Source organism: Stenotrophomonas sp. YJH_SMC_131 (assembly GCF_059367975.1).
Map to the genome: position 1 here is coordinate 1 of NZ_JCAFRJ010000006.1, position 112,591 is coordinate 112,591.

A 112,591-nucleotide genomic window follows, 5' to 3' on the forward strand; every position below is an offset into this window, starting at 1 on the left:
CTCGGTCATCTGGAATGCGTCGCCGGGTGCCACCTACTACAACATGCGTTCAAGCAGCGGCGGCGCGACCTATAGGGCAGAAGGCATCGGCTACGACCTCGATACGCGCTGCCAGGGTGGTTACAAGGTGCGTGCCTGCAACGCGCAGGCGTGCTCGGCCTGGTCGAACTGAGGTGGGCGCGATGAACGCAGGAATGAAGATGCTGGTGAGTCGAACCGTAGGTGGGGCCGCGCTGATTCTGGGTGGACTGTTCAATCAGGCTGCTGCGGAGACGATTACCTATATCCATACCGATGCGTTAGGGTCACCGGTCGCTGAGACTGACGCGGCTGGCAGCGTTATCCGGCGTACCACCTATGAGCCCTATGGCGCCGTGGTTGGTGGGTCCGTTGCTGATGGGCCTGGCTATGCAGGGCACGTGAGTGATGCTTCGAAGGGCTTGAGTTACATGCAGCAGCGGTATATGGATCCAATCCTTGGTGTGTTCCTTAGTGTGGATCCGGTGTCGCCCCAAAGCGATTCGGTGGGAGCATTCGGACGCTACAGGTATGCCAATTCGAACCCATATCGCTACTTTGATCCCGATGGCCGGCGAGCATGTGGCAAAGACACTGACTGCCAGTTGGAGCAGGGGGCATACGGTGGTTCTTCTGCAGGTCGAGGAACGATGGGCACGGGGGCAGTGGGAAGCAGGCAGTCAACTTCGGCGTCACCAAGTTACGGTCGCTCTCCGCAATCGACTGATCCTGCTTGGACGAGAGATCCTGGGCTGAAGCGGCAGATGGAGCGAGCTTGGCAGGACTCCAACCCCGATGCGCCAACTGTATTGTGGGGGCAACCTGGATCGCTGAAGCGGGAACAAGGAGGGTGGATCGTGGCTCCGAACCTGGTTGGCGCCCCTCAATTGATTCGTGCTCAACCTGGTACTCGTGCTCAAATGGGGCAGGATGTGCTTTTCAAGCCTTCAGAGTTTCAGTGTGGTTGCCGAGTTATAGGATTCTTCCATACTCACCCGAATACTCGGGAAGAGGGTTATCGCCCTGCAGCTAACGGGTATGACTATCAGTTCCTTGAAGAAATGGGAGTGCCTGGGATGATTAGAAGTCATGAGGGTTATGAGTTCGTACCTATCATGGAGGGACGCAGATGAAACGCTCAGTCATCTTGAAAGTGGGGCTGCTGTTTTCATTGCTGATGGCAGGCGGCTGTGCAGCGAAGGAGCCCCGAGGTGAGAAGGGGTTGGAAGGGCTAGAAAGATGCGTGACGACAATCGAGACTTACGTCCAAGAGACGAGGGGATGGAAACGGGAGATGTATCGCATTGCGGAGGAGTCTTCCGGCACCGCAGATATTGGCTTCTCAGTCCAGCACGTCCATGACAGGGTTCTGCTGCCAGAAGGTGGACTGAAGTCATTTCATGTTGATCTCGACCAGCGATGTTCCAAGGTCATCCGTGAAAGCCACTATCAGTAGCTGGTAGCGGCTTGTTGGCCCATGAAGAGGGTAGATGCGCAGCCATTGACCGCATGTTGCTTGTAGTCCTACAATGTCCAGCTAGGCCGGAATAGCTCAGTTGGTAGAGCGGCGCATTCGTAATGCGTAGGTCGCAGGTTCGACTCCTGTTTCCGGCACCAGTTGTAGTGAAAAGCCCCGGCCTTTGGTCGGGGCTTTTTGTTTGCGCCCGCCGGTTATCATAGGATGGTGACCTCACTGAAGGCTGCAAGCCTTCAGCAACGTCTCGTCATCCCCGCATCCCGTGCCAGCCACCACGCGAGCTGCCGGAGATAACCACCCGCTGCTCCCGCCGATGCACCGATCAGCAGGTGTGCGAGCACCCTGATCCCACGCGCGGCCCGCTCCCGCACCCAAGGCAGGACCGCCACCACCTGCGCACCCAGCAACAGCATCAGTACGTCCAGGCCCAGCGCATCCACCACCGGCAACAACGGCAGCAGATCCGGATTGCAGGCCAGCACGATCACCAGCGCGGCACCCAGCACGGCCATCAGGCGGCGCCCGGCGGGCAGGGTGGTCCAGTGCAGCAGTCGGTTGATCAGGTGCATGGCATTCCTTGTGTCATGTGCCGGAATCCTCATCAGGCTTGATCGGCCGCACCGGCTGCCGCAGCACGGTTTTCAACCGCGCCGCGTCGGTCCTGCGCGGGTCGCTCAGGTAGATCTCATGATGGGGGCCGGCGAAGGTGTAACCCAGTGCGGGCATCACTTCCTCATGCAGATGCGCCAGGACGGGGCCTTCGTCGTCGTAGGCGCCCACGTGCAAGGTCTGCAGGCTGGGGCCCTCGGCAAGGATTTCATTGCGGAGGCTGGGCGGCGCATCCCCCAGCTTCGCGCGCGCCTTGCTGATCGCGGCCTGCCACTGCGTAGGGCCGATGCCCTCGGGCGTGCGGATCATTACGGTCCAGGCCCACTCGTCCTTGCGTCGCGCGATGAAGCTGGCCGGGTCCTCGGCGCTCCACAGCGCCTCCAGCGGTGGCACCACGTAGTCGCGCCCTTCGGCCTTCAGCGCAAACTTCAATGCATAGCTCACCGAATACAGCCACTGCACGGCCTGCAGGTAGGCGGGGGCCGTGTTCGGGTCGCCGCGACCATCGACCATCACGTAGGGCAGGGGCGGCACATCGACCGGTACGAACCTGCCGGCGGGCGGTTGATAGAGCGCCCGGTCGCGCTTCTTGAAGTCGATCTTGTCCATCGGGGGCCTCCTCCTGTGCAGAGCATCCCACGCCAGGCACCCGCCAGTACGCTGAACCGGTTCAGGTGACTTTGCCGAACGAGGGCGAATGGCCCCACGAGCGCGCGGGGCCGCGACGCAGTCCTGGGTCATGCGCCCGTCACACCTGCGCGGTGCGACAACGTGTCGCAGCCAGAATCGGGCCTTTCCTGCGCTCGATCAATGTCAATGCCTTTCTTAAATGGTGGGTGACGGCCTAAAATTGAAAGGCTGACTCGACCCCACCTCCCTGCCTGTCTTCCGGACCGGTGGGACCGGCTTTTGGCCGGAACAGGCAGGGACGGGGAACGGCATTCCCTCGCAATTGGATCGACCGATGATTCCGTTGAAAACCCTTGGGCGCTGGTTGCGCCCGGGCCTGCTGCTGTCGTTGCTGGTGATGCTCACCGGTTGCGATGCGGTGGCCATCCTCAGTCCGAAGGGCCAGATCGGCCAGGATGAGAAGACCCTGCTGATCACAGCCACCGTGCTCATGCTGCTGGTCGTCATCCCGGTCATCATCATGACCCTGACGTTCGCGTGGAAGTATCGCGCCTCCAACACCAAGGCCCGTTACGAGCCGAAGTGGTCCCACTCGACGGCGATCGAGGTGGTGGTGTGGTCCATTCCCTGCATGATCGTGCTGGTGCTGGCGGTCCTGACCTGGCGTTCGTCGCACGCACTGGACCCGTATCGTCCGCTGGATTCGGACGTCAAGCCGGTCACCATCGAGGCGATCTCGCTGGACTGGAAGTGGCTGTTCATCTATCCGGAAGAGAAGGTGGCGGTCGTCAACGAAATCAAGTTCCCGGTCAACACGCCGCTGAACTTCAAGATCACGTCCGATTCGGTGATGAATGCGTTCTTCATCCCGCACCTGGGCAGCATGATCTACTCGATGGCTGCGATGGAGACCAAGCTCCACCTGATCGCCAACGAGACCGGCGAATTCCCGGGCATGTCCTCGCACTACAGCGGCGCGGGCTTCGCCAAGATGCACTTCACCGCCTACTCGGTCACCGATGCCGAATACCGCCAGTGGCTGGACCAGGTCCGCGCCGGTGAGCAGACCCTGGACAAGGCCTCGTTCAAGGCGCTGGGTGAAGCACGCAACGCCGAGTGGTATCCGGTCACCTACTTCGGCAAGACCGAAGAAGGCCTGTTCGACTGGGTCATCGCCAAGCACATGGGCGACAACAAGCATTACGGCATGAAGCACTCGCATGCCGGTGCCGCCGCTGCCGATGCCGCCACCCATGAAGCGCACGAGGGCCATGCCCCCAGTGACGCGCATGATTCCAAGGAATCGGGTGAAAACCTGGATGCCAACGAACACGAACATGCAGGCCATGCCGGCCACGCGGGTTCGGGAGAATGAACATGTTGGGAAAACTCTCTCTTGAGTCGATCCCCCACGATCCGATCGTCCTGACGACGTTGATCGGCGCGGTTCTTGGTGGCCTGGGCGTCGTCGCCCTGATCACCAAGTTCAAGCTGTGGGGCTATCTGTGGAAGGAGTGGTTCACCTCGGTGGATCACAAGAAGATCGGCGTGATGTACCTCATCGTCGCCTTCGTCATGCTGCTGCGCGGTTTCTCCGACGCCATCATGATGCGTACCCAGCAGGCCATCGCCGTCGGTGGCTCCGAGGGCTACCTGCCGCCGCACCACTACGACCAGATCTTCACCGCCCACGGCGTGATCATGATCTTCTTCGTGGCGATGCCGCTGATCACCGGCCTGATGAACCTGGCCGTGCCGCTGCAGATCGGTGCGCGCGACGTCGCGTTCCCGTTCGTCAACTCGCTCAGCTTCTGGCTGTTCGTGTCCGGTGCGGTGCTGATCATGCTGTCGCTGTGGATCGGTGAGTTCGCTGCCACCGGCTGGCTGGCATTCCCGCCACTGTCGGGCATCGAATACAGTCCAAGCGTCGGCATGGACTACTACATCTGGGGTCTACAGGTCGCAGGCCTGGGTACCACGCTGAGCGGTATCAACTTCTTCATCACCATCCTGAAGATGCGTACCCCCAGCATGAAGCTGATGCAGATGCCGGTGTTCACCTGGACCGCCCTGGTGACCAACGTGCTGATCGTCGCTGCCTTCCCGGTGCTGACCATCACCCTGGTGCTGCTGACCCTGGACCGTTACCTGGGTACCCACTTCTTCACCAATGACGGTGGCGGCAACGCCATGCTGTACATCAACCTGATCTGGATCTGGGGTCACCCGGAGGTGTACATCCTGGTCCTGCCGGCGTTCGGTGTGTTCTCCGAAGTCATCGCGACCTTCTCGCGCAAGGCGCTGTTCGGCTACAAGGGCATGGTCTACGCCACCGCCTGCATCGGCGTGCTGTCGTTCATCGTGTGGCTGCACCACTTCTTCACCATGGGCTCCGGTGCCAACGTCAATGCCTTCTTCGGCATCACGACGATGATCATCTCGATCCCGACCGGCGTGAAGATCTTCAACTGGCTGTTCACCATGTTCCGCGGCCGCGTGCACTTCACCACCCCGGTGCTGTGGACCATCGGCTTCATGGTCACCTTCGTCATCGGCGGCATGACCGGCGTGATGCTGGCGATCCCGGCCATCGACTTCGTGCTGCACAACAGCCTGTTCCTGATCGCCCACTTCCACAACGTCATCATCGGCGGCGTGGTGTTCGGCATGTTCGCCGGCATCACCTACTGGTGGCCGAAGATGTTCGGCTTCCGCCTCAATGAGTTCTGGGGCAAGTGCGCGTTCTGGTGCTGGTTCATCGGCTTCTACGTGACCTTCATGCCGATGTACGTGCTGGGCTTCATGGGCATGACCCGTCGCCTGCAGAGCACGGTCAACCCGGCCTATGAACCGCTGCTGCTGATCGCCGCCGCAGGTGCCTTCATCGTTGGCGCCGGCATCCTGTGCCAGATCATCCAGGTGGCCGTCTCGATCCGCGACCGCAAGAAGACCGTCGACCTGACCGGCGACCCGTGGGATGCCCGTACGCTGGAGTGGGAAACCTCTTCGCCGCCGGCCTTCTACAACTTCGGCACGCTGCCGGAAGTCACCGAGCTGGACGATTTCTGGGAGCGCAAGCAGCGCGGTGAAGCCTGGCCGAAGCCGGCCAAGTACACCGACATCCACATGCCGCGCAACACCGGCACGGGCGTTGTCATCGGTGCCTTCAGCCTGGTGTTCGGCTTCGCGATGATCTGGCACATCTGGTGGCTGGCCATCGTCGGCTTCGTCGGCATGATCGCCACGTTCATCTACCGCACCTTCGACCAGGACGTGGACTACTGGGTCCCGGCCGCCGAGGTGGAACGCATCGAGAACGAACACCGCAAGCACCTGGAAGCCCAGGGCCTGGTGAAGTCGGAGCTGAAGGCATGAGCACCAATACCTCGACCCTGAGCCACGGGCACGCCGCGCACGCGGCGGCCCATGGCCATGACGACCACGAGCACCACGACACCGGCGGCAACACCGTCTTCGGTTTCTGGGTGTACCTGATGAGCGACTGCCTCATCTTCGCCTCGCTGTTCGCCACCTACGTGGTGCTGGCAGGCGGTACCGATGGTGGCCCGACCGCGAAGGACCTGTTCGAACTGCCGTTCGTGGCGTGGGAAACCGCGCTGCTGCTGACCTCGTCGCTGACCTTCGGCCTGGGCATGATCGCCATGCACCGCAAGCAGGTTGGCCAGATGTTCCTGTGGCTGGCGGTTACCTGGCTGCTGGGCTTCGGCTTCATGTGCATGGAAGTCTATGAGTTCCAGCACCTGATCCATCAGGGCTACGGTCCGGACCGCAGTGCCTTCCTGTCGGCGTTCTTCGCCCTGGTCGGCACCCACGGCCTGCACGTCAGCGCCGGCCTGCTGTGGCTGCTGGTGATGTTCGTGCAGCTGAAGAAGTACGGCCTGACCCCGACCAACAAGACCCGCATGGCGTGCCTGAGCCTGTTCTGGCACTTCCTGGACCTGATCTGGATCGGCGTGTTCTCCGTCGTCTACCTCAATGGAGCGCTGTAATGGCACATGACAACCACGCACACGACCACGGCACCGGCGGCGAAAGCCACGGCAGCGTGAAGTCGTACCTGATCGGCTTCGTGCTGGCGGTGGTGCTGACCGTCATCCCGTTCTGGATGGTGATGTCGGGTGATTTCTCGCGCACCGTCAACGGTGTGGTGATAGCGGTCACCGCGGTGCTGCAGATGCTGGTCCACCTGGTGTTCTTCCTGCATCTGGACCGCTCTTCGGAAAGCCGCTGGAACGTCAACGCTGCGGCCTTCACCGTTGTGGTGATCGGCATCATCGTGATCGGCACCCTGTGGGTCATGCACAACATGAACGTGCACATGATGCACTGACGTCCTCGCGACGTTGCCACGCAGAAAGGCCGCCCTCGGGCGGCCTTTCTGTTTGCTGTGGTTGCGCGTTTCGTGCACCCACCAGGCTGGTAGTGCCGGCCGCTGGCCGGCAATTACGCGAAGCCGGCCAGCGGCCGGCTCTACCAGGAGATCCACGCCATGCGTGGATGGGGTCAGATCCCTTGCCTGCGGCAAGGGATCTGACCCCGGACCTGGCGCCTCACCCCACCCGGCGCAGGAATTCCTCGGCGTCCATCGGTCGACCCAGGTGGTAACCCTGCAACTGATCACACCCCAGTTCGCTCAGGTACTCGCGCTGCGCCTGCGTCTCCACGCCCTCGGCCACCACCTGCAGCTGCAGGGTGCGGCCCAGCGCGATGATCGACGAGACGATGGCGGCGTCCTCGTCATTGCGCTCCAGGTCGTGCACGAACGCACGGTCGATCTTCAGTTCGGTGGCCGGCATGCGCTTGAGGTACAGCAGGCTGGAATAGCCGGTGCCGAAATCATCGATGGCGATGTGCACGCCCATCGCGGTCAGGTCGTTGAGAATCGCGAGGCTGGCATCGACGTCCTTCATCGCCGTGGTCTCGGTGATCTCCAGGGTCAGCCGCGCCGGTTCGATCCGGTGCCGGTGCAGCACCTCGCGCACGCTGTCCAGCAGTGCCGGCGAGGCGAACTGCAGCGGCGAGAGGTTCACCGCCATTGTCCATTCCGTATGCCCGGCCTGGTGCCATGCCCGCAGCTGCGCACAGGCGCGGTCCAATACCCAGTCACCGATCGGCAGGATCAGGCCGCTGCGCTCGGCAATGGGGATGAACACGTCCGGCGCCAGCAGTCCCAGCTCCGGGTGCTGCCAGCGCAGCAGCGCTTCGGCCCCGGTGGCCGGTGCGCCGGCGGCAGGGAACTTGGGCTGGTAATGCAGGATCAGTTCGTCGCGGGCGATGGCCTTGCGCAGGTCCTGCAGCAGGCGCAGCTGGCGGTTGGCACTGAGCTGCATCGACGGGGTGAAGAAGGTGTAGCCGTTCCGCCCGGTTTCCTTGGTGTGGTACATCGCCGCATCGGCGTGGGCCATCAGCTCGCGCTCGTTGCCGGCGTCATCCGGGTACAGGGCAATGCCAAGGCTGGCGCTGACCTGCAGTTCGGCCGCATCCAGCAGGAACGGTTCGCCGGCCGCGGCGATGATGCGCTCGGCCACCACCACCGCATCGTCGGGAATGTCGATGGCCAGCACGATCACGAACTCATCGCCGCCGAGGCGGGCCAAGGTATCCTGCGGTCGCAGCTGGCCGCCGATGCGCTGTGCCACCGCCACCAGCAGGCGGTCGCCGAGCTGGTGGCCGTACGCATCATTGACCGCCTTGAAGCCGTCCAGGTCGCAGAACATCACCGCCACTGCATGGTTGCGGCGCCGCGCCTTCTCGATGGCCTGCTCGATGCGGTCCTGCAGCAGCATGCGGTTGGGCAGCTGGGTCAACGGGTCGTGCAGCGCGGCCTGGATCAGCTTGTCGTTGGCGTGCGCCAGCGAATCGGCCAGCAGACCGGTGCGCACGCGCATCTGCCGGTCGAACAGCGAGGCGACCAGAGCGATGCCCAGCGTGGCCACGGTGGTGACGATCACCAGCACCGCCAGCCAGCGCGTGTCGATGCCGCCACTGCCGACGGCGCCACAGATGCTGCCTTCGGGGAAGCGCGCCGCCGCCATGCCGGTGTAATGCATGCCGACGATGGCCAAGCCCATCACCAGCGAAGCAAGCGCGCGCAGCAGCAGGGTGTTGCGCCGCTCGGCGCGCAGGCGGAAGGCGATCCACAGTGCGGCGCCGGCGGCACCGATGGCCACCGCGATGGAGGCGGCAAACCAGCCCGGGTGGTAGTCGATGCCCGGCTGCATGCGCATCGCCGCCATGCCCAGGTAGTGCATGGTGGCGATGCCCAGGCCCATCAGCACGGCCCCGGCCAGCAGCCGGCGCCACGGCAGGCTGGGCCGCGACACCAGCCACAGCGCATAGGCCGAGGCGCCGATCGAGACCGCCAGCGAGTACAGGGTGATGCCAAGGTCGTAACCCACCGGAATCGGCAGGTCGAAGGCGAGCATGCCGATGAAGTGCATCGACCAGATACCCAGGCCCATGGCCGCCGCGCCGCCGGCCAGCCACCAGCGGGCCACGCGACCCTCGGCCGTGGCCAGGCGCCCGGCCATGTCCAGCGCCGTGTACGAAGCAAGAATGGCCACCAGCAGGGAGATGATGACCAGGCTCTGACTGTAGCTGCCAGTCATGATGAATCCAGTGGGGGAGGGAGGGGCGCCCGCAAGGCGCACGCCCGCGACCCCTATCGGCGCAGGTGGGCAGGACTTGAGTGGTCGCAGCACCTGCGACCCGGCTCGGCTATCCTGCCACGCCTGTTCCCGTTGCTGGAAATCATCCGATGGCAAAAGCCCGCACCGCCTACGTCTGCAATGAATGCGGCGCCGAATTCAGCAAGTGGCAGGGCCAGTGCACCGAGTGCAACGCCTGGAACTCGCTGTCGGAGATCGTGCTGGAAAGCGCGGCGGCGGCCAAGGCGCCGGCTTCGCGCCGGGCCGGCTGGGCCGGCAAGATCGACCCGCCGAAGATCACCGCCCTGAAGGACGTGGAGCAGACCGAGCATCGCCGGGTCTCCACCGGCATCGGCGAGTTCGACCGGGTGCTGGGCGGCGGCCTGGTCGAGGGCGCGGTGGTGCTGGTCGGTGGCGATCCGGGCATCGGCAAGTCGACCCTGCTGCTGCAGGCGGTGGCGAAGATGGCGGCCGAACTGCCGGTGCTGTACGTCACTGGCGAGGAATCGCTGGCGCAGGTCGCCGGCCGCGCGCACCGCCTGGAGCTGCCGCTGGACGGGGTCAACGCGCTGGCCGAGACCGGGGTCGAATCGATCCTGCAGCATGCGTCCAAGGCCGGCCCGCGGCTGATCGTGGCCGACTCCGTGCAGACCCTGTGGACCGAGAGCCTGACCGCTGCGCCGGGATCGGTCAGCCAGGTGCGCGAGAGCGCGGCGCGGCTGGTACGGTTCGCCAAGGAGACCGGCACCGCCGTGTTCCTGGTCGGCCACGTGACCAAGGAGGGCGGCATCGCCGGCCCGCGCGTGCTCGAGCACATGGTCGACGCGGTGCTGTATTTCGAGGGCGAGAGCGGCAGCCGCTTCCGCCTGCTGCGCGCGTTCAAGAACCGCTTCGGTGCGGTCAACGAACTGGGCGTGTTCGCGATGGGCGACAAGGGCCTGAAGGAGGTCTCCAACCCATCGGCGATCTTCCTGTCCGGCGGCAGCACCCATCAGCCGGGCAGCTGCGTGATGGTCACCCGCGAGGGCACCCGGCCGCTGCTGGTGGAGGTGCAGGCGCTGGTCGATGCGTCGCCGCTGTCGAATCCGCGCCGTGTCGCGGTCGGCCTGGAGCAGAACCGCCTGGCCATGCTGCTGGCGGTACTGCATCGCCACGGTGGCGTGCTGGTCGGCGACCAGGACGTGTTCGTCAACGTGGTCGGTGGCATCCGCGTGCAGGAAACCGCCGCCGACCTGCCGGTGCTGCTGGCCGTATTGTCCTCGCTGCAGGACCGGCCGCTGGCGGAAAAGACGATTGCGTTCGGCGAGGTGGGCCTGTCCGGTGAGATCCGACCGGTGCCCAATGGCGAAGACCGCCTGCGCGAGGCCGCCACCCATGGCTTCAAGCGCGCCATCGTGCCCAAGGCCAATGCGCCCAAGGGCGGATCGGTGAAAGGCATGGAAGTGATCGCGGTGGAGCGCCTGTCCGAGGCCATCGACGCGGCGTGAGGCATGGGGGGCTGCTGCGGGGCCTGCCTCTACATACGTCATATACGGCAACGGTCAGGCTGGCTGTGCTAGTTTTTCCCGCTCGACGAAGGCGCCCTCTGGCGCCTTTCCGTGCCCAGGAGTAAACGATTACATGCAGGACACCGCGCTCACCGCCCCCAACGCCGAGATCCGTCGTGCCGGGGTCGATCTCAATGGACTGATGACGGTGCTGGGCAAGCACCTGTATTCCACCCCGGTGGTGGCGCTGCGTGAGCTGGTGCAGAACGCGCACGACTCGATCATCCGCCGCCGCATCGAGCAGCCCGGCGTCGAGGTGCCTTCGCGCATTTCGGTGCAGGTCGATGCCGGTGCCGGCGTGCTGCGCATCACCGATACCGGTGCCGGCCTGACCCGCCAGGAGATCCACGACTACCTGGCCACCGTCGGCGTCGGCTATACCCGTGGCCTGCGCCAGGGCGGCGAGGATGATGAAGGCCTGATCGGCATGTTCGGCCTCGGCTTCCTGTCGGCCTTCGTGCTGGCGCGCCGGGTCAGCGTGCGTACCACCTCGTACCAGACGCCGGAGCTGGGCCATCTGTACGTGTCCAGCAATGCCGAGCAGTACACCGTCAGCGAAGTGCCGGCACGTGCGGTCGGCACCGAGGTGGAACTGGAGCTGCATCCGGACTTCCTGCCGCTGGCCAACGAGGCGCGCCTGCACGAGGTGCTGGGCCGCTACTGCGCGCTGCTGTCCGAACCGATCTTCATCGGTGCTGCGACCGAAGCGCTCAACCCCGAGCCGCCGCCGTGGCGGGGGCAGGGTGACGTGGCCGTGCACCCGGTGCAGGCACGCCGCCAGGCACTGCAGTTCGCCGCGCGCTTCGAGCACGATTTCGAGCCGATCGTCACCGTGCCGCTGCGTGCCGACGGCAACAGCGATGCCACCGGCCTGCTGTGGGTGCAGGATGGTGCCACCTATGGCACCAGCGACAACCGCAACCTGTCGGTGTTCGTGCGCGGCATGCTGCTGGATGACGATGCCCGTGACCTGCTGCCGCCGTGGGCTGGCTTCATCGGCGGGGTGATCGAATCCTCGCGGCTGACTCCCACCGCCAGCCGCGAAGACCTGCAGCGCGATGACCAGTACCGCGCTGTGCAACATGCCTTGCTGGAGGCGCTGATCGATGGTCTGGCCGACGTTGCGCGGCAGCAGCCGGAGGCGTGGCGACGCGTATTGAGCCGCCACAACGAGGCGCTGCTGGGCGCGGCGCTGTGCGATGACCGCCTGTTCGACCTGCTGATGGAGCATGTGCGCGTGCCGACCTCGCAGGGCGACCTGCCGGCCAGTGCCCTGCCGGCGCGCGGTGCCGTGCATGTCATCCTCGACAATGGCGGTGGCTTCGAAGAGATGCTGTTCCGCGCGATGGGGGTGCCGGTCGCGCATGGCCATCGTTACGCGGTGGTGCCGTTCCTGCGGCGCTGGGCCCAGGCCAAGGGCCTGCGCCTGGTTGAACTCGGCACCGAGCAGGGCAATCGCGCACTGTTCCGCAGCGATGACAGCCTCGACGACGCGCAGCTGGCCTGGCTGCGCGAACAGCTGGGTGATGGCGAGCAGCTGCTGCCGGCGCGTTTCAGCCCGGAAGCACTGCCGGTGGTGGTGGTGCCCGACCGCGAGGCCGAACTGAAGCAGCGCCTGGAAGACGACGAGAACGACAAGCGCGTTTCGATGGCGGCGCTGCGCCTGGCGCGCCAGTTCACCGCACGCATCGAATCGCGCGCACCCTCGCGGCTGTACCTCAACCTCGACAACCCGGCGGTGCAGGCGCTGCTGCGCGCCCAGCGCGAGGGCCACCCGCAGGCCGAAGCGGCGGCGCGCCTGCTGCGCTCGCTGAAGATCATCGTCGCTGCGCAGGGCCGTCCCTTGGCCCGGGCAACGACCGCCACGCAGGGCCCGGATCTCAACGGCGCCTTTGCCGATATCGCCGGTGCCCTGCAGCAGATGCTGCGCTGAGCACCGCGCCCTCTCATCCAGCCTTCGCTAGACAGGAGTACTTACCCCATGGACATCTGGAACTGGGTCGAAAAACTGCAGGGCGACCTGCGCCAGGCCGGCCAGGCGCAGAACGCGCACCTGCTGAACCGCCTCGCCGACGAGGTCAGTGAACTGCAGATCGACCGCGTCGATGCACTGCTGCCCGAAGCACGCGCACTGGGCAAGGCGCTCGACAACCCCTGGGTCGACGTCTACGTCGGCCACTGGGCGCTGCGCAACCGCGTCGGCAACCGTGTTGAAGGCGAGAGCGCGCTTGGCGAAGCCGTTGCGCTGTTCGAGCGGGCACACCGCGAAGACACCCTGGAATGCCCGCAGTCGATCTGCGTGACCCAGGACCTGGCCGCCTGCTACGGCAACATCGATGGCCCGGGCTGGGTGCCCGAGCGCATCGAGGTGTGCGACGAGACCCTCGGCCGCATCGATCCCAGCTGGGCCTGCTTCCAGTGCCTGAGCTGCGAGAAAGCCGATGCGCTGCTCGACGATGGCCGTGGCCAGGAGGCGCTGGATTACCTGCAGGCGCAGGCCGACGCCGTGGAGGCCTGTGGCAAGGAAGTGTTCGACAGCTTCCCGGAGATGCAGATCAAGATCCTGCTCGCTGTCGGCCGCGCCGACGAGGCACTGGCGCTGATCGAGAAGCGCGAAGCCGAAGTGGCCGCCTCCGGGGAGTACGAGCCGGCCAACTGCACGGTGCCGCGCCGCTTGTCCAAGGCATGGGCGTTGGCCCAGCTGGGCCGCGACGAAGAAGCGCTGCAGCAGCTGGTGCCGTGGAGCGAGCTGACCCCGAATTACTGGCGGCTGTGGGCGAACACCGCCGCAGCGCTGTGCCAGCGTGACCCTGCGCGCAATACGTGGGACCTGGGCACGCGCTTCAACACGATCATCGAGCACTTCGCCCGGGTCGGATCGCATCGCCTGCTGATCGAAGTGGCAGCGCTGAGCCTGGAGCTTGCCCTGCAGCGTGGTGCGCGCTGGGTGGCGCTGCGCCAGCTGGAACTGGCCCGCACCCATCTGGCGCAGCTGCGCCAGGACCGGGGGGCGGCAGCGCTGGTGGCCGGCCTGGCGGCACGCATCGATGCATTGCCGGATGTCGCACCGCTGCCGGTGCCGGCCGGCGAGCTGCTGGCATGGCTGGACGCGCAGGGTGAACAGAACCAGGCGCGCGACCCCGAGCGCGAGGCGCAGTGGTTGCTGCAGGCGCAGGCGCAGCTGCCCGATGACGAGGCCTTGGCCGAGATGGCCGCCTCGGCGCTGAGCGCCTGCGGCGCGCAGGCCGAGGCGCGAGCGCTGTTGTGGCGGTTCGTACGCAGCCAAGCGCAGAACGATGGTCCCGCAGCCTACACGCTGATGCGCTGGCTGGCCGAGCAGGGGGACGACGACGGCCTGCGCCAGCTGGCCGAGGTCTACCGCAGCAGCGTGCCGGTGTTCGCGCACTGGTGCGACGTGCAGCGCGCACGCCGGGTGTCCGACTGGCCGGCGCTGGAGCAGGCGGCCCGATCGCTTCTGGAGCTGTCTCCGGGCTCGCACGGCGCGCGCGGCACGCTGGCGCGCATGTACATGGAAACCGGCCGCTTCAGCGAGGCCCAGGCCTGCTATGCGCAGTTGGTGGAGCTGCTGGACGAGCCGAACGCCGCGCATTGGGACCACATGAGTGCGGCCAGCGCGGCGCGCGACTGGGACGCGGTGCGCCGCTCGGCCGCGGCGATCGGCATGGAGCTGTCCAGCCAGGAAGGTGTGGTCGAGGAGCCATGGGGCTGGGTGATCATCCGCAGCGAAGAGAACGGCGAGCCGATGGAGTACTACGCCCGCCGCAGCGGCCCGGTGACCGCGCGCATCGTCGAGAATGCGCCGTCCAACCGCGCCCAGCAGGTGGGCGACTGGGTGGTGTTCGATGCCGCACTGGTGCATCCGGCACCCGAGGAGGAGGAAGCGCGCGAGCATTTCATCCCGACCTATGCGCAGGTGCATGTGCTGGAGCGCGGCGGCTTCGCCCGCAGCTGGATGATCGATGGCGCGCACCCGGGCGAAGAGGCGTGGAACGCCTTCGTCGAGGCGGCCGAAGCGCAGGGTTGGAAGGTGTGGTCGCACAGCCGCCCGGACTACACCGTCACCGACCCCGATAGGGAGGAGGGCACGCTGCCCGGCCTGCTGTTCACCGTCGCCCAGCCGCAGGACCATGCGCCGCTGGCGCTGCACCGCTTCCTCCAGCAGCACACCGCGACGTGGCCGCATCCGCATTGCTGGCTGCGCCTGGCTGAAGCCTGTGACCAGGACCGCCAGCCGCACCTGGACGTGATCGAGCGTTACGGGCTGTAAGCTGCACGCTCCTGTAGAGCCGAGCCTGCGCTCGGCCCACGCGGAAAGCAGCCGAGCATGGGCTCGGCTCTACAACGGATCATCATCACCCCCAGGGAATGGAATACATGCGAAAGACAGGGATGTTCGTGATCGCCGGGCTGCTGCTGGCCCCCACCGTGCAGGCCGCACCGGCCTGCCAGGAACCCATGGCCGTTGCCCGTGCCTTGTTCGAGGCCACGACCGGCAATGGTGACCTGCTGGAGCCACCGCCCGCGCTGGTCAGCCCGGCGTTCGGCAAGGCACTGCGTGGCGAGCGTGCCTGCCAGCAGCGCGAAGAGGGCATCTGCACGATCGATTCCGACCCGTGGCTGGATGCGCAGGACGGCGACATTGAAACCCCGGTGCGTTACCGCTGGAAAGAGGCCTCGGCCACTGCCGGCCAGGTCGAGATGCGCTATGCGGTATGGAAGAAGGCCTACGTGACCCGTCTGCCGATGGTGCGCCAGGGCCAGGGCTGCTGGCAGGTCGATGACATCCTCACCAACAGCGGTCGCTCGGTGCGGAAGATCCTGGCGCAGTCGATTCCCTGATCGGCGGCAGCATCCGCGCATGGTGCGGTTCAGTTGCCGGCCAGCGGCCGGCACTACCCGGTGATGTTGGGGTGGGTGCCGACCGTTGGTCGGCATGCCTTTATCGCGAATGCCCGAACACCAGTTCGATCACGAACTGGCTGCCGAAGAACGCCAGCAGCAGCAACAGCATTGCCGCCAGCGTCCAGTGCACCGCCTTCATGCCGCGCCAGCCGTAGCGGCGACGGCCGATCATCAGCACGCCGAACACGATCCACGACAGCACGCTCAGCACGGTCTTGTGCACCAGCTTCTGCGCCAGCAGGTCGTCGACGAACAGCACGCCGGTGACCAGGGTCAGGGTCAGCAGCGCGAAGCCGACCGTGATCACCCGGAACAGCAGCGATTCCAGGTCGGCCAGCGGTGGCAGCGCGCGCAGCCACGGGCGGAACTCGCGGCGGCGCAGGGCGCGTTCCTGCAGCCACAGCATGATCGCCAGCAGCGCGGCGATGCTCAGCGTGGCGTAGGCCAGCAGCGCCAGCCAGGCATGGCTGGCCAGGCGCCAGCCCAGCACCTTGCTCGGCTCGTGGCCGTAGCCGTGATAGGCCAGAAGCAGTACCGCGGCCAGTGGGAACACCACCACGCCCAGCGCCGACATGCGGCCGCGCGCGCCCACCAGCGAGGTCAGCCAGGCCATGCCCAGGCCGACCAGCGACAGCGCGGCGAAGAAGTGCATGTCCGGCCCGCCGTTGGTGCGCATCGCCACCATCACGTGGTAACCGCCATGCAGCAGCATCGCTGGCAGGGCCGGCCACAGCCAGGTGGGGGGGCCGGTGCTTTCATCGCGGCCGAGCGCGCGCACCAGCAGGGCACTGGCAGCCAGGTAGAGCAGGACGGCGATGAGAACGATTGTCATCGTTGCAGTTTCGCATACCCCTGTGATGCTGGCGACGGCCCGGTGGTCGCAGTCCGGGCGGACAGCCGGACCCGTTATACTGTCTGCCTTATTGTCCCCCGCTTTCAGACAGGTTGCGCCGCATGTTCGAGTCCCTGACCCAGCGCCTTTCCGGCACCATCGAGCGCCTGCGTGGCCGCGGCCGCCTGACCGAGGAGAACATCCGCGAGGCGACCCGCGAAGTACGCATCGCGCTGCTCGAAGCCGACGTCGCGCTGCCGGTGGTGCAGGCCCTGATCGAGCGCATCAAGGTGCGCGCGGTCGGCCAGGAAGTGCTGAAGTCGCTGACCCCGGGCCAGGCCCTGATCAAGGTCGTGCGCGACGAGCTGACCGCGGTGATGGGTGCCGAGGCCAGCGACCTGAACCTCAATGTGCCCGCTCCGGCCATCATCCTGATGGCGGGCCTGCAGGGCGCCGGCAAGACCACCACGGTGGGCAAGCTGGCCAAGCACCTGAAGGAAAAGCGCAAGAAGAAGGTGATGGTGGTTTCGGCCGACGTCTACCGCCCGGCCGCGATCGAGCAGCTGAAGACCCTGGCCGAGCAGGTCGGCGTGCTGTTCTTCCCGTCCAGCGCCGACCAGAAGCCGGAGGCCATCGTCCGCGCCGCCATCGACGACGCGCGCAAGTCGTTCGTCGACGTGCTGCTGGTCGATACCGCCGGCCGCCTGGCCATCGACGAAGCGATGATGGCCGAGATCAAGGCCCTGCACGCTGCCGTGAACCCGGCCGAAACCCTGTTCGTGGTCGACGCCATGACCGGCCAGGACGCGGCCAACACCGCCAAGGCCTTCGGTGATGCGCTGCCGCTGACCGGCGTGGTGCTGACCAAGACCGACGGTGACGCCCGCGGCGGTGCCGCGCTGAGCGTGCGCTACATCACCGGCAAGCCGATCAAGTTCGTCGGTGTCAGCGAAAAGCCGGAAGGCCTGGACGTGTTCCATCCGGACCGCATCGCCAGCCGCATCCTCGACATGGGCGACGTGCTGTCGCTGGTCGAGCAGGTGGAGCAGCAGGTCGACAAGGACAAGGCCGCCAAGCTGGCCGAGAAGGTCGCGAAGGGAAAGAAGTTCGACCTGAACGACATGCGCGACCAGCTCGAGCAGATGCAGAACATGGGCGGCATCGGCGGCCTGATGGACAAGCTGCCGGGCCTGGGCAACATCCCCGACCACCTGAAGCAGCAGGTCAGCCAGGGCAAGGAAGTGCCGCGCATGATCGCCATCATCGGCTCGATGACCAAGAAGGAACGGCGCAACCCGAACCTGCTCAACGGCTCGCGCCGCGCGCGCATCGCCAAGGGTTCGGGCGTGACCCCGGCCGACGTCAACAAGCTGATGAAGCAGTACATGCAGATGGAAAAGATGATGAGCAAGATGGCCGGCGGTGGCATGAAGGGCATGTTGCGCAGCATGAAGGGCATGATGGGCGCCATGGGCGGCCGCGGCATGCCGTTCCGTTGATGACGGCCCCGGTCGCAGTGTGATGTAGCGCCCGAGCCTTCGCTCGGGCGGCGGCGCGCAGCAGCAGGCTCGACTCTTCCCCTGTCCCGCGCGCACCATGGGGGCCTGTCCGAAACGATGGGCCGTCATGCAGAGTTCCGCTGTAACTTCCCGCGTCGAGGCGTTCTGCCGGCGCTTTGGCATTTCCGTTCCGATCCTGCTGGCACCGATGGCCGGTGCCTGCCCCGTACCGTTGTCCGCCGCGCTGGCCAATGCCGGCAGCATGGGGGCGATGGGCGCGGTGCTGTCGTCGTCGGCCGATATCGGTCGCTGGATGGAGGACTTCCGCGCGACCTCCACCGGCCCGGCGCAGGTGAACCTGTGGCTGCCGGACCCCGCACCGAGCCGTGATGTCGCTGCCGAGGCCGCCAGCCGCGCTTTCCTCGCGCAGTGGGGCCCGGACGTGCCGGCCAGCGCCGCCGACGCCACGCCTGCCGATTTCGAAGAACAGTTCGCTGCGTTGCTTGCGGCACGCCCGGCGGTGGCCTCGACCATCATGGGCGTGCTGCTGCCACGCCACGTGCAGCAGCTGAAGGACGCCGGCATTGCCTGGATCGCCTGCGCGACCACCTTGTCCGAAGCGCGTGCCGCACAGGACGCCGGTGCCGACGCCGTGGTGGCGCAGGGCATGGAGGCCGGTGGCCATCGCGGTGCGTTTGATCCGGCAATGGCCGAACGCCAGCTGGTCGGGCTGTTCGCGCTGTTGCCGCGCCTGGCCGATCACCTGCAGATTCCGGTGATCGCTGCCGGTGGCATCGCCGATGGCCGTGGCATTGCTGCCGCACTCACCCTGGGGGCCAGCGCCGTCCAGATCGGCACCGCCTTCCTGCGCACGCCCGAGGCGGCGATCGCGTCGGCGTGGGCCGATGGGCTGGCCGCCAGCGAACCGGAAGATACCTGGCCGACGCGCGCGTTCAGCGGCCGCCTTGGCCGTGGCCTGGCGACCGCGTATGTGCGCGCCGCTGCTGCCGAAGGCGCCCCTGCGCCGCGCCCGTACCCGGTGCAGCGCGGCCTGACAGCCCCGATGCGCAGGCAGGCGGCGCAGGAAAATCGCCTGGCGGCGATGCAGGCCTGGGCCGGGCAGTCGGCGTGGATGGCGCCTGCACAGCCGGCCGCCGACGTGCTGCGCGGCATGTGGGAACAGGCGCAGGCGCTGCTGCGATGAGGGTCACCTGCAATGGCCAGCCGGCGCAGGTGGCGGACCTGCTGCCGGCGCTGGTGAACTACGGCCACTTCACCTCGCTGCAGGTGCGTGGTGGTGCAGTGCAGGGGCTGGACCTGCATCTGGCGCGGCTGTCGCAGGCCACGCGCGAACTGTTCAGCAGCGAACTGGACACGGTGCAGGTGCAGGCGTGGATGGCGCAGGCGCTGCGGCAGGCCGGCCTGGCCGATGCCTCGCTGCGGGTGACGGTGTACTCGCGCCGCTTCGATTTCCGCAATCCGCTGGCGGCCGTGCCGGTGGACGTGCTGGTGGCAGTTTCAGCGCCGGTGGCCCTGGCCGCGCCCAAGCGCGTGCGCAGCGTGGCCTGGCAGCGCGAAATGCCGCAGATCAAGCATGTGGGCACGTTTGGCCTGTTTGCCGAGCGGCGCGCGGCGATGGCGCAAGGATTCGACGATGTGCTGTTCGTAACCGCCGATGGCGACGTGAGTGAAGGGAGCACCTGGAACCTGGCCGTGCACGATGGTGAACGGCTGCTCTGGCCGCAGGCGCCGGCCCTGCGCGGGACCGCCGAAACGTTGCTGAAGCAGCATTGGCCCGGCGCACAGTTGACGCGGCCGTTGGCGCTGGCTGAACTGGACAGTGTGAAGGCCGCTTTTGCCTGCAACGCCAGCGGCCTATGGGCGCTGGACGCCATTGACGGGCATGTCCTGACCGGCTCGCAGGCCTTGGCTGAACGGGGCAGGGCAGTGCTGGCGGCGGTGCCTTGGGACAGATTGGGGTCAGATCCCTTTTGCGGCGCAAAAGGGTTCTGACCCCGGGCGGGTTCCCCGGGGTTGGCTCGGCCGGGCTCTGCCGCTATAATCGCCCGCTTACCTCGCCATCCTGGCGACTGGGCAATAGGAAAAACACCATGGTCAAGATTCGACTGACCCGCGGCGGCGCCAAGAAGCGTCCGTTCTACCACATCATCGTCACCGACGTGCGCAGCGCGCGCGACGGCCGCAACATCGAGCGCGTTGGCTTCTACAACCCGGTTGCCCAGGGCGCCGAGAAGCGCATCGAGCTGGACCTGGCCCGCGTTGACCATTGGGTCAAGAACGGCGCCCAGCCGACCGACAAGGTCCGCAACCTGATCAAGGAAGCGACCAAGTCCCAGGCCGCTGCGGCCTGATCCTGACGGGCCACGCTTCGGCGTGGCCCTCTTGGTTGAAGCAGATGAAAGATATCGAGCGCCGCATCCTGCTGGGCAGGGTTGTCGGCGCTTTTGGTGTGCGCGGCGAAATCAAGCTCGAGTCCTGGACCGAGCCACGTTCCGCCATTTTCCGTTACCAGCCGTGGATCGTGCGCAGCCCGTCCGGCGTGGAAACCACGATTGAAGGCGTGCGTGGCCGCGACAGCGGCAAGCACCTGGTCGCCCGTTTCCCCGGCGTCGAGGACCGCGATACCGTCGAAGCGATGCACGGCACCGAGATCTACGTGGCCCGCAGTGTATTGCCGCCACCGAAGCCCGATGAGTACTACTGGGTGGACCTGGAAGGCCTGGACGTGAAGACCACCGAGGGCGTTGCCCTGGGCCAGGTCTCGCACCTGTTCAGCACCGGAGCCAACGACGTGGTGGTGGTCCGCGGTGACCGCGAGCGGATGATTCCGTTCGTGCAGCCGGACTTCGTCAAGTCGGTCGACTTCGAGGCCAACCTGGTCGTGGTCGACTGGGATCCCGAGTTCTGAGCGTGAGCATGCGTTTCGACGTCATCACCCTGTTCCCCGAGTTCCTCGCCCAGTCCGCCGGACTGGGCGTGGTCGGGCGCGCGCAGGAGAAGGGGCTGTTCAGCCTGCACGGCTGGAACCCCCGTGATTACGCCGAAGGCAACTACCGCCGCGTGGACGACCGTCCGTTCGGTGGTGGCCCGGGCATGGTGATGCTGATCGAGCCGCTGCAGGCCTGCCTGCAGGCGATCCGTGAGGCCGATCCGACCCCGGCGCGGGTGATCTACCTCAGCCCGCAGGGGGCGCCGCTGACCCAGGCCAAGGTTCGGGAACTGGCGGCGCTGCCGCGCGTGGTCCTGCTCTGCGGCCGCTACGAGGGCATCGACGAGCGTTTCCTGGAGGCCAATGTCGACGAGGAGATCTCCCTCGGCGACTACGTGCTGTCCGGGGGGGAACTGGGCGCGGCGGTGATCATCGACGCCGTGGCCCGCCTGCAGGACGGTGCCCTGAACGACGCCGAATCGGCGGCGCAGGACAGCTTCGAGGGCGACCTCGGCCTGCTCGACTGCCCGCATTACAGCCAGCCGGCCCAGCACCCGCTGGGTGACGTGCCGGACGTGCTGCGCTCGGGCAACCACGCGGCCATCGCCGCCTGGCGCCGCCAGCAGTCGCTGCTCCGGACCGCCGAGCGGCGCCCGGACCTGCTGGATGAACAGGCACTGGGCAAGGCCGACCGCAAACTGCTGGAGCAGGGCCGTCAGGCCCGGAACCAGAAGGCCAGCCCCTAGCGCAGGGTCGGCTTTATCGGCTATGATGGCCAATTCCCGTCGACCCTGGTCGGCGCGCGCAGTACCCAAAACAAACGTGCAGCACAGTCCGGTGACTGCATGAGCCTACGTTGTCGATACGACACGCCCACCCGAACAAGAATCGGTGTAACCCATGAGCAAGCTGAACAAGTCCATCGTCGCGGAATTCGAATCCGCCCAGATCACCCGTGAACTGCCGAAGTTCAGCCAGGGCGACACCGTTGTCGTCAACGTGAAGGTGAAGGAAGGCAGCCGCGAGCGCGTGCAGGCCTACGAAGGCGTCGTCATCGCCACCAAGAACGCCGGCCTGAACTCCTCGTTCACCGTCCGCAAGATCTCGCACGGCTACGGCGTCGAGCGCGTTTTCCAGACCCACAGCGCCATCATCGACTCGGTCGAAGTGAAGCGTCGTGGTAAGGTCCGCGCCGGCAAGCTGTACTACCTGCGTGGCCTGGAAGGCAAGGCTGCCCGCATCAAGGAAGACCTGGCTGCCGCTGCTGCCGCCAAGGCTGCCCGTCTGGCCGACAAGGCCTGATAAACAACTTCGGTTGTTGCCGCGACGGCCACCTTCGGGTGGCCGTTTGCGTTTCCGGCATCGCATCGGCCACGATCAGGTGATGAACGACATCAACCTTCGCTATCCGGCCGTGATCCAGTCGGCGTTGCGCTTTCTCGACGGCAAGGGGCTGGCACGCGTGCAATCGGCGCCGTTGCTGCATCGCCTGTTGTGGCGCCTGGGCATCGCACTGCCGCCACCGATCCTGGCCGGCTTTGGCACCAACGCGTTGGTGCAGGGCCTGCTGTTCGGGCTGTTCTGGACCGCGCTGATGTGGCTGATGCTGTGGCAGGGCAGCGAACGTCCGCTGGTGCTGTTGCTGGTGGCCGGTCTGGTGGCCGGCGCGCTGTTCGGCCTTGTGATGGCGGCGCTGATGCGCTCGCTGCGCCGCCACCGCAAGCTGCCGGATTGGCGCCAGTTCCGGGCGCGGCAGGCGGACTGAGCCGATGGCGCACTGCGCCGTGACCGCTGGCTACGGGCCGCGCTAGGCTGCGGTTTCATCCCGATGGACGTGCCGTGCGATGCCTGCCAAGCGAACCGCACCTTCCACCGCGCCCACGCTGTTGTCCGGCGGCAACCCCCGGATCGCCAAGGGCGAGGGCGATGCTCCGGTGCAGGCATACATCGCCGCCATGCCGGACTGGAAACGCCCGGTCGGCGCACAGCTGGATGCGTTGATCGAACGGGCCGTACCCGGCGTGCACAAGGCGGTGAAGTGGAACTCGCCGATGTATGCGGTGGCGCCGGGCGAAGGCTGGTTTCTCAGCTTCCATTGCTTCACCCGCTACATCAAGGTGGCGTTCTTTCGTGGCGCGGTGCTGAAGCCGATGCCGCCCGAGCCGTCCAGGAGTGCCGATACGCGCTACCTGCATATCGCACAGGATGGCGCGCTGGATGAGGCACAGTTCCTCGACTGGGTGCGCCAGGCCGCCGCGTTGCCCGGCGAGCGCATGTAAGCCCACCGTTCTGATTCCTTTCCCGACGAGAACCGCTGATGGCCACGCACGCGCCGAACCCTGACGATGCCGGAACCCCGGCGACCGAACTGATCGATGCACGCATCGCCGAGCTGGCAGACTGGCGCGGTGAAACACTGGCACGCGTGCGTGCATTGATCCATGAAGCGCTGCCGGACGTGCAGGAAGCCTGGAAGTGGCGCGGTACACCGGTGTGGGAGCACAACGGCATCCTGTGCACCGGCGAGACCTACAAGCAGGCAGTGAAACTGACCTTCGCCAACGGTGCGGCGCTGACCGATCCCAAAGGCCTGTTCAACGCCAGCCTGGAGGGCAACACGCGGCGTGCGATCGACATCCATGAAGGTGCGATGCCGGATGCCGCTGCGTTCAAGGCGCTGCTGCGCGCAGCGGCGGCGTTCAATGCGGCGAAGAAGAAACGGTAGAGCCGGCCGCTGGCCGGCTGTTGCGCGATGCTGCTGGAGAGGTGTGAGGTTGCCGGCCAGCGGCCGGCACTACCTTGTCATTGGCCGGTCCATGAGGTTGCCGGCCGGCGGCCGGCACTACCGCAGCGGTGCGGCATCCGGGTCGGCCACCGGCGACGGCGGACAGGCCGGAATCTCCGACGGCGTCGCCAGTTCTTCGGCATGCGAGGGCTTGCCCATCATCTTCGCCTTGCGCCAGCCGCCCCAGCGGTAATACGCCAGCGACAGCAGCATCGACACCAGCGAGCTGACCGGGAAGCTCCACCAGATTGCATCGGCGCCCCAGTACGGCTGCAGCAGTTCGGCGAACGGCACGCGCACGCCCCACAGCGAGCCGGCCAGGATCAGCAGTGGCGGAATCACCGCGCCGGTGGAGCGCACCACGCCGGAGATCACGAAGCTGACGCCGAAGAACAGGAACGAGCCGATCACCACATGGTTGAGGTGGCGGGCGATGTCCAGCGCCTGGCTGGCCGGCGGCAGGAACAGCGCCAGCAGCTGGCGATCGAACACAACCAACGGCAGGATCAGCGCGCCGGTCAGCAGGAAGTTGAACAGCACGCCCTGGCGTGCGGTACCGCGCACGCGGTCCCAGCGCTGCGCACCGACGTTCTGTGCGGCCATCGAAGAACACGCCGCACCGATCGCCATCGCCGGCATCTGCAGGTAGTTCCACAGCTGCAGGGACGCGCCGTAGCCCGCGGCGGTGTCGGTGCCGTACTGGTTGACCATGGTCATCAGCAGGATCACCGACAGCGAGATCAGCACCATCTGCAGGCCCATCGGCACGCCCTTGACCACCAGCGCCTTGAGGATGGTCATGTCGAGCTTGAACAGGCGCAGGTCGGCGCGGCCCAGCCACAGGGTGTGGCGCTTGTGCCGCATGTAAAGCAGCAGGCCGGCCAGCGACAGCGTCTGCGCGACCAGCGTGGCCCAGGCCGAGCCGGCGATGCCCAGCGCGGGGAAGGGCCCCATGCCGAAGATCAGTACCGGGTTCAGCACGATGTCCAGTGCCACCGATACCATCAGGAAGCGGAACGGCGTGCGCGAATCACCTGCACCGCGCAGGGCGGCGGTGAGGAAGGCGAACGCGTACAGCGTCGGCATCGCCAGGAAGATGATCTGCAGGTAGGCCTCGGCCAATGGCAGCGAGGCGGCCGGCGTGCCCATCGCCGCCAGCAGCGGATGGGCCATGAACCAACCGGCGATGGCGATGATCACCGACAGGCCGATGAAGAAGGTGGCACTGGTGCCGACCACGCGCCGCGCCTGCGCGATGTCGCGCGCGCCGATCGCCTGTCCGATCAGGATGGTCGAAGCCATGCCGAAGCCGAACACCGAGCCGATCAGGAAGAACATGATGTTGTTGGCGTTCGCGGTGGCGGTCAGTGCCGCCTCACCGAGGAAGCGCCCGACCCAGACCGCATTCACCGAACCGTTCAGCGACTGCGCGATGTTGCCTGCCAGGATCGGCAGGGAAAACAGCAGGAGATTGCGGCCGATCGGGCCGGAGGTCAGGTCAAGCGGCGCTTTGGCCATGGAGTGGTGATCGAATCCCGGGAGGCGCACACTAGCACCAAGCCGGTTTGCGGGATGTGGCAATGCATCAACGACTGCAGGTGAAGTGGAGCCTGGCGCTGGCCTTGATCAGCGTCGTACTGGCCGCATGTTCGACAGGTGACCGGCTGGGCGATACCCAGGTGCGGCCCACCGACCGGCCCGAGTGCCTGGTCGGCAGCCAGCGCCAGGATGTTTCTGCCGGCGTACCCACCCTGATCGGGGGCAGCGGCTGCCGCACCGACCCCGACAACCCGCGTCCCCTGAACAAGCGAACGGAGTAGTCCCTGCCGATGACCGAGCTTTCCCCGCTGCCGCCCAGTGTCCGCCTGGACATCTGGCTGTGGGCGGCCCGTTTCTTCAAGACCCGCAGCTTGGCCAAGCAGGCCATCGAGACCGGCAAGGTCAGCGTGGCTGGGCAGCGCCCGAAATCCTCACGCGCGGTGCGCGTCGGCGAGCAGCTGCAGGTGGAACGCGGCGAGGAGCATTTCGAGATCCAGGTGCTGGGGCTGAGCGATCAGCGCGGGCCGGCGCCGGCGGCGCAGCAGCTGTATGCCGAGAGTGAGGCCTCCAGGGCCCGCCGCGCCGAGCAGCGGGCGCTGCGCATCGCCGCACGCGATGGTTTCCAGCCGCCGGAGCACAAGCCGGACAAACGCGCACGGCGGTTGATCCGCGCGCTCGGCGATATCGACGCGTTGTAAGTTGCAGGGCGCCAGAGCGGGTCCGGCGCCGCCTTGGCTCAGCGCTTGCCGCCCAGCAGGCTGCCGCCGATCTTCAGCAGATCGCCCACGCCGAGCTGGCCGTCACCGTCCTGGTCCAGCACGCTGCCAAGCAGGCCGCCGGCAAGGCCGCCCTGTTGCTGCACCTGCTGCTTCTCCTGGCCGAGGGCCTGGCTGAGCGAGCCGGCATCGGCCTGGCCACCACCGAGGCGCTGGGCGAGGAAGGCCATCACGATCGGTGCGAGGATCTGCAGCAGCTGGCTGGTACGGCCGCTGTCGAGCTGGGTGGCCTGGGCCAGGCCGGTTTCCACCTTCTGCTGGCTGCCGCCGAAGATGTGGCCGAGGATGCCGGCACCGTCGCTGGCGGCGCCACCGCCACCGCCGCCCAGTACCGAGCCGAGCACGCTGCTCAGGTCCAAGCCGCTGTGGTTGTTCTGCAGTGCACCGAGCAGCGCCTGTGCGCCCTGCGGCTGCGAGGCGTTGTTGCCCAGCGCGCCCATCAGCACCGGCAGCGCGGCACTGATCGCACCGGAGGCCTGGGTATCGCTGATGCCGAGCTGCTGCGATACCTGCTGCAGCGGGGCGCCCTGCAATTTGGCGAGAAGTTCGTCGGTCAGGCTCATCTGCGGAATCCTTGATTGGGGTTGGGCGTGCAGAAGGTACGACGCAGACCGTTAAAACGGCGACGCCGCCTCACGGGGAGGCGGCGTGGCGTTCACGGGGCAGGGCGATCAGAGCTCGATGTCTTCGGCACCCGGGGTCGCGGTGGGGAAGTCCGCTTCCGGCTGGGCCGGCTTGAACGGATCCGACGGCTGGCTGGCCAGCGCCTTCAGCGCCGCGGCAACACCAGCGCCATAGGCCGGGTCGGCCTTGCTGCAGTTGTCGATGTGGCGCTGCTTGATGAAGTCCGGCGCATCGCCCAGGGCACGGGCGGTGTTGGCGAACAGTCGCTCCTTCTGTGCCTGGTTGTAGCTGCGGAACAGCGCACCGGGCTGGCTGAAGTAGTCGGCGTCGTCCTCACGGAAGTTCCAGAAGTCGGCGTCGCCCCGGATCTTCATCGGCGGTTCGCGGTACTGCGGCTGCTCCTGCCACTGGCCGTAGCTGTTGGGTTCGTAGTGCGGCAGGCCGCCGTAGTTGCCGTCCACGCGCATCGCACCGTCGCGGTGGTTGCTGTGCACCGGGCAGCGCGCCGCGTTCACCGGAATCTGGTGGTGGTTCACGCCCAGGCGGTAGCGCTGCGCATCGGAGTAGGCGAACAGGCGCGCCTGCAGCATCTTGTCCGGCGACGGGCCGATACCCGGCACCAGGTTGCTCGGCGCGAACGCGGACTGCTCAACGTCCTGGTACCAGTTGACCGGATTGCGGTTCAGTTCGAACTGGCCCACTTCGATCAGCGGGTAGTCGCTCTTCGGCCACACCTTGGTCAGGTCGAACGGATGGATGCGGTAGGTTTCCGCCTCCAGTTCCGGCATGACCTGGATGAACAGTTTCCACTTCGGGAAGTCGCCCTTCTCGATCGCGGCGAACAGGTCGCGGCCGTGGCTTTCGCGGTCATGGCCGACCAGGATCTGCGCCTGCGCGTCGGTCAGCGATTCGATGCCCTGCTGGCTGACGAAGTGGAACTTCACCCAGAAGCGCTCGCTGTCGGCGTTGGTGAAGCTGTAGGTGTGCGAGCCGAAACCGTGCATGTGGCGGAAGCTGCGCGGAATGCCGCGGTCGCTCATCACCACGGTCACCTGCAGCAGGGCTTCGGGCAGCAGCGTCCAGAAATCCCAGTTGTTGCGTGCGCTGCGCAGGTTGGTATGCGGGTCGCGCTTGACGGCCTTGTTGAGGTCGGCGAACTTGCGCGGGTCGCGCAGGAAGAACACCGGCGTGTTGTTGCCGACCAGGTCCCAATTGCCTTCTTCGGTGTAGAACTTCAGGGCGAAGCCGCGGATGTCACGCTCGGCGTCGGCGGCGCCACGCTCGCCGGCCACCGTGGTGAAGCGGGCGAACATCTCGGTCTGCTTGCCGACCTTCTCGAACAGCTTGGCGCGGGTGTACTTGCTGATGTCGTGAGTGACGGTGAAGGTGCCGAATGCGCCCGAGCCCTTGGCGTGCATGCGGCGCTCGGGAATGATCTCGCGGTTGAGGTTGGCCAGCTTTTCCAGCAGCCACACGTCTTCCATCAGCAGCGGGCCACGCGGGCCGGCGGTCTTGCTGTTCTGGTTGTCCACCACCGGCGCGCCGAAGGCCGTGGTCATCGCCGTGACCGGTTCATCGCCGTGCTTCTGCTTCGGGGTAGTGCTCAGCTCGCGCTGCTGCTGGGCGCCTTCCGCAGGCGACGGCGCGGTGTGATACGGACATTTCGGGCTGTTGTTATCGGACTGGCTCATGGCTGGCTCCTGCGGGTGAAGACGGGATGGAACATCTTCACTCGACTTTAGCTAGGGCCAGATGAAATGAATAATCGAATGATCCGTTCAGTTTGATAGTTTCTGTCAATTGAAACGAAGAATAAGATTTGCCGGATCTTTCGACAGGCCTCCCGCGTGGCGGCGGGAAGCCATGGGTGCGTGCTGCGGTTACAGCAGTGCTTTCAGTCGGTACAGCGCTTCGAGTGCCTGCTTCGGCGTCAGTTCGTCCGGATCGATGGCGGCCAGTGCTTCCTGTGCCTTGTTCGACGGCGCCGCGAACAGGCCGAACTGCTGCGGTGCATCCAATGCCTGCGGCGCCAGCTCGGCGGCATGGCTCTCACCGCCGCGCTGTTCCAGCTCGGCCAGTCGACGGCGCGCCTGCGCCACGGTGGCGCGCGGCAGGCCGGCCAGTGCGGCCACCTGCAGGCCGAAGCTGCGGTTGGCCGGGCCGTCCTTAACGGCGTGCATGAACACCAGCGCTTCACCGTGCTCGACGGCATCCAGGTGCACGTTGGCGATGCCGCTGCGGCCGCCCTCGTGCTGCTCGTCGGCCAGCGCGGTCAGCTCGAAGTAGTGGGTGGCGAACAGCGTGTAGCAGCGGTTCTGGTAGGCCAGGTGGCGGGCCACCGCGTCGGCCAGCGCCAGGCCGTCGTAGGTGGACGTGCCACGGCCGATCTCGTCCATCAGCACCAGCGAATGCGCGGTGGCGTGGTGCAGGATGTAGCTGGTCTCGGCCATCTCGACCATGAAGGTCGACTGCCCGCGGGCGAGGTCGTCACCGGCGCCGATGCGGGTCAGGATGCGGTCGATCGGGCCGATCAGCGCCCGGCTGGCCGGCACGAAGCTGCCGATGTGGGCCAGCAGCACGATCAGCGCGTTCTGCCGCATGTAGGTCGATTTACCACCCATGTTCGGACCGGTGATGACCAGCATGCGGCGGTCCGGATGCAGATCCAGATCGTTGGGTTCGAACGGCTGCTCGCGCACCGCCTCGACCACCGGATGGCGGCCACGCTCGATCTTCAGGCACGGTGCCGTTTCAAGTTCCGGCCGCGACCAGTCCAGCGCCTGCGCGCGTTCGGCGAAGGCGGCCAGCACGTCCAGTTCGCTCAGCGCAGCGGCGCACTGCTTCAACGGTTCCAGCTGTTCGCCGAGGGTGTCCAGCAGCTGCTCGTACAGGTACTTCTCGCGCGACAGCGAACGGTCGCGCGCGGACAGCACCTTGTCCTCGAATGCCTTCAGTTCTTCGGTGATGTAACGCTCGGCATTGGTCAGCGTCTGGCGGCGGGTGTAGTGCACCGGCGCGCGATCGGACTGGCCCTTGCTGATTTCGATGTAGTAGCCGTGCACGCGGTTGTAGCCCACCTTCAGGGTGGGAATGCCGCTGCTCTCGCGCTCGCGCAGTTCCAGGTCAACCAGGAACTGGTCGGCATGGGTGGACAGGCGGCGCAGCTCGTCCAGCTCTTCATCGAAGCCATCGGCCAGCACGCCGCCGTCGCTCAGCTTCAGTGGCGGCATTTCGGCGATGGCGCTGGCCAGCAGTTGTGCGCACGCGTCGTGCTCGCCCAAGGCGGCATGCAGTGCCTGCAGGCGCGGTGAATCCAGCGGCGCCAGCACTTCGCGCACCGCCGGCAGCAGGCCCAGGCCATCGCGCAGGGTGGAGAAATCACGCGGGCGCGCCGAACGCAGTGCGACGCGGGTCAGGATGCGTTCCAGGTCGCCGAGGCGGCGGAACTGTTCGCGGATGTCGGCATCGCTGCCGCGATCGATCAGGGTTTCCACCGCATGGTGGCGCTGTACCAGCACCTCGCGCAGGCGCAGCGGGCGGTGCAGCCACCGGCGCAGCAGGCGCCCGCCCATCGGCGTCACCGTGCTGTCGAGCACGCCCAGCAAGGTATTGCGGGTATCGCCGTCGACGCGCGTATCCAGTTCCAGGTGGCGGCGGGTGGCGGCGTTCATCGCGATCGCCTCGGCGGCGGTTTCCATCGCGATCGAGGTCAGGTGCGGCAGGCGCTGCTTCTGGGTTTCCTCGACATAACCGAGCAGGGCGCCGGCGGCGGCGGTGGCACGTGGCTTGTCATCGATACCGAAGCCGCTCAGATCGTGCAGCTTGAAGAAGTTCAGCAGCTGGCGGCGGCCGCTGTCCGCGTCGAACAGCCACGGCGCACGGCGGCGCACGCCGGTGCGTTGGCGCAGGAAGTCGGGCCAGTTCTCCTCGTCGGGCACCAGCAGCTCGGCCGGTTCCAGTCGGGCCAGTTCGGCTTCCAGCGCGTCGTCGGTCTCGACTTCATTGACCAGGAAGCGGCCACCGGCCAGGTCGGCCCAGGCCAGGCCGTAGCCCTGCTTCGTGCGCGACAGCGCCATCAGCAGGGTGTCGCGGCGTTCGTCCAGCAGCGCTTCGTCGGTGACGGTGCCGGGGGTGACGATGCGCACCACCTTGCGTTCGACCAGGCCCTTGGCCAGCGCCGGGTCGCCGATCTGCTCGCAGATCGCCACCGACTCGCCCAGCGCCACCAACCGCGCCAGGTAGCCTTCATAGGCATGTACCGGCACGCCGGCCATCGGAATCGGCGCGCCGCCGGAGCTGCCACGCTGGGTCAGGGTGATGTCGAGCAGGCGCGCGGCCTTGCGCGCATCGTCGTAGAACAGCTCGTAGAAGTCGCCCATGCGGAAGAACAGCAGCAGGTCCGGATACTCGGACTTGGCTGCGAAGAACTGCTTCATCAGCGGGGTGTGTTCGGCGGACTTTTCTTTGGACATGGGGCTCGTGAATCCGGGGCGTCCGTTCGCGCCGGAGGGCAGCGGCAACGGAGCGGGTACAGGGCCGTCCATGGTAACTGCTGGGGCACAGGGCTGCCGCCACCGGTGGCAGGCGGGTACCGCACAGCCACGGGGTCAGGCCGGGACCAGGGTGATCTGCCGGTGGCTGGCGAAGATATCCATCACGATCTCGAAGTAGGTTGGGCCCTCGCCCCGTTGCAGGGCGTCCAGCTGGCGCGCAATGGTCCGCGTGTTGAAGGTGCCCGGGGCTTCCAGCTTGGACTGCAGCCACTGGCGGGTGGTAGTTCGTCCCAGTGCGGCGCGGCTGTGCTCGATATCACTCCAGATCACCGTGGCCCGCTCATGGCCGGCCAACACGCCATGGACGCCATGCAGCAGATCATCCAGGGCGTCCAGGCTTGGCCCGAGCTGCCAGTCCTCGCCGGCCATGAACACGCGGTTGATCTCCGCGTACAGGCTGGGGATGTCGTGAATGGCACAGCCTTCGATCTGCAGGATGAGCGTCATATGTCGACTGTAGCGTTGTTCCCTGTGCGTTGGACATGGCTGAGCGCCGGATGCTTTGGGGACCCATGCTGGGGTTTGGCAAACTTCTTTGCTGAGTCAAGTGCTCGGCACTCCCGTCGTGGCGCGCGCCGGTTTGCAGGGAAGAAAACGACGTGACCCATCGCCAATAGCAGGGCCATCAGCTGGTAGAGAGTTCGCCCGAAGTCTTCTTCTTCATTGATTGGTGCCATCGGCAGCAGGACCCCCTCGGGCGCGTTCAACTTCCACTGTCAGTGATGACTGGCTGGGTGATGGAAATAGATTCTCCTCCTGTATCATCGGCAATAAAGGTCTGGAAAATTGTTTCTGGGATGGTCAGTAACGTTGTATCTGCGTCTCCGGTGAGGTGGGGGGAGTTTGATCTGTCCCCGTTGTGAGCAGGGTGAGGTGTTGAAAGCTCAAGTAAAGGAGCGCGGCGTTCAGATATTTGTCTGCGACGAGTGCGATGCCGTGTGGTTCTCCTTCGCTGCTATAGGGGTCTCTCCGTTCAGAGACCTTGAGCGGTATCTTGAGGAAATTTCCGTCGCCCCGTCCTGGGAGTCAATTTCCGTGGACAGGCATGAGTAGAAAGTACGCAGTTTCCATGCACTCCTCGATCGTATTGCCTCAGCGCAGCGCGTGGGTCCGTGCAGCATGGGGTGACCTTCCCGTCTCCTACTTCCAGAGCGACGAGAATCTCAATGACTGCGGTTTTATTGACTTGAAGGTCAATAAGTGGGAGATCAGTGGCAGTCGATTGTAATGGGGTCTGGACCCCTTCATCAGGGTTGAAATACTCAAGGGTCGGGGCCCTGCGATGGCAGATGCCAGATTGCAGCCCTGACGGTAGTCGCGAAGCAGCGCGTTGTTCCTCTGGACAGAAGGGTGCCGGGATCGATGGGCTTCATCCTCCCCCTCCGTGCATCAAGTGACGGTTTATGCGGTCACGACTCGCGAGCGCTGCGTGATGACTGCGATTGATGTGCTCGTGCATTGATATGCCCGGCAGGAATAACCACCTCCATTAAGTGTGTCCTTCACACCTGTCTGCATAGTTCCAGAGATTTGGATCGATACAATAATATCGACCCATAAAGTTTCCCCGCGCTGCGCCGCCATCGATCGTACGGCCATGATCAAGGGAATTGAGATGCTCGCCTTACGCAACCTCCGAGTGGGATCCCGGCTGGGTGCCGGGTTTGGATTGCTGCTGCTGTTCATCGTGGCCATCGTTGGCCTGGCGCTGTACGGAAATCACCTGAAGTCCGCCCAGTTCGAGAAAGTGGTGGACGTCAACATGGTGAAGATGCGGCTGTTGAACGACATGCTGGATACCAACAACGCGCTGTTGATGCACCGACGGCTGATGGTGATCAAGCGCGGCGAGGATTTCGACAAGGATTATCAGAAGGCGCAGGAGCTGTCGCAGACCTACGACGGTATCTGGGCCAGGTACATCAGGATTCCGCGCGACGCGACCGGCGATACCCTGGTGGCGAAAATCGACGCGGCACGCAAGGCCACCGACGCCTCCACCCGGCATCTTCACGAGCGCATGAAGGCCGGGGATTTCGACGGCGCGGCCAAGGAACTGCTTGCCGAGCAGGGGCTGGCAACCGCGTGGAACGAAGCGATCTCGACCCTGCTGCGGCATCAGGAGACACTGACCGAGCGCAGCCGCGAGGAATACCGTTCAACCGAATCCTGGACCGGCACGCTGTCGATCGTGTTCGGCGTGTTGAGCCTGGTACTGGGCTCGCTGGCGGCGTGGGCCATCACCCGCAGCCTGACCCGCCCGCTGGAAGGCGCGGTGAAGCTGGCCGACGGCATCGCCAATGGGCGGCTGGACAACAGCATTGACGCCTCCGGCAACGATGAGGTCACGCAGCTGCTCAGGTCGATGCAGCGCATGCAGGCGCAGTTGCAGTCGGTGATGGCGGCGCAGGGCGAGTTGGCCCGCCAGCACGATGCGGGCAGCCTCAGCTATCGCATGGACGAGAGTGCCTTCCCTGGTGACTACGGGCGCATGGTGCACGAGACCAACGCGCTGGTCGGCTCACACGTGCAGGTACAGAACCGGCTGATCGAAGTGATGAAGCATTACGCCCGTGGCGACCTGTCGGTGGACATGGATCCGCTGCCGGGCGAGAAGGCGGCGATCACCCAGGCAATGGACGAGACCAAGACCAGCCTGTCGGCGATCAACAGCGAGATCCGCCGGCTGGCGACGGCCGCGGCGGCGGGCGACTTCAGCCTGCGCGGCGATGAAGATCGCTTCGCCTACGATTTCCGCGACATGGTGGCCGGGCTCAATCGCCTGATGCAGACCACCGACCAGAACCTGGTGCAGGTGTCGAGCCTGCTGCAGGCGATCTCGCGCGGTGACCTCACCGTACGCATGCAGGGCGACTTCCACGGCGTGTTCGCCCGCATGCGCGATGACTGCAATGCCACCGTCGATCAGCTCAAGCAGATCGTCGGGCGCATCCAGGCCAGCGCGTCCAGCATCAATCTGGCGGCAGGCGAAATCGCCTCGGGCAACACCGATCTGTCGCGGCGCACCGAGCAGCAGGCGGCGAACCTGGAAGAGACGGCGGCGTCGATGGAGGAACTGACCTCCACCGTGAAGCAGAACGCCGAGCACGCCCGCCAGGCCAACCAGCTCGCCATCGGTGCGCACGGTGTCGCCTCGCAGGGCGGCGAGGTGGTCGGCCAGGTGGTCACCACGATGTCGGCCATCGAGGCCTCGTCGAAGAAGATCGCCGAGATCATCTCGGTCATCGATGGCATTGCCTTCCAGACCAACATCCTGGCGTTGAACGCGGCGGTGGAAGCCGCGCGTGCCGGCGAGCAGGGCAGGGGCTTTGCGGTGGTGGCCAGTGAGGTGCGCACGCTGGCACAGCGCTCGGCCGGTGCGGCCAAGGAGATCAAGGGCCTGATCGAGGATTCGGTTGGCAAGGTCGCCGATGGATCGGCCCTGGTCCGACAGGCAGGCACCACGATGGGCGAGATCGTTGCTTCCGTGCAGCGCGTGACCGACATCATGGCCGATATCTCTGCTGCCTCGCAGGAGCAGAGCTCGGGCATCGAACAGGTGAACCAGGCGGTGGTGCAGATGGACGAGACCACGCAGCAGAATGCGGCACTGGTGGAAGAGGCCAGTGCTGCGGCGCGTTCCATGGAGGAGCAGGCGAACCTGCTGGCCGAGGCGGTTTCGGTGTTCCGCACCGGCGCGGTAACGGCGGCTGCAGCCGTGCGTCCGGCCCTGGCTGCGGTGGCCGCGAAGGTCACCCCGGTGCGCAGGGCGGCAACGCTGTCGCCGCGCATCGAGCCGACACTGGCGGCCAATGCCGGGGGGTGGGAAGAGTTCTAGCAAAGGGCAATGCCGGCAGGGAGACGGCGCCCATCACGCTGGCTGATCGTGATGGGCGCGGATTTTCTTCCTGAACGCGCGATGGCCGATGAGGCCGCGGACACGCGCATTTCACTTCCGGTTGCCAGCCGCGGGAGGACACTTGCGCCATACCGGAACCTAGGAGATGGCCATGAAGACCTCGACCCGATTGCTTGTGCTGGGCACCCTGCTGGCGGCTTCGTCGGTGGCCGGCGCGCAGACCTATGGTCCGCGTGATGAAGGACGCCGATTCAACGATGGCAGCCGCGTGGTCTGCAAGAACGTGGAAGTGCAGCGCAACTCGCGCGATCCGAACCGCATCGCCGGTACGGCCACTGGCGCGGTGATCGGCGGCCTGCTGGGCAACCAGGTGGGCGGCGGCAATGGCAAGAAGCTCGCTACCGTGGCCGGTGCTGTTGCCGGTGGTGCGGCGGGCCGCCAGATCCAGGGCAACAGCCAGCAGAAGAATGGCGACCGCGTGGTCGAGCGCCGCTGCGAACGCGTCTATCGCTGATCAATCGCCGACGGCCCCCGTTTTTCCCCTTCCACATGGCAGTACTCGAACGCCGGCCTCGCGCCGGCGTTCTTCATTGCGGGAAAAGGGGACGGAGGGGATTAAGTCGCAATCCCCCTAACCGGCCGCTTACGACTTAATCCCCTCCGTCCCCTTTTTTGCGAGGAGGCGCCAGGTGGCGAGGCTGCCGTAGAGCAGCAGCAGGACGGTGAGGGTGATCAGTTCGTGGCTGACTTCGGCCAGGCTGGCGTCCATCTGGTTCAGGCGCACCATCAGGTTGATGCCGGAGGTGGTCGGCAGCAGCTGCGCCAGCCAGACCAGCGGTTGTGGCGTCATCACCGAGGGCCACGACAGGTTGGCGAGGAAGAACAGCGGGATCGAGGTGGCGATGATGTACTGGAAGGCGCGTTCGCGGGTGCGGAAGAAGCTGCCGACGAACAGGCCGAAGGCCACCGTCGCCGCGATGAACAGCGTGCCACCCAGCAGCTGGCCCAGCGGGTTGCCTCCGCGTGGATAGTCCTGCACCCAGGCAGTGAACCCGGCATACCAGAACAGACCGAACAGGCCGATCAGGCCGAAGCCCAGTGCCATGCCGGCCAGGGTCGGCAGGTCGAAGCGCAGGCGCCGGCCGAGCGCGAGGCGGCGGCCGCCGAGCAGGACGCCGATGCCCATCAGCAGCGTCTGGTGCACGATCAGCTCGGCCACGCCGGGAACGATGGCGCTGCCATAACCTTCCTGCGTGTTGTACAGGGGGCGCTGCACAAGCGTGACCGGCGGTGCCCGCGGTGCGCCCATGAAGGCGGCCTGGCCGACCACGGCATCACGCCCGAACGCACCCAGCGCGTCAGCCACGCTGCCCAGCACCCAGCTGGCGCGGCCCAGGTAGGCACCGTTGCCAAGCAGTACCAGCTTGGCCGGGTGGCCGCGCAGGATGTCGCGCTCCAGATTGGCCGGGATCACGACGATCCCTTCGGCATGGCCGGCTTCCAGCTGCCGGCGTGCGCTGTCGACGTCCGCGGGTTGACCGACCACGCGCGCAACGCGCAGTGCGTCGAGCTTGCGCAGCAGCTCGCGGCTGGTCGCGCTGTGGTCTTCGTCCACCACCAGCACCGGCAGGTTGCCGGCCACCTGGTGCCGGTAGGCGGCTGGATAGAAGAACGAGTACAGGATCACCGCCCCGACCATCACCACGATCGCGTAGCGGTCGCAGAGCACTGCCATCAGGGTCTGCCGCAGGCTGCGCCAGAGTGCGCTCATGCGTCGGCCCCTGCGGGCTGTGCGGCGGCAGGTGTGCGCGCAAAGGCGATCAGGCGCAGGCCGCCGACGCCTCCTGCCACCACCGCCATCAACAACAGCGTGGCCAGCGGCCACACCGAAACCTGCAGCGGCGAACCGATGAACTGCTGCTGGGTCTGCAGCTTGATGTAGGCGCTGAGTGGCAGCAGTTGATGCCAGATGCGGGTGAACAGAGGGCCGTCCAGCACCGGGAAGGTGGCGCTGGAGAAGGCCAACGCGGTGCCGATGCTGAGGCCGACTGCGGACAGCGCGGTACCCATGTCGCGGGTGACGCCGACGAAGAACAACGCGTAGGCGGCCGTGGCAAGGTAGAACAGTGGCTGTGCGAGCAGCAGCAGGAGCACGCTGCCGGCCACGCCGTCACCGCGCAGCCAGGCCAGGTAACCGATGCCGAGCGCGCCATACAGCGAGAACAGCAGGATGTATGGCGCGACCTTGCCGGCAATCGCCGGCCATGGCGTGCGGCCCAACGAGGCGGGCAGGGTGCCGTCGCGGATCTCGCGGCCAAGGCTGCCGGCCACTGCAAGTGCCAGTACCAGCGACAATACCGCCGGGAAGATCAACGGCAGCAGGAACAGCTCGTAGCTGCGTGCCGGGTTGTACAGAATGTCCGACTGCACCGCGATGGGTGCCGCGCGCAGCTTGCCCGGGCCGACCTGCAGGCCGATGCGCTCGCGCAGCAGGCGCGCGTTCCAGGCCGAGACCGCGTCGCCGATATCGCGCGACGCGGACTGGCCGGTGGTCATGTAGGTGGCGTTGTAATAGGCGAACACCGTGCCCTGGCGTCCACGCAACGCCTGCCGGGTGACATCGCGCGGCACCAGTACGATGGCGAACACATCCAGCCGACGCAGCTGCGAACGTGCGTCTTCCAGGTCCATCGGCTGGCTGGCGACGCGCACGCCGGGGCTGGCATCGAGCATGCGCAGCAGCAGGCGGCTGTCACTGCTGTGGTCGAGGTCGACCACGGCGATCGGGATATCGCGCATCACCGAGGGCGTGAACATCCATGCCATCACCGCCAGCATCAGCAGCGGCAGCAGGGTGACCAGCATCAGGTCGGCGCGGTTGCTGCGCAGCGACTGCAGCTCGCGCCGCCAGCTGGCGGCGAAGCCGCCGCGGCCGGGGCTCAGTGCTGGGGCCATGCGAACAGCACGCTCATGCCGGGGCGGAAGCCCTCGATGCGGCGTACCGGGCGCACCCGCACCTCGAAGCTGCGGACGTCGTAGCCGGACGACTGGCGGGTGGTACGCCAGGTTGCATAGTCGCCGGCCGGATTGATGAAGTAGACCTCGAATTCGCCGTCCAGGCCGAGCGCCGGCACGCTGCCCTGCAGCTTGCTGCCGACCTTCAGGCCCTGCATCTGCGATTCGCGCAGGTTCATGGCGACCCACATGCGGTCGATGTCGACCAGGGTGAACACCGGGTAGCCGGCCGGCACCAGCTCGCCCGGGTCGGCCATGCGCTTGTTGATCTCGCCGGCCACCGGCGCGCGCCCTTCCACTTCGACACGCGCGGCGTTGACTTCGGCCACCGCGCCCTGTGCCTGTTGCACCTGGCCCTGCGCGGCACGCTTGTCCTGCTCGCGCGCGCCGGCCAGGGCCATGTCGTACTGCGCGCGCGCGGCACGGGCCAGCTCACGCGAACTGGTGGCCTGGGCATGCGCTTCATCACGCTTCTGCCGGGTCATCACCCCTTCGTTGAACAGGTTCTGCACGCGCTGGTAAGTGGCTTCAGCCAGCGCCGCACCGGCTTCGGCCCGCTTCCAGTTCGCTTCGGCGGCGCGGATGTCTTCGCTGCGTGCGCCTTCGTCGGCCTTGTCGGCCACTGCCTGTGCGGCGGCCAAAGCGCCGTGCGCCTGCTGTTCCTTGGCGGCCACTTCGGGGCTGTCGAGCAGGAACAGCACTTGCCCGGCCTGCACGCGGTCGCCCTCGCGCACCTTCAGTTCGGCCACGCGCGCGGTGATCTTGGCGGCCACGTTGATCGTGTCCGCATCGGCCATGCCCTGGATCTGGTCGGCCGGGCTGCGCCAGGCCAGCCACAGGCCGAGCACCACCACGACCAGCAGCACCACTGCCAGGATCGGTCCCAACCGGCGCTTGCCGGGGGGCGTCGTCGCATCGTCGTGCAGCACATCACTCATGGTCGATCACCTCGTCCGCCCGCCGCCGGAACTCTTCGAAACGGTCCATCTGTCCACTGATCTCCAGCAACTGTGCCAGCGCAATATCGTATTGGTAGGCGGCCTGTGCGCGCTCGACGCGGGCGCCGCCCAGGCCGAGCCGCGCGTCGATCACATCCAGCGAAGTCGCCTGGCCTTCGCGGAACGCCAGCTCCTGCAGGCGCAGGTTTTCCTGTGCCTGGGCGATGCTGCTGTCGAGCAGCACGTACTGCTGGCGTGCGGTTTCCAGCTCGTTCCAGGCCTTGCGCACACCCAGCGCGACCTGGTTCTCGGCCTCGCGCAGGCCCGCTTCGGCCTGGTCCTGCTGCGCACGCGCGGCGCTGATCTGCGCCGGCCGCGAGTTCGGCGACAGGAAGGTGTACTTCAGGCCGATGCCGAACGCCCAGTCCGGATCGGTCAGCATCTCGTCGCGGCGACGGAAGTCGTACTGGCCGAAGGCGAAGATCTGTGGTTTCAGCTTGGCCTGCTGCACGCGCACGCCCTGTTCGGCCTGCGCCACCATCGCCCGCAGGCGCGCGATCTGCGGCTGCCGCGCCTGCGCGGTGCGTTCGAAGCTGGCCACCGGTTCCAGTGGCACGCGCTGCACGAACAGCGGCGACACCGGCTGCACCTCGCCGCCACTGCGCAGCAGCGTGGCCAGTGCGGCCTTCAGCGTGGCCAGGTCGTTCACCGTCTTCTGGTATTCGCGCTCGGCCTTGTCGCGGGCCACGGTGGCCTGCAGGCGCTGCGCGCGGGTGGCGAAGCCCTCGCGTTCCAGCTTCTCTGCGTCGGACAGGTGGCGGTTGAGGCCATCGCGCACATCGCGGCGCACGTCCACCGCCTGCTCGGCCAGGCGCTGGCCGAAATAGGCCTGGGCCAGCTGCACGGTCAGCGATTGGCGTTGTGCTTCGCGCTCGGCGCTGGCCTGTTCGTGGGCGGCACTGGCCGCACGTTGCGCGGCCGGAATCACGCCGCCGGTGTACAGCGGCAGCACTGCAGTCACCACCGGGCGGGTACGCCAGTCGCGTTCGGTGAACGACAGCGGCGAGTCGATGCCAAAGGCCTCGGCCACCGGAGCCAGCGAACCCAGGGGCAGGGTGAGCGTCTTCTGGAACTGCAGCCGGCGCACTTCGCCGGTGATCTCCGGCAGGCGCAGCAGGCGGGTCGCGTCCTGCAGGTCCTGCTTGTTGCGCACGGCGGCGTCGGCAGCGGCCAACGCATCGGAGACCTGCTCCAGGCGTTGCCGTGCCTGTTCCCAGTCCAATGCCGGTGCGTTGCTGGTGGGCTGCGCGGCGGCAGCGAATGGCAGGCAGGCTGCCAGCGCCAGCGCGGCCTTCGCGCGGTGCATCCTTGTACGTCGGCCGATCACGCCCATGCCGTCCCAGTAGTGAAGAAGTGCGCAAACGGTAGTGCGTGCAGCGTGAAGCCCGGGTCTGCGATCATCGGTTTGTCCTCAACGAAGGGTGCCTCTGGCCGCAGTGCGCAGCGCCTGGGTGATGTGCTGCAGCGTGCTTGAGCGCACGGCGGCATGCTGCCAGTACAGCGGCACATCGAGCCAGCGGCGGGGTTCCAGTACCACCACGCGGCCGGCGCGCACGGCGGGCGCGACCAGGGTTTCCGGAGCCATGCCCCAGCCGAGTCCGCAGGCGGCGGCTTCGACGAAACCGGTGGAGGAGGGCAGGTAGTGTAGCGGCGGCTGCAGCCGCGCGCGGGTCAGGCGCCGCACGAAGCGCCACTGCAGTTCATCTTTGCGGTTGAACACCAGCATCGGTGCGTGCGCCAGGGTTGCGGCCTGCATGCCATCGCGGAAGTACTGGCGGGCGAAGCCGGGCGAGGCGATGGCGTGGTAGCGCATCGCGCCGAGCGGGTGCACGTTGCATCCCTTCACCGGTTGGCTTTCGGCGGTGACCGCGCCGAGCACGCTGCCATCGCGCAGCAGCTGCAGGGTGTGGTCCTGGTCGTCCATGCGCAGGTCGAACAGATAGCCGTGGCGCTGGTGCAGGTCGGCGATGGCCGGTACGAACCAGGTATCAAGCGAGTCATCGTTGACCGCCAGGGGGATCGGCGTGCGCGCAGCGTCGCTGCCACGCTCGGGTAGCAGCTCGGCCAATGCCTCGGCCTCCAGCGCCTGCATCGGTCGCACCCGGCGCAGCAGCGCTTCACCCGCGGCAGTCGGCCGGCAGGGTGCCTGGCGCACCACCAGTACCTGCCCGAGCCTGTCCTCCAGGGCCTTGATCCGCTGCGACAGTGCTGACGGGCTGATCGACAGGCGGCGTGTCGCAGCCTCGAAGCTGCCTTCCTCCAGCACCGCGGCAAACGCGGCCAGTTGCGGGTGTACCAGGTCCATGCCGGTGCCTCTTCAGTTTTCCTGCACAGGATAAAGAAAAATCAGTTTGTCTAATCAAGGCGGTTGGCCGCACCCTGCGCGTCCCCTCGCTGCCTGGCCTGTCCCGATGTGGATTGCCGCTACCGCCGCCGGCCTGTTCGCAGGTGCCGGCCTGATCATCGCCATCGGCGCGCAGAATGCCTTCGTGCTGCGCCAGGGCCTGCAGCAGCGCAATGTGGGGACGGTAGTGCTGGCCTGCGCCGGCGCGGATATCGCGCTGATCCTTGCTGGCGTTGGCGGCATGGGCGCGCTGGTGCTGCAGTGGCCGCTGCTGCTGCAGGTGCTGCGCTTCGGTGGTGCGGCCTTCCTGTTCTGGTATGGCCTGCGGGCGGGGCTGCGCGCGTGGCGCGGTGGCAGTGCCCTGGCCGCCGCCGAGGCGCAGGGCGGCAGCGGACGGCAGGTACTGCTGACCTGCCTGGCGTTCACGCTGCTCAACCCGCACGTCTATCTGGATACGGTGGTGCTGCTGGGCAGTCTGTCCACGCGCTACCCCGGTGACCTGCGCTGGGCGTTCGCCGCCGGTGCCTGCGCCGCCAGCGTGGCCTGGTTCTGCACGCTGGGCTATGGCGCGCGCCTGTTGCAGCCGGTGTTCCGCAGGCCGGGCGCCTGGCGGGTGCTGGATGCCGCCGTGGCGGTCTTCATGTCCTGCCTCGCCACGCTGCTGCTGTTGCGCCCGCTCTAGGCCGCGTCCACCGCGCACTGCGGGGTTTCGCCGGGGCGCAGGGTCAGCACGCGCACACCGCTGCGGGTGACCGCCACGGTGTGCTCGAACTGCGCCGACAGCTTGCCGTCGCGGGTGTAGACCGGCCATTGGTCCGGCTGCTGACGGATGGCCGGCTTGCCCTGGTTGAGCATCGGCTCGATGGTGAACACCATGCCTTCTTCCAGCACCATGCCGGTGTTGGGATGGCCGTAATGCAGGATCTGCGGTTCCTCGTGCATCTGCTGGCCGATGCCATGGCCGCAGTATTCCTTCACCACGCTGTAGCCGTGGCTGCGCGCGTGGCGGGCGATGGCGTGGCCGATATCGCCCAGGCGCGCTCCCGGGCGCACCGCAGCGATGCCTTTCCACATCGCCTGGTAGGTGGCCTGCACCAGCCTGCGCGCGGCGTAGTCGACCTCACCGACCAGGTAGGTGGTGCTGGAGTCGGCGATGTAGCCGTTCTTCTCCAGGGTGATGTCGAGGTTGACGATCTGGCCGTTGCGCAGCACGTCGGTGGTGCTGGGAACGCCGTGGCAGACCACGTTGTCGATCGAGGTGTTGAGCACATACGGGAAGCCGTACTGGCCCTTGCTGGCCGGCCGCGCCTGCAGCTCATCGACGATCATGCGCTCGACGAAGTCGTTGATCTCCATCGTGCTGCGTCCCTGCAGCGGCAGCTGGTCGAGCGCGGCGAATACCTGCGCCAGCAGGCGCCCGGATTCGGCCAGCAACGCGATTTCGTGCGGCTGCTTGATCATCGTCATGTCAGGCCCGCCCGGGCGCCAGCGCCTGCGGCTGCACCCCGGCTGCCCGCAGTTCGCTGGCGACGATGTCCTGGAAGCTCAGCGTGGGGTTCATCTCGCACAGCATGCCGACCCGGATCCAGAAGGTGGCCTGGGCGTTGATCGAACGGCTGGAGACGGTGCAGGCACGGCGCAGCTGGTCGTGCAGGGTGTCATCGATGTTGACGATGCCCATGGGCGGTCCTGGCGGAATGGATATATGAAGCATATATGTTCCGTATATCCGCCTCAAGCCCGCATCGTTCAGTCCACGTGGGTGGCAAAGCGCAGTCGGTTGCCGTCCGGGTCACGCAGGAGCATCTCGCGGCTGCCCCATCCGGTGTCGTGCGGTGGCTGCTCGATCGGTACGTTGGCGGCACTGAAGGCGCGGTGCAGGGCGTCGACGTCTTCAACGATGAAGTACACCGCGCCGCCGACCTCGCAGTCGCCGCTGTGTTCGGTGAGGAAGATCGTCTGGCCGTCGCGGGTGAGCTGGGCGAACAGCGGGAAGCCGGGTTCGAAGCGGTGTTCCCAGTCGACCACGAAACCCAGCCCCTGCACGTAGAACGGCAGGGTGGTGTCGGCATGGCGCATGCGCAGTTGCGGGATGACGGTCTGGGGCATCGCGAGGCTCCGGGGCGGGAGTCCAGTGTAGTGCCGGCCGCTGGCCGGCATCCCGGCGAGCCTGGGAACGATGAGGTTGCCGGCCAGCGGCCGGCACGACCGAAGCCACGCCGGCCAGCGGCCGGCACGACCGGCGCGGTCAGCAGGCGGTCGGCACGGCGGCCATCGCCGCCAGCAGTTCGCGATTCACCTGCTGGTGCCGTGCCTGCCACACCGGCAGATCCTCGGCGCTGACGTCAGGTTGGCCGTCCAGCGACGACAGCCAGCGCTTGAAGCGGCTCTGGTAGTTGGCCAGCGACACTTCGCCGGTGATGTCGCTGCCGACCAGGCCGCCGGCGCGCAGCGCTTCTATCACCACCAGTGCGTGTTCCAGCTGGAAGCGGCCCTGGTCCCAGTTGCTGCGGGCGACGTCCTCGGCGAACACATCCTTGTCGATCGACAGGTAGGTCGGTTGCGGCGACTTGGCCTGCTCGGCGGCGAACGCGGCAACCAGTGCCTCCGGGTGCTCGAACCGTCGGAATGCACGGCCGCTGCCGAGGCGGTGGCCCCAGCCCACGTCCACATCCATGCACCAGTAAGTCAGGCGCCCGCCCATCAGCGGGCGCCAATGGTTCTCCCAGGCGTGGCCCAGGCCGATGTCACTGGAGGTGATGCCGAGCACATGGATGTGCGAGATCTGCGGCAGCTTGCTGGCCGCGTTCACCCACGACCCGCAGTGCATGCCGAACGGGAAACGCATGTTGTCCGGATGGTTGTCCAGCACCACCAGCTGGAACGGCTGGTGCGCGCGCATGCGACGCAGCAGCGGCAGGCTGAGGTGGTGGAAGTCGCCACTGCCGAGCATCACCGTGCCGAGCTGGGCCGGCAGCGGTGCCAGCACTTCAGCGGCGAAACGGTCCAGGGTTGAAGTACTGCAGGCGAAGCGCAGCGGATCGTGCCACTGCGGCAGCGCCAGGGTCTGCGCCTGTGGCAGCGGCAGTACGCCACCGTCCAGGTCCAGGATCAGCGGAAAACGCGACGACATCGTTCAACCGCCTCCATCAGGTTCGCCCTGCAGGTACGGGGCCAGCTTGCGCAGGGCAGCGCGCAGCAGCGGGGAGCGGGCGTGGATCGCGTGCCGGGTGGAGGTGAAGCGGGCGCCCAGTTCGGCCTTGATCCGCGAGTCGGTCCAGCCGGCCACGTAGTGGCTCAGGCCGTGCAGCAGCGCGTACTCGAGGTTGTGCATCCAGCTCACCGCATACAGGTTGTGCTCGCGTGATTGCGGGTAGGCCAGGCCGATGTACTTGTCCACCAGCTTTCCGGCGTGGATGTAGCACAGGTTCCAGCCGATCAACTGGCCCTGGTGGCGATACAGGAACATCCGTCCCTGGCCCTGGCTGTCGGCCAGCAGGTGTTGGAAGTAGGGCAGGTCGAGCTGGTCGAAATGCACCGCGCTCTGCGCGAACACGCCCAGGTACAGCGCGTACAGTTCGGCCTGCAGTCGCGGGTCTGCGAGGGCCGGATCGCCGGTGGCGATGCAGTCGATCTGCAGGCCATCGCGCGAGCGCAGCTTGCGCCGGATGTTCTTGCGGCGCGAGGACGACAGGCGTCCGAGATAGCCATCGATCGAATCGAAATCGATCGCCACCCAGGCCAGCGGCATGCCTTCCAGCTCGACGAAGCCGCGTGCCAGCAGCGCCTGCAGGAAGGCGCTGCTGTGTGCATTGGCCGCGTCGTCCAGCAGCGGCGAATCGATTGCCAGGTCCTTGACCACCAGCAGCCGGGAATCGCCGATCGCGTGCCGCGTCACGTCCTCGGCCAATGCCTCTGGTGCGACGTGCGCGGGCAACGGGGTGTACTCGGTGCTGGTGGCACCGACGAAGCGGGTCTTCCAGGTGATCCAGGGCCGCCACAGGCGCGACAGCGGCAAGCCAAGCAGCTTGCCGCGCAGGTCGTCGTCCATCGTGGTGGTCAGGTCGAGCGGCGCACGGAAGGTCGGCAGGCCGCTGGGAAGCAGGCCTGCCTCGAATCCAAGCGGCGGGTGGGCCAGGAAGCCCTCCAGCAGCGCGGCCGGTTCCAGCGCGGTGCTGGATGCGCGTGACGTCATCTCCATCAGCACGGGAACCGGCAGCGCATCGACCTCAGCCCTTGGCCTTGGTCAGCGCCTGGTCGAGCAGGGTGATCGCCAGGTCGATCTCTTCGTAGCTGATGTCCAGCGACGGCGCGAAGGTGATCACGTTCTTGTACCAGCCACCCACGTCGAGCACGAGGCCCATGCGCTTGCCGTCGTGCAGGAGGTCACCGGCCAGGCCGATGTCGACCATGCGGTCCAGCAGTTCCTTGTTGGGGGTGTAGCCGTCGGTCTGGCAGATCTCGGCGCGCAGGGCCAGGCCCAGGCCGTCGACGTCGCCGATCTCCGGGTGACGCTTCTGTAGGCCACGCAGGCCGTCCAGGAAGTACGCGCCCTTCTCCGGCACGGTGCGCTCGTAATCCATTTCCTTGCCCAGCTTCAGCACTTCCAGGCCGAGGCGGGTGCCCAGCGGATTGGAGTTGAAGGTGGAGTGGGTGGAGCCCGGCGGGAACACGGTCGGGTTGATCAGTTCTTCGCGCGCCCACAGGCCCGACAGCGGGTTCAGGCCGTTGGTCAGCGCCTTGCCGAACACCAGCACGTCCGGGGTAACGCCGAAGTGCTCGATCGACCACAGCTTGCCGGTGCGCCAGAAACCCATCTGGATTTCATCGACGACCATCAGGATGCCGTACTTGTCCAGCACGCGCTTGAGGCCAGTGAAGAAGTTGCGCGGCGGGATGACGTAGCCGCCGGTGCCCTGGATCGGCTCGACGTAGAACGCGGCGTACTCGGCCTGGCCGACCTTGGGATCCCACACGCCGTTGTACTCGCTTTCGAACAGGCGCTCGAACTGCCACACGCAGTGGTCGGAATACTCGTCCGGGGTCATGCCCTTCGGGCGACGGAACGGGTACGGGAACGGGATGAACATCGCGCGCTCGCCGAAGTGGCCGTAGCGGCGGCGGTAGCGGTAGCTGGAGGTGATCGACGAGGCACCCAGGGTGCGGCCGTGGTAGCCGCCCTCGAAGGCGAACATCAGGCTCTTGCCGCCGCGCGCGTTGCGCACGATCTTCAGCGAATCTTCAATGGCCTGCGCGCCGCCGACGTTGAAGTGCACGCGGCCGTCCAGGCCGAACTTCTGGTGCATGTCCACGGCAATGGTCTTGGCCAGCTGCACGCGGGTCGGGTGCAGGTACTGGCTGGCGACCTGCGGCAGGGTGTCGATCTGGTCCTTCAGCGCGTCGTTCAGGCGTTTGTTGCTGTAGCCGAAGTTGCAGGCCGAGTACCACATCTGCAGGTCGAGGTAGGGCACGCCCGCACCGTCGAACATGTAGCTTCCTTCGCCGCGCTGGAAGATCTTCGGCGGGTCGACGTAGTGGACGGTGTCGCCGAAGGAGCTGTAGCGGGCTTCGTCGGCCAGCAGCTGCGCGTCGGAGGCAGCCGCGTCGGCGTTCTTGTCAAAAATGTTCATGCAGTTCGGTTCCGTGAAGGACGTTCGAAAGGGGTGACGGGGGAGCGCGCCTGGAAGGGAGTGCTCAGGCGGTGGCCAGCAGCAGGGGCAGTGCGGCGGGCTGCGGGCTGGCGTCGAGGCGACGTGGCTGCAGCAGGCTGCCATCGAGCAAGCGCGGCAACAGTGCGATTGCATCGTGGAAGGAATCGATGGCGGCATGCTCGATGCCGGCCTTCGTGCAATGGGTGATCAGGCGGCGCTTGGCGAACACGAAGTCGGCATCTTCGGAGACGCAGAAATCCGAGCTGCCATCGCCGATCATCAGCACGCGTGGTGCTTCGTCGGCACGCGCCTGCGCGGCGCAGGTGCACTTGCAGGTACCACTGCGGCATCCTTCGGCCTGGTAGGGCGACTCCAGTTCCCAATGGTCTTCGCACCAGCGCAGGTGGTTGGCCACCACCGGCAGTCGCGACAGGCCGTGGTTGGCGAGGATGCGGTGGATCGCATAGTCCAGCCCGTCGCTGACGATGCGCAGCGGCACGCCCAGCTGTTCGGCGCGGCTGACAAAGGCGGCGAAGCCCGGATCGATCTGCACCTGGTCCAGGTGCGCGTCGAGCGTGGCCGGGTCCAGCTTCAACAGCCGCACCTGGCCCTGCATGCATTCACGCGAGCCGATCTTTCCCGCCTTCCACTGGTCTTCCAGTTGCTGCCAGCCCGGCTGGCCGTACTTCTCCAGCAGCGAGTCGATGACATCTTCGAGGCTGATGGTGCCATCGAAGTCACACAGGATGCTCCAGTGCATGGGCAGGTCCGTCGATGAAAGAAACGTCCGGCACGATGCCGGGGCAGGCTCAATGTAGGCAGGCAGCCTTTCTCGTTCCTTTCCTGTTGAAAGCCTGCACCGCCGGGTGGGGAAAGTGTTCAGGAATCGAGCGTGCTGAATGGGCGTGATGCCGTGAAAACCGCGCTTTCAGGGCTGCGCAGCGGCCAGCGCCCGCAGGATCTGCGCGGTCTCTTCCCGGGTCTGCCAGGCGCTGTTGCCGAGGGTCAGCATGCGTGCGGCGAAGTCGCGCGCGTTCGGCATGTCGTCCTGCGGCACGATGCCACGCAGGTAGGCGTAGTCGGGCAGGGCATGGATGAACATGCGGCTGGCACCGAGACCGCGCGGCCACAGTTCGTCCAGTGCGGCATCGCGCGCGCGCTGGCTGGGCAGCAGCAGCATCAGCATCGGCCAGGTGCCGCCGGTGCCGGCCAGGCCATCGACCACCTCCACCGCCGGCAGCTGTGCCAGCTGCACACGCAGCTGCAGTGCGCGCAGGCGCCCGGCCTGCAGGAACGCAGGCAGCCGCCGTGCAGCGTGGGCGCCCACGTTCTGCCGCCACTGGCTGACCCGGTGCTGGGGGATGTCCAGCGGGAAAATGTCTCCGACCGCGTCTTCCAGATCGCCGCGTTGCAGGGCGCTGCGCAGCGGATTGCCGTACACCAGCGACAGCAGCGAGGGGCGGTAACAGGCGGCAAGACCCAGCAGCTGCACGCTGCGAAGCAGCTCCCAGCGCAGGCTGAAACGTACCTGTTCGGCGGCATGTTCGGCCAGCGCGGCGCGCAGCTCGTCATCGCGGCTGACCAGCAGGCCGCCTTCATGCAGGCTCAGCCCCTTGCCGGCGGCCAGGCTGAAGAATCCGATGTCGCCACGCAGGCCCACGCTGCTGTTGCCGACCCGTGCGCCCAGCGCCTGTGCGGCATCTTCGATCACCCAGGCGCCGGCGCCGCGTGCGACCTCGCAGGCCCGTTCGACATCGGCGATGCGCCCGCCGAGGTGGGTGGGCAGGATCGCCAGCGTCCGTGCGTCGGCCAGGCGCGAGAGCTGTGCCGGATCAAAGTCGAAATGGCCACGCCGGGTATCGCACAGCTGCACGCGCAGGCCGAGGCTGTGCACCGCGATCGGCACGAGCGGACAGGTATAGGCCGGCAGGATCACGGTATCGCGCTTGGGCGCGCGCTTGCGCAGGGTGCGCAGTGCGATCAGCAGCGCGTGGGTGCCGGAACAGGTCAGCTGCAGCGGCGGTGTGCCGAGCTGGGTGGCCAGGATGTCGCGCAGGTCGCCGCCGCCGGGAAGGAAGTCGCTGGCCTGCATCGGCAGGCCAGCGGTCGGCGGCAGTTCGCGCGCGAACAGGCTCATCGCAGCCCGCTCACGAAGTGCTGTCGGCGGGGCTGTGCGGATCATCCGCTTCGGCGCGGCCGAGGCAGACGATGCCAGCCACGATCAGTACCGCACCGACAAGGTGATGCAGGGTCAGCGGCTCTTTCAGCAGCCAGGCCGACAGCAGCAGCACACTGATCACCTCCAGGTGCGAGGCCGCGAACGCCGGGCCGATCGGCGCATGGCGCAGCAGGCTCATCCAGGTGAAGAACGCGCCGACGTAGCCGAGGACCGCGCCGTATACCCACGGCTGCGACAGCACGCGCAGCAGCCACGCGGTGTTGGCCTCGACCGGCAGCGCGGCGTCACCGGCGTACTTGAAGCACAGCTGGGCCAGCGTGTCGAAGGCCATCAGCAGGGGAAAGCCGATCACATACAGGCGCCTCATGAGCCGGCCCCCACCACCGCCACGCCCGCCGTGACCAGCAGCATGCCGGTCACCCGCAATGGCGTGAGCTTTTCGCGGAACAGGATGCGGCCGGCGATCATCAGCGCGACGATGTTGATCGAGCCCAGCAGCACGCCCTTGGACAACGGCACCAGCGACAGGAACGCGATCCAGGCAACGAACTCAAGCACGTAGCAGGCGATGCCGATCCACAGCCAGGGGCGGCTGAGCATGTGTTTCCAGCGTTGCAGTCCTTCGCCATCCTGCGGGTCGCTGGCGGCGGCCTTGAAGGCGAGCTGGCCACCGGTATCGAGCACCACATTGGCCAGCCACAGCAGCGTGGCGAGTGCCCCCATCTCAGGCCACCGCCTTGAGCACGCCGCTGCGTTCACCGATTTCGGTGAAGAAACGCGCGCTGCGGCGGATCACCTCGCGGCGTTCGCGGTCGATCGTGATCATGTGGTAGCTGTCTTCCAGCACCACCAGTTCCTTCGGACCGCTGACCCTCGATATCACCAGTTCAGCGTTGCCCATGCTGGCCACGTCGTCTTCGCGGGCGTGCATCACCAGGCACGGTGCGGTGACCTGGTGCAGGTGGCGGCGGGTCCAGTTGCTCAGGGCGCGCATCTCGGCCAGCGCGTGCCAGGGGTTGCCCGGCAGGCCGGCCGCGGCGCTGTCGCCGGACAGCATGGCGGCACTGACCTGCGCACGCAGGCGCTCGTCACGCAGGCCATAGGGCGGTTCTTCCATGAACATGCGGTCGCGGCCGATGTTGAAGCGCTTGAACCACGGCAGCAGGAACGACAGGCGGGCCACGGCGGGAATGTTCCAGCCGTCGTAGCGGAAGGTGGCGCCATACACGCCGACGCCGGACACCCATTCGGGGCGGCGTGCAGCCAGCGCCAGCGCCAGTACCGCGCCCATCGACAGGCCGCCGACGAACAACTGGTCGACCTTGCCACGCAGGCTCGCCGCTGCATCTTCCACGCCCTGGTACCACTGTTCCCAGGTGGTCGCCAGCAGGTCATCCACGGTGCCGCAATGGCCGGGCAACTGCACGCCGTGTACGGTGAAGCCGGCGTTGTTCAGGCCCTTGCCCAGCATGCGCATTTCCGCCGGGGTGCCGGTCAGGCCGTGGACCAGCAGCACGCCCTGCGGGCCACCGGGGAGGAAGAAGTCGTGCGATTCGGTCACCTGGCGGCTCCGGGACGGCAGTGGGGATGGTCAGGATCGCAAGCGCGATTTTCGCCAGCCTTTCAGCGCCCCGGTACGGGTCAGGGGGCCTTCAGCAGCGGCAGTGTGATGGCGACCTTCAGGCCCCCACCGGCGCGGTTGAGGAAGGTCAGGCGGCCGCCGGAATGCTCCACCGCTTCGTGCGCGATGGCCAGGCCCAGGCCGGTGCCGCTGGCTGCGGTGCCAGGCGCTCGGAAGAAGCGCTCGCCCAGCCGTGGCATCACGTCCTCGGGCACGCCGGGGCCGTTGTCCTCCACGTACAGTTCGACGTCATTGTCATCCAGCGCATGCACGCCGACCGTGACGGTCGCATCGCGGCCGGCATAGCGCAGCGCATTGTCGATCAGGTTGTCCAGTGCTTCCTGCAGCTGGGCACCATTGCCGAGCACGCGCAGCGGGTGGGGGCTGCCGCGGTAGCCCAGATCGATGCCATCGCGGATCGCTTCGGGCACGCGCATGCCGACCCACTGCGGCACCAGCTCGCACAGGTCCAGTGCCTCCACGGTATCGGGTACGGTCTGCGCCCGGCTCAGTGCGAGCAGCTGGGTGCTGACCCGGGCGGTGCGCTGGTTGAGCCGGCGGATGTGCTGCAATGCCTCGCGCACCGTGTCCGGGTCGCCATGTGCCAGTGCCTGGTCCACGTGCAGGGCCATGCCGGCCAACGGCGAGCGCAGCTGGTGCGCGGCATCGGCGATGAAACGGTTCTGCAGCGTGATCATTTCCGCCTGGCGCGCGAACAGATCGTCGATGGTGCTGATCAGCGGCTGGATCTCTTCGGGCACGTCGGCATCGGAGATCGGTGCCAGTTCGCCGCGGCGCTGCGCCAGGCGGGTCCTCAGCGGGGTCAGGATGCGCAGGCCATGGGTCACCCCGAACCAGACCAGCGCGGCGGTGCCCAGCGCCAGCATGGTCATCAGCGGGATGATGATCATCAGGATCTCGCGCGCGCGCTGGCGTCGTTCGGCCATGCTTTCGGCCACCGTCACCGCCAGCTGGTCCTGCGGATCGTTCATCGCACGCGTGCAGACGGTGGCCATGCGCACCGGCTGGCCGTTGAGAATGCCATCGTACAGGGTGGGGTCCACGCCGGTGCATTCCTGCGAAGGCGCGTAGGCACTGAAATCCGCATTGCCGCTGAGTGTCCCCTGGCGGCTGCTGTCCACGTTGAAATAGCGATGGCCGTCGGGCTCGTATTCGATCAGGAAGCGCGCCTGCGGAGACAGGTCGCTGGTCACCGGCATGGTGCTCAGCATCTGCGCGAACGAGTGCGTGTCGTCGATCAGGTTACGGTCGTGGATGCGGTTGGAATAATCCAACGCAACGTAATAGGCCAGGATCGTATTGAAGGTAAGCAGGCCCAGCATCGGCAACGCCAGGAAGGCGAGCAGGCGCCGGCGCAGGCTGGGGGGGCCACTGATCACGGGGCGCTGTCGTCCTGCGCGTCTTCCAGCATGTAGCCCAGTCCGCGCACGGTGCGGATGCCCATGCCGCCGGGCTGCAGCTTGCGGCGCAGGCGGTGCAGGGCGATGTCCAGGCCGTTGTCGGTCAGGTCCTGGCCCCAGTCGCACAGCGCCTCCACCAGCTGTGCGCGCGAGACGATGCGCTCGGCGCGTACCGCCAGTGCCGACAGCAGGCCGAACTCGCGTGCGGTCAGTTCCAGCGACTGGTCGTCGATCCACACCCGATGCCCGGCCAGATCGATGCGCAGGCGGCCGATGCGCAGGTCCGGGTTGCCATTGCTGGTCACGCGGCGCAGCTGTGCGCGCACGCGGGCTTCGAATTCGTCCAGTGCGAATGGCTTGACCAGGTAGTCGTCGGCACCGAGGTCGAGCACGCGCACGCGTTCGGCCAGGCCGTCGCGGGCGGTCACCACCAGTACCGCCAGGCCATCGCCGCGCTGGCGCAGGCGCTGCAGCACGTCGCGGCCATCCAGCTGTGGCAGGCCCAGGTCCAGCACCAGCAGCGCGTATTGGGTCGAACCCAGCGCGGCGTCGGCGTGCGCGCCGTTGTCGACGTGGTCGACCACATGCCCCTGCCGGCGCAGCGAGGCGCACAGGCCGGAGGCGATGTCCGGGTCGTCTTCAGCAATCAGAACGCGCATGCGCGGGGAGCTCCTGTAACGGTCGGGCCCAGCGGGTGGACGGGGCGGGCCTCTCGGCTGCCGAGGGTAGCCGCAAACCGGGTGAAGGTGGAGCGCGCCGGCACCTCCCGGCACCGTCGCGCTGTCCCGCCATTCAGTCCTGCAGGCCCGGCTCACCCAGTGCCAGCGGCACCCGTGAGCCGTCCAGCAGGCCGCGGCTGAGCCTGCCATCCTCGATGAACAGCAGTTCGCCGTTCTCGCCGTTCTTGATGCTGCTGTCGATGGCGATCACGCGGTCGCCGTGGAAGCTGCTGACGTGTGGCATCGAGGTATGGCCAACCACGATGCGCGTGAGCTGCAGGCGGTCGAGCACGGCCTGTACCCCCGCTGTGTCGAGGCGGCCATCGAAGTAGCCGCGGTACCAGATCGGGCTGGTCTTGCCGTCATACAGCGGTGCGGTGGCCGGGTCGGCCTTCACTTCGGCCTTGGGCAGGCCCAGAGAGGCCTGATAGGCCGCATTGGTGCGTGCCGGGTCCAGCGCCAGCTGCACCGCTTCGGGCGAGATGCCGCCATGCAGGAACAGGGTATCGCCGATCTTCAGCAGCACCGGGCGGGTGCGCAGCCACTGCCCGATCACCGAGTCGGCGCCATACAGTTGCGGGTAGCTGCGGCCCAGCAGCTGGGCGCTGCGCAGGTACTTCGGGTTGACGTAGCGCAGGTCGTCGTACAGCACCATGGTTTCGTGGTTGCCTAGCACGAAGTGCACTGCGCCACCGGCGGCGGCGGCCTGCTGCTGCAGGCCGTACAGCAGCCAGAACGCCTCGGTCACCTGCGGGCCGCGGTCGAATACATCGCCAGCGATGACCAGCGTGTCCTTGCCCAGGGCCCAGCGATCCTGCGCGTCGATGACCTGGTGGGCGCGCAGCAGGCGCACCAGCAGCCCGTACTGGCCATGGATGTCCGACAGCGCGACGATGCGCGGCGCGGCCGGCAGCACGGAGACCGAGGCCGCATTCGGCGCGGCCACGTGCACGGTGTGTTCGTAGCCACAGCGCGGCGCGATATCGGTGCCCGTCGTGTTGATGGCCAGCGAGCGCGACTCGACCTTGTCGTCGCAGATCCACTTGGCCTGCAGCTGGTCGCCCTGGCGGAATACATAGGGGCCATCGGCCTGCACGTGGTCGGCGGGCGCGGCAACCTCGCGGGCCTGCGTGGTTGCTGTGGCGCAGGCCAGCAGCGGCAACAGCAGGGCGGTCAGCAGGAAAGGGCGATAGCGCGGCATCGGCGGCGTCCGGCGGCGGAAACCTCCGATGCTAACCGGCGCGGCCCGATCGTGGTGTGCGCGAATGGGCGGATCAGGCGCCGCGCCGGTCGTCCTTGAGCTTGCGCACGCGGGTGGCGGCGGCCTGCAGCGGCTGACCGTCGCGCCCGTGTGGCTGCATGTAGGGCAGTGGTCGCCGCGTGCTGGATTCGATCAACTGCGAATGGGCTTCACCGGCGCTGAAGCGATGGCGTTCTCCCCACTGGCGCAGCGCGACCAGCAGCGGGAACAGTTCCTGGCCGGCGTGGGTGAGCACGTATTCCTGGTAGGCCGAGCCATCGGAGGCCGGTTGCAGTTGCAGGATGCCGGCCTCGACCAGCCTGCGCAGGCGATCGCTGAGGATGTTGCGCGCCGCGCCGAGGCTGCGCTGGAAGTCGCCAAAGCGCGTGACGCCGTCGAAGGCATCGCGGATCACCAGCAGTGCCCAGCGATCACCGAGCAGGTCGGCGCTGCGGGCAACGGGGCAGGGACTGTTGGCGTGCATGCTGTGGCCTCCGAATGTGGTTGCAGTTTAAAACCAATGACGATAGCCTGCATCAAGTTTCAAATTGCAACTACATCATGAGCGCATCGATGTCCCGCCCATTGCTGACCCTGCTCGCGGTCGCGGCCGGCGCCAGCGTTGCCAACGTCTATTACGCGCAACCGCTGCTGGATCGGCTGGCACAGGCCTTCGCATTGGACCGTGCCGTGGCGGGCGCAGTGTTGGCGGCAACCCAGGCCGGCAGTGTGCTGGCATTGCTGGGCCTGCTGCCGCTCGCCGATCGCGGTGACCGGCGACGCCTGCTGCGGATGCAGTTGATGGCGCTGGTGCTGGCCCTGCTGTGGCTGGCAGCGGCACGCACGGCCGGTTGGCTGTTGTCGGGCATGCTGCTGGCCGGGCTGTTGGGCACCGCGCTGACCCAGGGCTTGATCGCCTATACCGCCACGCTTGCGCCGCCCGAGCAGCGCGGGCGCCTGGTGGGCGTGGTGCAGGGCGGCGTGTTCATCGGCCTGTTGCTGGCGCGCGTTGTATCGGGCGCGGTCGCGGCCACCGTCGGCTGGCGGGCGGTCTATCTGCTGTCGGCAGCGCTGATGGCGGCCCTGGCCGTGCTGCTGTGGCGGCGCCTGCCGGCGGTGCCGGTGCCGGCGGCACCACCGCGCTGGCGCGAACTGCTGGGTTCGATGCTGGGCATGCTGCGCCGGGACCGCGCGCTGCGCGAGCGTGGGCCGCTGGCATTGCTGCTGTTTGCTGGCCTCAACGTGTTCTGGGCGGCGGTGCCGCTGCCGCTGTCGGCGCCGCCGTTGCAGTGGTCCACCGCGGCCATCGGCGCACTGGGCCTGGCCGGCGTAGTGGGCGCCTTGATGGCGGCGCGGGTCGGGCACTGGATGGACCGCGGTTTCGCCGGTCGGGTCAGTCTTGGCGCGTTGCTGCTGATGCTGGCCGCGTGGTGGCCGCTGCTGGGCCTGCCGCAGTCGCTGTCGTTGCTGCTGCTGGGCGTGATCGTGCTCGACCTCGGTGGGCAGGCACTGCACGTATCGAACCAGGCGCTGCTGCTGCGTGCACCGGCAGAACAGCATGGACGCCTGGTGGCGTTGTACATGCTGTTCTATGCAGTGGGCAGTGGTGCCGGTGCGGCTGCCGGGCCCTGGATGCAGGCCCGGCATGGCTGGCCTGCCGTGTGCCTGCTGGGTGCAGGCATCGCGGCGCTGGCGCTGCTGTGGTGGGCAGCATGGCGGGTGGTGGCGTCCAATGCATCGGCTGGCGGGCGAATCGGTAGAGTCGACTGTCGGTAGAGTCGACTGTCAGTCGACTGCTCTTCGCCCCGCGTGCGAAAAATCCCGCGCTGCGTGCGATAGTCGACCAGCGGTCGACTCTACCTGTCCTGTCGTCATCGCTGCAGTGCACGCCGTCCCGGTGCTTCCTCAAGGTCCGCGCTGGCCACTACCACGCGGTTGCGGCCGCTGCGCTTGGCCTCGTACATCGCCGCATCGGCCCGTGCCATCAGCCGCTCGTAGTCCGGGTGGCCGTCATGGCCGGCTACGCCGATGCTGGCGGTCAGTGCCAGTACCTGGCCGTTGGCCAATGCCACCGGTGACTGCGCGATCTGCCGCCGCAGGCTTTCGGCGATCACCGCGGCCTGTGATTCGCTGGCCGCGACCAGCACCACCACGAACTCCTCGCCGCCATAGCGGAACAGGTAGTCACTGCCGCGGGTCAGCTGGCCGAGCAGGCCGGCGACGTGCTGCAGCGCGCGGTCCCCGGCGTCGTGGCCGTGGCCGTCGTTGATCGCCTTGAAGTGATCCAGGTCGAGCAGCAGCAGCGAGAACGGCGTGCGGTTGCGCGTGGCCAGCTCGATCTCCCGGCGCAGCACGGTAGGCAGGAAGCGGCGGTTGAGCAGGTTGGTCAGCGCATCGCTGCCGGCATCCAGCTCGCCGATGCGCTCGAACAGCAGCGTCATCAGGGTGCGGATGGCGGCCAGGTCCTCGCGGATGGCCGGCAGCACCGCCAGTCGTTGTGCCGGGGCATCGTTGCTCGCCCGCTGCAGGTTGCTGTCGATGTGGGCCATCAGCTGGCCGACCTGCCGGGTCTCGCTGCTCTCGCCGAAGCTGGGGATGCCCTTGTGGGTGAACCACAGGCCGAACTCGGAAGTGGCCAGGCTGGCGCTGTCGCTGGCCTGTACGTGGCCAGCGAGCGCGTAGAGCAGGGCGTTCTCCCAGTCCAGCAGCAGTGCGCGCTGGCGTTCGCGTTCGGTGCCGACGTTCTGCACCAGCGAGAACAGCCGGTACGCAGCATCGGCGCGGGTCGAGCGCTCGCGTGCATGGGTATAGGCCAGGGTCATGCCTTCCATGGCGATGTCCATGATCGCGCTGAGGCAGTCGATGGCGGCGAACGCAGTGGCACTGTCGGGCGCGTCGTCGTGCAGGCGCACGAACAGTTCGTGCTTGAGCACGCGCGCGCCGCGGGTGACCAGGTCGACCGGAATACCGACCCGGGCATGCACATCGCCGATCACCCGCTGCGAGGCAACGGCGCCGGCAATACCGTCGGCATTGGTGGTCAGCAACTGCACCAGCCAGCGCTGCATGGCCGGCTGCAGGCGCTGCTTGACCTGATCGTGGGACAGGAAGCGGCGTGCACGCCCGTCCTGCAGCAGTACCTCGTAGAAGCGTTGGGCCAGCGCCGGCGGGGCATCGGCGGCGGCGGCGTGCAGCAGCGCGGTGGCGGCAGGGCCGGCCTGTTGCAGGCAGTGCTGCCAGGCCTCGGCCAGCGGTTGGCTGGCATCGTCCAGTTGGGGTGGTTCCACGTCGATCTCTGACTGCGTACGGCAAACCACGGGTATCGGCCGCGGTGGCGCACGGTTGATGGCGGGTTGGCCGGTCAGTTTATGCGCGATGCAGGGTTGCACGGCGCGCAAAGCACGTCGGCGCCGCGGCGGCAATGAGTGAACGCATTTGAGAATCACTCGCATTGATGGGAGAATGCGCGCACGGATCGGCCCGCAGGCGACTGCAGCGACGCTCCGCCTCCCCCTCGTCGTTGCCTCAAGCCCTTTGCCAGAGGCCCCGTTGCCCTGCCAGAAGGTCCAGATCATGTCTCCTGCCGTTGTCCTTTCGCCGCGCCCGCTGGCGCTCGCCGTTGCCGCCCTGCTGGCGGGAAGCGCCCTGACCGCCCAGGCCGAAACCGATGCCACCGATATCGACACGGTGCATGTCACCGCCTCGCAGATTGCCCGCCAGGCACTGGGTACCTCGACCATCACCGCCGAGGACATCGCCAAGCGCCCGCCGGCCAACGACATCGCCGAGCTGCTGCGCACCATGCCGGGCGTCAACCTCACCGGCAACAGCGCCTCGGGCCAGTACGGCAACAACCGCCAGATCGACCTGCGTGGCATGGGCCCGGAAAACACCCTGATCCTGGTCGACGGCAAGCGCATCGGTGCGCGTGATGCCGTGCGCATGGGCCGTAGCGGTGAGCGCAATACCCGCGGTGATACCAACTGGGTGCCGGCGGAAATGATCGAGCGCATCGAAGTGCTGCGCGGCCCTGCGGCGGCACGCTATGGCTCCGGTGCGTCCGGTGGCGTGGTCAACATCATCACCAAGCGCCCGACCGGCGACCTGACCGGCGCGGTCGACCTGTATGGCCTGGTGCCCGAGCACAGCGCCGAAGGCGGCAGCGAGCGCGTCGGCCTGCAGCTGAGCGGGCCGATGACCGACACCCTGTCGTTCCGCCTGTACGGCAACCTCAACAAGACCGACGCCGACTCACTGGACCTCAACCGCCAGTACGCCACCAACCCGAACGCGGTGCCGCCGGCTGGCCGCGAGGGTGTCAAGAACCGCGACGTCAACGCGTTGCTGCGCTGGGACATCACCGCCGACCAGGTGGTGGAGTTCGAAGCCGGCACCAGCCGCCAGGGCAACATCTACGCCGGTGACCGCGCGGTCAGCACTACCGGTACCTCGACCGGCGTTGACCTGGCGGCGCTGGCCGACGGCGAAGCGGAAACCAACCGCATGTACCGCAACACCGGCGCGATCACCCATCGCGGCCGCTGGGGCGACGTGACCTCGCGGGTGACCGCCGCGGTGGAAGCGGTCAACAACTCGCGCATCAATGAAGGCCTGGCCGGTGGCCCGGAAGGCAGCTTCAACGGCACCGACTGGTCGACCTCGCGCCTGCGCAACTACCAGCTGGATGGCGAAGTGAGCTTCCCGACCTCGCTGGGCAGCGCCGAGAACATCTGGACGCTGGGCTTTGAATACCTGGACAGCCGCCTGACCGACCCGTACTCGATGAGCCAGTCCAGCAGCAGCGGCGGCGGTATCCCGGGGCTGTCGGCCGATCGCGCGCGGGGCAAGGCCGACGCGCAGACCACCGCAGTGTTCGTCGAAGACAACATCTACCTGGGTGAGCGCTGGATCGTCACCCCGGGCCTGCGCTTCGACCACCACAGCCAGTTCGGCAACAACACCAGCCCCAGCCTCAATGCGCAGTTCCGCATCAACAGCGACTGGGTGGTGAAGGGCGGCATCGCCCGCGCGTTCAAGGCGCCGAACCTGTACCAGTCCAATCCGGACTATCTGTACTACACCCGTGGCAACGGCTGCCCGAATGCACTGCCGAGCCTGGGTGCCGGTTGCTACATGCGCGGCAACGCGGACCTGAAGGCGGAAACCAGCCTGAACAAGGAACTGGGCATCGAGTGGGCACCGCAGAGCGGCTGGCAGGCCTCGTTGACCTACTTCCACAACGACTACAAGGACAAGATCCAGGCCGGCTACACCCAGGTTGGCCTGACCGCCGACACCAAGGGCCGCATCTTCCGCTGGGAGAACGCGCCCAAGGCGATCGTGCAGGGGCTTGAAGGCAACCTGGTGATCCCGCTGCTGGGCGAGCAGGGCAATCGCCTGAAATGGAGCAACAACTTCACCTACATGGTGGAAAACGAGAACAAGAGCACCGGCCAGCCGCTGTCGGTGATCCCGAAGTACACCGTCAACACGATGCTGGACTGGCAGGCCACCGACAAGCTGTCGGTGCTGCTGACCGGCACGTTCTACGGCAAGCAGGAACCGGCCACCGCCAACATCAACAATGATCCGCGCTGCACCGGCAGCTGCGATCCCTCGATCGCGCTGCAGGACCGCGGTGCCTACAACATCTGGGGCGTGAGCGCGCGCTACAGGGTGACCGAGACGGTCAGCTTCGGCTTCGGCGTGAACAACCTGGCCGACAAGCGCCTGTTCCGCGAGGCCAACAGCAGCGATGCCGGTGCGGCGACCTACAACGAACCGGGCCGCGCGTACTGGGCCAGCCTGCGCTTCGGGTTCTGACCGCACGCGGACGCCGGTCCGCTGCGGTCGCCAGGCCAGGCCTGGCGCTGCCGGCCACGCTCCGGTAGCGCCGGGCCATGCACGGTGAGGGATCGCCTGGGCTGCAATGTTATAAACACCGTAATAGTCTCCCCCGCCAGCACGGCGTAGCCTGCACCGCATCGCAAAGGAGCTGTTGCCATGGGCCACGACCACGATCACCTGCCATCCCAGATCCGCCACGAGAAACCCTTGTGGTGGGCGCTCGGCCTGACCTCCACCTTCCTCGTCATCGAGGTGGTGGGCGCGTTCTGGACCAACAGCCTGGCGCTGCTGTCCGACGCGGCACACATGGCCACCGATGCACTGGCACTGATGATCGCGCTGGTCGCGGTGCGGTTGAGCCGGCGCCCGCCGGACGCGCGCCGCACCTACGGCTATGCACGCCTGGAAGCGCTGGGCGCGATGATCAACGGCGCCATGCTGTTCGTGGTCGCCGCCTACATCCTGTGGGAGGCGATCGGTCGTTTCCGCGAACCGCAGGAGATCGCATCTTCGGGCATGCTGGTGATCGCCGCCGCAGGCCTGGTCATCAACCTGATCTCGATGCGCCTGCTGCAGGCCGGCAGCGGCGAGAGCCTGAACGTGAAGGGCGCCTACCTGGAAGTGTGGGCGGACATGCTTGGCTCGGTGGCGGTGATCGCCGGTGCGTTGTTGATCAAGTGGACCGGCTGGAAGCCGATCGACCCGATCCTGGCGGTGCTGATCGGCCTGTGGGTACTGCCGCGCACCTACGTGCTGATGCGCGAGGCGATCAACGTGCTGCTGGAAGGCGTGCCCAAGGGCATGGACGTGGCCAAGGTGCGCGACAGCCTGTCCGGTCATGCTGCGGTGCTGGACGTGCATGACCTGCATGTGTGGGCGCTGGCCTCCAGCACGCCGGCGCTGACCGCGCACATCGTGATGCGCGACGGCACCGACGCCGATGCGCTGCGCCGTGAGCTGGGCGGGCGCCTGCACGATGACTTCGGCATCGAGCACGTGACGCTGCAGATTGAAGCGGACCACTGTGGTGAAGCCTGCGCTGGACCGGCGTCGGCCAAGGGCGGCGCGCAGCAGGGCCATGAAGGCCACGACCACGGTGAGGACGCGCAGGGCCATCGCGGCCACGTGCATCATTGAATGAAAATGAAAGCCGCACCGGGGAATGCCCGGTGCGGTCATTCGTCCCGTCGCGAGGCCAGCCGATCCGCCAGCCGGGTCGGTTCCGGCAGCCGGTAACCGCGCAGCGTGCGCTGCACCCAGTCCAGCGCGGTATCGGCACTGACCCGATGGCCGCCGGCCACGAACAGCGGCTTGCAGCGCACCTTGCTGCGCAGCACCCAGCCCAGTTGTTCGTCGCCATCCTGCAGCGGCGCATGTGCACCGGCCTCGGCGCCCGGTTCGACGAACCGGCCCACCAGCTTCGACTTGGCCACGCCGATGCTGGGCAGGTCGGTGACCACGCCCAGATGCGCGGCCACGCCCAGCCGGCGCGGATGGCTGATGCCATGGCCATCGACGAACACCAGGTCCGGCGTGCGCGGCAGCAGCGCCAGCGCGGCCAGCAGTGCCGGCAGCTCGCGGAAGCTGAGCAGACCGGGGATGTAGGGCATCACCGTCGGGATGCGCGCGATCTCCTGCGCCACGGGCTTCAGCGTCTCCACGTCCAGCAGTACCGCCGCGGCGCGGGTGATGGCGCCGTCGTCTTCAAAGCCAACATCCAGCCCGGCCAGCCAACGGACGTCGCGTGGCAGGCGGTCCTGGCGCTCCACGCGGCCGGCCAGCTGGAGCTGCTGCGCGCGTGCCGCGGAGACGCTGCCTTCCCAACATCCGGGATCGATCACCGTATTCATCGGTCACAGCATCGCACGGGCGGCGCCACGGCCCGGTGAGCGGCGGCCGGGCTACAATGGCGGCCTGCCTTTCCTCGCGTTGGAGACCCTGCAGTGACCCGTAAACTCGTACTGTTGCGCCATGGCCAGAGCCAGTGGAACCTGGACAACCGCTTCACCGGCTGGGTCGATGTCGACCTGACCGAGCAGGGGCGCCGGGAAGCGGCCGCCGCCGGTCGCCTGATGCGCGAGGAAGGCCTGCAGTTCGACGTCGCCCACACCTCCGTGCTCAAGCGTGCCATCCACACCCTGCAGGGTGCGCTGGCCGAGCTGGAGCAGGACTGGCTGCCGGTGAACAAGTCCTGGCGCCTCAACGAGCGGCACTACGGCGGCCTGCAGGGGCTGGACAAGGCCGAGACCGCGGCCAAGCACGGCGAAGAGCAGGTCAAGGTCTGGCGCCGTTCGTACGACATCCCGCCGCCGCCGATGGACCTGGAAGATCCGGGCCACCCGATCCATGACCGCCGCTACGCCGGTCTGGACCGCAACGCGCTGCCGGGCACCGAGTCGCTGGCCACCACCCTGGACCGCGTGCTGCCGTACTGGCACGACGCCATCGCGCCGCAGCTGAAGGACGGCAAGACCGTGCTGGTCACTGCCCACGGCAACTCGCTGCGCGCGCTGTACAAGTACCTCAACAATGTCTCGCGCGAGGAGATCCTCGAGCTGAACATCCCGACCGGCATCCCGCTGCTGTTCGAACTGAACGACGACCTGACCGTGCAGTCGTTCCGCTACCTGGGCGACCCGGAAGCAGCGCGCAAGGCCGCCGAAGCCGTGGCCAACCAGGGCAAGGCGAAGTAAGAAGCACAAGGCCGGCGCAAGCCGGCCTTCGCTTTTGTCGAGCCGAGCCCACGCTCGGCCGGCGCTGTCGCAACCCGGTAGAGCCAACCCATGGGGGCTGCATCAGCCAGCTACGAGGGATCCATGCGGCGCACCTTCGGCGGCTGCAACGCGGCAATGTCGATGACGTGTTCCTGGCATATCACCTGATAGTGCGTGAATGGGCCCGGGTAACTGACATCGGCAAAGGTGGCATGGTCCAGATAATCGAGGAACTTCGAACGGCTGTAGCGGCGGAACAGGTTGCCGCTCCAGGTTTCGGCGTCGTCCCAGCTCTGGTAGGACTCGTTGTGCACGGCGTAGCTGATGTAGTGGTCCCAGATCAGCTCAAAACGCTGCGAGTGGGGCATCACCTCTATCGCACGCGCATCATCGATTGAACGTCCATGAGCGAGCTCCACACGGGAGGGCTTTCCGACCACCAGGCCTTCCTCGACGACCAGGCGCAGACGATTCGCTTCCGGCTCGCCGATGCCCGCCAGGAACAGACACTCACAAGCGTCGATGGCCTGCAGCAGCGCAGCTTCGTCCATGGTCATGAAGTCCAGTGATCGCGGAAGCCAGAGCATAGCGGCATGCAGACGGAGCCGCGCCATGCGCTCGTGACCTTTGGCCGGTCCCCAGCGTCGCTCCCGCGGCTACCCTGTGAAATTACCCGCAGGAGAGCCTCATGAACGTCCGCAACCTGGTCCCGCTGGGCCTGACCATCGCCATCGCTGCCTCACTGGCGGCCTGTGGCAAGAACGAAACCGCCCCGGCGGCCAGTGCCGACGCCAAGCCGGCCTTCGACCTGTCGCAGATCAAGACGCCGCTGATCTCGCTCAACAGCGCCGACCTCGATCCGGCCATTCCGGCCTGTACCGACCTCAATGGCTTCGTCAACAGCAAGTGGCTGAAGGCCAACCCGGTGCCGGGCGACCAGACCACCTGGGGCAGCTTCGAGATCCTGCGCGAGCGCTCGCTGGAAGTGCAGCACGCGCTGGTGCAGCAGGCCGCCGCCAGCCAGGCCAAGGCGGGCTCGGTGGAAGCGAAGATCGGTGACATCTGGAAGACCGGCAACGATGAAGCGAAGATCGAAGCTGCCGGCCTGGCGCCGCTGCAGCCGCAGCTGGACAAGATCACCGCGCTGAACGACACCGCCGCCATCACCCGGTACCTGCGCGACAGCCAGGCCGAGGGCAAGGGCGTGCTGTTCTCGCTGTTCGCCAATGCCGACTACAAGGATTCGGCCAACGTCATCGCCTACGTCGGCCAGGGTGGCCTGGGCCTGCCGGAGAAGGGCTACTACTTCGACGATGCGCAGGCCAAGATCCGCGACGCCTACGTGGCCTATATCGCACAGGTGCTGACCCTGTCCGGCGTGGACGCGGCGCAGGCCGCCGAGCAGGCCAAGGCCGTGATGGCCTTCGAAACCCGCCTGGCCAAGGCCTCGATGTCGCGCATTGAAATGCGTGACCCGGCCAAGCGCTACAACCCGCTCAGCGCGGCTGAGGCCGACAAGCTGACCCCGAACTTCAGCTGGACCGCGCTGTTCGAGACCCTCAAGGTGCCGGCCGCGCAGAAGTTCTCGCTGGCCCAGCCGGGCTTCTTCGGTGAAATGGACAAGATGCTGGCCGATGTGCCGGCCAGCACCTGGCAGGCCTACCTGCGCTTCCACACCATCGACGATGCCTCGCCGTACCTGAGCAGCCAGTTCGAGAAGGCCAACTTCGATTTCTATGGCACCACCCTGCGTGGCCAGAAGGAAATGCAGCCGCGCTGGAAGCGCGTGCTGGAGTCGGTCAACGGTGGCATGGGCGAAGCCCTGGGCCAGCTGTACGTCGACGCCGTGTTCCCGGCCGAGTCGAAGGTCGCCATGCAGCACCTGGTGGAAAACCTGTCGCAGGCGCTGAAGGCGCGCCTGGAGCAGCTGCCGTGGATGGGCGAAGAAACCAGGAAGAAGGCCCTGGAGAAGTGGGCCAGCTTCACCCCGAAGATCGGTTACCCCGACAAGTGGCGTGACTGGGCGGGCCTGCAGACCAACGGCGACAGCTACCTGGGCAACATGCAGGCGGCGCGTGCGTTCAACTACCGCTACATGCTGGACAAGATCGGCAAGCCGGTGGACAAGACCGAGTGGGGCATGACCCCGCAGACCGTCAACGCGTACTACAACGCCACCAAGAACGAGATCGTGTTCCCGGCGGCGATCCTGCAGGCACCGTTCTTCGACGCCAAGGCCGATCCGGCGCTGAACTACGGCGGCATCGGTGCGGTCATCGGCCACGAGATGATGCACGGCTACGACGACTCGGGCAGCCAGTTCGCCGCCAACGGCAACTTCGACAACTGGTGGACCGACGCCGACCGCAAGGCCTTCACCGCGCGTACCGACCAGCTGGTCGCGCAGTTCGACGGCTATGAATCGGTGCCGGGCGTGTTCGTGAAGGGCAAGCTGACCCTGGGCGAGAACATCGGCGACCTCGGCGGCCTGACCGTGGCCTACGACGCGTTGCAGATGGCGCTGAAGGAAGACCCGAAGGCGAATGTCGAAGTGGATGGCCACAGCCAGGACCAGCGCTTCTTCATGAACTGGGCCACCGTGTGGCGCCGCAACTTCACCGATGGTGAGCTGCGCGTCCGCCTGAACACCGATCCGCACGCCCCGGCCAACTTCCGTGCCAACGGCGCACCGTCGAACATGCCGTCCTATGCCGCTGCATTCCAGTGCAAGGCCGGCGACGCGATGGTGCGTGCCGACGACAAGCGCGTGGTGATCTGGTAATCGATCACCCGTGACTGCGTGATGCGAAAGGCCCGGCGAATGCCGGGCCTTTTGTCTTCCAGGCCGGCAGCGCAGCGCCGACTGGTAGAGTCGACTGTCAGTCGACTATCGCGCGCAGCGCGGGATTTTCGCGATCTGGACGAAGAGCAGTCGACTGACAGTCGACTCTACCGACGGGTCGTTTCACCTTCCGGAAGATCTCAGGCCAGCTCCGGCTCCCGCGCCAGCATGCGATGGAAGCGCTGCAGCACGTAGGGATCCACCAGCCCTCCAGACTGCGAATCGATGATCCGCAACGCGGTTTCGTGCTCCATCGCGTCGCGGTACGGGCGCACGCTGGTCATCGCATCGTAGGCATCGGCGATGGTGACGATGCGCGCGCCCAGCGGGATGGATTCGCCGCGCAGCCCATCAGGATAGCCGCTGCCATCGAAGGCTTCGTGATGGGCGCGGATCAGCCGCGCCACGGGCGCGGCGTCGCTGCGGCCGGTGGCCAGGAAGATGTGCTCGCCGCGCACCGGATGCTCGCGCATGATCGCGCGCTCCTCATCGGTATGCCGGCGCGGTGCCAGCAGTACGTCGTCGGGAATGCCGATCTTGCCGATGTCGTGGAAGCGCGCGGCCAGGCCGACCTGCGCACAGGCCTCGTCGTCGAGATCGCAGTGCGCGGCCAGGCGCTGCGCGAACAGGCCGACGCGGTCGCAGTGATGGCGGGTGTAGGCGTCGCGCATCTGCAGCGACATCGAGAGGGCATCGATCAGGCAGGCCTGCGCGTGCAGCAGGTCGGGGGCGGGTACGGCGTCAGGAAACATGGTCATCCGCCCGCACCGGGTGGGGGCCGGTGCGGGGTGTTCGGGGGGCGATCAACCCGGGGCGAGGGTGGTCAGAAGGGCGCGGGCCGCGTTGAAGCGGTCTTCCGGCAACGGCAGCGGGTGCTTGATGCGCAGCTTGTCGGGCCCTTCCATGGCGTACAGGTTCGGTTGCTTCTGGATCAGCTGGATCACCGCCATCGGGTCGATGTTCGGCTTGGATTCGAACACGATGCGGCCACCATTTTCGCCCAGGTCCAGCTTGCGGATGCCCAGCGTGTTGGCCTTCAGCTTCAGCTCGGCGATGGCGAACAGGTGCTTGGCCGCATCCGGCAGCAGGCCGAAGCGATCGATCATCTCCACCTGCAGTTCGCGCAGCGCATCGCTGTCGCGCGCGCTGGAAATACGCTTGTACAGGGTCAGGCGGGTATGCACGTCCGGCAGGTAGTCTTCCGGGATCAGTGCCGGCACATGCAGTTCGACCTCGGCACCACGCACTTCCTCGCCGGCATCAAGGTCGGGCAGCTTGCCCTGCTTGATGCTGCGCACCGCGCGCTCCAGCAGCTCGGTGTACAGGCTGAAGCCGACCTCGGCCATCTGCCCGCTCTGGTCCTCGCCGAGCAGTTCGCCGGCACCGCGGATTTCCAGATCGTGCGTGGCCAGGGTGAAGCCGGCGCCCAGCTCGTCCATCGAGGCGATCGCTTCCAGGCGCTTCTCAGCGTCGGGGGTGATCGCGCGGCGGTCGGGCGTGATCAGGTACGCGTAGGCGCGGTGGTGCGAACGTCCGACGCGGCCACGCAGCTGGTGCAGCTGGGCCAGGCCGAAACGGTCCGCACGGTTGATGATGATGGTATTGGCGTTGGGGATGTCGATGCCCGACTCGATGATCGTGGTCGACAGCAGCACGTTGAAGCGCTGCTTCTGGAAATCCAGCATCACCTTTTCCAGCTCGCGCTCGGGCATCTGCCCATGGGCGATGCCGATGCGCGCCTCCGGCACCAGCTCGGACAGCTCGCGCTGCATGCGGCCGATGCTTTCCACGTCGTTGTGCAGGAAATACAGCTGGCCACCACGCGCCAGCTCGCGCTGGAAGGCTTCGCGCAGCAGCGCGTTGTCCCACTGGGTGATGAAGGTCTGCACCGCCAGCCGGTTCGGCGGCGGCGTGGCGATGATCGACAGGTCGCGCAGGCCGGCCATGGCCATGTTGAGCGTGCGCGGAATCGGCGTGGCAGTCAGGGTCAGCAGGTGCACGTTGGCGCGCAGCGCCTTCAGCGCTTCCTTCTGGCGTACGCCGAAACGCTGCTCCTCGTCGACGATGACCATGCCCAGGTCCTTGAACTTCACGTCCGGCTGCAGCAGGCGATGGGTACCAACGATCACGTCGATGGTGCCGGCGGCGACCTTTTCCAGCTCGGCCTTGATTTCCTTGGTGGTCTTGAAGCGCGACAGCACCTCGACCTTCAGCGGGTAATCGGCGAAGCGGTCGCGGAAGTTGCGGTAATGCTGTTCGGCCAGCAGCGTGGTCGGCACCAGCACAGCCACCTGCTTGCCGGCACTGGCGGCCGCAAAGGCCGCACGCACCGCCACCTCGGTCTTGCCGAAGCCGACGTCGCCGCAGACCACGCGGTCCATCGGCTGGCTGCTGGCCAGGTCGCGCAGGGTGGCGTCGATCGCGGCCAGCTGGTCCGGGGTCTCCTCGAACGGGAAACCGGCCGCGAACGGCTCGTACATCGCGCGGTCGACCTGCAGTGCCAGGCCGGCACGCGCCTGGCGGCGGGCCTGGATCTCCAGCAGTTCGGCGGCGACGTCGCGTACTTTCTCGGCGGCCTTGCGCTTGGCCTTGCTCCACTGCTCGCCACCGAGCGAATGCAGCGGCGCGGTTTCCGCCGACGCACCGGAATAGCGGCTGATCAGGTGCAGCTGGGCGACCGGCACATACAGGCGGTCGCCCTTGGCATATTCGATTTCGAGGAACTCGCCGGGCATGCCGCCGACGTCCATCGCGATCAGGCCACGATAGCGGCCGACGCCATGATCCTCGTGCACGATCGGCGCGCCCTCGGTTAGTTCACCGAGGTCGCGGATGATCGCTTCCGGCTCGCGGCCGGCACGGCGCGTGCGCCGGGTGCTGCCGGCGCGCTCGGGGAACAGCTGGCGCTCGGTCAGCACCGCGATGCGCGGATCGTCCAGCGCGAAGCCATCCTCCAGCGGTGCCACCGCGATCGCGAAGCGCGCGTCGTCGGAGAGGAAGCTGGGCAGGTCGGCCACCACCGGCGGCTTCAGCTCGGCGGCCTGCAGCACTTCCAGCAGCGCCTCGCGGCGGCCGGGTGAATCGGCGGCGATCAGTACCCGGCCCGGATAATGGCCGAGGAAGGATTTCAGCGCATCGCCAGCGGGGGCTTCGCGCGCGGCCACCGGCAGCGGTGGCAGCGGCTGGTCGCCCAGCGCGTGCGCGTCGGCGATGCGCGCATGGTCAGCCGCCCACACCTCGATGCGCGGGGCATCGTTCAGGCGCTCGCGCAGCAGCTCCGGCGACAGGTACAACGCCGACGGCGGCAGCAGCGGGCGCTCCACATCATGGCGGCGCTGCTCATAGCGGTCCGCAGTCTGCGCCCAGAACGCGACGGACGCTTCATACGCACCGGCACAGACCACCGGCAGGCTGCCGCTGGGCAGGTAGTCGAACAGGGTTGCGGTGCGTTCGAAGAACAGCGGCAGGTAGTACTCGACGCCGGCCGGCGCCAGTCCGGACTTCAGGTCCTGGTACAGCGAACTGCGCCGGGTATCGACATCGAACCGCTCGCGCAGCGTGGCCAGCACGCGGGCGATGCTGGCTTCATCCATCGGCACTTCGCGGCCGGGCAGCATGTGCACCGCCTCGACCTTGTCCAGCGAACGCTGGCTTTCCGGGTCAAAGGCACGGATCGAGTCGATGTCCTCGTCCAGCAGTTCCACCCGCAGCGGCTCGTCGGCACCCATCGGGTACACGTCGAGCAGGCCGCCGCGCACAGCGAAGTCGCCCGGGTCCATCACCTGCGGCACGTTGCGGTAGCCGGCGCTTTCCAGGCGGCGCTTCTCGGCTTCCAAATCCAGGCGCTGGCCGACCTTCAGGTCGAAGCTGCCACCGATCACGTAGCTGCGCGGGGCCAGCTGCTGCAGCAGGGTCTGCACCGGCACGATCACCAGGCCACGCTTCAGCGCGGGCAGGCGGTGCAGGGCGGCCAGGCGCTGCGAAATGATGTCCGGATGCGGACTGAAGCGGTCGTAGGGCAGGGTTTCCCAGTCCGGGAAGGCGACCACCGGCAGGGCCGGATCGCCGCCGAGCAGGGTGTGCAGGTCGGCTTCGAGCTGGTTGGCACCGTGGTTGTCACGGGCGATCACCAGCAGCGGGGCGTCGTGCGCACGCGCGGCCTGGGCAAGGTACCAGGCCAGGGCGGTCGGCGAGGCGGGGGCGCGCCACCAGGCGCGGAGCTGGCCGGCGCGCGGCAGCGGCGGGGCGGGGTATGAGGTACGCGACATGGACCCCGGATTTTAGCAGAAGCCCGATCGAAGCCCGGTGGGTCGTGCCGGCCGATTGCCGGCAGCCTCATGTGCCGTTGGGGTAACGCAGTTCAGGCCAGCGGCCGGCACTACCGGCAGGCGTCGCCGGGCGGGGCCCGGCGCATCTGTCAGTTGTCCAGCTCCAGCACCATCCGCACCAGGCCTTCGGCACCGGCCGGGTGCGGGACCGGCTTGAAGCCCAGCGAGGCGGCCAGCTGTTTCATCGGCTCGTTCTCGGCGGCGACGTCGCCGTACAGGCGGTCCAGGTACTTGCCGCGGCCCCACTTCACCAGCTTGCGCATCAGCTGCCGGCCCAGGCCCTGGCCAATGAGGAAGCGGCTGATCAGGATCGCGTACTCGGCTTCACGGGTGCCGGGGATGATCGAGGCCCGGGCGACCGCGCCGACCACCGCTTCGCCAGCAGGCAGGGATTCGGCTGCGACCAGGGTGATCTCGGTCTTGGGATTCGGGTGGGTCAGGCGCTGGGTGGTTTCCGGCGAAAGCTCGGTCACCGCCTGCAGGAAACGATCACGGATTTCTTCCGGCCCGAACAGGCTGAACGCCGCTTGCAGCGGTGCGCCATCTTCCGGGCGGATGGGGCGGATCAGCAGCTCGTGGCCGCTGGGAGCCTTGAAGATCTCATGCCAGGGCGGCATGCGGTTGCGAGTGGCCATACCGGGTGATTCCTTGGTGGTCCATCGATTGTGGCATCACCGGGGCTGCATTCCGTGAACGAAAGGCTCACGGCGGTACAGCCTCGTGAAGGCCGTCATTCGGGGGCTTTGAGCCAATCCAGGCGGGTGCTGGCCCCCGGTTCGCCCAGGTGCTGGCGCAGCGCCGGCAGGGCCGGGCCGACCACCCGGTCGAACTGCCACGGCGGGTTGAGCAGCAGCATGCCGCTGCCGTTGAGGCGCAGCGGCGAGTCGTCCGGGCGCACCAGGAACTCGATCGTCATCGCCGATTTCACCGGCAGAGCGGTGGCCTTGCGCAGGAAGTGCAGGATGGTGCGGCGCTGCTTGATCGGGAACCACACCGCGCAGGTCGCCTGCGGCCAGCGCGCCAGGGTCTCGGCCAGGGCGGCCAGAACGGCCTGGTACTCGGCGTCCTGGGCCTCGTACGGCGGGTCGATCAGCACAAGACCACGGCCGATCTTGCTGCCGTTGAACTTCGGCGGCAGCAGCGAGCGCAGCAGGGCATAGCCATCGCCGGGGCGCACATCGACGCGGCTGTCATGGGCGAACAGGGCCTTCAGCGTGGCCGTTTCGGCTTCCTGCAGCTCGCAGACCGCCATGCGGTCCTGCGCGCGCATCGCCTGTGCGCTCAGCAGCGGCGAGCCCGGGTAGTTGGTCAGCGCGCCCACCGGGTTGTCGGCCTGCACCGCCTTCAGGTAGCGCTCGACCACCTCCGGCAGCCTGGGCTGGGCCATCAGCCGCATGATCCCGGATTCGGCCTCCAGGGTCTTGCGGCTCTCTTCGCTGGCCAGCAGGTAGCGGCCGGCACCGCCGTGGGTGTCGAGCACGAAGAACGGGCTGTCCTTGCGCTTGAAGCTGTCGATCAGGGCCAGCTGCACGATGTGCTTGAGCACATCGGCGTGGTTGCCGGCGTGGAAGGCGTGGCGATAGTTCATGGGCGGCAGTGTACGGGGCGGCGGCCGCAGCGGCTATGCTGCGCGCCATGACAGCTCCCGTTGCCCATGTCCTGGTGGTCGAGGACGAAGCCGCCATCGCCGAAACCGTGCTCTATGCGCTGCGCAGCGAAGGCTATGCCGCCAGCCACTGCCTGCTGGGCGGCGAGGCCCTGCAACGGCTGCAGGCCGGCGATATCGACGTGGTGGTGCTGGACGTGGGCCTGCCGGACCTGGGCGGTTTCGAGGTCTGCCGGCGGCTGCGCGCGCAGCCCGGGCCGGCGGCGCAGCTGCCGGTGATCTTCCTGACCGCCCGCAACGATGAAGTGGACCGCGTGCTCGGCCTGGAACTGGGCGCCGACGATTACATGACCAAGCCGTTCTCGCCGCGTGAGCTGGTGGCGCGGGTGCGTGCGCGCCTGCGTCGCGTGGCACCGGTCGTGGCAGCCCCCGGCGCAGATGCGGGCTGGCAGGAACATGGCGCCTTCGCCATCGACCGCGAAGGCCGGCGTATCCGCTTCCGCGGCCATGCGCTGGACCTGACCCGATACGAGTACGCGTTGCTGGAAGCGCTGCTGCAGCGCCCCGGTGCCATCCTCAGCCGCGCGCAGCTGATGGACCGGGGCTGGGACAGCAGCGCCGACAGTGCCGACCGCACCGTCGACACCCATGTAAAGACGTTGCGCGCCAAGCTGCGTGCGGCTGGTGCCAGCGACGACCCGATCCGCACCCACCGTGGCCTCGGCTACGCGCTGGAGGTCTAGCCGATGCGCCTGGTACTGAAGCTGTTCCTCGGCTTCTTCCTGATCACCGGCATCGCCGCGTTCTTCGTGATGCGCGTATTCGTCAACGAGGTGAAGCCCGGTGTGCGCCAGGCGATGGAATCGACCCTGGTCGATGCGGCCAACGTGCTGGCCGAGATGGCCGCCGCCGACGTCAAGGACGGCACCATCCGCAGCGGCAGCTTCACCCGCAACCTGGCCAAGGCGCGGCAGCGCGACCTGAAGGCGATGGTCTGGCGTTTTCCCAAGCGATCGCTGGATTACCGGGTGACCATCACCGATGCCAGGGGCATCGTCATCTACGACTCGCTGGGCCGCGACCTCGGGCGTGACAATTCGCGCTGGAACGATGTCTACCGCACCCTGCGTGGCGAGTACGGCGCCCGCTCCAGCCCGGAAATACCAGGCGAAGAAGGCGATACGGTGATGCACGTGGCGGCGCCGGTATACAACCCGGCCGATGGGCGCACCCTGATCGGCGTGCTCAGCCTGGCCCAGCCCAACCGCAGCATCGATCCGTTCATCGCCGCCAGCCAGCGCGCCATCATCGAGCGCGGCGCCTGGTTGATCGGGCTGTCGGCGCTGGTCGGCGTGCTGGTGACGATGTGGCTCACCACCGGCCTCGGCCAGCTCAGCCGCTATGCACGCGCGGTCAGCGCCGGCGAACCGGTGCCACCGCCACGGCGCCGCCGCGACGAGATCGGCGACCTGGGCCAGGCGCTGGAAACCATGCGCCGCAAGCTGGAGGGCAAGGCCTATGTCGAACAGTACGTGCAGTCACTGACGCATGAAATGAAGAGCCCGCTGGCGGCGATCCGCGGTGCCGCCGAGCTGCTGCAGGAGCCGCTGCCCGAGGCCGACCGCGTGCATTTCGCGCGCAGCATCGTCGACCAGCAGGAGCGGCTGACCGAGACCATCGACAAGCTGCTGGCGCTGGCCGAAGTGGAACAGCACGGCTGGCTGCAGACCCGCGATCCGATCGCGCTGCCAACGTTGCTGGCCGATGCGGCAGCGGCGGCGCAGGTGCGTGCGCAGGCGGCCGGCGTGCAGGTCAGCATCGGCAGCGCGCCCGACCTGCGCGTGCAGGGCGATGCCTATCTGCTGCGGCAGGCGTTGCACAACCTGATCGACAACGCCATTGCCTTCTCACCGCCCGGCGCGGACATCGCACTGCAGGCCGAGGTGGACGGGCAGGGCGTGCGCCTGCAGGTGGCGGATCGCGGTACCGGCATTCCCGACTACGCGCGCGAACGGGTGTTCGAACGCTTCTATTCGCTTGCCCGCCCCGGCAGCGGCCGGCGCAGTTCCGGCCTGGGCCTGCCGTTCGTGCAGGAGGTCGCGCGCCTGCACGATGGTCGCGCCAGCCTCGACGCGCGCGACGGCGGTGGCACCGTGGCCAGCCTGTGGCTGCCGTTGTCAGTGCCGGGCCAGCGTCCGCGCCGCTGACTTCACACTCGCTTCAACTTCGCCACAAACCCTGCTCACCGCAGCGGTCCATCCTGCAGCCCTCTCCAACGAGGATGGACCATGAAATCCCTGAAGATGCTGCTGAGGTTCGCCATTGTCGGCGGGCTGATCCTGTTGCTGCTGGTGCCGCTGATGATGATCCGCGGGGTCATCACCGAGCGCAGCCAGTACCGCGACGAGGCCTTTGCCCGGGTGGCCGACAGCCGTGCCGGCACGCAGCAGCTGGTGGGCCCGGTACGGGTGGTGCCGTGGGTGGAACGCAAGCAGGTTGAACTGGTTGACCCGCTGGGCGTCAAGAAGACCGAGATCCAGGTGACCGAGGGCCACTGGCTGCAGATGCCGGCGTCGCTGGAGGTGGGCGGCGAGATGCTGCCGAGCCAGCGCGAGGTCGGCCTGTTCAAGGTGCCGGTGTACAGCTGGAATGGCCAGTTGAAGGCGACTTTCGCCGAAGACGACTATCCGGTGAAGAACGGCCGCACCTATGGCCAGCCCTATGTGGCGCTGGGGGTTTCCGATGTGCGCGGCCTGGTGGGCACGCCGAACCTGCGGGTGGACGGCAAGCAGCTGCGGTTGCTGCCCGGTGTAGGCGTGGCCAGCGAAATCGGACGTGGCCTGCATGCGCCGGTGAGCGGTTTCGCCGCGGATCAGGGCGGCGCGCTGGCCGCCAGCACCGTTGAACTGGAGCTGCGCCTGGATGGCAGCCGCATGCTGTCGGTGGTGCCGGTGGGCGATGACACCCGGATCGCGCTGCGGTCGAGCTGGCCGCATCCGTCGTTCAGCGGCGCCTTCCTGCCCAACGAACGGCGTGTCGATGCACAGGGCTTCGAAGCACGCTGGGCGGTGTCCTCGCTGGCCTCCGATGCACAGCGCCAGCTGCGCAGCGAGGGGACGATCGATTCGCAGGCCGTGACGGTGTCGCTGGTCGATCCGGTCGATACCTACACCCAGGCCGACCGTGCCTCGAAGTACGGCGTGCTGTTCGTGGTGCTGACCTTCGTCGGCTTCATCCTGTTCGAACTGATCAAGTCGCTGCGCATCCATCCGCTGCAGTACCTGATGGTCGGCCTGGCGCTGGCGATCTTCTTCCTGCTGCTGATCAGCCTGTCCGAGCACATCGCGTTCTGGAAGGCCTACCTGGTCTCGGCCGTGGCCTGCATCGGCCTGCAGGCGGTGTACCTGGCCAACGTGCTGGGCCACTGGAAGCGCGGCCTTGGCTTCGCTGCGCTGCTGACCGTGCTGTACGGCGCGCTGTATGGCCTGCTGGTGTCGGAGAACAACGCACTGCTGATGGGATCGCTGCTGCTGTTCGTGATCCTGGCGCTGGCGATGTGGGTGACCCGCCGGGTCGACTGGTACGCGCTTGGCGCAGACCTGAAGTAAGGAGCACGCCATGAGCTGGCGCCAGGGATTGCGGCAACGGGCGCGGCAGGGCATTCCGGCCCTGCTGGAAGTGGATGCACTGCTGCAGGCACATGGCGTGCTGGCGGCCCTGCCGGGGGCACGGATCGCCCCCGGTCTGGTCCGCTTCCAGCTGGCCGCGGTGACCTGCGAGGGATTGCAGGGCAAGGGCCTGGCCTGGTTGCAGGGCGCGCGGCAGGGACGCGGTGCGCTGGCGGGGAGGGTGCCGCGCTACCGGCCATGGAAGGCCGGGGCGGAAGCACTCGCGGAAATCGGCATTGGTGGCCTGCCCGATGACTGGCCCGCGCATGCGGCGGTGTATGGCTGCAGCAGCATCGACCGGCGGCACTGGTTGCTGCTGCTGCCGGAGCGGGCGCAGCTGTGGCTGGGGTGGAGTGGGTGAGGTGGTTTGGCAGATGCGACCCAACCACTCTTCTGTGGGGGCGAACCCTGGTTCGCACGCTTCCGCGCCGCCCATGACCGATGGGAGGGTATCGCGGCGCCGCTGCTGGCTAGACTCGATGGGTTGATGAGAAGGCCGGAAGGCAGGGGTGCGATGTGTTGAAGTGGGGCGTGCTGGCCGTAGCGCTGGCGATGGGTGGCAATGCAGCGGCGCAGCAGCGCGAGACGGTGGACCTGGACATGGTCAGCCGCATCCGCCAGGAGGCCTTCCACCGTTCGCAGGTGATGGACACCTTCAGCTATCTCACCGAACGCATCGGCCCGCGGCTGACCAACTCGCTGGCGATGGGCCGCGCCAACGCGTGGACCCGCGGCAAGTTCAACGAATGGAAGCTGGACAACGTCCACGACGAAGCGTTCGATGACTTTGGCCGTGGCTGGGAGTTCACCTCGGCCAGCGTGGAAATGCTGGGTGACCGTGTGCAGCCGCTGCATGCACTGCCCAAGGCCTGGACGCCGGGCACCAAGGGGCCGGTTGAAGGCGAGCTGGTGCAGGTCGAGATCAAGAAGCCCGAAGACATCGAGAAGTATCGCGGCAAGCTGCGCGGCAAGATCCTGCTGCTGGGCGAGGCGCGCGAGTACAAGCGCGGCACCGAGCCGGATTCCCATCGGCATGACGCGACCTCGCTGGAAGGCCTGCAGGCGTTCACCCTGCCGAAGGACCAGGACGCCACCGCCGAGCGCGCCAAGCGGGTCAAGGAGTACCAGGAACGCCAGCAGCTGGCGACCAGGGTCAATGCGTTCTTCGTCGAAGAAGGGGCGCTGGCCTCGATCAGCATCAGCAGCTGGGACAACGGCATCATCCGCGTTGCCGGTGGTGGTTCGCGCAAGGCCGGCGAGCCGGTCGGCATCCCCGAGCTGGCGATGATCAGCGAGCACTTCAACCCGCTGGTGCGCGCGCTGAAGGCCGGGCAGACCGTGCGCCTGCGCGTGGATGTGGCCGCGCGCTTCACCGATGACGCCGACCAGCCCGGCTACAACACGCTGGCCGAGATCCGCGGCAGCAGCAGGCCTGATGAAGTGGTGATGATCGGCGCGCACCTGGATTCCTGGCACAGCGGCACCGGCGCGGCCGACAACGCCGCAGGCGTGGCGGTGATGATGGAGGCCATGCGCATCCTCAAGGCCACCGGCGCCAGGCCCAAGCGCACCATCCGCGTGGCGCTGTGGAGCGGCGAGGAGCAGGGCCTGATCGGCTCGCAGGCCTATGTGGCCAAGCATTTCGGCCGGTTCCCGGAGCCCACCGACCCGGCGCAGAAGGCGCTGCCGGCGTCGCTGCGCGAGCCGACCGGTGCACTGCAGAAGACCCGCGATTACAGCAAGTTCCAGGTCTACTTCAACATGGACAACGGCTCCGGCCGCTTCCGGGGCATCTACGCCCAGGAAAACCTGGCGGCGATGCCGATCTTCGAAGCCTGGCTGGCGCCGTTCCATGACGTCGGCGCCACCACCGTGGCGACCCGCAACACCGGCAGCACCGACCACATCAGCTTCGACCGCATCGGCCTGCCGGGCTTCCAGTTCATCCAGGACCGGCTGGACTACTTCACCAATGTCCACCACAGCCACCTGGACACCTGGGACCACGCCGAACCGGAAGACCTGAAGCAGGCCGCAGCCATCGTCGCCTCGTTCGCCTACAACGCCGCGATGCGCGAGCAGCCGTTCCCGCGCAAGGTGGAACCGTAAAAGGGGACGGAGGGGATTAAGTCGCATCTCCCCTCCGTTTCCCGGTTGCAGTACCCACGGGCTGGGCAATCGCGACTTAATCCCCTCCGTCCCCTTTTTCCGTCGGGGGCGGCGGGCTGGTAAAATCGGGGGATTCCCGTTCCTCGAGCCGTCCATGACCTGCCGCACCCGCTTCGCCCCCAGTCCCACCGGCTACCTGCACATCGGTGGTGCCCGCACCGCGCTGTACTGCTGGCTGGAGGCCCGCCACCGCGGCGGCGAGTTCGTGCTGCGCATCGAGGACACCGACCGTGAACGCAGCACCCAGGGCGCGATCGACGCCATCCTGGAGGCGATGGAGTGGCTGGGCCTGGACTACGACGAAGGCCCGATCTATCAGACCGACCGCGTCGCCCGCTACCGGGAAGTGGCAGAGCAGCTGATCGCCGACGGCAAGGCCTACTACGCCTACGAAACCCGCGAAGAGCTGGACGCGATGCGCGAGGCCGCCATGGCCAGGCAGGAAAAGCCGCGTTACAACGGCGCTGCACGCGAACTGGGCCTGCCGTACAAGGACGACCCGAACCGCGTCATCCGCTTCAAGAACCCGCTGGAAGGTACGGTGGTGTTCGACGACCTGATCAAGGGCCGCATCGAGATCGCCAACAGCGAGCTGGATGACATGGTCATCTTCCGCCCGGACGGCTACCCCACCTACAACTTCGCGGTGGTGGTGGACGACTGGGACATGGGCATCACCGAGGTCATCCGCGGCGACGACCACATCAACAACACCCCGCGCCAGATCAACCTGTACGAGGGCATTGGTGCGCCGGTGCCGAAGTTCGGCCACATGCCGATGATCCTGGACGAGCAGGGCGCCAAGCTGTCCAAGCGCACCGGCGCGGCCGACGTGATGCAGTACAAGGACGCCGGCTACCTGCCCGACGCGCTGCTGAGCTACCTGGCCCGCCTGGGCTGGTCGCACGGTGACCAGGAGCTGTTCAGCCGCCAGGAGCTGATCGACCTGTTCGACGTGAAGGACTGCAATTCCAAGGCCTCGCGTCTGGACATGGCCAAGCTGGGTTGGGTCAACCAGCACTTCCTGAAGACCGAGGACGTGGCCGCCATCGTGCCGCACCTGGTCTACCAGCTGGAGAAGCTGGGCCTGGACGTGGCCGCCGGCCCGGCCCCGGAGGATGTGGTGATCGCCCTGCGTGAACGCGTGCAGACCCTGAAGGAAATGGCCGAGAAGGCCGTGGTCTGGTACCAGCCGCTGACCGGGTACGACGAAGCGGCGGTGGCCAAGCACCTCAAGGCCGGTGCCGAGGTGGCGCTGGGCAAGGCCCGCGAGCTGCTGGCAGCGTTGCCGGAGTGGACCGCCGAGTCGGTGGGCGTCGCCCTGCACGACGCGGCCGCAGCGCTGGAAATCGGCATGGGCAAGGTCGCCCAGCCGCTGCGCGTGGCGATCACCGGCACCCAGGTCAGTCCTGACATCTCCCATACCGTGTACCTGGCCGGCCGCGAGCAGGCCTTGAAACGCATTGATGTGGCCATCACCAAGGTAGCAACGGCCTGAGGCATCCTTGCCAGGCCCGAACCGGAGAACACGCATGCCCGCCAAGACCGCCACTGCCTGTACCGCCCCGCACCACCATGTCCACGACGCATCGGATTTCGTGGCGGTGGTCGAGCGTGTCTCGCGCGAACGCGGGCTGCGCCTGACCCCGATCCGCGCCAACGTGCTGAAGCTGATCGCCGAGGCCGGCAAGCCGGTCAAGGCCTACGAGCTGCTGGAATGGGTGCGCAACGGCAAGGGCGTGGGCGCCGATGCCCCGCCCACCGTGTACCGCGCGCTGGACTTCCTGATGGCCAATGGCTTCGTGCACAAGCTGGAATCGGTCAATGCCTTCGTGGCCTGCCATCACCCCAGCAGTGCCGCGCATTCGGTGCCGTTCCTGATCTGCAACAGCTGCCACAGCGCGGTGGAGCTGGAAGACCGCGAGATCGTCACCCAGCTGGAGAAGCGCGCCAAGGAGCTGGGCTTCCAGCCGCAGGCACAGACGCTGGAAGTGCATGGCCTCTGCGCGCGCTGCGCCGGCTAACGCAACGGTAGGGCCGGCCGCTGGCCGGCATTTTTGGAAACGGGGTCAGATCCCTTTGCCACTGGCAAAGGGATCTGACCCCGTTTCATACCGGTGCGGCAGGGCCTGCGTCCTAGTCCATCGGCTTGGACCGGGTATCCACCCGCACGATCACCGACATGCCGGGCCGCAGCTGCTTTGCCAGCTTCTGATCCCTGTTGATCGATATCCGCACCGGCAGCCGCTGCACCACCTTGGTGAAGTTGCCGCTGGCATTGTCCGGGCGCAGCACGCTGAATTCCGACCCGGTGGCTGGGGCGATCTCCTGCACGCGGCCCCGCAGCACCTGGCCCTGGAACGCGTCCACCGAGAACGTCGCCGGTTGGCCGATCGCCATGCCCCAGGTCTGGCCTTCCTTGTAGTTCGCCACCACCCACAGCGTGTCAGGTACCAGGAACAGCAGCTGCGAACCGGCAGCGACGTACTGGCCCACGCGTACGCTGGCTTCGCTGATCTGGCCGTCGCGTGGTGCGTGGATCACCGTGTTGGCCAGGTCGATGCGGGCCAGTTCCAGCTGCGCCTGCGCGCTTTCCACCTGCGCTTCCAGGCTCTTGCGCGCGACCTGGGTCGACACCAGCGTTTCCTCGGCGATGCGGATCTGCGCCTGCGACTGTTGCACGCTGGCCTGTGCCGACGCCTGGGTGGTGCGGAACTTGTCGCGGTCGTTGATGGACACCAGCTGCTGCGCCGCCAGTTCCTCGTAGCGTTTCAATTCATTGCGCGAACGCTGCAGTTCGGCCTGGCCAGCCGACTGCGTGGCGCGGGCGGAGGCAATCTGTGCGCGGTTCTGCGCCTGTGACTGGTCCGAGTTGGCCAGCGCCGCGCGCGCGCTGTCCAGCGTCGCCTGCGCCTGGGCCACGCGCTGCGCATAGATGCGGTCATCGATGCGCAGCAGCGGCTCGCCCTGCTTCACATGCTGGAAATCCTTCACCAGCACTTCGGTCACATAGCCGTTCACCTGCGGCGCCATCACCGTGATCTGGCCGCGTACATAGGCGTTGTCGGTCACCATCACGCTGCTGGTGAACGGCCACAGGTGCCAGGCGCGCAGGATCAGCGCAATGCCCAGCAAGGCCACTACCACCATCACCACCACGCTGCGGGCGCTGGGCTTGAGGTACTTCGGCGCGACCGCAGGTTCTACCGGCGTGGCCGCGGGCGCCGCGTCGGTCGGCGGCGGTGGGGTGACGTTGTCGGTGTCGTCGGGGCGGGGCGGGACGGGAGGCATGGGAGGACTCAACGGGACGCGGCCGGCGTGGACGCGGTGGAAAGGGCGGGGTGGCGCTTGCGCCATTGCTTGAGCACGGCGGTGCGCAGCGACAGCAGCAGCAACCAGCACAGGAAGCCGATCGCCAGCCAGCCGCTCAGCGTGAACACGTCATTGAAGCCACGCACGTTGGCTTCGCGGCGCGTGGTCTGCGCCAGCTGCGCGCTGCCCTGCGCACTGCGCAGCACCGGGTCGGTGATCTGCGCAGCGTACAGCTGCTGCTGGATGCGCAGCCGTTGCGCGACCACCGGATCGGCCGGATCGAGCTGGCTGGTCAGCGCGCTGGAATACAGCTGCTCGCGATGCAGCTGGAAGGTCCCCAGCACCGCCGAACCTGCCAGGCCACCCAGGGTCTGCGTGATCGACAGCGTCACCAGGAAGGTGATCATGTGGTCGACGCCCTGTTTCAACGCGGCGGAGATGCCGAGCATGATCAGCGGGCCCATGAACATGCCGGCACCGACCGAGGCCAGGAACTGGCTGGCGTAGAAGTCGTGCGGCCGGTCCAGGCTGGTGCGGTGCTGGTCGAAGAACGCGGCGGCGCCCAGCAGCAGGATCGCCATCAGCAGCTGCGCGATCAGCCGCTTCGGTCCGAAGGTGAGCGAGGCGCCGGCGATGCCGACGATCACCCCGGCCAGGATCACTACGAACAACGGCCGCATCTGGTCAGGCCCCATGCCCAGCGTGCGCATCAGGTTGACCACGCCGTAGGACTGCTCGGTGGTCAGGAAGCGGATCAGGAACGCGCCGACGATGAAGTGCAGCACCGGCAGCTTCGACAGCCAGCGGATCTGCAGCAGCGGATTGCGCCGGTAGTGTTCGATGATGAAGGCGGTGGTGGACAGCACGATCGAGGCGACCAGCGCCCAGCCCAGCCATGGGGTGTTGAGCCACCAGCGCGTGTAGCCCTGCGCCAGTACGATCACCAGCAGCGCGACCGCCGGCGCGAGCAGGGCGAAAGTGAGGAAGTCCAATGGCTCGAACGCCTTTACCTGGATGCCCGGCGGCAGCTTCAGCACCACCACTGCCGCGAACGCGCACAGGGCCAGGCCGGCTTCGAAGGAGTACAGCTGGTGCCATTGGCCGGTATCGACCAGGCCTGGTGAAACGATCCAGGCGATCGGCACCGCCAGCTGCGACAGGCCGACACCGACCACCAGGAGATTGCCGGTGAATCGGCGCGGCAGCGCCTGCAGCATGTACAGCGTGCCCAGTGTGGAACAGGCCGCACCCGCGAAGCCGCTGGCGGCTCGGGTCAGCATCGTGGTCTCGAAGCTGCCGACGAACAGGTGCAGCACCGCCAGCGCCGCATACAGGCCCAGGCCGATCTCGGCGAACAGGCGGATGCCGTACTGCTGGCGGAACTTGAAGGCCAGCAGGTTGGCGGTGACATTCACCATCGCATACGCGGCCACCAGCCAGCTGCCCTGGGTCGGAGTGAGCGCCAGCTGGCCCTGCAGGAACGGCAGGTTGGCGGTGACCAGCGCATTGCCGAGGCCGCCGGTGATCGCCACCAGCAACGATACCAGCGCATAGGCCGCGCGCCGGTACGGCGGGTGCCAGGGCATCGACGCCGAGCCGGGCATGGTCGGCTTCTCATGCTCCTCCCAATCCGGAACCGGCTTCAGATACGGCTGGACCATCAACGGGCCTCGCTGGCAGCTCCCTGGAGACCCCCACGCAGCAGCTGCAGGGCACGCCCGGCCAACTGGGCGCGCTCGTCGCGGGTCTTGCCGCGCAGGGCCGCACCCAGCATGCCCGAGATCAGTGAAATATCCGTCTTTTCCAGGTCGTCACGGCACAGCCCGGCGGCCTTGGCGCGCGCGATCGGTTCCTCCAGCAGGTCGCGCACGGTCTCGCGCGCGGCGCGCATGGACGGCACGTCCGAATCAACCGCACGCCAGTAATCGGCCAGTGCCGGCGAATCGATGATGCGCTGGGCCATGCCCTCGAACACCTCGAACAGGGCGTCATCGCGGTCACCGAGCTGTTCGACCTGGCGCCGGATGCGGTCGACCGTGCGCTGCAGCAGCGCCTGGATCAGCGCGGTGCGGTCGGGGAAGTTGCGGTACAGGGTGGCGCGGCCCACCTGGGCGCGTTCGACCACCAGATCCAGCGGGGCGGTGACGCCATGTTGGCCGAAGACATGATCGGCGGCGTCGAGGATGAGGGCACGGCGGGCAGCAGCATCGGCACGTTGAGCGGTCATGGAATCATTTTCGGACAAAAGTGTCCGATTGGCGAGACTTTGAGTGACGGGATTGTCCGGTTGTTGTCGTACGCACACCTTTGTGACGGATGCGTGATGGCGTGGGACGGAATGAAAACGGGGGCCCGAAGGCCCCCGTGCAATGGGGTGGTGCCAGAGCCCTTTCCTTCGGAAAGGGATCCGACCCCGCCGTGCGCGATCAGAAGAACGCGCGGATCCCGAATGCGACTCCACGGCCTGGCAGCGGCGAGTAGTCGCGCAGCAGCGAGGTATGCGGGCGCACTTCGCGGTTGGTCAGGTTGCTGCCATCCAGGAACACCTCGTAGCTGTTGCCCGCGTTGCGATCCCAGCGGTAGGCCAGGTGCGCGTCGACCAGCGTGTAGCCGTCGCTCGGGGCTTCGTTCTGGGCAACGTCCTTCTGGCGGCTGTAACGCACCGCACCGACCGAGGCGCGCCAGCCGTCCTTCGACCAGCGCAGGTCGGCACCCACGCGGGCCGGGGCGATACGCGGCAGGTAGCCGGTGTTGGCCAGCTCCACGTTGTAATTGTGGTTGTGGTCGCCGTGCGGCACGGCGATGTCGAGGTTGCGGCTGCCGCTGCCATCCAGCTTGGCCTTCACATAGTCACCGAACAGGCGCAGATCCCAGTCACCGGCGCCACCCTCGAACAGGTGCACCAGCGCTTCGGCCTCGGCGCCGCGGAACACCGCGTCCTGCTGGGTCCAGGCGCGGACCGGCAGGCCTTCGGTAACACCGGTGTCGGCGAGGTAGATGAAGTCCTTGAACTTCGTCTGGTAGACCGACGCGGAGAAGTCCAGGCGATCGCTGTGGGTATGGATGCCCAGTTCGACGCGCTGGCCGCGCTCGGTTTTCAGGTTGGCGTCGCCGATCTCCAGCGAGCGGGTGGCGATGTGCGCGCCGGCGGCGTACAGCTCTTCGTTGGTGGGTGCACGCTCTGAGCTGTCCACGCCGATGCGCAGGTCAACGGCATCGTTGAGCTTCCAGATACCGGCGGCAGACAGGTTGGTGGCACCGAACGTGCGGCGACGGTAGTCACCGGTCGGGTCCAGCTTGACCTGGTCGTGGCGGCCACCCAGTTCCAGCTTGAACGGGCCGAACTGCTTTTCCTGCAGCACGAACAGGCCGATGTTCCTGGTGCCGGTATCCGGTACGAACGCCTCTTCGCCCTTGGCGCCGAAATCGCTGTTGCCGAACTGCAGGCCGAACGCGCCGTCCCAGCCGCCGATCTGCTGCTGCACGGCTTCCAGGCGCGCTTCGATACCACGGTTGGTGAAGCGCGTCGACGGCGTGCCGGCCTCCAGCTCCACGTGCTCGTAGTCGGTGTAAGCCACGCGTGCGTTGATGTTCTTCAGGAACGAGACCGGGTTGTAGATGCCGGCCTTGGTCTCGAAGCGGTTCTGCACCATGTCGATGCGCACGTCATGCTCGTCGCCGCCTTCCTCTTCATCGCCGTGGTCGTGACCGTGGTCATGGCCGTGGTCATCACCATCGGCATGCACGTGCGCGCCATTGGGAATGCCGTAGTTGGTGCGATAGGTGCTGGCCGACACACCGAAGTAACCACCGTCGCCCAGCCACGTTGCGCCGACGCCGCCGGCGCGGGTGCGGATCGAACTGTTGTCCAGGCGGCCGCGGCGCGGTTCTTCGCCCTCGGCTGCATCGTGATCATGGTCGTGATCGTGATCGTGGTCATGGTGGTCTTCAAGGCTGTCGATCACCGCGTAGCCGGGAATGCGGTAGTCGTCGCCATTGCGCACCAGGCCATCCACGTGCAGCACGACGTTGCCGCTGACACCATCGAGGCGGAACATGCCGCTGCGCTCATTGTTCACCGAGTTGCCGCGCAGCTCGGCGCGACCGCTGAGCGGGCGCTCCGGCAGTTCGCGCGCGATGCGGCCATCCACCACATTGACCGCACCACCGATGGCGCCGCTGCCGAACAGCAGCGTGGCCGGACCCTTCAGCACTTCGATCTGGTCGGCCAGGAACGGCTCGATGCTGGTGGCATGGTCGGCGCTGACCGTGGAGGCGTCCATGTTGCCCATGCCGTTGGACAGCACGGCAACGCGCGGGCCTTCCTGGCCGCGGATGATCGGGCGGCCGACGCCGGGGCCGAAGAAGGTGCTCTGTACGCCCGGCAGCTTGGCCACGGTATCGCCCAGGGTGCCGGCCTTCTGCTCGTCCAGGCGCTCACCGGCCAGCACGTCCACCGGGCGCGCCAGGGATTCGGCATCGCCCTGCAGCGGCGACGCGGTGACCTGTACCGAGGAGAGTTCGGTCAGGTGGCGGTCACGGTGGGAGGTGTCCTGGCCGGCTGCAAAGGCGACGGACGGCAACAGGGCGGCGAGGGCCAGGGCCAGGGAATGCGGCTTGAGCCGAGGGGTGTGGGCGGGCATGGGCAGGTCCTTTGTTACAATGTATCAATCGCAGGGCGCACGAATCCCGTCGAGGGGACAGGGGGAGGGAAAACCGTGCGGTTCGGAGAGGGATGTTATATTATTCCATAACGATTCGCCGACCCTGCTGGAAGTCATGTCCCTGTCCTCACGCCTGCGCCACCTGCTCGACCGTTTCGGTGCCACTGGTTCGATGCTGTGCGCATTGCATTGCGCGGTGATTCCCGTGCTGCTGGCGGCGGCGCCGTCGCTGGGCCTGTCGTTCTGGCTGAGCGATGGCGTGGAACAGGCGCTGGTGGTGTTCGTGACCCTGCTCGGGCTGTTCAGCCTGGTCTGGGGCTATCGCCGCCACGGTGCGCTGCGTGCGCTCGGCTTCCTGATCCCCGGCCTGGTCGCGCTGTGGGCCGGCGTGCTGTACGACCCGCTGCACCACAATGCGGTGCCGCATGCGGTGGTGATGACCATCGGCGGCCTGCTGGTCGGCGTTGCCCACCTGGTCAACCTGCGCCTCAACCACGGCCACGTGCACGACGCAAGCTGCGCGCACTAGGCACGCCGTGATAGGATTTCCGATCGTGCGCGGGGGCGCCCAGCAAGGCGGCCCCGCCGAACCCGTGTCAGTACGGGGTAACCAGATTTCACACTTGAGGAGTTGAAGACATGGGTAAGGGTGACCGCAAGACCGCCAAGGGCAAGCGCTACAACGCCAGCTACGGCAACGCCCGTTCGCACACCGCGAGCAAGGTCGCCGTAGGCGCCGCCGCCCCGGTTGCCAAGAAGACCGTGGCCAAGGCTCCGGCGAAGAAGGCCGTGGCGAAGAAGGCCGTCGCCAAGGCCTGATCAGGCCGACCGACCGGTCCAAGGAAAACGCGGCGCCTGGCGCCGCGTTTTTTTATGCGCGTTCCTGCAGGGCCGAGCCCATGTTCGGCTGGCGTAATGCAGCCGAGCATGGGCTCGCTCTACAGGGAATTCAGCGCAAGGTCTGCTTCAGCGTTTCCGGATTGCCATCGTTCGGCGCGGCCGGCACCTGCAGCAGGTGGGCCAGCAGCGGGTAGACGTCGACATTGTCGAAGCCGTCGATCACCAGGCCCTGGCGGAACGACGGGCCGCTGGCCACGAACACCGCACGCATCGACGGCAGGGCATTGTCGTAGCCGTGCGAGCCACGGTCCTGCTTCGCGCGCTTGGCGATCTTCTCGCGGTGCAGCGCATCCCAGCCTTCATCCATCGCACAGACGATGGCCGGAACCCGCGGATGCGTGCCGTAGTGCCAGCGCGCCGGCAGGTTCTCCTTCTTCCAGCACTCGTAGTGCGCATGGCGGCCGAGCAGGGCGCGTTCGGCCTCAGCCTCACGACCGGCCACTGGCGCGAAGCCCACCGACTGGCCCTGGCTGACGTTGCGCGCGATGGACGGGTCGGCCATCGATTCGGTGGCGATCACGTGGCCGTCGGCGACGCTGGCCATGCCGTGGTCGGACACCACGATCACATTGGTGGTGGCGGCCAGGCCGCGCTGCTGCAGGCCGTCGAGCACCTGGCCGACGATCAGGTCGGCGCGTGCGATGGCGTCGGCGTACTGCTTCGACCCGGGGCCGTAGTTGTGCCCGGCCTTGTCCACGTGCTCCATGTACAGCGTGGTCAGTCGCGGGGCATCGGCGTCGGTCTGTGCCAGCCAGTCGAGCACGATACCGGCACGCTGCTCCAGCGGTTCCTTGCCGTCGTAGATGCGCCACTGGCTGGGGCGCACACCACGGATTTCCGATTCACTGCCCGGCCACGACGTCGTGGCGGTGCGCACGCCGGCGTTCTCGGCGCCGACCCAGATCGGTTCACCGCCCCACCAGGCACTGGTGGTGACGGCCTCGCGGTTGCTCAGCTCGAAACGGCCCAGCGCTTCATCGTCCATGCTGTTGTTGACGATGCCATGGTGGTCCGGTCGCAGGCCGGTGACGATGGTGTAGTGGTTGGGAAACGTCAGGGAAGGATAGGACGGTGTCATCCAGCGGGCGCGCACGCCGCCGTCGATCATCCGCTGCAGGTTCGGGGTCAGCCCGCGGTCCAGCGCATCGGCGCGCAGGCCGTCGATGGAGATCAGCAGCAGCTTCGGCGGTGCGGCCGATGCGACGGACGTGGGAACGGAGGCGGTAGGGGCAGGCGCAGTGGTGCAGGCAGCCAATGGCAGCAGCAGCGCCAGCGAACAGGTCAGGCGTACGGAAGTCATCCGTGCATGATAAGCCGGTGCAATTACCGGCCCAAGACACGGCGCGCCAGGATCGCCCGGGGTCAGATCCCTTTTCCACGGGAAAAGGGATCTGACCCCGATGTTCAGGCGAACAGCGGGGCCTGGCGTTGTTCCAGCCGCAGCAGCGCGGCCTTGGTTTCCAGGCCACCGCCGAAACCGGTCAGTGCACCGTTGCTGCCGATCACGCGGTGGCAGGGCAGGATGATCGGCAACGGGTTGCGCCCGTTGGCCGCGCCCACCGCGCGGGTCGCGCTGGGCTGTCCCAGGTGTTGCGCCAGTTGCAGGTAGCTCCAGGTCTGGCCGAACGGAATCAGCGCCAGCGCCTGCCACACGCGCAGCTGGAACGGCGTACCACGCGGCGCCAGCACAAGGTCGAAGCTGTTGCGCTCGCCGTGCAGGAACTGCAGCAGCTGCTCGCGTGCTTCCGGCAAGGCATCCGGTGCGTAATGCCAGTCATCACGCCCGCGCGCGGGGTGGCGGTTCTCCGGGAACAGCACGTGTGACAGGCCACGCTCGTCGCCGGCGATGGTCAACACGCCGATCGGGCTGTCGAAACGATCGAACAACAGTGTCATGTCGGTTCTCCAACGAATGTGCCGGACAGGTGCCACAGGTGCAGCACGGCGTAGGCGCGCCAGGGACGCCACGGTTGCGAGCGCGCTTCGGTTGCGCGTTCGCTCAGGCGCTGGCCCTGCGCGTGGCCGAGGACCTGCTGCAGTACAAGATCGCCGGCCGGGAAGGCATCGGGCTGGCCGAGGCCACGCAAAGCGATGTACTGCGCGGTCCATGGGCCGATGCCGGGCAGTGCCACGCAGCGGGCAACAAACTCTTCCAGCGCCTGGCCGGGCCCGAAGTCGAGCTGGCCGCTGGCGCAGGCGGTGGCCAGTGCACGCACGGTCGCGGCGCGGCTGCGCGGCAGGCCGATTGATTCCAGAGGCGCCTCGGCCAATACCTCGGGTGCCGGGAACTGGCGATCAAAGTCGGACGACATGCCCGGCAGGTGCGCGCCATAGGCATCGACCAGCCGCCGCGCGAAGGTGGTGGCGGCGGCAACAGTAACCTGCTGGCCGAGCACGGCGCGCACGCCCACTTCGAAGCCATCCCAGCCGCCGGGCACGCGCAGCCCCGGGCGCTCGGCGATGCCGCGCGCCAGCAAGGGTTCCTCACCCAATGCGGCGTGCACCTGCTGCAGGTCGGCATCCAGATCAAACACGCGACGCACGCGGCGCACGATGTACGGGATCAGGCGCGGATCCACCGCACCCAGCTGCAGGCGCAGCTCCGGGCGCTTCGGGTCGGCAGTGACGCGCAGCAGGGTGGGGCGCTCCGGCGTGCCCAGCACGCGCTGGTAGCTGTCCTCGCCAATCAGTTCGATGCCGGGCAGGCTGCGCTTGCGCAGGAACGCCAGCATGCGCGGGAAGTCCAGCGGTGGACGGTAGCCCAGGCGCAGCACCAGGCCGCCATCGTCGGCGGCCAGCGGTTGATGCTGGCGGCGCAGTGCGGTGGGGGCCATGCCGCAGCCCTGCAGGAATGCGGTATTGAAGCGGCGCAGGCTGTTGTATCCGGCGGCCAGTGCGACGTCGGTCACCGCCAGCGTGGTCTCGGTCAGCAGTTGCTTGGCCAGCAGCAGGCGATGGGTGGCGTGGATCTGCCCGGGCGTCGCGCCCAGGCGTTCGACGAACAGGCGCTGCAGCTGGCGCGCGCTGAGGCCGAGCTTCGTAGCAAGATCGGCCACCGGCTGCTCCTGCAGGAAGCCGCCGTGGATCAGGGCCAGGGCGCGCTGTACGGTCTGCCCGGCCAGTGCCTGCTGGGCCTGTGGTGCCAGCTCCGGGCGGCAGCGCAGGCACGGGCGATAGCCGGCGGCCGCGGCGGCCGCGGCGGTCGGGTAGTAGGTGATGTTGCGCGGCTTCGGGGGCGGTGCGGGGCAGACCGGGCGGCAATAGATGCCGGTGCTGCGCACGGCGGTGAAGAACACGCCGTCGAAACGTGCGTCGCGGGCCAGGCGGGCGCGGTCGCAGGCGGCGGTGTCGAGGGCGAGGGCGGTGTCCATGGCGGCAGTCTAGGCGGGTGCGGGCGGGGATACTCGCCACATTCGGACATGGATGCTGAAGGCGGTCACGCCGGGCTGCGCCCGGACCCGCGGTAGTGCCGGCCGCTGGCCGGCAACAGCAACAGCAGAAGCGGGATTCCTGTGGGATGGCGCGGTGGGTCCGGTGGCAGGGGACGCCGTGAACCCCCAGACCGGCCCAGCCGCTGGCGGCTGTGCGTTCGGGCGCTTGCGAAGCAGTGCTTCGCAAGCAAAGCGCCCTCACCCCTGGGGACTTGGTCGCGGCATCCATGCCGCTCGCACCCCTGCCACCGGACCCACCACGCCTTCGACAGGTTCCTGAGGCTGTTGGTAGGTGCCGACCTTGGTCGACACGCTTTCCCAAGGGTCAGAAGGGGTTCAGTGCCACGCGCTGAATGCGCGGCCTGGACGGGTAGACTGTGGCTCTTGGTCCCATGAATCCCGGTTGCCCGATGTCCGCCAAATTCCGCTGGTTGCCCCTGTTGTGCCTGGCCCTGGCGGGCTGCAGTCAGCTGGAGAATCCGGGCAACGTGACCGCTGCCGACAAGGCAGCGCGGGCGCCGGCCAGTGATGGCGAGAACATGGTTTCGATCAATGCCGCCGACGCGCCACCGGCACCGGCACCACCGCGCAGCCAGGCGGGTCGGCCGTGGCCGCAGGCGCAGCTGGAAAATGGGCGTGCGTGGGTCAGTTGCAGCACGGAATATGCGGGCGATGCCGGCGACGGTGCCGAACTGGAAGGGCTGCAGCGCGAGCAGATCACCCAGGCCCTGGCGCCGTGTGCCGAGCGTGGGCTGATGCGCGTGCGTTACGCCGGCAAGATCAATCCGGGCTTCGCCGAAATGATGTGGCGGTTGGCGGTGGTCGCTGACGAACTGAAGATCCACAAGCGCATCCTCGACCTGGACTCCAGTGGTGGCCAGGTGGAGTCGGCGATCGTGGCCGGTGACAGCATCGGTGAATCGGGCTGGACCATCTGGGTGCGCGAAGGCTCCATCTGCCACAGCGCCTGCGTGTTCGTGCTGGCTGCCGGTGACAACCGCCTGCTGTCGGGCAAGGTCGGCATCCACCGCATGATGCGGATCAGCTCCAAGGCCACCTCGCGCGCCGAGCTCAACCGCGAGCTGCACGAAGTCTACGACAACGTGAAGGATTACCTGCAGCGCAATGGCGTGGCGGTGGGCGTGGCCGATCTGATGATGACCGTGCCCAATCGCAGCCTGCGCCTGCTGACGCCGGATGAGCTGCGCCAGTACGGCCTGGATGGCACCAACGCGGTGCAGGACGATCTGGAACGGATCAAGCAGATGCGCGCCTGCGGCGATGACTTCGTGCAGCGCAAGGACGCGTTCCTGATCGCCTTCGACCAGCAGTGCAAGCGCGACGGCGCCGACATGGAATCGATCAACAGCTGCGGCCAGGCCCTGAAGCAGCGCTTCGGTTTCCCGGATGCGGTATGCCCGGACGAAAGCCCGCTGTCGGAGATCGATGTGGCGACGCTGCCACCGGCACCGTCGGAGCCGCCGCCGGTGGCCGAGCAGCCGCCAGCGAACACCGCCGCGCCCGCCGCGCAAGCTGATGCGGCAGCGGTGGAGGGCAACGCTCCGGCACGCTGACGGCGTAGTCACCGCGCTGGCGTAGACTGCGGTTCTCTCCAGAAAACCGGCGGTGTCCATGAAGCGCGCGTTCCTGCTGCTGTCCCTGCTGCCCCTGACCGTGTTGGCGCAGGCCCCTGCGCCGGCCACGCCTGCGCCGGCCCCGGCACGCCCGGCACCAGCCTCGCCGGCAGCTGCGAAGCCCGCTACCGCCGGTTCCCCTGCGTTGACCGCTGCTCAACAGGCGCAGGTGCAGAAACAGGACGCGGAAATGGGCGCCGCCGCAGTGAAGGCAGCGCAGCTGGTCGACGCCAACCGCGCCGGCGAATTGTGGGATGGCGCTTCGGCCGTCGCGCGTCGTGCGGTGCCGAAGGCCGCTTTCGTCAGCCAGTTGGCCGCCGAGCGCACGCGCCTGGGTGCGCTGGCCGGGCGTGGCCAGCCGACCATCACCCGGGTCAAGTACAGCGCCGGTGCAGCAGTGCCGGAAGGGCTGTACATCAACGTCAGCTTCCCGACCCGTTTCGCCAACAGCGCACAGCCGGTGCGCGAGCTGGTCTCGTTCCGTTTCGACGAGGACCAGGTGTGGCGCCTGGCCGGTTACAGCCTGCGCGCGTCGGCACCCTGAGGAGGTGAATGATGGCAACTGAACTGACGATGCTGGCCTGGTCGGTACTGCTGGGCTTCGTGTACATCTTCGCCACCTCCACGGTGGTCACCCGCGAGCGCGGGATGAAGTGGAATGCTTCGGCACGCGATGGCGATGCAAAGCCGCTCAGCCCGCTGGCCGGGCGCCTGCAGCGTGCGCAGGCCAATTTCCTGGAGACGTTTCCGTTCTTCGCCGCCGCCGCCATCGCAGTGGTCGTGGCCGGTCGCGGCAACGACACCACTGCACTGGCGGCGCAGGCCTACTTCTGGGCGCGTGTGGTCTATCTGCCCCTGTACGCCGCAGGCGTGCCCTACGTGCGCAGCCTGGTGTGGCTGGTGTCGCTGCTATCGATCCTGGCGCTGGTGTTCGCACTTCTGTAAGTCGGCCTGATCCAGATCAAGGCCGCTCAGGCGCGCGGCGCTATGCTGGCGCGGACTGGATCAACGGCAGGAGGCGCGCATGCGCAGGATGGACGTGGTGGTGGTCGGCGCCGGACCGGCAGGTCTGTGCTTCGCGCGCGCGCTGGCCGGCAGCGGGCTGCAGGTCGGGCTGGTCGAAGTGCAGCCGCGCCAGGCGCTGGCCGAGGCCGCCTTTGATGGCCGTGAGATCGCGTTGACCCATGCCTCGCGGCAGAGCATGGAGCAGCTGGGGCTGTGGCAGCGCCTGCCGCACGCTGAAATTGCTGATCTGCGCGATGCCAGGGTGATGAACGGCGGCTCGCCGTTCGCGCTGACCTTCGCCAGCAGCCAGGTCGACGGCCAGCCGCTGGGCTGGCTGGTACCCAACCATCTGATCCGTCGCGCCGCGTGGGATGCCGTGCAGGGCCAGGACGGCCTGGAGCTGTTCGACGGGCGCAAGGTGCTGGGCGTGCAGGCCGATGCGCAGGGCCACGTGGTCAAACTCGATGACGGCAGCCAACTGCATGCGCGGCTGCTGGTGGCCGCTGACAGCCGCTTCTCCGCCACCCGCCGCATGCTCGGCATCGGTGCGCAGATGCGCGACTTCGGCAAGTCGATGCTGGTGTGCCGCATGCAGGTCGAGCGCGACCATCACCACACCGCCTGGGAGTGGTTCGGCTACGGCCGCACGATGGCGCTGCTGCCGCTCAACGAGGGCCAGGCATCGGCGGTGATCACGCTGCCGCCGCGGCAGATCGAGGCGCTGCTGGCGATGGACGAGGTAGCCTTCGGTGAGGCCATCAGTGCCTGCTTCGAACACCGCCTGGGCCGGATGCAGCCGGTGGCCACGCCGCAGGCGTATCCGCTGGTGGGTGTGTACGCGGATCGCTTCGTCGGCGAGCGTTCTGCGCTGATCGGTGATGCCGCGGTGGGCATGCATCCGGTCACCGCGCATGGCTTCAACCTGGGCCTGGCCAGCGCACAGCGGTTGGCGCAGGGCATCGTCGCGCAGCAGCGCCGTGGTGCCGACATTGCCGCCGCCGGCATGCTGGCCAGTTACCAGCGTGGTCATCGGCTGGCGTCGCGGCCGCTGTACGAGGCCACCAATGCGATCGCCAGCCTGTACACCGACGACCGTCGCCCGGCGCGCCTGCTGCGTGCGGCCGGCCTGCGCCTGGCGCAGGGCGTGGCACCGTTCAGGCAGCTGATTGCCTCGCACCTGACCCAGCGCGTGGCCTGAACAGCTTCAGATCAGCCTGCAGCCAGCACCCGGATCTGGCTGTCGGCGAATTCGACCACCTGGCCTGCGCGGATCTTGCAGGCCTTGCGCAGTTCCACTTCGCCGTCGACCCGTACCTGGCCCTCGCTGATGACCATCTTGGCCTCGCCGCCACTGGTGACCAGATCGGCCAGCTTGAGCAGCTGCTTGAGTTCGACGTAGTCACCGTCGAGGTCGAATTCGAGAATCTGCATGGAGCGGGGTTCCTGGGAAGAGGGCGCAGGCCAGCGGCCGGGCCGGGAAGAGGGCGCGTATTGTGCGCCAGCACGGGCCCGACGGCATCTGTGAGGAAAGCTGTATGCCTCGTTCAGCATCAATGCGGTATCATTCCGCTCTGAGCGAGTGAAATCTCCTCCGACCGAGCAGCGCCAGGGCACGCGATAAGAAGGGCGCCCAAAGCGCGGACCATCACCTTTTTTATCGCACTGCCAGGAAGACGGCAGTGCCTTCGGAGTTCCCCATGTCCCAAGATTCCCAAGCGCCGCTGCAGTTTGCGCAGCTCGGCCTGTCCGAGCCCGTGATGCAGGCCGTCACCGCCATCGGCTACGAAACCCCGTCGCCGATCCAGGCCGCCACCATCCCGGCGATGCTGGAAGGCCGCGACGTGCTGGGCCAGGCCCAGACCGGTACCGGCAAGACCGCTGCCTTTGCACTGCCGGTACTGTCCAACATCGACCTGCAGCAGATCAAGCCCCAGGCCCTGATCCTGGCGCCGACCCGCGAGCTGGCCATCCAGGTTGCCGAGGCGTTCCAGTCCTATTCGTCGAAGATCCCCGGCTTCCGCGTGCTGCCGGTGTACGGCGGCCAGCCCTACGGCCAGCAGTTGTCGGCCCTGCGCCGCGGCGTGCATATCGTGGTCGGTACCCCCGGCCGCGTGATCGATCACCTGGACCGCAGCACCCTGGACCTGTCCGAGCTGAAGACGCTGGTGCTGGACGAAGCCGATGAAATGCTGCGCATGGGCTTCATCGACGACGTCGAAGCGGTGCTGAAGAAGCTGCCGGAGCAGCGCCAGGTGGCCCTGTTCTCGGCCACCATGCCGCCGCAGATCCGCCGCATCGCGCAGACCTACCTGCAGGACCCGGTGGAAGTGACCATCGCGGCCAAGACCACTACTTCGGCCAACATCCGCCAGCGTTACTGGTGGGTGAGCGGCATGCACAAGCTGGACGCGCTGACCCGCATCCTGGAAGTCGAGCCGTTCGACGCGATGATCATCTTCGCGCGGACCAAGGCCGGCACCGAAGAACTGGCCAGCAAGCTGCAGGCGCGTGGCCTGGCCGCTGCCGCCATCAACGGTGACATGCAGCAGGCCCAGCGTGAGCGGACCATCGCCATGCTGAAGGAAGGCAAGCTGGACATCCTGGTCGCCACCGACGTGGCCGCGCGCGGCCTGGACGTGGAGCGCATCAGCCACGTGCTGAACTACGACATCCCGTACGACACCGAAAGCTACGTGCACCGCATCGGCCGTACCGGTCGTGCCGGCCGCAGCGGCGAGGCGATCCTGTTCGCCACCCCGCGCGAGAAGGGCATGCTGCGCCAGATCGAGCGCGCCACCCGCCAGCCGATCGAAGAGATGCAGCTGCCGAGCGTGGAAGCGGTCAACGACACCCGCATCAACAAGTTCACTTCGCGCATCAGCGAAACCCTCGGCGCCGGTGGCCTGGACTTCTACCGCCAGCTGCTGGAGCGCTTCGAGAACGAGCAGAACGTGCCGGCCATCGAGATCGCTGCCGCGCTGGCCAAGCTGCTGCAGGGCGATACCCCGTTCCTGCTGCAGCCGCCGGTGCGTGCCCCGCGCGAAGAGCGCGCACCGCGCGAGCGCTTCGACCGTGGTGACCGCCCGGAACGTGGTGATCGCTTCGACCGCAACGAACGGGGTCCGCGCTTCGAGCGTGGCCCGCGCCGTGACGACGCCGAAGGTGGTTTTGAACAGCGTCCGCGCCGTGAGGTTCCGCCGCGTGGTGCACCGGAGCAGGGCATGGAGACCTACCGTATTTCGGTCGGTCACCAGCATGGCGTGAAGCCGGCCAACATCGTCGGCGCCATTGCCAACGAAGCCGGCCTGGAAAGCCGCTTCATCGGCCGCATCGACATCCACGACGACTTCTCGCTGCTGGACCTGCCGGCACAGATGCCGCCGGACGTGCTGTCGCACCTGCAGAAGGTCTGGGTGTCCGGCCAGCAGCTGCAGATGCGTGCGCTGGCTCCGGGTGAAGACACCAACCCCGCCCCGCGCCCGTTCAAGCCGCGCTTCGACAAGCGTGGCCCGGGCGGTCCGGGTGGCCCGCGTCGTGGCGGCCCGGGCGGCCATGGTGGCGACCGCGGCGGTGACCGCGACAGTCGCCCGCCGCGTCGTGACGGCTTCAAGCCGCGCGGCCCGCGCAGCTTCTAAGCCGCACCCGCAGCCGTCCACACCACCGCCAGCCCCCGGGCTGGCGGACAGAAAAAGGGGACGGAGGGGATTAAGTCGTATCTGGCTGGCCATGTGCGTGTGCCAAGAACGACTTAATCCCCTCCGTCCCCTTTTTCGCATGGCCCACACATTGCCGGTCCTAGGCTGGGCCGGTTCCTAAGGAGGTTGTCACCGCAGCACATTCAGGGGGATCCGGGATGGGTAGGAGTGGCACGGACCAACACAGCCGGCGGGTGCCGATGACCCGGGGGCTGGGACTGCGATTTGCGTTGTTGACCGGCATGGCGATCGGACTGGTCGCACTGTCCGCCCTGATCCAGGAACTGCAGGCGGCCTCTACTGCCTGGATCGCCGGCCAGGGCTACTGGTCGCGTGGCCAGCAGGATGCCACCGCCGCACTCAGTCGCTACCTGGCGCGTGGCGATGCCGAGGACCTGGACGACGCACGCCAGGCCCTGCAGGTGCCGTTGGGCGATCTGCAGGCGCGACTGGCGCTGGAACAGGCCGAACCGGACGAGGAGAAGGCCAGGCAGGGCTTCCTGCAGGGCGGCAATGCGCGTGCTGACATCCCTCGCCTGGTGTTCTCGTTCCGCTACGCGCGCGACATCGGTGCATTCCGCGAAGCGAGCGCGTTGTGGCGGCAGACCGATGGCGACCTGATGGCGCTGCAGCGACTGATCGATGAACTGCAGCTGCGGCACGACGGCAACCTGGTGCCCGTTGCCGCACGCGACCGCTACCTGCAGCAGCTGCGTGACCTGGACCAGCGGATGAAGGTGCAGAGCCAGGCGTTCTCGCAGGCGCTGCTGCGGATGGCGACGCTGGTGAGGCTGGCCACGTTGATGGTGGCGGGCCTGTCGGTGCTGGCGATCAGCCTGATGGCGGTCGCCCTGGCGCGCCGCGTCGGCAAGGACCTGACCGAACACGAGAGCCGTTTCCGCGCGGCGTTCTACCAGGCCAACGTCGGCATGCTCAAGCTCGATGCCGAAGGCAAGGTGATCGAGGCCAACCAGGCGATGGCCGATATCCTCGACCATCGTCGTGACATGCTGCTGCAGCTGTCGCTGGGCGACCTGCTGATGGACGGCGAGTTGGTCATCGATGGGGTGGGCCGCATCGATTGGGACCGCCAGCTGCGCCCGAGCGAACTGCGCTTCCGCCGTCGCGATGGCAGCCTTGTCTGGGGCCGCTGGAGCGGCACCGGCGTGCGCAGCACCGGCGGTGGCCTGTCGGTGTTCGCCATCATCGAAGACGTCAGCCAGAACCATGCACTGGCGCGCGAGATCGAGCACCACGCCAGCCACGACCCGCTGACCGGCCTGATCAATCGCCGCGAGATCGAACGGCTGCTGGAACGCGCGCTGCTGCAGGTGCGCAGCGAAGGTGGCACGCACGCGCTGTGCTACATCAACCTGGACCATTTCAAGCTGGTCAACGACAGCTTCGGTCACGCCGCTGGCGACCAGATGCTGCGCAGCTTCGCCGACTACCTGGTGGCGGCGGTGCGCGATGGCGACTGGGTGGGCCGGCTGGGCGCGGACGAGTTCGCCGTGTTCCTGGCCCATGCCGGGCAGGACGAGGCCAAGCGCGTGCTGCAGCGGGTAATCCGCAACCTGGGGCAGGCGACGTTCCCGGTCAGCGAAGGCAGCCCGCAGCTGAGCTGCAGCATCGGCGTGGTCGAGGTCAGCGCCGATGCGCCGGATGTGAACTGGCTGATGAGCGCCGCCGACAGCGCGTGCTATGCGGCCAAGCAGGCCGGCCGCAACCGCGTGCACTGCTTCAACGAGAACCGCATGGCGCTGGAGGAACGGCGCCAGGAAGCCGAGCGGCTGCAGGGCGTCAGCCTGGCCATGGCCGAAAACCGCATGGTGTTGTATGCGCAGCGCATCGCCCGCGTCGGCGATCCCTCCTACCTGCACTACGAGGTACTGGTGCGCATGCGTGGCAGCGATGGCAGCCTGCACCTGCCGGGCCAGTTCATGCCGGCGGTGGAGCGCTATGGCATGGCCGTGGCGCTGGACCGGCACGTGCTTGGCCTGCTGTTCCGGCACCTGCAGGTGTGCCCGGCACACGTGCGGCAGCTGGGCCTGTGCAATGTCAACGTTTCGGCGCAGTCGATCGCCGAGCCCGGCTTCCTCGCCTTCGTCTGCGACCTGCTGGAGCGCAACCGCGCGCTGGCCTCCAAGCTGTGCTTCGAGATCACCGAGACCGCTGCGATCAGCAACCTCAGCCAGGCGCGTGCCTTCATCGATGCAGTGAAGGCGCGTGGCTGCCGGATGGCGCTGGACGATTTCGGTTCCGGGCTGTCCTCGTTCGGCTACCTGCGCCAGCTGCCGGCCGACATCCTGAAAATCGACGGGGCCTTCGTGCGCGACATGGATACCGATCCGGTCAGCCATGCCACCGTGCGCGCGATCAGTGAACTGGGGCGCGAGCTGCAGATGGAGGTGGTGGCCGAATGGGTGGAGACTGCCGACGTCGCCGCCGCGCTGACCCGGCTTGGGGTGCAGGGCCTGCAGGGATATGCGGTCGAGCGGCCGCAACCGCTGGAGCGGATGACCCTGGCCGACCTGCGGCCGGTGCGCCTGGTGGCGGTGAAAGGTCCGCCCGCCGCTGGCTGAACGCCCGTCGGCGACTTTGGTCTACACGTGGGCTGCAGCCGCGGCTGCGATAATGCCCGGCAGGGGCGACGCGCAGTGGGCGCGGGCGTAAGCAGGAACAGGACGTGGCGTGGGCGGCAGGCAGGGGCAGTACGGAACGGGAGCGGTGCTGGTCGTGCTGCTGGTGTGGTTGGCAATGCCGTGGCCGCTGTCGGCGGCCGTAGCCGAAGCCGGGCGTGACTACCTGCTGGTCGGTGCGGCGACCGATGAACCCACCCCGCATCGCGCATGCACGCCGGAGATGCTGGCGGGGCCACGGCAACACGTGCAGGTGTCCGCGCCAGCGGGCGGCTGGTCGGGCCAGCCGCAGGCACTGGACGTGTTCAATGTGTTCGCGGGCGAAGTCCGCGTGCAGCATGGGGATCGCGAAATCTGCGGCAACATGCACGATGCCCGTACCCGTGATTCCCGGTTCCGCGCAGGCATCGGCCTGGTCGCGGTGCCGCCGGCGGGCAGCCATGAACCGTTCCTGGTGTCATGGCAGACGCCGCTGAAGGCGCGCTGGGTACCGACCCTGCGGCTGGGCGCGCCCAGTCCCGTGCAGCAGAACGATACCGCCCGCCTGCTGGTGCGCGCGGCCTGCATTGCCGTGGCAATCGCACTGGCGTTGTCGGCCCTGATGGCCTTCCTTACCACCCGCGACCGCAGTTTCCTGGTCTACATCGCCGGTACCACCGTGCTGGTGCTGTGGCAGGCCATTCTCGGAGGGCTGAGCGGCTACCCCGAGCCATGGCTGCCGGTGGGTGAGCGCAGCGCGTGGTGGCTGCTGTCGTTGACCGCTGCATCCCAGGCGCTGGTGCTGCCCGCGTTGTGGCGACTGAACGGCGGCGACCGCCTGCTGCCGCGATCGCGCCCGGTGCAGTTGCTGGCGCTGTGGGGATTGCTGGCGCTGGCCGCGTGTGCGCCCTGGCTGCAGCGGGACAGCCTGGCCTGGGTGGCGCAGGGCCTGCAGGTGTCCTACCTGCTGGGCTGCGGCCTGGCATTGATGGCCGGGGTGTGGGCATGGCTGCGCGGCGACCGCTGGGCGCAGGCGGGGTTGGCGGCGCTGGCACCGATGCTGGTGTTGATCCTGGCCGACGCCTGCCGCGCTGCGTGGTTGCTGGAGTACCGCGTGGAGGCACTGCAACTGTCGGTGACCTGGCTGCTGATGATGGCTGCCTATGCGCTGAACCAGCGGCTGGGCCGCCTGCGCCAGCAGCGCGATGAACTTCGCCAGCTGGCCGAGACCGATGGCCTGACCGGTCTGCCCAACCGCCGTGCCGGGCTGCAGCAGCTGGCACGGCATCTGGAACGGGTTGATCGCGAGCGCGGCCCGCTGGTGATCGGTTTCCTGGATATCGACCTGTTCAAGGACATCAATGACCGCCATGGCCACGCCGTGGGTGACCAGGTACTGGTGGCGGTGGCACGTGCATTGCGTGCCGCGGTCCGCAGCCAGGACCAGGTGGTGCGGATGGGCGGCGAAGAGTTCCTGCTGCTGATGCCGGGCATGCCGCGCGAGGCGGCATCGGCGCGCCTGGATCGCCTGCGCCAGCACCTCACCGAGGCGGCCCGGGCGCTGCAGGTGCCCGGTCTGGAGGTCACCGCCAGCATCGGCCTGGCGCAGTGGCGGCCGGGCGAGGACGATCTCGCCGCGCTGCTGCGCCGGGCCGACCACGCCATGTACGTGGCCAAGCGTGCCGGCCGCAACCGGGTATTCGACGGCGAAGAACTCGATCCGCCGCCTCCGGCATGAAGCGCAGCGGGCGGCGATGCCGGATAATAGGGCGATGACCACCCGACTCAACAAACATATCGCCGACACCGGCTTCTGCTCCCGCCGCGAGGCCGATCGCCTGATCGCCGCCCGCCGGGTCACCGTCAACGGCCATCCGGCCGGCACCGGCGCGGTGGTGGGCGAGGAAGACCAGGTGCTGGTCGACGGCCAGCCGCTGCGCGCGCGCGTGGCCCGCAAGCCCGGTGCCCGCCGCCATGTCTACATCGCGCTGAACAAGCCGGTCGGCGTCACCTGCACGACCGAGACCTCGGTCAAGGGCAACATCGTCGACTTCGTCGGCCATGAACAGCGCATCTTCCCGATCGGCCGCCTGGACAAGGAATCCGAAGGCCTGATCCTGATGACCAGCAACGGCGACATCGTCAACCAGATCCTGCGCGCCGAGAACGGCCACCAGAAGGAGTACCTGGTGGCGGTGAACAAGCCGGTCACCGACGAGTTCCTGCGTGGCATGGCCCGTGGCGTTCGCATCCACGACCAGATGACGCTGCCGTGCAAGACCTCGCGCATCGCCAAGTTCGGTTTCCGCATCACCCTGCAGCAGGGCCTGAACCGACAGATCCGCCTGATGGCGGCCGAGTTCGGCTATCGGGTGACCCAGTTGCGTCGCGTGCGCATCGACAACATCAAGATCGGTGCGCTGAAGCCGGGCCAGTGGCGCAACCTGACCGAGCAGGAGCTGCAGGGCCTGCTGCCGAGGCAGCTGGACTGGTAAACGGCTTCTGTAGAGCCGAGCCCATGCTCGGCTGCTCTTTTGTCCGGGTGCAGCCGAGCATGGGCTCGGCTCTACATCAGCTAGACTTCGCGGTGACCTGCCGGAACGTGACGCTGCATGATCAAGCCCGACAAGCCTGCCAATGAAGCCCTTCGGCTTGAGGCGCTGTACCGCTACCGTATCCTCGATTCGGAGCGTGAAAAATCCTTCGACGACCTGGTGGTGATCGCCAAGGCGGTCTGCGGCACCTCGATGGCGGCGGTGACCCTGATCGACGTCGAGCGGCAATGGTTCAAGTCGATCCAGGGCATCGATGCGGCAGAAAACCTGCGCAGCGAATCGATGTGCGGCCACGCGATCCTGCAACCGCAGCAGGTCATGGTGGTCGAGGACGCGCTGCAGGACATCCGCTTCCACGACAATCCGGTGGTGGTGGGCGATCCGCACATCCGCTTCTATGCGGGCGCGCCGCTGATCAGCTCCGATGGCCTGCCGCTGGGCACGCTGTGCGTATTCGATGCGCAGCCACAGCACCTGGCCAGCGACAAGGCCGAAGCGCTGGCGGCGCTGTCGCGGCAGGTGATGCTGGTGATGGAACTGCGCCGCTTCGCGCTCGACATCCAGAAACACATGCTGGAGCGCGATGACTACGAGCGACTGCTGTCTGAGTACCAGGACGTGCTGCTCGCGCAGAATGCCGACCTGGCCGAACAGAGCCGCACCGACGCGTTGACCGGCCTGCCGAACCGCCGTGCGATGGCGGCAGCGCTGGAAGAGGCGGTGGCGGTGAACGGAGACCAGCCCGGGGTGGCCTGCGTCGCACTGCTGGACATCGACCATTTCAAGCACATCAATGATTTCCAGGGCCACGCCACCGGCGACCGCGTGCTGGCCGAGCTGGGCGTGCTGCTGCGCTCGCATTTCGCCGGTCGCGGCATGGCCGCACGCTATGGCGGCGAGGAGTTCGTGGCGGTGATGCCAGCTACCGACCTGCGCACCGCCGAACTGCAGTGCGAGTTCCTGCGCCTGGCCGTGGCTGATCTGCCGCTGGGATTCCCGGTCACGATCAGTATTGGAGTGGCCCAGCACCAGCCCGGTGAAAGCGTGGATGACACGCTGGCACGTGCCGACAAGGCGCTGTACCGGGCCAAGGGCAATGGCCGCAACCGGGTGGAAGTGGCCGGCTGAAGCATCTGCCACCCGCGCGGTAAACGGATGCCGCTCCAGTAGATCAACGCGACGCGTGGATGCTGTCACCGATTCACATCGCGTCGCAGCTCCTGCGATCAGAACCGGGCAGCATGACCCCCTGGTTCCCCGGACGCCGACCATGCTGCAGACCCTGGCCATCGCCCACTATCGTTCGCTGCACGGACTCGTACTGCCGCTGCAGCAGTTGAATGTGGTGACCGGCGACAACGGCAGTGGCAAGTCCAGCCTGTACCGTGCCCTGCGCCTGCTGGCCGAGACCGCGCAGGGCGGCGTCGCGGCGGTGCTGGCCCGCGAAGGCGGGCTGGGCTCGGCGCTGTGGGCGGGTCCGGAAAAAATGGACCGTCGGGTTGCTGCCGGCGAAATCCCCCTGCAGGGCGGCCCACGCCAGGAATCGGTGGGATTGAAGCTGGGCTTCGCCACTGACGAATTCGGCTACGCCATCGATCTGGGCTACCCGCCGCCCAGTCGATCGGCCTTCGCATTGGACCCGCAGATCAAGGCCGAGGCGATCTGGGCCGGCCCGTTCCTGCGCAGCGCCAACCTGCTGGTCGACCGCCGTGGGGCGATGGTGCGGCAACGCCATGCGCGTGGCTGGGATCTGGTGGATGACCGGTTGTCGCTGTTCGACAGCCTGTTCACCCAGGTCGGCGATCCGCAGCGCCTGCCGGAAACCATCGCCCTGCGCGAGTACATCCGGCGTTGGCGCTTCTACGATCATTTCCGCAGTGATGCCGATGCCCCGGCGCGGCAACCGGCGATGGCCACGCGCACGCCGGTGCTGCATCACGACGGCCGGGATCTGGCGGCGGCCTGGGTCACCATCCTCGAGATCGGTGACCCGGTGGCGTTGGCACGCAGCGTCGACGATGCGTTCCCGGGCGCCACGGTCGGCTTCGAGGAGCTGGATGGACGCTTGGCGCTGCGTTTCCACCAGCCTGGGCTGCTGCGGCCCTTGTCGATGGCCGAACTGTCCGACGGCACGCTGCGCTTCCTGCTGCTGGCCGCTGCGCTGCACACGCCGCGTCCACCGCCGCTGCTGGTGCTCAACGAGCCGGAGACCAGCCTGCATCCGGACCTGCTGCCGGCGCTGGCGCGGCTGATCATCGCAGCCAGTGCGCGCAGCCAGGTATGGGTGGTGTCGCACGCCAGCCGGCTGATCGCGGCGCTGGAACAGGCGCCAGGGTGCCATTCGCTGCATCTGTACAAGGAACAGGGCCGCACGCTGTTGAGCGGGCAGGGCCTGCTGGATGCACCTGCATGGCACTGGCCGCAGCGTTGATACGGGCATCCACGTCATGCGTGGATGCACTCAATCGGCGATGTTGCGCGCCTCGGCCGTGCCAAGAATCTCCGGATGCTGCACCGGCTTGCGGCGGTTCAACAGCGGATGCAGGAACACGGCGCCGACGATGATCGCCACGCCGAGGTAGAACCACGGGGTGACTTCGTGCTGCTCGCGCAGCAGCACCACCGCCAGCACCACCGCATAGACCGGCTCCAGGTTGGTCACCAGCTGCACCGTGTAGGCGCTCAGGTGGCGCAGTGCGACCAGGGCCAGGGCAAACGGCAGCAGCGTGCAGAACCCGGCCAGCACCAGCAGCAGGATGCCGTCGTGCAGGTCCGGGACCACCCACAGCGGGCTGGCCAGCGCAGGCAGCAGGTAGGGCATCAGCGGCGCCAGCAGGGTCAGGGTGAGGGTGCCCGCACCCAGCTCCAGCGCGGTGACCGTGAGCGGATCGGCGTGGCTGACCATGCGCTTGTTGAGCGAGCCGAACACTGCCACCAGCAGCGCCGAGATCGCGCCGATCAGCACACCCAGGCGCATGCCGTCGGGCACGCCACCGACCACCAGCGCGACACCCGGCAGCACCGCCAGGCCGAACGCCAGTTCACGCAGCTGGAATGGCCGCTTGGCCACCCACGGTTCGATGATCGAGGTGAACACCGGCGCCAGCGCGATGCAGGTGGCGGCCACCGACGCATTGGCCAGCTTTACCGCGCCGTAGAACGTCAGCCAGTGCAGGGCGACCAGGGCGCCGATGCCGGCATAACCGGCCACCAGCCGCACTGGCAGCGTACGCAGTCCACGCCAGACCCGCGGCAGCAGCGCCAGCATCGCCGTCACCAGCAGCATGCGCCACCACACCAGCGGCAGTGCGGGCAGGGTGATCAGCTTGCCGAGGATGGCGGTGACGCCCCACAGCAGGACACAGAAGTGAATCTGCCACAACGCTTTGCGGGTGTCGGGTGTGCTCATCCGCCTATTGTGCGGCAATCGCACGGCCGCCGGCGATGCCTGTGGCATGCTCGCGGAAACTCCCCAGGGGAACCCCGCAATGGCTGCCAACCGTTCCGCCCAGCGTGCATGGGCAGCGCTGACTGCACTGATGGCGGCCACCTCGTTGCTGCTGCAATACCTGTTGCTGCTGCATGGCCCCGGGGCGGCTGCCGGGGTCGGCATGGCGACGCTGCGCTTCGTTGGTTACTTCACGATTCTCAGCAACCTGGCGGTGTGCCTGGGATGCGTCCGGCTGATCCGTGCGGGTGTGCTGAACGCGACTGTCGCCGCGGTGATCGCGTTGTGCATCGGGGTGACCGCGTGCATCTACGTGCTGGCGTTGCAGGGGCTGTGGCAACCCACCGGGCTGCAATGGTGGGTCGATGCCGGCCTGCACTACGCTGTGCCGGCGCTGTACCTGCTGGGGTGGTGGTGGCTGCTGCCGCATGGCGCGCTGCGCTGGCGCGCACTGGGCGGGGTGCTGCTGGTACCGCTGGTGTACCTGGGCTGGGCGATGCTGGTGGCCGAAGTGACAGGACAGGCGCCGTATCCGTTCCTCGAACTGCAACGCCTGGGGCTGGCGGCGTTCCTGCTCAACGTGCTGCGCGTTGCGAGCGTGTTCGTGGTGGGGTGGACCCTGCTGTGGGGGCTGGACCGCTGGCGCTGTCGATGAGGCGCTGCAGGGCCATCGCTGCCGCCGGGTTGCGCGCTTTGCCTGCGCCGATGCACAGCAGGTAGACCTCGCGCGGGGCCTCCGCAGCGGGCCCGGCCAGGCAGGGCAGGTCATCCACGGGTTCACCGCGTGACCAGCGGCGTGCGCGTTCGGCCCAGCGTTGCTGCACGGGCGCCGGCAGGCCCTCGTTCAAGCGGGCCTGGCTGCGCTTGATCCGCGCATAGACGAAGCCGGCACTGACATCACCGTGCAATGGCGCCTCGTCGCTGTCCTCGATCACCAGCGCCACGCCATGGCGGCGGGCGGCGTCGACCAGTGCCGGGCCATGTGCCTCGGCGTTGCGGACCTCCAGCGCATGCTGCAGCGGCACCCCGTCCAGCTGCTTAGGCAGCTGTGCCATCAGCGCCTCCAGTGCATCGGCGTCGGCCGGGTGGCGCGGATCGAACTGCCACAGCAATGGGCCGAGCCGGTCACCGAGCGCCAGTGCCGCCTGCAGGAACGGTGTGGCCGCTTCCACGGTCCTGGACAGGTCGCGTCGCTGCACCAGGTAGCGCGGCGCCTTCATCGAGAAGCGGAAACCGTCGGGTGTCTGCGCAGCCCATTGCGCGCACTGGGCCGCAGTTGGCGTGCGGTAGAACGTGCCGTTGATCTCGATGCAGCGCAGGGTGCGGCTGGCGTGGGCCAGTTCCTCCCGCTGCGGCAGGCCTGCTGGATAGAACACACCGCCGCGCCATTCGGGAAACACCCAGCCGCCGATGCCGCAGCGGATCTCTGCCTGCCGGCCGGCCGTGGTCACTGGCCGTGGTCCGTGCGCCACGGGTCGTAGCTGCCGAACCACCACAGGTAGCCTTCCGGGTCGGCGCAGGCGTAGCCGCGTCCGCCATAGTCCTGGTCGGCGATGTCGATGACGATGCGGGCACCGGCGGCCTTGGCCCGCGCGTAGTGCGCATCGGCATCGGTGACGATCACGCAGGCGCTCTGGGTCTGGCGTCCGCCGACCTCGTCAGGCAGGGCAGCGTGTTTGCTCCACGCACTCTGGTTGCTGGCCGAGCCCAGCATGATCATGCCGCTGCCGAAGGTGAGCTGCGCATGGAAGACCGTATCGCCATCGGCGTAGACGGCCTGGGCATGGAAGCCGAAGGCGCGCTGCAGCCAGTCGATGGCGGCCTGCGCGTCGCGATAGCGCAGGCACGGAATGATCGTGGAGCCGCTGCTGGGTTGGCCGTTCTCGCCCATGACACCCCTCCTATGGCACAGGGCAGGATGCGCCGCCGGACGTTACCATCCCGCGAAACCCCGGTGACGGCCTGCACATGGCCGCCACCCCTGTTCGGAGATCGTGCTGGATGAAACCCTGGATCGGAGGAGCCGTGCTGCTGGCGTGCACGACCATGGCGAGCGCGGCGACCCCGCCGCCGCTGCAGGACCTGGATGCGACCGTCGAGCGCGTGCGCGCGCAGTTCGACGTGCCCGGCATTGCCGTAGCGGTGGTCAAGGATGGCGAGGTGGTGCTGGAGCGCGGCTGGGGCGTGCGCGAGCAGGGCAAGCCGGAACCGGTGCAGGCCGATACGCTGTTTGCCATTGCGTCCAACACCAAGGCGTTCACGGCCACCTCGCTGAACCTGCTGGCGGAAGAGGGCAAGTTGAAGATGGACGACAAGGTGATCGACCACCTGCCGTCGTTCCGCATGTCCGACCCGTTCGTGACCGGGCAGATGACGATCCGCGACCTGCTGTCGCATCGCAGCGGCCTGAGCCTGGGCGCCGGTGACCTGCTGTTCTGGCCAACCACGTCCTACAGCAACGCCGAAGTAGTGCAGCGGCTGGGCAAGGTGCCGCTGAAGGGCGGCTTCCGCGAAAGCTATGCCTACGACAACATCCTGTACGCGGTCGCCCAGCAGGTGATCGAGCACGTCTCGGGCGTGAGCTACCAGCAGTTCCTGCAGACCCGCATCTTCGACAAGGTGGGCATGGCCGGCACGCGCTACAACGCCAACCACCTGAAGCCGGGTGACACGGCGGCGGTCGGCCACGCCAAGTACGATTTCAAGGACCTGCGCACCGTCGCACCGCTGACCTGGTCGAACAATGCCGGCGCCGGTGGCATTTATTCCAGTGCGCACGACATGGCGCGCTGGATGCAGGTGCAGCTGGCCGAAGGCAAGCTGGCCGACGGCACTGCGCTGTTCAGCGAAAAGAGCCAGCAGCAGATGTGGCGGATGATCACCCCGCAGTCGATCCCGGCGCCGAGCGTGCCGGAGCTGGCACCGGCACGGGCCAACTTTGCCGGCTATGGCGAAGGCTGGAGCCTGAGTGACTATCGCGGTCGGAAACTGGTCTGGCACACCGGTGGCTGGCCGGGCATGGTCTCGCGCTTGACCCTGGTGCCGGGCGAGAAGCTGGGCGTGGTGGTGCTGACCAACCAGGAAGTGGGCGCGGCGTTCAACGCGATCACCCTGAGCGTGCTTGATGCCTATCTGGGCGGCGACAAGCACGACTGGGTGGACGCCTATGCCAAGGCCGTGGCCAAGGGCCAGGACAAGGCCGACGAGGCCTGGGCCAAGCATCAGAGCGCGCGCGACAAGGGCAGCAGGCCGTCGCTGCCGCTGGCCGGCTACACCGGCACGTTCCGCGACCGCTGGTATGGCGACATGCAGGTCAGTGCCGCAGGCAAGGGCCTGCGCCTGCGCTTCATGAAGACCGCGCAGCTGAGCGGCCGCCTGGAGCACTGGCAGCACGACACCTTCATCGTGCGCTGGGATGACCGCTCGCTCAACGCCGATGCGTTCGTGAACTTCAGCCTGGACCCGGACGGCAAGGTGCGCGAGGTTCGCATGCAGTCGATCTCCGACCTGACCGATTTCAGCTTCGATTTCCAGGACCTGCTGTTCACCCCGGTCAACGAATGAAGGTAGTGCCGGCCGCTGGCCGGCAACCTCATGATCTTCCGAAATGCCGCAAGGGTGCCGGCCAGCGGCCGGCACTACCGGAGCGGCGGCGATCATCGGCTGGCGTACACATCCGGCGTGGGATACTTCGCCGCTTGCAAGAGGCGAGGGAGTGCGATGTTCCGTTGGTTTGAATCCCTGATCCCGGTGTTCCCGCCCGTGGATGGGCGCATGCCACCGCGCAAGGTGCTGCCGTTCTACCTGCACTACCTGCGCCCGGTGTGGCCGGTGCTGCTGGCGACCCTGATCGCCGGCCTGCTGCTGGCGCTGGTGGAAGTGGCGATGTTCGATTACCTGGGCCGCATCGTCGACATGGTCGCCGAGCAACCGGGGGCCGATTTCTTCAAGCGCCATGCCAATGAACTGGGCTGGATGCTGTTCATCACGGTCATCGCGCGGCCGATCCTGGTCGGCCTGCACAACCTGCTGGTCAACCAGGCGATCGTGCCCGGCCTGAGCAACCGCTCGCGCTGGCTGATGCACAACTACGTGGTGCGGCAGAGCCTGAGCTTCTTCCAGAATGACTTCGCCGGCAGCGTCGCCAACCGGGTGATGCAGACCGGTACCTCGCTGCGCGAGTCGGCGGTGCAGATGGTCGACTCGCTCTGGTACATCGTGGTCTACACCGGCACCGCGCTGTACCTGTTCGCGCAGGCGGACTGGCGGCTGATGGTGCCGCTGATCCTGTGGCTGCTGGCCTATGCGGTGATCATGGTCTACTTCGTGCCGCGCGCGAAGGAACGGGCCTGGATTGCGTCCGAAGCGCGTTCCAAGGCGATGGGCCGCATCGTCGATGGCTACACCAACATTCCCACGTTGAAGCTGTTCGCCCATGGCGGGCGCGAGCAGGCCTATGTGGCCGAATCGATCCAGGAACTGGCGGTCAAGCACCGCGCGCAGACCCGGGTGACCACCGGCATGGACCTGACCATCGCCATCGTCAACGGTTTCCTGATTGCCGGTACCTGCGGGCTCGCGCTGTGGTTGTGGAATGGCGGCCACATCACCGTCGGTGCGATCACGCTGGCGACCGGCCTGGTGATCCGCATCCACAACATGTCCGGCTGGATCATGTGGACCATCAATGGCATCTTCGAGGACATCGGTACGGTGCAGGACGGCATCACCACCATCGCCCAGCCGCTGACCGTGCAGGACCGCGAGGACGCGGTGCCGTTGCAGGTGACCCGCGGTGGCGTGCACTTCCAGGACATCCACTTCCACTATGGCAAGAAGGGCGGCGTGATCGCAGGCCTGGACCTGGTGGTGAAGCCGGGCGAGAAGATCGGCCTGGTGGGTCCTTCCGGTGCCGGCAAGTCGACCCTGGTCAACGTGCTGCTGCGCCTGTACGACCTGGAAAGCGGCCGCATCCTGATCGACGACCAGGACATTGCCTACGTCACTCAGGAAAGTCTGCGCCAGCAGATCGGCGTGGTCACCCAGGACACCTCGCTGCTGCATCGCTCGATCCGCGACAACCTGCTGTACGGCCGTCCGGACGCGACCGATGAGCAGTTGCGCGCTGCGGTGGCCAAGGCGCGTGCCGAAGCCTTCATCGACACGCTGGTGGATGGGCAGGGGCGTCGTGGTTACGACGCACATGTCGGCGAGCGTGGCGTGAAGCTGTCAGGTGGCCAGCGCCAGCGCATCGCCATTGCCCGCGTGCTGCTGAAGGACGCCCCGATTCTGGTGCTGGACGAAGCGACCTCGGCGCTGGACTCGGAAGTGGAAGCGGCGATCCAGGACAGCCTGGATGAGCTGATGGGCGGCAAGACGGTGATCGCGATCGCGCACCGGCTGTCGACCATCGCACGCATGGACCGGCTGGTGGTGATGGACCAGGGCCGCATCGTCGAGACCGGCAGCCACGCCGAACTGATCGCCGCCGGTGGTCTGTACGCGCGCTTGTGGGCGCGACAGACCGGTGGTTTTGTGGCCGCCGATCAATGATTGCTTTCGGGGTCGGAGCCTTCTCTGCGAGCAGGATCCGACCCTGGCCACGTATGCCTTGGGGTCGGATCCCTTTCCGCAGGAAAGGGCTCTGACCCCAACGTGTTTCCGGAGACCTGCATGATCCGACCCGTACGCTCCTTGTTGCTGGCACTCATTCTGGCCACCACGGCCGCAGCCGCGGCGACGACACCGGTGCAAGGCGACCAGCTCGAGCAGGTCGTCCTGCTCAGCCGCCACAACCTGCGCGCGCCGGTGGTGGCGTCGGGCGCCCTTGCCCATGCCACGCCGGAGCGCTGGCCACGCTGGGACGTAGGCCCCGGCGAGCTGACCACCAAGGGCGGCGTGCTGGAAGTCTACATGGGGCGCTACATCGGCCAGTGGCTGCGCCAGGCGCAATTGTTGCCGGCGTCGGGTTGCCCGCAGCCGGCTGACTTCCACGCCCATGCCAACAGCCTGCAGCGTACCCAGGCCACCGCGCAGTTCTTCATTGCCGGTGCGTTTCCGGGCTGCCATGTTGCGGTCGAACAGCGCATGGCGCTGGGGACGATGGATCCGCTGTTCGACCCGGTGATCCACAACGATGACGCGGCATTCCGCAAGCGCGCGCTGGCGGCAATGCAGCAGGCGCTGACAGCATCGGATCTGGCACCCGCACTGTCCGTGGTGGAGGAAATCACCCGTTACCCGCAGTCGGCGGCCTGTACGGGGCGCAGCGACTGTCATCTGGTGCTGGGCGACACGACCTTCAATGCGGAGCCGGGCAAGGAGCCACGCGCTTCGGCTTCACTGGCACTGGCCAGCGGTCTGGTCGATGCCCTGCTGATGGAGCATTACCAGGGAAGTGGCGTTCCGCGCGAAGGTTGGGGCCGCTTGAACACGGAAGGCCAATGGATGGCGTTGGCGCAGATCCGCAACCGCTACCAGGACATCCTGTTCGGAACACCCGCGGTGGCGCGTGACGTGGCCGCTCCGCTGCTGGCGCGCGTGGATGCGTCGTTCGGTGATCCGGCGTCGCCGAAGGTGATCCTGCTGGTCGGCCATGATTCCAATATCGGTTCGGTGCTGGCGGCGTTGGGAATCAGCGACTACAGCCTGCCAGGCCAGTACGAGAAGACGCCGATCGGCGGCCTGCTGCAGTTCGAGCGTTGGCGTGACCGCCAGAGCGGTGGCGAGCGGTTCCGCCTGGCCTACGTCTATCCGACCACCGCGCAGCTGCGCGATGCCGTGCCGCTGACCGAGGCGCAGCCGCCGGGACGCGTCGCACTGCCCTTGCCGGGCTGTGACCGGCAGGGCTGCAGCCGTGCGCAGTTCCAGCAGCTGCTACAGCGGGCCCGTCGCTGAAACAAGGGGCTATCGCAGCGGCGTGCGCACGATGCCCTGCGCAGCCATCAACGTAAGGTCGCCGCCCAGCCGTGGGGAACGGAACGGTCCGCGTGCATGCGCGGCATCGAACAGGCCGCCATCGGGTGAGCGCAAGCGGTAGAACTCGACCCAGCCGCTGGCCTGCAGGGGCAGCTGTGCAACGCCGGTGTGTTCGTTGAACCATGCAGGGTCCTTGCTGCCTTCGATGACGCGGCGGGCAAGACGGTCAATGGCGTGATCCCTGCTGGCGTACCAGTCCTGGCCGCGCAGCCGTGCCAGCTCGGCCATCATCACCAGCGGCGCCAATGCGTAGTCGTGGTAGTGCAGGGCGCGTTGCCCGCGCGCCATCTCCAGCGGCAGGCTGCCATCGTCCTGGATGTCATCGACGCCCTTCTGGAAGGCGGCGTGGCCGGCTCGCCACAGGGCATCGTCGTCGGTGGCCAGTCCGGTGGCCAGCACGCCCAGACCGCCCCAGTAGTAGTGGTTGTTGCGGCGCCGTTTCGGATTGTTCCAGTACGCCAGGTTGGCCCGGGCCAGCCTCTGCAACCACGGATCGATGCGCGCGCGCTGCCGGGCATCTGTCTGGTCGTGCACCTTCAGGTAGGCCATCGCTACCGCATCGAGCATCCACTGCCGCATGTAGAACGACTGGTTGTTGTTGACCCGGATCATCTGCCCGAGCATGGCGCCGTCGTCGGCCCACGCGCCCAGCCAGTTCAGCGTGCACTGTGCGGCTGCCGGGTCACCGTCGCGCAGGTAG

General features: G+C 67.2%; 101 protein-coding genes and 1 tRNA gene (1 of these 102 cut by a window edge). 54 read left to right on the forward strand and 48 right to left on the reverse strand.

Going from position 1 to position 112,591, the window contains the following annotated elements:
- Positions 1-200 precede the first annotated feature (200 nt).
- The 3 genes from AC5P56_RS13385 (at position 201) to AC5P56_RS13395 (ending at position 1,635) form a co-directional block, all read left to right on the forward strand.
- Complete coding sequence (locus AC5P56_RS13385) at positions 201-1,151, forward strand: RHS repeat domain-containing protein (RefSeq protein ID WP_495231771.1); 951 nt, start codon at positions 201-203, stop codon at positions 1,149-1,151.
- The gene (locus AC5P56_RS13390) at positions 1,148-1,474 is read left to right on the forward strand and encodes a hypothetical protein (RefSeq protein ID WP_041863164.1); all 327 of its coding nucleotides are present in this window, start codon (positions 1,148-1,150) and stop codon (positions 1,472-1,474) included. Before AC5P56_RS13385 ends, AC5P56_RS13390 begins: the two co-directional genes overlap by 4 nt.
- Positions 1,475-1,559: 85 nt before the next feature.
- A tRNA-Thr gene (locus AC5P56_RS13395) sits at positions 1,560-1,635 on the forward strand.
- Between the two features lie 93 nt (positions 1,636-1,728).
- Here AC5P56_RS13395 and AC5P56_RS13400 read toward each other — a convergent pair.
- A complete protein-coding gene (locus AC5P56_RS13400; RefSeq protein ID WP_014646389.1) occupies positions 1,729-2,064 on the reverse strand; it encodes a hypothetical protein in 336 nt (111 codons plus the stop codon).
- Positions 2,065-2,077: 13 nt separating this feature from the next.
- Entirely contained in the window at positions 2,078-2,713 is a 636-nt protein-coding gene (locus AC5P56_RS13405) for a GyrI-like domain-containing protein (RefSeq protein ID WP_142234422.1), read from the reverse strand.
- 355 nt (positions 2,714-3,068) lie between these two features.
- Here AC5P56_RS13405 and cyoA point away from each other — a divergent pair, with 355 nt between their 5' ends.
- The 4 genes from cyoA to cyoD are packed head-to-tail and all read left to right on the forward strand — an operon-like array spanning position 3,069 to position 7,085.
- The gene (cyoA, locus tag AC5P56_RS13410) at positions 3,069-4,109 is read left to right on the forward strand and encodes a ubiquinol oxidase subunit II (RefSeq protein ID WP_014646391.1); all 1,041 of its coding nucleotides are present in this window, start codon (positions 3,069-3,071) and stop codon (positions 4,107-4,109) included.
- Positions 4,110-4,111: 2 nt separating this feature from the next.
- A complete protein-coding gene (gene cyoB / locus AC5P56_RS13415) occupies positions 4,112-6,109 on the forward strand; it encodes a cytochrome o ubiquinol oxidase subunit I (RefSeq protein ID WP_032956371.1) in 1,998 nt (665 codons plus the stop codon).
- Positions 6,106-6,744: a cytochrome o ubiquinol oxidase subunit III gene (cyoC, locus tag AC5P56_RS13420; RefSeq protein WP_014646393.1), complete on the forward strand. Its 639-nt coding sequence runs from the start codon at positions 6,106-6,108 to the stop codon at positions 6,742-6,744. Before cyoB ends, cyoC begins: the two co-directional genes overlap by 4 nt.
- On the forward strand, positions 6,744-7,085 hold the full coding sequence (gene cyoD, locus AC5P56_RS13425) for a cytochrome o ubiquinol oxidase subunit IV (protein WP_005415725.1): 342 nt from the start codon (positions 6,744-6,746) through the stop codon (positions 7,083-7,085). Before cyoC ends, cyoD begins: the two co-directional genes overlap by 1 nt.
- Before the next feature lie 220 nt (positions 7,086-7,305).
- On the opposite strand, the gene AC5P56_RS13430 is transcribed toward cyoD, so the two are convergent.
- Positions 7,306-9,363 (reverse strand): putative bifunctional diguanylate cyclase/phosphodiesterase, encoded by a 2,058-nt coding sequence (locus AC5P56_RS13430; RefSeq protein WP_049404407.1) that lies wholly within the window; start codon positions 9,361-9,363, stop codon positions 7,306-7,308.
- Positions 9,364-9,512: 149 nt separating this feature from the next.
- On the opposite strand from AC5P56_RS13430, the gene radA reads away from it, so the two are divergent.
- From radA to AC5P56_RS13450, 4 genes are all read left to right on the forward strand, one after another.
- Positions 9,513-10,889: a DNA repair protein RadA gene (gene radA / locus AC5P56_RS13435; RefSeq protein ID WP_014646395.1), complete on the forward strand. Its 1,377-nt coding sequence runs from the start codon at positions 9,513-9,515 to the stop codon at positions 10,887-10,889.
- 133 nt (positions 10,890-11,022) lie between these two features.
- Entirely contained in the window at positions 11,023-12,882 is a 1,860-nt protein-coding gene (locus tag AC5P56_RS13440) for an ATP-binding protein (RefSeq protein ID WP_481441982.1), read from the forward strand.
- Positions 12,883-12,930: 48 nt separating this feature from the next.
- Complete coding sequence (locus AC5P56_RS13445) at positions 12,931-15,237, forward strand: tetratricopeptide repeat protein (protein WP_495231730.1); 2,307 nt, start codon at positions 12,931-12,933, stop codon at positions 15,235-15,237.
- Between the two features lie 107 nt (positions 15,238-15,344).
- On the forward strand, positions 15,345-15,809 hold the full coding sequence (locus tag AC5P56_RS13450; RefSeq protein WP_197621721.1) for a YqhG/Tai3 family protein: 465 nt from the start codon (positions 15,345-15,347) through the stop codon (positions 15,807-15,809).
- 100 nt (positions 15,810-15,909) lie between these two features.
- Here AC5P56_RS13450 and AC5P56_RS13455 read toward each other — a convergent pair whose 3' ends face one another.
- Complete coding sequence (locus AC5P56_RS13455) at positions 15,910-16,704, reverse strand: cytochrome C assembly family protein (RefSeq protein WP_495231731.1); 795 nt, start codon at positions 16,702-16,704, stop codon at positions 15,910-15,912.
- Between the two features lie 122 nt (positions 16,705-16,826).
- On the opposite strand from AC5P56_RS13455, the gene ffh reads away from it, so the two are divergent.
- From ffh to AC5P56_RS13505, 10 genes are all read left to right on the forward strand, one after another.
- Positions 16,827-18,203 (forward strand): signal recognition particle protein, encoded by a 1,377-nt coding sequence (gene ffh / locus AC5P56_RS13460; protein WP_014036403.1) that lies wholly within the window; start codon positions 16,827-16,829, stop codon positions 18,201-18,203.
- Positions 18,204-18,330: 127 nt separating this feature from the next.
- Positions 18,331-19,407 (forward strand): NAD(P)H-dependent flavin oxidoreductase, encoded by a 1,077-nt coding sequence (locus AC5P56_RS13465; RefSeq protein ID WP_169410908.1) that lies wholly within the window; start codon positions 18,331-18,333, stop codon positions 19,405-19,407.
- On the forward strand, positions 19,404-20,216 hold the full coding sequence (locus tag AC5P56_RS13470) for an aminotransferase class IV family protein (RefSeq protein ID WP_495231732.1): 813 nt from the start codon (positions 19,404-19,406) through the stop codon (positions 20,214-20,216). The genes AC5P56_RS13465 and AC5P56_RS13470 overlap by 4 nt, the downstream gene beginning before the upstream one ends.
- Before the next feature lie 98 nt (positions 20,217-20,314).
- Positions 20,315-20,575: a 30S ribosomal protein S16 gene (rpsP, locus tag AC5P56_RS13475; protein ID WP_005415733.1), complete on the forward strand. Its 261-nt coding sequence runs from the start codon at positions 20,315-20,317 to the stop codon at positions 20,573-20,575.
- A gap of 44 nt (positions 20,576-20,619) precedes the next feature.
- Complete coding sequence (gene rimM / locus AC5P56_RS13480; protein WP_495231733.1) at positions 20,620-21,132, forward strand: ribosome maturation factor RimM; 513 nt, start codon at positions 20,620-20,622, stop codon at positions 21,130-21,132.
- An 8-nt stretch (positions 21,133-21,140) separates the two neighbouring features.
- Complete coding sequence (gene trmD, locus AC5P56_RS13485) at positions 21,141-21,899, forward strand: tRNA (guanosine(37)-N1)-methyltransferase TrmD (RefSeq protein WP_046429552.1); 759 nt, start codon at positions 21,141-21,143, stop codon at positions 21,897-21,899.
- 154 nt (positions 21,900-22,053) lie between these two features.
- Entirely contained in the window at positions 22,054-22,455 is a 402-nt protein-coding gene (gene rplS / locus AC5P56_RS13490) for a 50S ribosomal protein L19 (protein WP_005415736.1), read from the forward strand.
- Between the two features lie 82 nt (positions 22,456-22,537).
- Complete coding sequence (locus tag AC5P56_RS13495; RefSeq protein ID WP_032956354.1) at positions 22,538-22,918, forward strand: DUF6404 family protein; 381 nt, start codon at positions 22,538-22,540, stop codon at positions 22,916-22,918.
- 79 nt (positions 22,919-22,997) lie between these two features.
- Positions 22,998-23,432 (forward strand): DUF1801 domain-containing protein, encoded by a 435-nt coding sequence (locus AC5P56_RS13500; protein WP_032956352.1) that lies wholly within the window; start codon positions 22,998-23,000, stop codon positions 23,430-23,432.
- A 38-nt stretch (positions 23,433-23,470) separates the two neighbouring features.
- Complete coding sequence (locus AC5P56_RS13505; protein ID WP_445978350.1) at positions 23,471-23,878, forward strand: DUF1801 domain-containing protein; 408 nt, start codon at positions 23,471-23,473, stop codon at positions 23,876-23,878.
- 117 nt (positions 23,879-23,995) lie between these two features.
- Here the strand turns inward: AC5P56_RS13505 and AC5P56_RS13510 are convergent, their stop codons facing one another.
- Complete coding sequence (locus AC5P56_RS13510; protein WP_197604517.1) at positions 23,996-25,456, reverse strand: MATE family efflux transporter; 1,461 nt, start codon at positions 25,454-25,456, stop codon at positions 23,996-23,998.
- Between the two features lie 62 nt (positions 25,457-25,518).
- Between AC5P56_RS13510 and AC5P56_RS13515 the strand changes: the two genes are divergently transcribed.
- Positions 25,519-25,758 (forward strand): hypothetical protein, encoded by a 240-nt coding sequence (locus AC5P56_RS13515; RefSeq protein WP_495231734.1) that lies wholly within the window; start codon positions 25,519-25,521, stop codon positions 25,756-25,758.
- A 9-nt stretch (positions 25,759-25,767) separates the two neighbouring features.
- Entirely contained in the window at positions 25,768-26,175 is a 408-nt protein-coding gene (locus AC5P56_RS13520) for an RNA-binding S4 domain-containing protein (protein ID WP_069117404.1), read from the forward strand.
- 38 nt (positions 26,176-26,213) lie between these two features.
- On the opposite strand, the gene AC5P56_RS13525 is transcribed toward AC5P56_RS13520, so the two are convergent.
- The 4 genes from AC5P56_RS13525 to AC5P56_RS13540 all read right to left on the reverse strand — a co-directional run bounded on the left by AC5P56_RS13525 (position 26,214) and on the right by AC5P56_RS13540 (position 31,877).
- Positions 26,214-26,816, reverse strand: a complete 603-nt coding sequence (locus AC5P56_RS13525) for a DUF937 domain-containing protein (RefSeq protein ID WP_111205789.1) — start codon at positions 26,814-26,816, stop codon at positions 26,214-26,216.
- 108 nt (positions 26,817-26,924) lie between these two features.
- Positions 26,925-28,568, reverse strand: coding sequence for a catalase (locus tag AC5P56_RS13530; protein ID WP_495231735.1), 1,644 nt, complete (start codon positions 28,566-28,568; stop codon positions 26,925-26,927).
- A gap of 189 nt (positions 28,569-28,757) precedes the next feature.
- Positions 28,758-31,349: a DNA mismatch repair protein MutS gene (gene mutS, locus AC5P56_RS13535; RefSeq protein WP_197574689.1), complete on the reverse strand. Its 2,592-nt coding sequence runs from the start codon at positions 31,347-31,349 to the stop codon at positions 28,758-28,760.
- Between the two features lie 135 nt (positions 31,350-31,484).
- The gene (locus AC5P56_RS13540; RefSeq protein WP_111205787.1) at positions 31,485-31,877 is read right to left on the reverse strand and encodes a barstar family protein; all 393 of its coding nucleotides are present in this window, start codon (positions 31,875-31,877) and stop codon (positions 31,485-31,487) included.
- A gap of 1,168 nt (positions 31,878-33,045) precedes the next feature.
- On the opposite strand from AC5P56_RS13540, the gene AC5P56_RS13545 reads away from it, so the two are divergent.
- Positions 33,046-35,268: a methyl-accepting chemotaxis protein gene (locus AC5P56_RS13545; protein ID WP_495231736.1), complete on the forward strand. Its 2,223-nt coding sequence runs from the start codon at positions 33,046-33,048 to the stop codon at positions 35,266-35,268.
- Positions 35,269-35,434: 166 nt separating this feature from the next.
- Positions 35,435-35,803, forward strand: coding sequence for a glycine zipper 2TM domain-containing protein (locus AC5P56_RS13550; RefSeq protein ID WP_014646414.1), 369 nt, complete (start codon positions 35,435-35,437; stop codon positions 35,801-35,803).
- Between the two features lie 129 nt (positions 35,804-35,932).
- Here the strand turns inward: AC5P56_RS13550 and AC5P56_RS13555 are convergent, their stop codons facing one another.
- From AC5P56_RS13555 to AC5P56_RS13575, 5 genes are all read right to left on the reverse strand, one after another.
- Positions 35,933-37,060, reverse strand: coding sequence for an ABC transporter permease (locus AC5P56_RS13555; protein WP_495231737.1), 1,128 nt, complete (start codon positions 37,058-37,060; stop codon positions 35,933-35,935).
- Complete coding sequence (locus tag AC5P56_RS13560; RefSeq protein WP_126411852.1) at positions 37,057-38,244, reverse strand: ABC transporter permease; 1,188 nt, start codon at positions 38,242-38,244, stop codon at positions 37,057-37,059. The genes AC5P56_RS13555 and AC5P56_RS13560 overlap by 4 nt, the downstream gene beginning before the upstream one ends.
- Positions 38,229-39,242 carry an HlyD family secretion protein gene (locus AC5P56_RS13565; protein ID WP_197604509.1) on the reverse strand — a complete coding sequence of 338 codons (1,014 nt, stop codon included), beginning with the start codon at positions 39,240-39,242 and terminating at the stop codon, positions 38,229-38,231. The genes AC5P56_RS13560 and AC5P56_RS13565 overlap by 16 nt, the downstream gene beginning before the upstream one ends.
- Complete coding sequence (locus AC5P56_RS13570) at positions 39,235-40,635, reverse strand: TolC family protein (RefSeq protein WP_014646418.1); 1,401 nt, start codon at positions 40,633-40,635, stop codon at positions 39,235-39,237. The genes AC5P56_RS13565 and AC5P56_RS13570 overlap by 8 nt, the downstream gene beginning before the upstream one ends.
- A 78-nt stretch (positions 40,636-40,713) precedes the next feature.
- Complete coding sequence (locus AC5P56_RS13575; RefSeq protein WP_495231738.1) at positions 40,714-41,607, reverse strand: LysR family transcriptional regulator ArgP; 894 nt, start codon at positions 41,605-41,607, stop codon at positions 40,714-40,716.
- 106 nt (positions 41,608-41,713) lie between these two features.
- On the opposite strand from AC5P56_RS13575, the gene AC5P56_RS13580 reads away from it, so the two are divergent.
- Positions 41,714-42,328, forward strand: coding sequence for a LysE/ArgO family amino acid transporter (locus AC5P56_RS13580; RefSeq protein ID WP_014646420.1), 615 nt, complete (start codon positions 41,714-41,716; stop codon positions 42,326-42,328).
- Here AC5P56_RS13580 and map read toward each other — a convergent pair.
- The 15 genes from map to AC5P56_RS13655 form a co-directional block, all read right to left on the reverse strand.
- A complete protein-coding gene (map, locus tag AC5P56_RS13585) occupies positions 42,325-43,107 on the reverse strand; it encodes a type I methionyl aminopeptidase (protein WP_014646421.1) in 783 nt (260 codons plus the stop codon). The two genes, AC5P56_RS13580 and map, sit on opposite strands and share 4 nt — an antisense overlap.
- A 7-nt stretch (positions 43,108-43,114) precedes the next feature.
- On the reverse strand, positions 43,115-43,327 hold the full coding sequence (locus AC5P56_RS13590; protein ID WP_014646422.1) for a ParD-like family protein: 213 nt from the start codon (positions 43,325-43,327) through the stop codon (positions 43,115-43,117).
- A gap of 68 nt (positions 43,328-43,395) precedes the next feature.
- Positions 43,396-43,755, reverse strand: a complete 360-nt coding sequence (locus AC5P56_RS13595) for a bleomycin resistance protein (protein WP_014646423.1) — start codon at positions 43,753-43,755, stop codon at positions 43,396-43,398.
- Positions 43,756-43,894: 139 nt separating this feature from the next.
- Positions 43,895-44,779: an arginase family protein gene (locus AC5P56_RS13600; protein WP_032958040.1), complete on the reverse strand. Its 885-nt coding sequence runs from the start codon at positions 44,777-44,779 to the stop codon at positions 43,895-43,897.
- A 3-nt stretch (positions 44,780-44,782) separates the two neighbouring features.
- Positions 44,783-45,847 (reverse strand): GNAT family N-acetyltransferase, encoded by a 1,065-nt coding sequence (locus tag AC5P56_RS13605; protein WP_262093250.1) that lies wholly within the window; start codon positions 45,845-45,847, stop codon positions 44,783-44,785.
- 28 nt (positions 45,848-45,875) lie between these two features.
- Positions 45,876-47,276, reverse strand: coding sequence for an aspartate aminotransferase family protein (locus AC5P56_RS13610; protein WP_014646426.1), 1,401 nt, complete (start codon positions 47,274-47,276; stop codon positions 45,876-45,878).
- 64 nt (positions 47,277-47,340) lie between these two features.
- Entirely contained in the window at positions 47,341-48,057 is a 717-nt protein-coding gene (locus AC5P56_RS13615; protein ID WP_495231739.1) for an MtnX-like HAD-IB family phosphatase, read from the reverse strand.
- 168 nt (positions 48,058-48,225) lie between these two features.
- Positions 48,226-49,434, reverse strand: coding sequence for a DegT/DnrJ/EryC1/StrS family aminotransferase (locus AC5P56_RS13620; RefSeq protein WP_014646428.1), 1,209 nt, complete (start codon positions 49,432-49,434; stop codon positions 48,226-48,228).
- A 10-nt stretch (positions 49,435-49,444) separates the two neighbouring features.
- Positions 49,445-49,843, reverse strand: a complete 399-nt coding sequence (locus AC5P56_RS13625) for a DMT family transporter (RefSeq protein ID WP_049441504.1) — start codon at positions 49,841-49,843, stop codon at positions 49,445-49,447.
- The gene (locus AC5P56_RS13630; protein ID WP_014646430.1) at positions 49,840-50,199 is read right to left on the reverse strand and encodes an EamA family transporter; all 360 of its coding nucleotides are present in this window, start codon (positions 50,197-50,199) and stop codon (positions 49,840-49,842) included. The genes AC5P56_RS13625 and AC5P56_RS13630 overlap by 4 nt, the downstream gene beginning before the upstream one ends.
- Before the next feature lies 1 nt (position 50,200).
- On the reverse strand, positions 50,201-51,037 hold the full coding sequence (locus AC5P56_RS13635) for an alpha/beta hydrolase (protein ID WP_032958029.1): 837 nt from the start codon (positions 51,035-51,037) through the stop codon (positions 50,201-50,203).
- Positions 51,038-51,117: 80 nt separating this feature from the next.
- Positions 51,118-52,497, reverse strand: a complete 1,380-nt coding sequence (locus tag AC5P56_RS13640; protein ID WP_049441505.1) for a sensor histidine kinase — start codon at positions 52,495-52,497, stop codon at positions 51,118-51,120.
- On the reverse strand, positions 52,494-53,177 hold the full coding sequence (locus AC5P56_RS13645; RefSeq protein WP_014646433.1) for a response regulator: 684 nt from the start codon (positions 53,175-53,177) through the stop codon (positions 52,494-52,496). The genes AC5P56_RS13640 and AC5P56_RS13645 overlap by 4 nt, the downstream gene beginning before the upstream one ends.
- Positions 53,178-53,310: 133 nt before the next feature.
- On the reverse strand, positions 53,311-54,438 hold the full coding sequence (locus AC5P56_RS13650) for a metallophosphoesterase (RefSeq protein ID WP_126411856.1): 1,128 nt from the start codon (positions 54,436-54,438) through the stop codon (positions 53,311-53,313).
- Between the two features lie 73 nt (positions 54,439-54,511).
- Positions 54,512-54,961, reverse strand: a complete 450-nt coding sequence (locus tag AC5P56_RS13655) for a winged helix-turn-helix transcriptional regulator (protein ID WP_014646435.1) — start codon at positions 54,959-54,961, stop codon at positions 54,512-54,514.
- 89 nt (positions 54,962-55,050) lie between these two features.
- Here AC5P56_RS13655 and AC5P56_RS13660 point away from each other — a divergent pair, with 89 nt between their 5' ends.
- Complete coding sequence (locus tag AC5P56_RS13660; RefSeq protein ID WP_495231740.1) at positions 55,051-56,253, forward strand: MFS transporter; 1,203 nt, start codon at positions 55,051-55,053, stop codon at positions 56,251-56,253.
- Between the two features lie 95 nt (positions 56,254-56,348).
- On the opposite strand, the gene AC5P56_RS13665 is transcribed toward AC5P56_RS13660, so the two are convergent.
- Positions 56,349-57,764 (reverse strand): GGDEF domain-containing protein, encoded by a 1,416-nt coding sequence (locus AC5P56_RS13665; RefSeq protein WP_495231741.1) that lies wholly within the window; start codon positions 57,762-57,764, stop codon positions 56,349-56,351.
- 286 nt (positions 57,765-58,050) lie between these two features.
- Here AC5P56_RS13665 and AC5P56_RS13670 point away from each other — a divergent pair, with 286 nt between their 5' ends.
- Positions 58,051-60,300: a TonB-dependent siderophore receptor gene (locus AC5P56_RS13670; protein ID WP_288494681.1), complete on the forward strand. Its 2,250-nt coding sequence runs from the start codon at positions 58,051-58,053 to the stop codon at positions 60,298-60,300.
- Positions 60,301-60,480: 180 nt separating this feature from the next.
- Entirely contained in the window at positions 60,481-61,461 is a 981-nt protein-coding gene (locus AC5P56_RS13675; protein WP_032958024.1) for a cation diffusion facilitator family transporter, read from the forward strand.
- Positions 61,462-61,499: 38 nt separating this feature from the next.
- Here the strand turns inward: AC5P56_RS13675 and nfi are convergent, their stop codons facing one another.
- Entirely contained in the window at positions 61,500-62,174 is a 675-nt protein-coding gene (gene nfi, locus AC5P56_RS13680; RefSeq protein WP_014646440.1) for a deoxyribonuclease V, read from the reverse strand.
- A 93-nt stretch (positions 62,175-62,267) separates the two neighbouring features.
- Between nfi and gpmA the strand changes: the two genes are divergently transcribed.
- Positions 62,268-63,017, forward strand: coding sequence for a 2,3-diphosphoglycerate-dependent phosphoglycerate mutase (gene gpmA / locus AC5P56_RS13685; protein ID WP_014036448.1), 750 nt, complete (start codon positions 62,268-62,270; stop codon positions 63,015-63,017).
- Positions 63,018-63,127: 110 nt separating this feature from the next.
- On the opposite strand, the gene AC5P56_RS13690 is transcribed toward gpmA, so the two are convergent.
- Complete coding sequence (locus AC5P56_RS13690) at positions 63,128-63,589, reverse strand: hypothetical protein (protein ID WP_227863652.1); 462 nt, start codon at positions 63,587-63,589, stop codon at positions 63,128-63,130.
- A 137-nt stretch (positions 63,590-63,726) separates the two neighbouring features.
- Here AC5P56_RS13690 and AC5P56_RS13695 point away from each other — a divergent pair, with 137 nt between their 5' ends.
- Entirely contained in the window at positions 63,727-65,820 is a 2,094-nt protein-coding gene (locus tag AC5P56_RS13695) for a M13 family metallopeptidase (RefSeq protein ID WP_142234437.1), read from the forward strand.
- Between the two features lie 200 nt (positions 65,821-66,020).
- Here AC5P56_RS13695 and AC5P56_RS13700 read toward each other — a convergent pair whose 3' ends face one another.
- From AC5P56_RS13700 to AC5P56_RS13715, 4 genes are all read right to left on the reverse strand, one after another.
- The gene (locus AC5P56_RS13700) at positions 66,021-66,638 is read right to left on the reverse strand and encodes an HD-GYP domain-containing protein (protein ID WP_014646442.1); all 618 of its coding nucleotides are present in this window, start codon (positions 66,636-66,638) and stop codon (positions 66,021-66,023) included.
- 45 nt (positions 66,639-66,683) lie between these two features.
- Positions 66,684-70,148 (reverse strand): transcription-repair coupling factor, encoded by a 3,465-nt coding sequence (gene mfd / locus AC5P56_RS13705; RefSeq protein WP_495231742.1) that lies wholly within the window; start codon positions 70,146-70,148, stop codon positions 66,684-66,686.
- Positions 70,149-70,297: 149 nt separating this feature from the next.
- Positions 70,298-70,843, reverse strand: a complete 546-nt coding sequence (locus AC5P56_RS13710) for a GNAT family N-acetyltransferase (RefSeq protein ID WP_014646444.1) — start codon at positions 70,841-70,843, stop codon at positions 70,298-70,300.
- A 95-nt stretch (positions 70,844-70,938) separates the two neighbouring features.
- Positions 70,939-71,796 (reverse strand): 23S rRNA (adenine(2030)-N(6))-methyltransferase RlmJ, encoded by an 858-nt coding sequence (locus AC5P56_RS13715; protein WP_075076203.1) that lies wholly within the window; start codon positions 71,794-71,796, stop codon positions 70,939-70,941.
- 35 nt (positions 71,797-71,831) lie between these two features.
- Between AC5P56_RS13715 and creB the strand changes: the two genes are divergently transcribed.
- From creB to AC5P56_RS13750, 7 genes are all read left to right on the forward strand, one after another.
- On the forward strand, positions 71,832-72,557 hold the full coding sequence (gene creB, locus AC5P56_RS13720) for a two-component system response regulator CreB (RefSeq protein WP_080376403.1): 726 nt from the start codon (positions 71,832-71,834) through the stop codon (positions 72,555-72,557).
- A 3-nt stretch (positions 72,558-72,560) separates the two neighbouring features.
- A complete protein-coding gene (gene creC / locus AC5P56_RS13725) occupies positions 72,561-74,021 on the forward strand; it encodes a two-component system sensor histidine kinase CreC (RefSeq protein WP_495231743.1) in 1,461 nt (486 codons plus the stop codon).
- 81 nt (positions 74,022-74,102) lie between these two features.
- Entirely contained in the window at positions 74,103-75,422 is a 1,320-nt protein-coding gene (gene creD, locus AC5P56_RS13730) for a cell envelope integrity protein CreD (protein WP_049441519.1), read from the forward strand.
- 10 nt (positions 75,423-75,432) lie between these two features.
- Positions 75,433-75,843, forward strand: coding sequence for a hypothetical protein (locus AC5P56_RS13735; RefSeq protein WP_164077456.1), 411 nt, complete (start codon positions 75,433-75,435; stop codon positions 75,841-75,843).
- A gap of 155 nt (positions 75,844-75,998) precedes the next feature.
- A complete protein-coding gene (locus AC5P56_RS13740) occupies positions 75,999-77,591 on the forward strand; it encodes a M20/M25/M40 family metallo-hydrolase (RefSeq protein WP_111206665.1) in 1,593 nt (530 codons plus the stop codon).
- 154 nt (positions 77,592-77,745) lie between these two features.
- On the forward strand, positions 77,746-79,149 hold the full coding sequence (gene gltX, locus AC5P56_RS13745) for a glutamate--tRNA ligase (protein ID WP_111206667.1): 1,404 nt from the start codon (positions 77,746-77,748) through the stop codon (positions 79,147-79,149).
- A gap of 34 nt (positions 79,150-79,183) precedes the next feature.
- The gene (locus AC5P56_RS13750; RefSeq protein ID WP_004150412.1) at positions 79,184-79,675 is read left to right on the forward strand and encodes a Fur family transcriptional regulator; all 492 of its coding nucleotides are present in this window, start codon (positions 79,184-79,186) and stop codon (positions 79,673-79,675) included.
- 112 nt (positions 79,676-79,787) lie between these two features.
- Here AC5P56_RS13750 and AC5P56_RS13755 read toward each other — a convergent pair whose 3' ends face one another.
- The 4 genes from AC5P56_RS13755 to AC5P56_RS13770 form a co-directional block, all read right to left on the reverse strand.
- Positions 79,788-80,942, reverse strand: a complete 1,155-nt coding sequence (locus AC5P56_RS13755; protein WP_495231744.1) for an HlyD family secretion protein — start codon at positions 80,940-80,942, stop codon at positions 79,788-79,790.
- An 8-nt stretch (positions 80,943-80,950) separates the two neighbouring features.
- A complete protein-coding gene (locus tag AC5P56_RS13760) occupies positions 80,951-82,624 on the reverse strand; it encodes an MFS transporter (protein WP_032956775.1) in 1,674 nt (557 codons plus the stop codon).
- Entirely contained in the window at positions 82,624-83,190 is a 567-nt protein-coding gene (locus AC5P56_RS13765) for a TetR/AcrR family transcriptional regulator (protein WP_014646454.1), read from the reverse strand. The genes AC5P56_RS13760 and AC5P56_RS13765 overlap by 1 nt, the downstream gene beginning before the upstream one ends.
- Before the next feature lie 199 nt (positions 83,191-83,389).
- A complete protein-coding gene (locus tag AC5P56_RS13770) occupies positions 83,390-85,606 on the reverse strand; it encodes a TonB-dependent receptor (protein ID WP_049441522.1) in 2,217 nt (738 codons plus the stop codon).
- Positions 85,607-85,742: 136 nt separating this feature from the next.
- On the opposite strand from AC5P56_RS13770, the gene AC5P56_RS13775 reads away from it, so the two are divergent.
- Positions 85,743-86,156: a MerC domain-containing protein gene (locus AC5P56_RS13775; protein ID WP_049441523.1), complete on the forward strand. Its 414-nt coding sequence runs from the start codon at positions 85,743-85,745 to the stop codon at positions 86,154-86,156.
- Between the two features lie 110 nt (positions 86,157-86,266).
- Positions 86,267-86,446, forward strand: coding sequence for a 30S ribosomal protein THX (locus AC5P56_RS13780; protein WP_004150462.1), 180 nt, complete (start codon positions 86,267-86,269; stop codon positions 86,444-86,446).
- Positions 86,447-86,576: 130 nt separating this feature from the next.
- Here the strand turns inward: AC5P56_RS13780 and AC5P56_RS13785 are convergent, their stop codons facing one another.
- The 3 genes from AC5P56_RS13785 to AC5P56_RS13795 all read right to left on the reverse strand — a co-directional run bounded on the left by AC5P56_RS13785 (position 86,577) and on the right by AC5P56_RS13795 (position 89,898).
- A complete protein-coding gene (locus tag AC5P56_RS13785) occupies positions 86,577-87,827 on the reverse strand; it encodes an alkaline phosphatase family protein (RefSeq protein ID WP_046429675.1) in 1,251 nt (416 codons plus the stop codon).
- A gap of 104 nt (positions 87,828-87,931) precedes the next feature.
- A complete protein-coding gene (locus AC5P56_RS13790) occupies positions 87,932-88,423 on the reverse strand; it encodes a methylated-DNA--[protein]-cysteine S-methyltransferase (protein WP_005408696.1) in 492 nt (163 codons plus the stop codon).
- The gene (locus AC5P56_RS13795) at positions 88,420-89,898 is read right to left on the reverse strand and encodes a DNA-3-methyladenine glycosylase 2 family protein (protein ID WP_049441525.1); all 1,479 of its coding nucleotides are present in this window, start codon (positions 89,896-89,898) and stop codon (positions 88,420-88,422) included. Before AC5P56_RS13795 ends, AC5P56_RS13790 begins: the two co-directional genes overlap by 4 nt.
- 470 nt (positions 89,899-90,368) lie before the next feature.
- On the opposite strand from AC5P56_RS13795, the gene AC5P56_RS13800 reads away from it, so the two are divergent.
- From AC5P56_RS13800 to ubiM, 4 genes are all read left to right on the forward strand, one after another.
- On the forward strand, positions 90,369-91,532 hold the full coding sequence (locus AC5P56_RS13800) for a COG3904 family protein (RefSeq protein ID WP_041863185.1): 1,164 nt from the start codon (positions 90,369-90,371) through the stop codon (positions 91,530-91,532).
- 58 nt (positions 91,533-91,590) lie between these two features.
- Complete coding sequence (locus AC5P56_RS13805; RefSeq protein WP_069117380.1) at positions 91,591-92,136, forward strand: DUF4019 domain-containing protein; 546 nt, start codon at positions 91,591-91,593, stop codon at positions 92,134-92,136.
- A gap of 11 nt (positions 92,137-92,147) precedes the next feature.
- The gene (locus tag AC5P56_RS13810) at positions 92,148-92,537 is read left to right on the forward strand and encodes an MAPEG family protein (protein WP_046429692.1); all 390 of its coding nucleotides are present in this window, start codon (positions 92,148-92,150) and stop codon (positions 92,535-92,537) included.
- 79 nt (positions 92,538-92,616) lie between these two features.
- Entirely contained in the window at positions 92,617-93,795 is a 1,179-nt protein-coding gene (ubiM, locus tag AC5P56_RS13815; protein ID WP_049407006.1) for a 5-demethoxyubiquinol-8 5-hydroxylase UbiM, read from the forward strand.
- 11 nt (positions 93,796-93,806) lie between these two features.
- Here ubiM and AC5P56_RS13820 read toward each other — a convergent pair whose 3' ends face one another.
- The gene (locus AC5P56_RS13820; protein ID WP_014036469.1) at positions 93,807-94,028 is read right to left on the reverse strand and encodes an RNA-binding S4 domain-containing protein; all 222 of its coding nucleotides are present in this window, start codon (positions 94,026-94,028) and stop codon (positions 93,807-93,809) included.
- Between the two features lie 266 nt (positions 94,029-94,294).
- Here AC5P56_RS13820 and AC5P56_RS13825 point away from each other — a divergent pair, with 266 nt between their 5' ends.
- From AC5P56_RS13825 to AC5P56_RS13850, 6 genes are all read left to right on the forward strand, one after another.
- Positions 94,295-96,232: a DEAD/DEAH box helicase gene (locus AC5P56_RS13825; RefSeq protein WP_046429684.1), complete on the forward strand. Its 1,938-nt coding sequence runs from the start codon at positions 94,295-94,297 to the stop codon at positions 96,230-96,232.
- A 218-nt stretch (positions 96,233-96,450) separates the two neighbouring features.
- Positions 96,451-98,874, forward strand: a complete 2,424-nt coding sequence (locus AC5P56_RS13830) for a putative bifunctional diguanylate cyclase/phosphodiesterase (protein ID WP_053495335.1) — start codon at positions 96,451-96,453, stop codon at positions 98,872-98,874.
- Positions 98,875-98,983: 109 nt separating this feature from the next.
- Positions 98,984-100,648, forward strand: coding sequence for a sensor domain-containing diguanylate cyclase (locus tag AC5P56_RS13835; RefSeq protein ID WP_495231745.1), 1,665 nt, complete (start codon positions 98,984-98,986; stop codon positions 100,646-100,648).
- Positions 100,649-100,682: 34 nt separating this feature from the next.
- Complete coding sequence (locus AC5P56_RS13840; RefSeq protein ID WP_014646467.1) at positions 100,683-101,405, forward strand: pseudouridine synthase; 723 nt, start codon at positions 100,683-100,685, stop codon at positions 101,403-101,405.
- 117 nt (positions 101,406-101,522) lie between these two features.
- Complete coding sequence (locus AC5P56_RS13845) at positions 101,523-102,593, forward strand: sensor domain-containing diguanylate cyclase (protein WP_014646468.1); 1,071 nt, start codon at positions 101,523-101,525, stop codon at positions 102,591-102,593.
- 142 nt (positions 102,594-102,735) lie between these two features.
- Positions 102,736-103,896: an AAA family ATPase gene (locus tag AC5P56_RS13850; protein ID WP_014646469.1), complete on the forward strand. Its 1,161-nt coding sequence runs from the start codon at positions 102,736-102,738 to the stop codon at positions 103,894-103,896.
- Between the two features lie 30 nt (positions 103,897-103,926).
- On the opposite strand, the gene AC5P56_RS13855 is transcribed toward AC5P56_RS13850, so the two are convergent.
- Positions 103,927-104,874, reverse strand: coding sequence for a DMT family transporter (locus AC5P56_RS13855; RefSeq protein ID WP_014646470.1), 948 nt, complete (start codon positions 104,872-104,874; stop codon positions 103,927-103,929).
- A 79-nt stretch (positions 104,875-104,953) separates the two neighbouring features.
- Here AC5P56_RS13855 and AC5P56_RS13860 point away from each other — a divergent pair, with 79 nt between their 5' ends.
- Entirely contained in the window at positions 104,954-105,568 is a 615-nt protein-coding gene (locus AC5P56_RS13860) for a Pr6Pr family membrane protein (RefSeq protein WP_075075652.1), read from the forward strand.
- Here the strand turns inward: AC5P56_RS13860 and AC5P56_RS13865 are convergent.
- Positions 105,489-106,364 (reverse strand): DUF72 domain-containing protein, encoded by an 876-nt coding sequence (locus AC5P56_RS13865; RefSeq protein WP_495231746.1) that lies wholly within the window; start codon positions 106,362-106,364, stop codon positions 105,489-105,491. The genes AC5P56_RS13860 and AC5P56_RS13865 overlap by 80 nt on opposite strands.
- Positions 106,361-106,804, reverse strand: a complete 444-nt coding sequence (locus AC5P56_RS13870) for a VOC family protein (protein ID WP_014646472.1) — start codon at positions 106,802-106,804, stop codon at positions 106,361-106,363. Before AC5P56_RS13870 ends, AC5P56_RS13865 begins: the two co-directional genes overlap by 4 nt.
- Before the next feature lie 110 nt (positions 106,805-106,914).
- Between AC5P56_RS13870 and AC5P56_RS13875 the strand changes: the two genes are divergently transcribed.
- The 3 genes from AC5P56_RS13875 (at position 106,915) to agp (ending at position 111,810) form a co-directional block, all read left to right on the forward strand.
- Positions 106,915-108,477 (forward strand): serine hydrolase, encoded by a 1,563-nt coding sequence (locus AC5P56_RS13875; protein WP_495231747.1) that lies wholly within the window; start codon positions 106,915-106,917, stop codon positions 108,475-108,477.
- A gap of 156 nt (positions 108,478-108,633) precedes the next feature.
- A complete protein-coding gene (gene smrA, locus AC5P56_RS13880) occupies positions 108,634-110,466 on the forward strand; it encodes a multidrug efflux ABC transporter SmrA (RefSeq protein WP_032956816.1) in 1,833 nt (610 codons plus the stop codon).
- A gap of 120 nt (positions 110,467-110,586) precedes the next feature.
- Complete coding sequence (gene agp / locus AC5P56_RS13885) at positions 110,587-111,810, forward strand: bifunctional glucose-1-phosphatase/inositol phosphatase (RefSeq protein ID WP_495231748.1); 1,224 nt, start codon at positions 110,587-110,589, stop codon at positions 111,808-111,810.
- 9 nt (positions 111,811-111,819) lie between these two features.
- Here agp and AC5P56_RS13890 read toward each other — a convergent pair whose 3' ends face one another.
- A protein-coding gene (locus AC5P56_RS13890; RefSeq protein ID WP_495231749.1) for a polysaccharide lyase crosses the window boundary here: on the reverse strand, positions 111,820-112,591 show its 3' portion. 227 nt of this gene lie beyond the right edge of the window; 772 of the gene's 999 nt are visible here — the last part of the coding sequence; its start codon lies off the right edge, out of view — the gene reads right to left on this strand; the stop codon is at positions 111,820-111,822.

Bases quoted from the DNA above. Each gene is read 5' to 3' on its own strand.
- AC5P56_RS13780 (WP_004150462.1), top strand. From the start codon at position 86,267: ATGGGTAAGGGTGACCGCAAGACCGCCAAGGGCAAGCGCTACAACGCC.
- AC5P56_RS13565 (WP_197604509.1), bottom strand. From the start codon at position 39,242: ATGAGTGATGTGCTGCACGACGATGCGACGACGCCCCCCGGCAAGCGC.
- cyoC (WP_014646393.1), top strand. From the start codon at position 6,106: ATGAGCACCAATACCTCGACCCTGAGCCACGGGCACGCCGCGCACGCG.
- AC5P56_RS13615 (WP_495231739.1), bottom strand. From the start codon at position 48,057: ATGCACTGGAGCATCCTGTGTGACTTCGATGGCACCATCAGCCTCGAA.
- AC5P56_RS13775 (WP_049441523.1), top strand. From the start codon at position 85,743: ATGTCCCTGTCCTCACGCCTGCGCCACCTGCTCGACCGTTTCGGTGCC.
- AC5P56_RS13860 (WP_075075652.1), top strand. From the start codon at position 104,954: ATGGCTGCCAACCGTTCCGCCCAGCGTGCATGGGCAGCGCTGACTGCA.
- AC5P56_RS13530 (WP_495231735.1), bottom strand. From the start codon at position 28,568: ATGAGCCAGTCCGATAACAACAGCCCGAAATGTCCGTATCACACCGCG.
- AC5P56_RS13795 (WP_049441525.1), bottom strand. From the start codon at position 89,898: ATGGACACCGCCCTCGCCCTCGACACCGCCGCCTGCGACCGCGCCCGC.
- AC5P56_RS13390 (WP_041863164.1), top strand. From the start codon at position 1,148: ATGAAACGCTCAGTCATCTTGAAAGTGGGGCTGCTGTTTTCATTGCTG.
- AC5P56_RS13440 (WP_481441982.1), top strand. From the start codon at position 11,023: ATGCAGGACACCGCGCTCACCGCCCCCAACGCCGAGATCCGTCGTGCC.
- rpsP (WP_005415733.1), top strand. From the start codon at position 20,315: ATGGTCAAGATTCGACTGACCCGCGGCGGCGCCAAGAAGCGTCCGTTC.
- AC5P56_RS13850 (WP_014646469.1), top strand. From the start codon at position 102,736: ATGCTGCAGACCCTGGCCATCGCCCACTATCGTTCGCTGCACGGACTC.
- AC5P56_RS13630 (WP_014646430.1), bottom strand. From the start codon at position 50,199: ATGGGGGCACTCGCCACGCTGCTGTGGCTGGCCAATGTGGTGCTCGAT.
- AC5P56_RS13520 (WP_069117404.1), top strand. From the start codon at position 25,768: ATGACCGAGCTTTCCCCGCTGCCGCCCAGTGTCCGCCTGGACATCTGG.
- AC5P56_RS13430 (WP_049404407.1), bottom strand. From the start codon at position 9,363: ATGACTGGCAGCTACAGTCAGAGCCTGGTCATCATCTCCCTGCTGGTG.
- creB (WP_080376403.1), top strand. From the start codon at position 71,832: ATGCTGCGCGCCATGACAGCTCCCGTTGCCCATGTCCTGGTGGTCGAG.
- ffh (WP_014036403.1), top strand. From the start codon at position 16,827: ATGTTCGAGTCCCTGACCCAGCGCCTTTCCGGCACCATCGAGCGCCTG.
- AC5P56_RS13550 (WP_014646414.1), top strand. From the start codon at position 35,435: ATGGCCATGAAGACCTCGACCCGATTGCTTGTGCTGGGCACCCTGCTG.
- AC5P56_RS13495 (WP_032956354.1), top strand. From the start codon at position 22,538: ATGAACGACATCAACCTTCGCTATCCGGCCGTGATCCAGTCGGCGTTG.
- AC5P56_RS13655 (WP_014646435.1), bottom strand. From the start codon at position 54,961: ATGCACGCCAACAGTCCCTGCCCCGTTGCCCGCAGCGCCGACCTGCTC.
- AC5P56_RS13545 (WP_495231736.1), top strand. From the start codon at position 33,046: ATGCTCGCCTTACGCAACCTCCGAGTGGGATCCCGGCTGGGTGCCGGG.
- AC5P56_RS13540 (WP_111205787.1), bottom strand. From the start codon at position 31,877: ATGACGCTCATCCTGCAGATCGAAGGCTGTGCCATTCACGACATCCCC.
- AC5P56_RS13845 (WP_014646468.1), top strand. From the start codon at position 101,523: ATGATCAAGCCCGACAAGCCTGCCAATGAAGCCCTTCGGCTTGAGGCG.
- AC5P56_RS13840 (WP_014646467.1), top strand. From the start codon at position 100,683: ATGACCACCCGACTCAACAAACATATCGCCGACACCGGCTTCTGCTCC.
- AC5P56_RS13765 (WP_014646454.1), bottom strand. From the start codon at position 83,190: ATGACCGCTCAACGTGCCGATGCTGCTGCCCGCCGTGCCCTCATCCTC.
- trmD (WP_046429552.1), top strand. From the start codon at position 21,141: ATGCGTTTCGACGTCATCACCCTGTTCCCCGAGTTCCTCGCCCAGTCC.
- AC5P56_RS13500 (WP_032956352.1), top strand. From the start codon at position 22,998: ATGCCTGCCAAGCGAACCGCACCTTCCACCGCGCCCACGCTGTTGTCC.
- AC5P56_RS13400 (WP_014646389.1), bottom strand. From the start codon at position 2,064: ATGCACCTGATCAACCGACTGCTGCACTGGACCACCCTGCCCGCCGGG.
- gltX (WP_111206667.1), top strand. From the start codon at position 77,746: ATGACCTGCCGCACCCGCTTCGCCCCCAGTCCCACCGGCTACCTGCAC.
- cyoD (WP_005415725.1), top strand. From the start codon at position 6,744: ATGGCACATGACAACCACGCACACGACCACGGCACCGGCGGCGAAAGC.
- AC5P56_RS13405 (WP_142234422.1), bottom strand. From the start codon at position 2,713: ATGGACAAGATCGACTTCAAGAAGCGCGACCGGGCGCTCTATCAACCG.
- AC5P56_RS13855 (WP_014646470.1), bottom strand. From the start codon at position 104,874: ATGAGCACACCCGACACCCGCAAAGCGTTGTGGCAGATTCACTTCTGT.
- AC5P56_RS13675 (WP_032958024.1), top strand. From the start codon at position 60,481: ATGGGCCACGACCACGATCACCTGCCATCCCAGATCCGCCACGAGAAA.
- AC5P56_RS13710 (WP_014646444.1), bottom strand. From the start codon at position 70,843: ATGGCCACTCGCAACCGCATGCCGCCCTGGCATGAGATCTTCAAGGCT.
- AC5P56_RS13695 (WP_142234437.1), top strand. From the start codon at position 63,727: ATGAACGTCCGCAACCTGGTCCCGCTGGGCCTGACCATCGCCATCGCT.
- AC5P56_RS13575 (WP_495231738.1), bottom strand. From the start codon at position 41,607: ATGGACCTGGTACACCCGCAACTGGCCGCGTTTGCCGCGGTGCTGGAG.
- AC5P56_RS13875 (WP_495231747.1), top strand. From the start codon at position 106,915: ATGAAACCCTGGATCGGAGGAGCCGTGCTGCTGGCGTGCACGACCATG.
- AC5P56_RS13505 (WP_445978350.1), top strand. From the start codon at position 23,471: ATGGCCACGCACGCGCCGAACCCTGACGATGCCGGAACCCCGGCGACC.
- AC5P56_RS13515 (WP_495231734.1), top strand. From the start codon at position 25,519: ATGCATCAACGACTGCAGGTGAAGTGGAGCCTGGCGCTGGCCTTGATC.
- AC5P56_RS13830 (WP_053495335.1), top strand. From the start codon at position 96,451: ATGGGTAGGAGTGGCACGGACCAACACAGCCGGCGGGTGCCGATGACC.
- cyoA (WP_014646391.1), top strand. From the start codon at position 3,069: ATGATTCCGTTGAAAACCCTTGGGCGCTGGTTGCGCCCGGGCCTGCTG.
- AC5P56_RS13750 (WP_004150412.1), top strand. From the start codon at position 79,184: ATGCCCGCCAAGACCGCCACTGCCTGTACCGCCCCGCACCACCATGTC.
- ubiM (WP_049407006.1), top strand. From the start codon at position 92,617: ATGCGCAGGATGGACGTGGTGGTGGTCGGCGCCGGACCGGCAGGTCTG.
- AC5P56_RS13510 (WP_197604517.1), bottom strand. From the start codon at position 25,456: ATGGCCAAAGCGCCGCTTGACCTGACCTCCGGCCCGATCGGCCGCAAT.
- AC5P56_RS13690 (WP_227863652.1), bottom strand. From the start codon at position 63,589: ATGGACGAAGCTGCGCTGCTGCAGGCCATCGACGCTTGTGAGTGTCTG.
- mutS (WP_197574689.1), bottom strand. From the start codon at position 31,349: ATGTCCAAAGAAAAGTCCGCCGAACACACCCCGCTGATGAAGCAGTTC.
- AC5P56_RS13715 (WP_075076203.1), bottom strand. From the start codon at position 71,796: ATGAACTATCGCCACGCCTTCCACGCCGGCAACCACGCCGATGTGCTC.
- AC5P56_RS13820 (WP_014036469.1), bottom strand. From the start codon at position 94,028: ATGCAGATTCTCGAATTCGACCTCGACGGTGACTACGTCGAACTCAAG.
- AC5P56_RS13660 (WP_495231740.1), top strand. From the start codon at position 55,051: ATGTCCCGCCCATTGCTGACCCTGCTCGCGGTCGCGGCCGGCGCCAGC.
- nfi (WP_014646440.1), bottom strand. From the start codon at position 62,174: ATGAATACGGTGATCGATCCCGGATGTTGGGAAGGCAGCGTCTCCGCG.
- AC5P56_RS13625 (WP_049441504.1), bottom strand. From the start codon at position 49,843: ATGAGGCGCCTGTATGTGATCGGCTTTCCCCTGCTGATGGCCTTCGAC.
- AC5P56_RS13465 (WP_169410908.1), top strand. From the start codon at position 18,331: ATGCAGAGTTCCGCTGTAACTTCCCGCGTCGAGGCGTTCTGCCGGCGC.
- AC5P56_RS13610 (WP_014646426.1), bottom strand. From the start codon at position 47,276: ATGAACATTTTTGACAAGAACGCCGACGCGGCTGCCTCCGACGCGCAG.
- AC5P56_RS13825 (WP_046429684.1), top strand. From the start codon at position 94,295: ATGTCCCAAGATTCCCAAGCGCCGCTGCAGTTTGCGCAGCTCGGCCTG.
- AC5P56_RS13600 (WP_032958040.1), bottom strand. From the start codon at position 44,779: ATGTCGTCGCGTTTTCCGCTGATCCTGGACCTGGACGGTGGCGTACTG.
- AC5P56_RS13810 (WP_046429692.1), top strand. From the start codon at position 92,148: ATGGCAACTGAACTGACGATGCTGGCCTGGTCGGTACTGCTGGGCTTC.
- AC5P56_RS13805 (WP_069117380.1), top strand. From the start codon at position 91,591: ATGAAGCGCGCGTTCCTGCTGCTGTCCCTGCTGCCCCTGACCGTGTTG.
- agp (WP_495231748.1), top strand. From the start codon at position 110,587: ATGATCCGACCCGTACGCTCCTTGTTGCTGGCACTCATTCTGGCCACC.
- AC5P56_RS13870 (WP_014646472.1), bottom strand. From the start codon at position 106,804: ATGGGCGAGAACGGCCAACCCAGCAGCGGCTCCACGATCATTCCGTGC.
- AC5P56_RS13620 (WP_014646428.1), bottom strand. From the start codon at position 49,434: ATGAGCCTGTTCGCGCGCGAACTGCCGCCGACCGCTGGCCTGCCGATG.
- AC5P56_RS13645 (WP_014646433.1), bottom strand. From the start codon at position 53,177: ATGCGCGTTCTGATTGCTGAAGACGACCCGGACATCGCCTCCGGCCTG.
- AC5P56_RS13755 (WP_495231744.1), bottom strand. From the start codon at position 80,942: ATGCCTCCCGTCCCGCCCCGCCCCGACGACACCGACAACGTCACCCCA.
- AC5P56_RS13670 (WP_288494681.1), top strand. From the start codon at position 58,051: ATGTCTCCTGCCGTTGTCCTTTCGCCGCGCCCGCTGGCGCTCGCCGTT.
- AC5P56_RS13580 (WP_014646420.1), top strand. From the start codon at position 41,714: ATGTGGATTGCCGCTACCGCCGCCGGCCTGTTCGCAGGTGCCGGCCTG.
- AC5P56_RS13605 (WP_262093250.1), bottom strand. From the start codon at position 45,847: ATGGAGATGACGTCACGCGCATCCAGCACCGCGCTGGAACCGGCCGCG.
- creD (WP_049441519.1), top strand. From the start codon at position 74,103: ATGAAATCCCTGAAGATGCTGCTGAGGTTCGCCATTGTCGGCGGGCTG.
- radA (WP_014646395.1), top strand. From the start codon at position 9,513: ATGGCAAAAGCCCGCACCGCCTACGTCTGCAATGAATGCGGCGCCGAA.
- AC5P56_RS13455 (WP_495231731.1), bottom strand. From the start codon at position 16,704: ATGACAATCGTTCTCATCGCCGTCCTGCTCTACCTGGCTGCCAGTGCC.
- AC5P56_RS13735 (WP_164077456.1), top strand. From the start codon at position 75,433: ATGAGCTGGCGCCAGGGATTGCGGCAACGGGCGCGGCAGGGCATTCCG.
- map (WP_014646421.1), bottom strand. From the start codon at position 43,107: ATGATCAAGCAGCCGCACGAAATCGCGTTGCTGGCCGAATCCGGGCGC.
- smrA (WP_032956816.1), top strand. From the start codon at position 108,634: ATGTTCCGTTGGTTTGAATCCCTGATCCCGGTGTTCCCGCCCGTGGAT.
- AC5P56_RS13560 (WP_126411852.1), bottom strand. From the start codon at position 38,244: ATGGCCCCAGCACTGAGCCCCGGCCGCGGCGGCTTCGCCGCCAGCTGG.
- AC5P56_RS13470 (WP_495231732.1), top strand. From the start codon at position 19,404: ATGAGGGTCACCTGCAATGGCCAGCCGGCGCAGGTGGCGGACCTGCTG.
- AC5P56_RS13450 (WP_197621721.1), top strand. From the start codon at position 15,345: ATGCGAAAGACAGGGATGTTCGTGATCGCCGGGCTGCTGCTGGCCCCC.
- creC (WP_495231743.1), top strand. From the start codon at position 72,561: ATGCGCCTGGTACTGAAGCTGTTCCTCGGCTTCTTCCTGATCACCGGC.
- rimM (WP_495231733.1), top strand. From the start codon at position 20,620: ATGAAAGATATCGAGCGCCGCATCCTGCTGGGCAGGGTTGTCGGCGCT.
- AC5P56_RS13650 (WP_126411856.1), bottom strand. From the start codon at position 54,438: ATGCCGCGCTATCGCCCTTTCCTGCTGACCGCCCTGCTGTTGCCGCTG.
- AC5P56_RS13555 (WP_495231737.1), bottom strand. From the start codon at position 37,060: ATGAGCGCACTCTGGCGCAGCCTGCGGCAGACCCTGATGGCAGTGCTC.
- AC5P56_RS13700 (WP_014646442.1), bottom strand. From the start codon at position 66,638: ATGACCATGTTTCCTGACGCCGTACCCGCCCCCGACCTGCTGCACGCG.
- AC5P56_RS13590 (WP_014646422.1), bottom strand. From the start codon at position 43,327: ATGGGCATCGTCAACATCGATGACACCCTGCACGACCAGCTGCGCCGT.
- AC5P56_RS13525 (WP_111205789.1), bottom strand. From the start codon at position 26,816: ATGAGCCTGACCGACGAACTTCTCGCCAAATTGCAGGGCGCCCCGCTG.
- cyoB (WP_032956371.1), top strand. From the start codon at position 4,112: ATGTTGGGAAAACTCTCTCTTGAGTCGATCCCCCACGATCCGATCGTC.
- AC5P56_RS13445 (WP_495231730.1), top strand. From the start codon at position 12,931: ATGGACATCTGGAACTGGGTCGAAAAACTGCAGGGCGACCTGCGCCAG.
- mfd (WP_495231742.1), bottom strand. From the start codon at position 70,148: ATGTCGCGTACCTCATACCCCGCCCCGCCGCTGCCGCGCGCCGGCCAG.
- AC5P56_RS13785 (WP_046429675.1), bottom strand. From the start codon at position 87,827: ATGACTTCCGTACGCCTGACCTGTTCGCTGGCGCTGCTGCTGCCATTG.
- AC5P56_RS13385 (WP_495231771.1), top strand. From the start codon at position 201: ATGCTGGTGAGTCGAACCGTAGGTGGGGCCGCGCTGATTCTGGGTGGA.
- rplS (WP_005415736.1), top strand. From the start codon at position 22,054: ATGAGCAAGCTGAACAAGTCCATCGTCGCGGAATTCGAATCCGCCCAG.
- AC5P56_RS13800 (WP_041863185.1), top strand. From the start codon at position 90,369: ATGTCCGCCAAATTCCGCTGGTTGCCCCTGTTGTGCCTGGCCCTGGCG.
- AC5P56_RS13570 (WP_014646418.1), bottom strand. From the start codon at position 40,635: ATGGGCGTGATCGGCCGACGTACAAGGATGCACCGCGCGAAGGCCGCG.
- AC5P56_RS13770 (WP_049441522.1), bottom strand. From the start codon at position 85,606: ATGCCCGCCCACACCCCTCGGCTCAAGCCGCATTCCCTGGCCCTGGCC.
- AC5P56_RS13595 (WP_014646423.1), bottom strand. From the start codon at position 43,755: ATGCCCCAGACCGTCATCCCGCAACTGCGCATGCGCCATGCCGACACC.
- AC5P56_RS13760 (WP_032956775.1), bottom strand. From the start codon at position 82,624: ATGGTCCAGCCGTATCTGAAGCCGGTTCCGGATTGGGAGGAGCATGAG.
- AC5P56_RS13790 (WP_005408696.1), bottom strand. From the start codon at position 88,423: ATGACACTGTTGTTCGATCGTTTCGACAGCCCGATCGGCGTGTTGACC.